85 protein-coding genes and 1 tRNA gene (1 of these 86 cut by a window edge) are annotated in these 100,709 nt (G+C 49.6%); 41 read left to right on the forward strand and 45 right to left on the reverse strand.

Going from position 1 to position 100,709, the window contains the following annotated elements:
• Positions 1–213, forward strand: partial view of a hypothetical protein gene (locus CHB92_RS10565; protein ID WP_089319173.1) — the final stretch only. It extends 1,332 nt beyond the left edge of the window; the window shows 213 of its 1,545 coding nt (coding positions 1,333–1,545); its start codon lies beyond the left edge, outside the window; it ends in the stop codon at positions 211–213.
• A gap of 107 nt (positions 214–320) precedes the next feature.
• On the opposite strand, the gene ung is transcribed toward CHB92_RS10565, so the two are convergent.
• A complete protein-coding gene (ung, locus tag CHB92_RS10570; RefSeq protein ID WP_089319174.1) occupies positions 321–983 on the reverse strand; it encodes a uracil-DNA glycosylase in 663 nt (220 codons plus the stop codon).
• Positions 984–1,078: 95 nt separating this feature from the next.
• On the opposite strand from ung, the gene apaG reads away from it, so the two are divergent.
• Both apaG and CHB92_RS10580 read left to right on the forward strand, forming a co-directional pair.
• Entirely contained in the window at positions 1,079–1,465 is a 387-nt protein-coding gene (gene apaG, locus CHB92_RS10575; protein ID WP_089319175.1) for a Co2+/Mg2+ efflux protein ApaG, read from the forward strand.
• Between the two features lie 65 nt (positions 1,466–1,530).
• Positions 1,531–2,316, forward strand: a complete 786-nt coding sequence (locus tag CHB92_RS10580) for an O-methyltransferase (protein ID WP_245842462.1) — start codon at positions 1,531–1,533, stop codon at positions 2,314–2,316.
• 80 nt (positions 2,317–2,396) lie between these two features.
• Here CHB92_RS10580 and kdsA read toward each other — a convergent pair whose 3' ends face one another.
• Complete coding sequence (gene kdsA, locus CHB92_RS10585; protein WP_089319177.1) at positions 2,397–3,206, reverse strand: 3-deoxy-8-phosphooctulonate synthase; 810 nt, start codon at positions 3,204–3,206, stop codon at positions 2,397–2,399.
• 108 nt (positions 3,207–3,314) lie between these two features.
• On the reverse strand, positions 3,315–3,917 hold the full coding sequence (locus CHB92_RS10590; protein WP_089319178.1) for a class I SAM-dependent methyltransferase: 603 nt from the start codon (positions 3,915–3,917) through the stop codon (positions 3,315–3,317).
• Positions 3,918–4,022: 105 nt separating this feature from the next.
• On the opposite strand from CHB92_RS10590, the gene CHB92_RS10595 reads away from it, so the two are divergent.
• Complete coding sequence (locus CHB92_RS10595; RefSeq protein ID WP_089319179.1) at positions 4,023–4,964, forward strand: hypothetical protein; 942 nt, start codon at positions 4,023–4,025, stop codon at positions 4,962–4,964.
• A 239-nt stretch (positions 4,965–5,203) separates the two neighbouring features.
• Here CHB92_RS10595 and cphA read toward each other — a convergent pair whose 3' ends face one another.
• From cphA to tsaD, 7 genes are all read right to left on the reverse strand, one after another.
• Entirely contained in the window at positions 5,204–7,831 is a 2,628-nt protein-coding gene (gene cphA, locus CHB92_RS10600) for a cyanophycin synthetase (protein WP_089319180.1), read from the reverse strand.
• 369 nt (positions 7,832–8,200) lie between these two features.
• A tRNA-Cys gene (locus CHB92_RS10605) sits at positions 8,201–8,271 on the reverse strand.
• 245 nt (positions 8,272–8,516) lie between these two features.
• Positions 8,517–10,409, reverse strand: coding sequence for a 30S ribosomal protein S1 (gene rpsA / locus CHB92_RS10610; protein ID WP_089319258.1), 1,893 nt, complete (start codon positions 10,407–10,409; stop codon positions 8,517–8,519).
• A gap of 465 nt (positions 10,410–10,874) precedes the next feature.
• Positions 10,875–11,378, reverse strand: coding sequence for an HNH endonuclease (locus CHB92_RS10615; RefSeq protein ID WP_089319181.1), 504 nt, complete (start codon positions 11,376–11,378; stop codon positions 10,875–10,877).
• A gap of 81 nt (positions 11,379–11,459) precedes the next feature.
• Complete coding sequence (locus CHB92_RS10620) at positions 11,460–12,236, reverse strand: C40 family peptidase (protein WP_245842463.1); 777 nt, start codon at positions 12,234–12,236, stop codon at positions 11,460–11,462.
• 54 nt (positions 12,237–12,290) lie between these two features.
• Complete coding sequence (gene smpB / locus CHB92_RS10625; RefSeq protein ID WP_089319183.1) at positions 12,291–12,758, reverse strand: SsrA-binding protein SmpB; 468 nt, start codon at positions 12,756–12,758, stop codon at positions 12,291–12,293.
• A 264-nt stretch (positions 12,759–13,022) separates the two neighbouring features.
• Positions 13,023–14,030: a tRNA (adenosine(37)-N6)-threonylcarbamoyltransferase complex transferase subunit TsaD gene (gene tsaD / locus CHB92_RS10630; protein WP_089319184.1), complete on the reverse strand. Its 1,008-nt coding sequence runs from the start codon at positions 14,028–14,030 to the stop codon at positions 13,023–13,025.
• Positions 14,031–14,095: 65 nt separating this feature from the next.
• Here tsaD and CHB92_RS10635 point away from each other — a divergent pair, with 65 nt between their 5' ends.
• From CHB92_RS10635 to CHB92_RS10685, 11 genes are all read left to right on the forward strand, one after another.
• Entirely contained in the window at positions 14,096–18,589 is a 4,494-nt protein-coding gene (locus CHB92_RS10635; protein ID WP_089319185.1) for a translocation/assembly module TamB domain-containing protein, read from the forward strand.
• Between the two features lie 101 nt (positions 18,590–18,690).
• Positions 18,691–19,587 (forward strand): cell division protein FtsX, encoded by an 897-nt coding sequence (locus tag CHB92_RS10640; RefSeq protein WP_089319186.1) that lies wholly within the window; start codon positions 18,691–18,693, stop codon positions 19,585–19,587.
• A 4-nt stretch (positions 19,588–19,591) separates the two neighbouring features.
• Positions 19,592–19,810, forward strand: coding sequence for a DUF3098 domain-containing protein (locus tag CHB92_RS10645; RefSeq protein ID WP_089319187.1), 219 nt, complete (start codon positions 19,592–19,594; stop codon positions 19,808–19,810).
• Positions 19,811–20,644, forward strand: a complete 834-nt coding sequence (locus CHB92_RS10650; RefSeq protein ID WP_089319188.1) for an undecaprenyl-diphosphate phosphatase — start codon at positions 19,811–19,813, stop codon at positions 20,642–20,644.
• Positions 20,645–20,646: 2 nt separating this feature from the next.
• Positions 20,647–21,345 carry a tRNA pseudouridine(55) synthase TruB gene (truB, locus tag CHB92_RS10655; protein ID WP_089319189.1) on the forward strand — a complete coding sequence of 233 codons (699 nt, stop codon included), beginning with the start codon at positions 20,647–20,649 and terminating at the stop codon, positions 21,343–21,345.
• A complete protein-coding gene (locus CHB92_RS10660) occupies positions 21,329–22,258 on the forward strand; it encodes a bifunctional riboflavin kinase/FAD synthetase (protein ID WP_089319190.1) in 930 nt (309 codons plus the stop codon). The genes truB and CHB92_RS10660 overlap by 17 nt, the downstream gene beginning before the upstream one ends.
• A gap of 227 nt (positions 22,259–22,485) precedes the next feature.
• Complete coding sequence (locus CHB92_RS10665; protein ID WP_089319191.1) at positions 22,486–24,360, forward strand: TIGR00341 family protein; 1,875 nt, start codon at positions 22,486–22,488, stop codon at positions 24,358–24,360.
• 123 nt (positions 24,361–24,483) lie between these two features.
• On the forward strand, positions 24,484–25,182 hold the full coding sequence (locus CHB92_RS10670) for a CoA transferase subunit A (RefSeq protein WP_089319192.1): 699 nt from the start codon (positions 24,484–24,486) through the stop codon (positions 25,180–25,182).
• Between the two features lie 26 nt (positions 25,183–25,208).
• Entirely contained in the window at positions 25,209–25,580 is a 372-nt protein-coding gene (locus CHB92_RS10675) for a four helix bundle protein (RefSeq protein ID WP_245842485.1), read from the forward strand.
• A 49-nt stretch (positions 25,581–25,629) separates the two neighbouring features.
• On the forward strand, positions 25,630–26,286 hold the full coding sequence (locus CHB92_RS10680; protein ID WP_089319193.1) for a CoA transferase subunit B: 657 nt from the start codon (positions 25,630–25,632) through the stop codon (positions 26,284–26,286).
• A gap of 165 nt (positions 26,287–26,451) precedes the next feature.
• Positions 26,452–28,002, forward strand: a complete 1,551-nt coding sequence (locus CHB92_RS10685; RefSeq protein WP_089319194.1) for a bifunctional GNAT family N-acetyltransferase/carbon-nitrogen hydrolase family protein — start codon at positions 26,452–26,454, stop codon at positions 28,000–28,002.
• Positions 28,003–28,100: 98 nt separating this feature from the next.
• Here CHB92_RS10685 and CHB92_RS10690 read toward each other — a convergent pair whose 3' ends face one another.
• The gene (locus CHB92_RS10690) at positions 28,101–29,015 is read right to left on the reverse strand and encodes a chain length determinant protein (RefSeq protein WP_089319195.1); all 915 of its coding nucleotides are present in this window, start codon (positions 29,013–29,015) and stop codon (positions 28,101–28,103) included.
• 90 nt (positions 29,016–29,105) lie between these two features.
• Positions 29,106–30,197 carry a glycosyltransferase gene (locus CHB92_RS10695; RefSeq protein ID WP_106219099.1) on the reverse strand — a complete coding sequence of 364 codons (1,092 nt, stop codon included), beginning with the start codon at positions 30,195–30,197 and terminating at the stop codon, positions 29,106–29,108.
• Between the two features lie 428 nt (positions 30,198–30,625).
• Here CHB92_RS10695 and CHB92_RS10700 point away from each other — a divergent pair, with 428 nt between their 5' ends.
• The 14 genes from CHB92_RS10700 to CHB92_RS10765 all read left to right on the forward strand — a co-directional run bounded on the left by CHB92_RS10700 (position 30,626) and on the right by CHB92_RS10765 (position 47,247).
• Positions 30,626–31,990, forward strand: a complete 1,365-nt coding sequence (locus CHB92_RS10700) for a lipopolysaccharide biosynthesis protein (RefSeq protein ID WP_089319197.1) — start codon at positions 30,626–30,628, stop codon at positions 31,988–31,990.
• Positions 31,991–32,096: 106 nt separating this feature from the next.
• Complete coding sequence (locus tag CHB92_RS10705) at positions 32,097–32,681, forward strand: acyltransferase (protein ID WP_089319198.1); 585 nt, start codon at positions 32,097–32,099, stop codon at positions 32,679–32,681.
• A gap of 3 nt (positions 32,682–32,684) precedes the next feature.
• Entirely contained in the window at positions 32,685–33,872 is a 1,188-nt protein-coding gene (locus CHB92_RS10710) for a hypothetical protein (RefSeq protein ID WP_089319199.1), read from the forward strand.
• 1 nt (position 33,873) lies between these two features.
• Positions 33,874–34,908 (forward strand): glycosyltransferase family 4 protein, encoded by a 1,035-nt coding sequence (locus CHB92_RS10715; protein ID WP_089319200.1) that lies wholly within the window; start codon positions 33,874–33,876, stop codon positions 34,906–34,908.
• Between the two features lie 49 nt (positions 34,909–34,957).
• Complete coding sequence (locus tag CHB92_RS10720; RefSeq protein ID WP_089319201.1) at positions 34,958–36,223, forward strand: O-antigen ligase family protein; 1,266 nt, start codon at positions 34,958–34,960, stop codon at positions 36,221–36,223.
• Positions 36,192–36,959: a glycosyltransferase family 2 protein gene (locus CHB92_RS10725; protein WP_089319202.1), complete on the forward strand. Its 768-nt coding sequence runs from the start codon at positions 36,192–36,194 to the stop codon at positions 36,957–36,959. The genes CHB92_RS10720 and CHB92_RS10725 overlap by 32 nt, the downstream gene beginning before the upstream one ends.
• Before the next feature lie 40 nt (positions 36,960–36,999).
• Entirely contained in the window at positions 37,000–38,094 is a 1,095-nt protein-coding gene (locus CHB92_RS10730) for a glycosyltransferase family 4 protein (protein WP_089319203.1), read from the forward strand.
• 22 nt (positions 38,095–38,116) lie between these two features.
• On the forward strand, positions 38,117–39,376 hold the full coding sequence (locus CHB92_RS10735; RefSeq protein ID WP_089319204.1) for an O-antigen ligase family protein: 1,260 nt from the start codon (positions 38,117–38,119) through the stop codon (positions 39,374–39,376).
• Entirely contained in the window at positions 39,360–40,748 is a 1,389-nt protein-coding gene (locus CHB92_RS10740; protein ID WP_089319205.1) for an undecaprenyl-phosphate glucose phosphotransferase, read from the forward strand. The genes CHB92_RS10735 and CHB92_RS10740 overlap by 17 nt, the downstream gene beginning before the upstream one ends.
• Before the next feature lie 92 nt (positions 40,749–40,840).
• A complete protein-coding gene (gene hisS / locus CHB92_RS10745) occupies positions 40,841–42,235 on the forward strand; it encodes a histidine--tRNA ligase (protein ID WP_089319206.1) in 1,395 nt (464 codons plus the stop codon).
• Positions 42,236–42,242: 7 nt separating this feature from the next.
• Complete coding sequence (gene hutH / locus CHB92_RS10750) at positions 42,243–43,736, forward strand: histidine ammonia-lyase (protein WP_089319207.1); 1,494 nt, start codon at positions 42,243–42,245, stop codon at positions 43,734–43,736.
• Between the two features lie 129 nt (positions 43,737–43,865).
• The gene (locus CHB92_RS10755) at positions 43,866–45,770 is read left to right on the forward strand and encodes a T9SS type B sorting domain-containing protein (protein ID WP_089319208.1); all 1,905 of its coding nucleotides are present in this window, start codon (positions 43,866–43,868) and stop codon (positions 45,768–45,770) included.
• A 129-nt stretch (positions 45,771–45,899) separates the two neighbouring features.
• Positions 45,900–46,235 (forward strand): YbaB/EbfC family nucleoid-associated protein, encoded by a 336-nt coding sequence (locus tag CHB92_RS10760; RefSeq protein WP_089319209.1) that lies wholly within the window; start codon positions 45,900–45,902, stop codon positions 46,233–46,235.
• Positions 46,225–47,247, forward strand: a complete 1,023-nt coding sequence (locus CHB92_RS10765; protein ID WP_089319210.1) for a glycosyltransferase family 2 protein — start codon at positions 46,225–46,227, stop codon at positions 47,245–47,247. Before CHB92_RS10760 ends, CHB92_RS10765 begins: the two co-directional genes overlap by 11 nt.
• Here CHB92_RS10765 and CHB92_RS10770 read toward each other — a convergent pair.
• On the reverse strand, positions 47,242–47,460 hold the full coding sequence (locus CHB92_RS10770; RefSeq protein WP_089319211.1) for a PspC domain-containing protein: 219 nt from the start codon (positions 47,458–47,460) through the stop codon (positions 47,242–47,244). The two genes, CHB92_RS10765 and CHB92_RS10770, sit on opposite strands and share 6 nt — an antisense overlap.
• Positions 47,461–47,595: 135 nt before the next feature.
• On the opposite strand from CHB92_RS10770, the gene CHB92_RS10775 reads away from it, so the two are divergent.
• Both CHB92_RS10775 and CHB92_RS10780 read left to right on the forward strand, forming a co-directional pair.
• Positions 47,596–49,371, forward strand: coding sequence for a tetratricopeptide repeat protein (locus tag CHB92_RS10775; protein ID WP_089319212.1), 1,776 nt, complete (start codon positions 47,596–47,598; stop codon positions 49,369–49,371).
• 84 nt (positions 49,372–49,455) lie between these two features.
• A complete protein-coding gene (locus tag CHB92_RS10780; protein ID WP_089319213.1) occupies positions 49,456–50,439 on the forward strand; it encodes a pyruvate dehydrogenase complex E1 component subunit beta in 984 nt (327 codons plus the stop codon).
• 89 nt (positions 50,440–50,528) lie between these two features.
• Here the strand turns inward: CHB92_RS10780 and CHB92_RS10785 are convergent, their stop codons facing one another.
• The 3 genes from CHB92_RS10785 to CHB92_RS10795 form a co-directional block, all read right to left on the reverse strand.
• Positions 50,529–51,437: a YihY/virulence factor BrkB family protein gene (locus CHB92_RS10785; RefSeq protein WP_089319214.1), complete on the reverse strand. Its 909-nt coding sequence runs from the start codon at positions 51,435–51,437 to the stop codon at positions 50,529–50,531.
• A gap of 109 nt (positions 51,438–51,546) precedes the next feature.
• Positions 51,547–52,221 (reverse strand): nitroreductase family protein, encoded by a 675-nt coding sequence (locus CHB92_RS10790; RefSeq protein WP_089319215.1) that lies wholly within the window; start codon positions 52,219–52,221, stop codon positions 51,547–51,549.
• Between the two features lie 32 nt (positions 52,222–52,253).
• The gene (locus tag CHB92_RS10795) at positions 52,254–52,976 is read right to left on the reverse strand and encodes a class I SAM-dependent methyltransferase (RefSeq protein ID WP_089319216.1); all 723 of its coding nucleotides are present in this window, start codon (positions 52,974–52,976) and stop codon (positions 52,254–52,256) included.
• A gap of 199 nt (positions 52,977–53,175) precedes the next feature.
• Here CHB92_RS10795 and CHB92_RS10800 point away from each other — a divergent pair, with 199 nt between their 5' ends.
• Together CHB92_RS10800 and CHB92_RS10805 are read left to right on the forward strand one after the other, a co-directional pair.
• Positions 53,176–53,742: a DinB family protein gene (locus CHB92_RS10800; RefSeq protein WP_245842479.1), complete on the forward strand. Its 567-nt coding sequence runs from the start codon at positions 53,176–53,178 to the stop codon at positions 53,740–53,742.
• A 242-nt stretch (positions 53,743–53,984) separates the two neighbouring features.
• The gene (locus tag CHB92_RS10805; protein ID WP_245842481.1) at positions 53,985–54,794 is read left to right on the forward strand and encodes a polysaccharide deacetylase family protein; all 810 of its coding nucleotides are present in this window, start codon (positions 53,985–53,987) and stop codon (positions 54,792–54,794) included.
• 152 nt (positions 54,795–54,946) lie between these two features.
• Here the strand turns inward: CHB92_RS10805 and CHB92_RS10810 are convergent, their stop codons facing one another.
• Entirely contained in the window at positions 54,947–56,146 is a 1,200-nt protein-coding gene (locus CHB92_RS10810) for a PepSY-associated TM helix domain-containing protein (protein WP_089319218.1), read from the reverse strand.
• Between the two features lie 100 nt (positions 56,147–56,246).
• Positions 56,247–58,685: a TonB-dependent receptor gene (locus CHB92_RS10815; RefSeq protein WP_089319219.1), complete on the reverse strand. Its 2,439-nt coding sequence runs from the start codon at positions 58,683–58,685 to the stop codon at positions 56,247–56,249.
• Positions 58,686–58,794: 109 nt separating this feature from the next.
• Here CHB92_RS10815 and CHB92_RS10820 point away from each other — a divergent pair, with 109 nt between their 5' ends.
• Together CHB92_RS10820 and CHB92_RS10825 are read left to right on the forward strand one after the other, a co-directional pair.
• Complete coding sequence (locus CHB92_RS10820) at positions 58,795–59,799, forward strand: helix-turn-helix domain-containing protein (protein WP_089319220.1); 1,005 nt, start codon at positions 58,795–58,797, stop codon at positions 59,797–59,799.
• 382 nt (positions 59,800–60,181) lie between these two features.
• Positions 60,182–62,005, forward strand: coding sequence for a glycoside hydrolase family 2 TIM barrel-domain containing protein (locus tag CHB92_RS10825; protein WP_089319221.1), 1,824 nt, complete (start codon positions 60,182–60,184; stop codon positions 62,003–62,005).
• Between the two features lie 101 nt (positions 62,006–62,106).
• On the opposite strand, the gene CHB92_RS10830 is transcribed toward CHB92_RS10825, so the two are convergent.
• From CHB92_RS10830 to CHB92_RS10890, 13 genes are all read right to left on the reverse strand, one after another.
• On the reverse strand, positions 62,107–63,186 hold the full coding sequence (locus tag CHB92_RS10830; protein WP_218824249.1) for a glycosyltransferase: 1,080 nt from the start codon (positions 63,184–63,186) through the stop codon (positions 62,107–62,109).
• A complete protein-coding gene (locus CHB92_RS10835; RefSeq protein ID WP_089319223.1) occupies positions 63,170–65,086 on the reverse strand; it encodes a glycosyltransferase family 2 protein in 1,917 nt (638 codons plus the stop codon). Before CHB92_RS10835 ends, CHB92_RS10830 begins: the two co-directional genes overlap by 17 nt.
• A 38-nt stretch (positions 65,087–65,124) precedes the next feature.
• Positions 65,125–66,258 carry a glycosyltransferase family 9 protein gene (locus tag CHB92_RS10840; protein WP_089319224.1) on the reverse strand — a complete coding sequence of 378 codons (1,134 nt, stop codon included), beginning with the start codon at positions 66,256–66,258 and terminating at the stop codon, positions 65,125–65,127.
• A 40-nt stretch (positions 66,259–66,298) separates the two neighbouring features.
• Positions 66,299–67,102, reverse strand: coding sequence for a glycosyltransferase family 2 protein (locus tag CHB92_RS10845; protein WP_089319225.1), 804 nt, complete (start codon positions 67,100–67,102; stop codon positions 66,299–66,301).
• A complete protein-coding gene (locus CHB92_RS10850) occupies positions 67,099–68,244 on the reverse strand; it encodes a glycosyltransferase family 9 protein (protein WP_089319226.1) in 1,146 nt (381 codons plus the stop codon). Before CHB92_RS10850 ends, CHB92_RS10845 begins: the two co-directional genes overlap by 4 nt.
• Entirely contained in the window at positions 68,237–69,745 is a 1,509-nt protein-coding gene (gene rfaE2, locus CHB92_RS10855; RefSeq protein ID WP_089319227.1) for a D-glycero-beta-D-manno-heptose 1-phosphate adenylyltransferase, read from the reverse strand. The genes CHB92_RS10850 and rfaE2 overlap by 8 nt, the downstream gene beginning before the upstream one ends.
• A gap of 7 nt (positions 69,746–69,752) precedes the next feature.
• Positions 69,753–70,325, reverse strand: coding sequence for a D-glycero-alpha-D-manno-heptose-1,7-bisphosphate 7-phosphatase (locus CHB92_RS10860; RefSeq protein WP_089319228.1), 573 nt, complete (start codon positions 70,323–70,325; stop codon positions 69,753–69,755).
• A gap of 3 nt (positions 70,326–70,328) precedes the next feature.
• Positions 70,329–71,054 carry an SDR family oxidoreductase gene (locus CHB92_RS10865; protein ID WP_089319229.1) on the reverse strand — a complete coding sequence of 242 codons (726 nt, stop codon included), beginning with the start codon at positions 71,052–71,054 and terminating at the stop codon, positions 70,329–70,331.
• A 3-nt stretch (positions 71,055–71,057) separates the two neighbouring features.
• Positions 71,058–72,416, reverse strand: a complete 1,359-nt coding sequence (locus tag CHB92_RS10870) for a glycosyltransferase family 4 protein (protein WP_089319230.1) — start codon at positions 72,414–72,416, stop codon at positions 71,058–71,060.
• A complete protein-coding gene (locus tag CHB92_RS10875; RefSeq protein WP_089319231.1) occupies positions 72,395–73,393 on the reverse strand; it encodes a glycosyltransferase in 999 nt (332 codons plus the stop codon). Before CHB92_RS10875 ends, CHB92_RS10870 begins: the two co-directional genes overlap by 22 nt.
• Before the next feature lie 28 nt (positions 73,394–73,421).
• Positions 73,422–74,498, reverse strand: coding sequence for a glycosyltransferase family 9 protein (locus CHB92_RS10880; RefSeq protein WP_089319232.1), 1,077 nt, complete (start codon positions 74,496–74,498; stop codon positions 73,422–73,424).
• Positions 74,499–74,834: 336 nt separating this feature from the next.
• Entirely contained in the window at positions 74,835–75,929 is a 1,095-nt protein-coding gene (locus CHB92_RS10885; RefSeq protein WP_089319233.1) for a glycosyltransferase family 9 protein, read from the reverse strand.
• A 113-nt stretch (positions 75,930–76,042) separates the two neighbouring features.
• Positions 76,043–76,507, reverse strand: a complete 465-nt coding sequence (locus CHB92_RS10890) for a YbhB/YbcL family Raf kinase inhibitor-like protein (protein ID WP_089319234.1) — start codon at positions 76,505–76,507, stop codon at positions 76,043–76,045.
• Positions 76,508–76,795: 288 nt separating this feature from the next.
• On the opposite strand from CHB92_RS10890, the gene CHB92_RS10895 reads away from it, so the two are divergent.
• The 3 genes from CHB92_RS10895 to CHB92_RS10900 are packed head-to-tail and all read left to right on the forward strand — an operon-like array spanning position 76,796 to position 77,746.
• Positions 76,796–77,095, forward strand: coding sequence for a hypothetical protein (locus CHB92_RS10895; protein WP_089319235.1), 300 nt, complete (start codon positions 76,796–76,798; stop codon positions 77,093–77,095).
• 5 nt (positions 77,096–77,100) lie between these two features.
• Complete coding sequence (locus tag CHB92_RS25800) at positions 77,101–77,247, forward strand: hypothetical protein (protein ID WP_179223013.1); 147 nt, start codon at positions 77,101–77,103, stop codon at positions 77,245–77,247.
• Positions 77,248–77,305: 58 nt separating this feature from the next.
• Positions 77,306–77,746, forward strand: coding sequence for a DUF421 domain-containing protein (locus CHB92_RS10900; protein WP_089319236.1), 441 nt, complete (start codon positions 77,306–77,308; stop codon positions 77,744–77,746).
• 92 nt (positions 77,747–77,838) lie between these two features.
• On the opposite strand, the gene glf is transcribed toward CHB92_RS10900, so the two are convergent.
• Both glf and CHB92_RS10910 read right to left on the reverse strand, forming a co-directional pair.
• Positions 77,839–79,056: a UDP-galactopyranose mutase gene (gene glf / locus CHB92_RS10905; RefSeq protein ID WP_089319237.1), complete on the reverse strand. Its 1,218-nt coding sequence runs from the start codon at positions 79,054–79,056 to the stop codon at positions 77,839–77,841.
• A 455-nt stretch (positions 79,057–79,511) separates the two neighbouring features.
• Positions 79,512–80,723 (reverse strand): sensor histidine kinase, encoded by a 1,212-nt coding sequence (locus tag CHB92_RS10910; RefSeq protein WP_089319238.1) that lies wholly within the window; start codon positions 80,721–80,723, stop codon positions 79,512–79,514.
• A gap of 359 nt (positions 80,724–81,082) precedes the next feature.
• Between CHB92_RS10910 and CHB92_RS10915 the strand changes: the two genes are divergently transcribed.
• On the forward strand, positions 81,083–81,292 hold the full coding sequence (locus CHB92_RS10915) for a Sec-independent protein translocase subunit TatA/TatB (RefSeq protein ID WP_089319261.1): 210 nt from the start codon (positions 81,083–81,085) through the stop codon (positions 81,290–81,292).
• Positions 81,293–81,386: 94 nt separating this feature from the next.
• Here CHB92_RS10915 and CHB92_RS10920 read toward each other — a convergent pair whose 3' ends face one another.
• The 11 genes from CHB92_RS10920 to CHB92_RS10975 all read right to left on the reverse strand — a co-directional run bounded on the left by CHB92_RS10920 (position 81,387) and on the right by CHB92_RS10975 (position 96,143).
• Entirely contained in the window at positions 81,387–82,403 is a 1,017-nt protein-coding gene (locus CHB92_RS10920; protein ID WP_089319239.1) for a cytochrome d ubiquinol oxidase subunit II, read from the reverse strand.
• Positions 82,404–82,411: 8 nt separating this feature from the next.
• Entirely contained in the window at positions 82,412–83,740 is a 1,329-nt protein-coding gene (locus CHB92_RS10925; RefSeq protein ID WP_089319240.1) for a cytochrome ubiquinol oxidase subunit I, read from the reverse strand.
• Between the two features lie 298 nt (positions 83,741–84,038).
• Positions 84,039–84,614 (reverse strand): hypothetical protein, encoded by a 576-nt coding sequence (locus CHB92_RS10930; protein WP_089319241.1) that lies wholly within the window; start codon positions 84,612–84,614, stop codon positions 84,039–84,041.
• 103 nt (positions 84,615–84,717) lie between these two features.
• A complete protein-coding gene (locus tag CHB92_RS10935) occupies positions 84,718–86,874 on the reverse strand; it encodes an ATP-binding protein (RefSeq protein WP_245842483.1) in 2,157 nt (718 codons plus the stop codon).
• Between the two features lie 161 nt (positions 86,875–87,035).
• A complete protein-coding gene (gene arsM, locus CHB92_RS10940) occupies positions 87,036–88,007 on the reverse strand; it encodes an arsenosugar biosynthesis arsenite methyltransferase ArsM (RefSeq protein ID WP_089319242.1) in 972 nt (323 codons plus the stop codon).
• 182 nt (positions 88,008–88,189) lie between these two features.
• Positions 88,190–89,671, reverse strand: a complete 1,482-nt coding sequence (locus CHB92_RS10945) for an amidohydrolase family protein (protein ID WP_089319243.1) — start codon at positions 89,669–89,671, stop codon at positions 88,190–88,192.
• 400 nt (positions 89,672–90,071) lie between these two features.
• Positions 90,072–91,334 carry a glutamyl-tRNA reductase gene (gene hemA / locus CHB92_RS10950; RefSeq protein ID WP_089319263.1) on the reverse strand — a complete coding sequence of 421 codons (1,263 nt, stop codon included), beginning with the start codon at positions 91,332–91,334 and terminating at the stop codon, positions 90,072–90,074.
• A gap of 489 nt (positions 91,335–91,823) precedes the next feature.
• Complete coding sequence (locus tag CHB92_RS10960; RefSeq protein WP_089319245.1) at positions 91,824–92,885, reverse strand: response regulator; 1,062 nt, start codon at positions 92,883–92,885, stop codon at positions 91,824–91,826.
• The gene (locus CHB92_RS10965; RefSeq protein WP_089319246.1) at positions 92,863–94,113 is read right to left on the reverse strand and encodes a hybrid sensor histidine kinase/response regulator; all 1,251 of its coding nucleotides are present in this window, start codon (positions 94,111–94,113) and stop codon (positions 92,863–92,865) included. The genes CHB92_RS10960 and CHB92_RS10965 overlap by 23 nt, the downstream gene beginning before the upstream one ends.
• Before the next feature lie 25 nt (positions 94,114–94,138).
• Positions 94,139–94,588, reverse strand: coding sequence for a response regulator (locus CHB92_RS10970; RefSeq protein ID WP_089319247.1), 450 nt, complete (start codon positions 94,586–94,588; stop codon positions 94,139–94,141).
• Between the two features lie 10 nt (positions 94,589–94,598).
• Positions 94,599–96,143, reverse strand: coding sequence for a PAS domain-containing sensor histidine kinase (locus tag CHB92_RS10975; RefSeq protein ID WP_089319248.1), 1,545 nt, complete (start codon positions 96,141–96,143; stop codon positions 94,599–94,601).
• Positions 96,144–96,572: 429 nt separating this feature from the next.
• On the opposite strand from CHB92_RS10975, the gene CHB92_RS10980 reads away from it, so the two are divergent.
• Together CHB92_RS10980 and CHB92_RS10985 are read left to right on the forward strand one after the other, a co-directional pair.
• A complete protein-coding gene (locus CHB92_RS10980; protein WP_089319249.1) occupies positions 96,573–98,924 on the forward strand; it encodes a TonB-dependent receptor in 2,352 nt (783 codons plus the stop codon).
• Positions 98,925–98,963: 39 nt separating this feature from the next.
• Positions 98,964–99,971: a DUF4249 domain-containing protein gene (locus CHB92_RS10985; protein WP_179223014.1), complete on the forward strand. Its 1,008-nt coding sequence runs from the start codon at positions 98,964–98,966 to the stop codon at positions 99,969–99,971.
• Positions 99,972–100,012: 41 nt separating this feature from the next.
• On the opposite strand, the gene CHB92_RS10990 is transcribed toward CHB92_RS10985, so the two are convergent.
• Positions 100,013–100,709, reverse strand: a 697-nt coding sequence (locus CHB92_RS10990) for a chloride channel protein (RefSeq protein ID WP_144266302.1), incomplete at its 5' end; no start/stop codon positions are given.

A 100,709-nucleotide genomic window follows, 5' to 3' on the forward strand; every position in this document is an offset into this window, starting at 1 on the left:
ATCTTTAAATTCCTGCGGGAGCTGTCTGACATAAACCCATTACAGCTACGGGGAGCATTCATTTCTTTAAAAGAAAAGCTAATGGCGATTGCTGATAACCCGGTTGACAGAAGACCTTTCCTGTATCTGGACATCATCTCCTGGCTGGAAAGCAAAATAGAAAACATCCCCGTGCAGGAAGTAATGAAGCGGAAGTTCCATCAGATGAAGTAGGCCTTGTGTAGCTTAGGCTATAGGTAGACAATTATGCCAGGATAAGATCTGTAAGAGAAAAGAAGCAGCAAGAGGAGAGCTACTGCGAATACTCAACCCTCTTGCTACTACCAGTCAATTGGCTTTTTGCCATGCTCTTCCAGATATTTGTTGGCTTTGCTGAAATGCCGGCTCCCAAAGAAACCTCTGTCTGCAGCAAAAGGAGAAGGATGTGCAGCCTTTAATACCAGATGCTTCTCCTGATCAATAAAAGCTCCTTTCTTTTGGGCATAGGCGCCCCATAGCATGAACACCACATGCTCCTTCAAATCGTTTACCTTTTGGGCCACGGCGTCCGTAAACTCCTCCCAGCCCTTCTTCTGGTGTGACCCTGCGTTGCCAGCCCTCACCGTTAGCGTCGCGTTCAACAACAGGACTCCCTGCTTGGCCCATCTTTCCAGGTTACCGGTCTCCGGGATGTCTTTGCCCAGATCACTTTTAATTTCTTTAAAGACGTTCAAGAGCGAGGGCGGCGTTCGCACCCCATCACTTACAGAAAAGGCCAGTCCATTCGCTTGGTTAGGGCCATGGTAAGGGTCCTGCCCCAGGATGACCACCTTCACTTCATCAAACGGGCACATGGCAAAAGCATTGAAAATCTGGTTTCCGGCAGGATAAACTTTTTGTGTAGTGTATTCGTCTTTAACAAAAGACACAAGGTTTTTGAAATATGGCTTTTCAAATTCATCTTGTAGCACATTTTGCCAGCTTTCTTCTATCTTTACATCCATGAGTTAACAGGCTTGTGGGTTAGCAAATAGCAGAGACAGATGCCTCCGGAGCGGTACTGCTCTTTGGTATCTAAGTATACAAAAAACTCTGGAACATGGATACAAAAACAACCGAAGGGGTAAAGATTACGGTTACGACTAACTACCTGCCCGATTATTCGAGCCCGGTGCAGCAGCACTTTGTTTTTGCCTATAAGATAAAAATAGAGAATAACAGCGAGTTTACCGTAAAATTGCTGCGCCGCCACTGGTATATACACGATGCGACCGGCGTGATGCGTGAAGTTGAGGGAGAAGGAGTTGTAGGGCAGCAACCCGTATTGGAACCAGGCGAATCACACGAGTATGTTTCGGGCTGTAATCTAAAAACCGGGATTGGCAAGATGCGCGGGAACTACCTGATGGAGCGCATGGTGGATGGCCGCAAGTTTCATGTTACTATTCCGGAGTTTACCTTGGTAGTACCTTACAAGCTCAACTAAACCGAGGACAAAAGGCCTTTTGCTGATGTCCTTTCTTAAGCGTCTTCCAACCTATACCCGTTTTAGTGTCTCACATACAACAGGCTGCTGACTACTTGCTCTATCGGCTTCGTGCTTTTAAGCTGCACGGCGTTCACTCACCCTTCGTTTTCGACCTGTATCACAACGTGCTCCGCCATGACGGAAATTACATGGCCTATGATCATGTCGAAACACTACGGCATGAACTGCTTCAGGATGAGCAGCAGTTGAAAATCACAGACCTTGGGGCTGGCTCTCAGAACAGCAACTCCCAAACAAGGAAAGTAAAGGACATTGCACGTACCTCCGCAAAGCCAACCAAATATGGGCAGTTACTTTTTCGCCTCGTAAACTACTTTCAGCCAGAGATTATCTTTGAGCTGGGCACCTCTCTTGGCATCACTACCTCTTACTTAGCGGAAGCCCGCAAAGAGGGCCGAGTCTTTACTTTTGAAGGGTGCCCTTCTGTTGCGAAGGTTGCACGGGAAAACATTAAGCACTTAGGCCTGAAAAACATAACCTTGGTGGAAGGCAACCTGGATGAGACGCTGGAGCAACAGCTTAACAAAATTGAAAGGCTGGATTTTGCCTTTTTCGACGGAAATCACCGTTACGCCCCTACCCTGCGCTACTTCGAAAGCTGCCTTGCCAAGCATCACGAACACAGTGTGTTTGTGGTGGATGACATTTACTGGTCGCCGGAAATGAAAAAGGCCTGGCGGGAAATAAAGCAGCACCCGGCCGTGAAGCAAACGGTTGATCTCTACTACGTAGGCCTGGTTTTTTTCCGAAGCGCGCAACCTAAGGAGCATTTTACACTACACTTCTGAAATAAAAGACTCTGGGACAAAAGACAAAGGACTATATGCACAACTATTGGTCCTTTGCCCTTTGTCTACAAGTCTATTGTCTACATAACCGCCTGTCGGATGCGGATAAGCTTTTTCAGAAGCACTTCCAGTTGGTCCAAAGGAAGCATGTTTGCACCGTCTGATTTGGCGATGCTTGGCTGTGGGTGCGTTTCAATGAACAGACCATCAGCACCAACGGCAATAGCAGCTTTGGCAATGGTCTCGATCAGTGCTGGCTTACCGCCTGTAACCCCGGAACTCTGGTTTGGTTGCTGCAGGGAATGGGTCACATCCATCACCACGGGGGCACCCGTACTTTGCATTTCCGGCAGGTTACGGAAATCGACCACCAGGTCAGAATACCCGAATGAGTTACCCCTGTCTGTAAGAATTACCTTCTCATTACCAGACTCCCGCACTTTGTCTACGGCAAAGCACATTGCCTGGCCAGACAGAAACTGCCCCTTCTTAATGTTAACCACTTTTCCCGTTTCAGCAGCAGCAATCAGGAGATCAGTCTGGCGGCAGAGGAAAGCGGGTATCTGCAACACGTCTACATACTCGGCGGCCATGGCAGCCTCTGCTGTTTCATGTATGTCTGTAACAGTGGGTACATCAAATTCGCGGCTTATCTTTTGCAAGATGCGCAGGGCCTTCTCGTCTCCGATGCCTGTAAAAGAGTCTAGCCTGGAGCGGTTTGCCTTGCGGTAAGATCCCTTAAATATCCATGGAATCTGTAAATCATCCGTTAGCTTCTTCAGACGCTGTGCAATTTGCATGGCGATTTCTTCCCCTTCAATAGCACAGGGGCCTGCCATCAGAAAAAAGTTGCCGCTATCGGTATGCTTCAGTTTTGGTATTTCAAACATGATCTTAAAAACTTCTGTTTATCGTTTTAGAGTGAAGCAAAGGTACATAATCATCTAAGAATACCGTCTGCTACCCTTCTATTTGTTATTGGTGCGCTATGCGCCGCATCATCCCTCCAACTCATCCTTCTTCTCCAAGAGGATAAACAATTCCCTTCCCTGTCGCGGTTTTATGGAGTTGTAAGCCGTATCAAAGTGCAAAAAATTGAAGTAAGGTGCAAAGTAGGCGCTATACTCCTGCCGGTTACCTCCGAAAGGAGGGCCGGCATGGGCAAAGGTTGTATCAAACAGTAAGCCTACTAACTTACCTCCGTGCTTTAGCAACTCCGCAGACTTAGAAGCGTATTTTGGCCGCAGGGCCGGGTCTAAAGCGCAGAAAAAGGTTTGCTCCACCAATAAATCGAACGTTCCCCGCAGTTCAAAGAAATCCTGCTGTAGCAAATGATCTTTTGGGAAACCAGGAACACGTTGTGCGAAGTGTTGCAAAGGGGCCGCTGCTACATCTGCGACGAACACCTGCTTAAAGCCCTGCCAAAAGAGGTACTCTGCCTCATAGGCATTCCCGCAACCCGGAATTAGTATGCGTAAGTTTTTTTTTTGCAGTTGATCAAAATATTCCTTCAAGGGAGTCGTTATGTCTCCGGTGTCCCACCCCGTCTCTCCGTTCTGGTAGCGTTGCTGCCAGTAAGCAGCGTTAAATTCTTGAACCATACTTATCGTATAATAAAGCAAAAGTTTTATATTTGATATAGCACTTCGTGTGTTAAAAAAAGCTACTACTTATCAAGTAAAGCAAAAACAAATAAGCAATAACCTATGCCAGCGAATTCTCCTGAAACCCGAAGCAACCGGAAACTGTTAATTGGCGGCCTGCTGGTTGTCCTGATCAGTATAAACGGCATTCTGATATACATGAACTATCAGAAGAAAGAGAAAACCGAGGAGCAAGCCGAGATCATCCGGGTAAAAAACAGTGAACTCGAAAACCAGATAAAAGTATACGAGGCCCTGAAGGCTGACTTTGAGCGACAAAGCCAAGAACTGCAGGCCATGGGCTTGGAAAACGACTCGCTTGAGACAAGAATAATGGCCATTGCGGCTGATCTGGAAGAGCTGCGTGGTTTCAGAAAGAGAAGCTACAGCCTGGCAGACCAGCGCCGTTTCCGTGACAGAGCCTCCGCCTTTGAGAAGCAATTGAAAGACAAGGACCTGGAAATTGCACAGCTGAAGCAAGACAATGAAGTGCTGTTTACTGAAAACACGGACCTGAAGACAACCCAAAATCGCCTGACAGACAGCCTGACTACCGTAAAAGCGACAAACGCCACCTTAACGGATAAAGTAAGACTAGCTTCGCGCCTGGAAGCACAAAGCCTGAATGTAAATGTAGTGAACCAGCGCGGAAAGGAAAAGGAAGACAAAGACAATGAGTTCCGTGCGAAGCGTGTAGACAAAATCCGGGTTGCCTTTAAGCTGGCGCCAAACGACGTTGCTGCAAAAGAACCAAAAACGGTATACATGCGCCTGATCGAGCCTGACGGAGCTGCCCTGTATAACCTGTCCACAGGGTCTGGATCTTTTGAGATAGACGGGGAAAACATGTATTACACGGCTAAACGAGATTTCGTATTCGACAACACACAACAGCAGTTAAGCTTTTTGTATGATAAAAATGCTGCTTACAAAGAGGGCAAGCACATCGTGGAACTTTATGCGGATGGCTTCCTGATCGGTAAAACCGACTTTGTACTGAAGTAAAATTCGTATTAAAGCAAAAGAGCCTCTACCTCACCGGTAGAGGCTCTTTTGCTTTAGGGCTCCCTGCTAAGCTCGTTTGCCTGTTACACGGGTTAGCGCGATAAGTTGTTCCTGCATCAGATTTCAGCCTTGTTCGGTTACTCTCCAGTAGTCCGGCCCTGGGCCTAAAAAAGGCCCCTGCTGCTGCAGGGGCTTTAGTCTATCGTTCACATGTATTAGCTCTAGTCAAGGTTGGAATCTTAATCAACAAGTACTTTTCTGTCCTGAATCACTTTAAAACTCTCCACCATCTTCACGGCCTCCTGTACATCTTCTGTAAAGATGGCGACAATTGCCCCTTGGGGGGCATGCTCCAGTGCATAGGCAATGGCCCGCATTTCCTGCGGGATGAGTTGCACAGGCTTTTCAGGTGCCGTGTCTTTTATCCCTTGCATGATAGGGCCTACAATTTCTTCAGCCGTTTTGCCTCGTAAATCCGAATCGAGCCGTACGATGATCTCATCGAATATCCCGGCGGACACTTTCCCGATCTCATAGAAGTCCTCCTGTCTTCTGTCACCGACTCCGGCCACTACGCCTATTTTCTTCGTCACCTCCAACTCCGACATAAAGCCGCCAATAGCCTTCAAGCTTCCTGCGTTATGGGCATAATCTACCAGCACTTCAAACTGCGGAAACTGAAAAACATTCATACGGCCTGGCGTTTTACTAGGCGACGGGATAAAGGTGCGAAGCGCTGTTTTGATGTCCTGTATCTCTATATGGGAGATATATCCAGCCAACACAGCCGCCAGCGTATTTTCTATGTTGAACCGGGCTTTCCCCCCAAAAGTGATCGGAACATCCGCCACCCTGTCTATGCGAATCTTATAACTATTTTTAAATATGGAAATATATCCGTTCTCAAACACGGCCGCCAGCCCTCCTTTTGCAATGTGCTTCAGAATGCGCGGATTTTCCTCGTCCATGCTAAAGAAAGCAACCTTACAGGAAAGCTCGTCGGCCATAGCGTATACCAAGTCATCATCCGCATTCAAAATGGCATACCCGTCCTTGCTCACGCTTTTCGGAATAACGGCTTTTACCTTTGCCAACTCCTCTAAGGTATGAATGTCCCGCAGCCCCAGGTGGTCTGCACTCACGTTGGTAACTATGCCTATGTCACACTGCTCAAAGCCCAGCCCGGAGCGCAATAGCCCCCCTCTGGCGCACTCCAGCACAGCAAAGTTTACAGTGGGGTCTTTTAGCACGAATTCGGTACTATAGGAGCCGGTTGTGTCTCCTTTTTCCAGCAACTTATCTTGTATGTAGATGCCGTCTGTCGTAGTGTAGCCAACCTTGTAGCCCTTGTGCTTGACTATATGGGCAATAAGGCGGGTAGTTGTTGTTTTGCCATTTGTACCGGAGATGGCAATAATCGGTATTCTGGCCGGCTTCCCGTGTGGGAATAGCATGTCTAACACGGGCTCTGCCACGTTGCGGGGCAAGCCATAGGTTGGCGAAATGTGCATTCTGAAACCTGGGGCCGCATTTACTTCCAGCACCGCCCCCCGCGTCTCATTCAATGGAATGGCAATGTCCGTCGTCATCACATCTATTCCGCAGATATCTATCCCCACCAGGCCGGCAATTCGCTCGGCCATGAGCACATTGTACGGATCCACCAGGTCTGTTACGTCTGTTGCCGTTCCTCCCGTACTGATGTTGGCCGTACTTTTTAAGTAAAGCACTTCCCCTGCAGGTAACACAGACTTTGTCGTAAGGTTTCTTGTCTTTAGGATGTTGCGGGTGTGCCTGTCGACTTTGATCTGTGTTAAGACCTTCTCATGCCCAATGCCCCGCCGGGGGTCCTTGTTTTCCTTGTCGATAAGCTGCCTGATCGTGGAAGTTCCGTCTCCGGTTACCATAGCCGGTGTTCGTTTTGCGGCCGCTACAAACTTTCCATTGATGACCAGTAAGCGAAAGTCAGAGCCTTCTATGAACTGCTCCACCATCACCCCCTGGGAGTACTTGCGCGCCTCCACAAAAGCCTTCTGCGCCTCTTTCAGGTTCCCTACCCCGATAGTGGCCCCTTTGCCATGGTTGCCATCCAAGGGCTTTATTACCAAAGGATGCCCCAGCCAATTATTCGCTTTCTTTAGCTCTTCCTGCGAGTACACCGTGGCACCTTTCGGCACTGGCACCCCTGCGTCGGCTAAGATGTCTTTCGTGGCTTTTTTATCGCCTGCTATCTCGACAGCAAAGCAAGCCGTTTTACAGGTCATCGTCGCCTGTATGCGCTTTTGGTTCACGCCATACCCCAGTTGTATGAGAGAATGGCCATTTAAGCGGATATAAGGAATGCCTCTGCTCTGTGCCTCTGAAATAATAGAGTAGGTACTAGGCCCAAAGTACTGGTCCTCGCGTATGTCATGGAGCCTCTTGATGTCGTCCTGCAGCCTGTACTTCTCGCCATGTCGCAAGGCCTTCGTAATACGCAGTGCAGCATAGGCCGCATGCTCTCCTGCCCGCTCTTCTTGGTACGAGAACACGACAATCATCTGCCCCTCCTCGTGCGCAGGGTAACAGCGCCCATAGCCACACTCCATGCCTGCCATGGTTTGCAGCTCCAGGGCGACGTGTTGAACCACATGGCCAAAAGTGGTGCCCTCTTCCACTGTTTTAAAGAAACCACCTTCTACCCCCTCGGCAGAGCGGTGGCTCTGCATGCCAGGGAACATCTTCTTCAGTCGGGAAAGAAAATGAGGAACTTCATGGGTGAGCTTTTGACTAAGATCCCCCATTTCTAGCTTGATGACGATGATCTTAGGATGCTTTATTGACCAATAGTTTGGCCCGCGCATGACGCGCAAATCAATGATATTCATGCGTTAGGTATGCTGCGTAGCAATTCGTTCGTTCTCTCGATTAGCATTTACTGCAGTAGTGCATTGCAAAACATCTCTTGTTTTTAACACTTGCAGGTCCGCAGTGCTGCACTGTGCCTGCTTCGTGTTCTATGCTTTACTGTTACAGATCTTCCACTGAGTGTATAAGATCCTCTCCTTTTGATTGCCGTTTAGTTGAGTACGGCAATACGGATTAAAAGATTAAGCGAAACCCGTAAATGTTGCTGAATTTAGATACTGTACTGAAGCACTCCTCAGCACCCCTAAAACGAATAAACTAGAAAGGCCAAGCAAAAGAACAGGGCGCGCTAAAAAAGAAAAACCCCGCTAAATTTTAGCGGGGTTTAGAGGTAACGAGCGGATTCGAACCGCTGTAGCAGCTTTTGCAGAGCTGAGCCTAGCCACTCGGCCACGTTACCGTGTTGTTCGATTGGGAGTGCAAATATAAACAGAGAATAATACTTGTCAAACTCTAGCCCGATGATTTTTTGCAGCAAAACGAAAGTTATTGCTAACAGGCTGGGAATGTAGATGCTAGCCCCTAAACTTTTTTCCTGTCAGTGTTTCCTAGAATTGCGCGCACCGCTTACTTGCAGAGGCAGACCTGCCTAAACAAAAAAGGTCCGGATTTCTCCGGACCTTTTCATATGATTACAAGCTTAAATTAAGCGTTGTTCTCTTCTTCAGCAGACTCGTCGTTGTTGTCAGCGTCTTTTGCTTTTTTAGCAGCAGCAGCTTCCAGCTTCTTCACGCCAGCTTCTTTCTCATTCTCGAGCATTTGCTCTTTCAGGGCAGAAAGGGCATCCAGGTCACCCAATGTTGAGCGGTCAGCCTCTTTCTGAACTTTAGGAGCTTTTGCCTCTTTCTTCTCGCCTCCACCAGTAGCAGTAGTCTTCTTCGTAGCTCTTGCAGCTCTTGCAGACTCTACTTCTGAATGTGTAGCCGTGTGAGAAAGAATGATCTTACGATCTTCTTTCGAGAACTCAGTTACTCTGAAGTCTAAGCTCTCGCCAGCCTCTACCTGAGAACCGTCTTCTTTCTGAAGACCTTTCGGGAAAGAGAAACCTTCGATGCCGTATGGTAACTCCAGGGTAGCGCCCCTGTCTGATTTCTCAAGCACTGTAGCTCTGTGTACAGAACCGATGTTGAACACAGACTCGAACGTATCCCAAGGGTTCTCCTCCAGTTGCTTATGACCTAAGGCAAGTCTTCTGTTTGGAACATCCAGTTCCAGAACAACTACGTCCAGGTTTTCACCAACTTTCACGAACTCAGATGGGTGCTTGATCTTCTTTGTCCAAGACAGGTCAGATACGTGTACCAGGCCGTCAACACCTTCTTCCAGCTCCAGGAACAGACCGAAGTTCGTCAGGTTACGAACTACGCCAGTGTGCTTGGTGCCTACTGCATATTTCGTTAACACGTCTTCTTTTGTCCATGGATCTTCTGTAAGCTGCTTAATGCCCAGAGACATCTTGCGCTCTTCGCGGTCCAGTGTCAATACAACAGCCTCAACCTCGTCGCCCTGCTTGATGAAGTCCTGTGGGTTACGCAGGTGCTGTGACCATGACATTTCAGAAACGTGGATCAGACCCTCAACGCCTGGCATCAGCTCCAGGAACGCGCCGTAGTCTGCTACGTTTACAATCTTGCCTTGAACTCTAGAGCCAACCTCAATCTCAGCAGGAAGTGCATCCCATGGGTGCGGCGTAAGCTGCTTCATGCCAAGTGAAATACGCTTCTTGTCTTCGTCGAAGTCAAGCACTACCACGTTCACCTTCTGATCAAGCTGCAATACTTCCTCTGGGTGGTTGATACGGCCCCATGAAATATCTGTAATGTGAAGCAGACCATCTACGCCACCAAGGTCGATGAACACACCGAAGTTTGTCATGTTCTTGATAACGCCCTCCAGAACCTGGCCTTTTTCCAGGTTGTTCAGGATAGCGGCACGCTGCTGCTCCAGGTCTTTCTCGATAAGTACCTTGTGCGATACGACCACGTTGTCGAAAGCGGCGTTGATTTTCACAACTTTCACTTCCATCTTCTTACCTACAAACACGTCGAAGTCACGGATCGGCTTCACGTCGATTTGAGAACCTGGCAAGAAGGCTTCCACACCGTGGATGTCCATGATCAGACCACCTTTTGTTCTTCTCTTCACAACGCCGTCAAGCACATTGTCGTTCTCAAGCGCGTCGTAGATCTTAGCCCAGGCGCTAACGATCTTCGCCTTCTTGCGAGACAAGATTAGCTGACCGTTCGGGTCTTCCTGGTCTTCGATAAATACTTCTACCTGGTCACCAGGCTTCAGGTCAGGAAGATCCCTGAATTCTGAAACAGGCACCAAGCCATCAGATTTGAAACCGATGTTCAGGATCACGTCACGATCAGTGATGCCAACCACAGTTCCGGTAACAACCTCCTGCTCCTGTACGGTAGTCAGGGTGTCGTCATACATTTTTTCCATTTCGGCTTTCTCAGCTTTGCTGTAACCTGCGCCGAAACCCTGAGACTCAAACTTGTCCCAGTCAAAATTTTCTGGAGAATTACTCATAAAAGTTATTAGCTCTTGCATAGCCACCGGCTTAGAGCTATCAGCCGGTTTGGTTTAATTTGACATTTCCCGGACAAACCGGACTCATTCACCCGAATGAACTGCAAAAGTAACAAAAAAACCTATAAAACAATTTATTAACTGGTTTTTACAGGCTATGCTTTTTGTAAAAGTGCCTGAGTTTCTGGTCGAGTCTTCTCAACCACAAGTAAAGAGAGCTGCAAACAGGGCTCTAAAAGGCGAATCCATTGCACTCCTAATGCTAGAAAGAAAATATGGGTAACCAAAAGAGAACGAAACAAAGAAGGGGCTCGTAAAGCAAGCGTACAGTTTCTCTTTCCCTACCTTAGTCAGCTATCACAATACTACGCCTGTAAGCATAACTTTACCCAACAGCTCACTTAGTGCTGATTTTAAATCATGTATATCTTAGTTCCTAAATTTATTAGCAGCAATTTAATACAACTAATTCTCCACCCCAAGGTAAACACGCCAATCTTGGTTAGAGTGGTTTAGATGAAGCTGGAGGAAAGTTTTGAGGGAAGGCCTGCTTGGTTTTCGGATAAGTTTTAAGCCAGCCTCTTCCGGGGTGCGGTCACCTTTGCGGGAATTGCAGCGGGAGCAGGCAGTAACCAGGTTCTGCCATTTAGTCTCCCCGCCCCTCGACCGGGGTAACAAATGATCTAAGGTCAGATTCTTCACAGCACCACAGTACTGGCAGCTATAGCTGTCGCGGCGCATCACGTTGTGCCGGCTCAGGGCAATGCCGTAGTAAGGCACCCGCACATAACGTTGTAGCCTGATTACAGAAGGGACCGGGTAAGTCATGCTGACCGTATGCAAAAAGGCGTTGCTTGCCTTGGACACCATTTCGGCTTTCTCCAGGAAAACGAGTAAGAATGCTTTCTGCACCGAGCAGACAGCGATGGCGCTGAAGTCTTGATTGAGGATGAGGACTTTATCTTTCATGACCGATTCAGGAACTTACGCTAAGCTTGTACGGAATTAACCGCTGCTGTATTACGTAAGTTCAAACAAATCGGCAGTCCGTTATACGAAAACACGCTTAATTATGCGCAACTGGTGCGAGTAGCGCTTACGGTCAGCGTTGTAAATCCCGTTATGGTCCAGGGTATCGACCCGCACCTCGCCATGTGCGTGAATAATCTGCTGCCCTTCCAGCATGATCCCCACATGGGTAATGCGGCCTTCCTCGTTCGAGAAAAAAGCGAGGTCCCCAGGGCGTGTCTGACCAACAAAATGTACCTCTTCCCCGTAGGCTACTTGCTGGTACGCATCCCGCGGCAATTGGTAACCGCACAGGCCGTATACCTGTTGTGTAAAGCCTGAACAGTCAATCCCGAACAAGGACTTGCCTCCCCATAAGTAAGGCGCTTTCAGAAAGATAAGTGCCAACTCTTTAAGTTTTGCAACATCTGCACGCTCTACTCCACGGGCGACTTTTCCACTATACGTGTAAGTCACCTCGTTAATGCGTATGCTTTCACCGTCCAGGAAAGGAAGGTAGCTACCTATGCCTACCGGGATGCGTGCTGCGTCTGTACCCACGAACTGTAACAGGTCCAATACCCGAGGATGCGACGCCTTGCACCAGTCCTGGTAATAGCCTGTACTAACCGGGGTGTGTTGCTTAAAATCTATCCAGCCACGATAGCCATCTGTTGCCAATTGCACGCAAACCCAGTTTCCTTCCCGGCTAACAAGCTCATAGCACTCCCCGAAAAGTATTTGTGTCACTATTTCTGCTTTGTCCGACCTTTCGGCACGCATCGGCACCAGGCTTAGCATGCAAATACCGTATTCCACGCTTTTATTTGGTTATGGTTGAGATGATGATTTTTGTTAAAGAACAGGAGCGCACTAATAGCCAGCCCGGTCCATTTCGCGCTTCACATCCTTTTCTTTGATGTCCTGCCGCTTGTCGTAGAGCTTCTTGCCTTTTGCCAGGGCGATCTCTACTTTGGCAAAGCCCCGGTCGCTGATGAAAATGCGTGTGGGAATAACTGTGATCCCTTGCTCCTGTGAGTCACTCTCCAGCCGCCGGAGTTCGCGTTTGTTCATCAAAAGCTTTCGCGGGCGCAAGGGCTCGTGGTTAAAGTGTGTCCCTTCGGTATAGGGCGCGATGTGCACATTATACAACCATAACTCTCCCCGCTGAAACACACAATACCCCTCCCCTATATTCACCTTTCCCTCACGGATAGACTTGATCTCCGTGCCCTTCAGCATCATACCGGCGGTATACTTATCAATAAACTGGTACTCGAAAGAAGCTTTACGGTTGACAATGTTCACGTGCTTCTGTATCCTGTCTTTGTCTTTCGCCATTCTACTTAGTAGCAGCCATTTCAGGCCTTTTTCTTTTTATCAATTTATTCCTTGTCGTTCGGGCGCCAACCTGTCCCTAACGCTTCCGGTGTTTATGTCTTATAATCACAATCTTACTAATCTGGTAGTAGACTAACAATTAAAGCAATTTCCAATTCAAACGGTGCTTTACTTGCGCCCTGTTGGCAACTCCCCTGTTTCGATCTCCTGAGATAAGTGCGCTAGCGTGTGTCACTCACGCAGCTAGTTAAAACGCTGAGGAGGTTAAAACTTCAGCCTAGGCTCAGGGCTAATGTATTGTGTCGCAAAATCGCCCTTAAGATATTGGAAATGAGCCGACATAGCAATCATGGCTGCATTATCGGTACAATACTGAAAAGCCGGGATATACACATTCCAATTATGCTTTTTCGCATAATCCTGCAGGGCTTGCCGCAGGCCGGAGTTTGCCGAAACACCACCGGCAATAGCCACTTCTTTTATCCCCAGATCCTTGGATGCTTTTACGAGTTTCTTGAGCAGGGTTTTGATGAGTGTCTTCTGCACGCTGGCACAGATGTCTGCCAGGTTCTCCTGTACAAAGTCGGGGTTCTCCTTTACCTTGTCGCGCAGGAAATACAGCACGGATGTCTTAATTCCGCTGAATGAGTAGTTATACTCCGGCATGTTGCCGACAGGGAATTCAAAGGCGTCCGGGTTACCCTTCGCCGCTGTTTTATCCAGCATAGGCCCTCCGGGATACGGTAGCCCCAACATCTTGGCTGTTTTATCAAAGGCCTCCCCTACGGCATCATCCGTAGTTTGGCCGATTATTTGCATATCCAGGTAGTTGTTCACCCGCACAATTTGCGTGTGACCACCGCTTACCGTCAAGCACAGGAACGGGAAAGAGGGCTTGGGATCGTCGATGAAATGGGCCAGAATGTGTGCCTGCATGTGGTTTACCTCAATCAGCGGAATACCCAGGCCCAGGGCAAAGGATTTAGCGAAAGAGCAGCCAACCAGCAGGGCACCTAAAAGTCCGGGGCCGCGGGTGAAGGCGACGGCATTTAGCTCACTTTTGTCTACATTTGCCGTAAGCAAAGCCTGCGTTACAACGGGGATAATGTTTTGCTGGTGAGCCCTGGAGGCTAATTCCGGCACTACGCCACCATACTGCTCATGTACGGCCTGTGTGGCGATAATATTGGACAGCACCCTGCCTCCCCTGATTACGGCGGCAGATGTTTCGTCGCAGGAAGATTCTATTGCTAAAATCGTAGGTTCAGTCATCTTTGGAAAAAGAACAGTCAACAAATCACTTCAAAGTTATAGGAAAAGCTATTCTAAAAATAGTCTTGGGGCTATTCCTGTTCCTTTTGCTGCTGTTTGCTGTTGTTTTTGTAGCCATTCGGTTTCCTGCCGTGCAGACAAAAGTGGCACAGAAGGCGGCGTCCTACCTGTCCGAGGCTACTGCCCACGAGGTAAGCGTAGGCCGCGTTGACCTAGACTTTTTCAGCAACCTGATTCTCGAAAAGGTACGCGTGCAGGACTATCGAGGCCGTGAACTCTTTTACGTGGGTAGGGCACTGGTAGATATCGAAACGTTTTCGCTTCTGGATCCCAACACCCTTACCATCGGCACCCTGGAACTGGAAGACCCAAAGGCAAACCTGGTCATGTACGAGGGCTCCGATACGCTTAACCTGAGAACCTTTTTCAGCGCCCTGGGTGACTTGTTTGCAAAAGACACGACGAGGCAAAAGGCCTCCGAGCCTTTTAACTTTCAGTTGAATGAGTTGATCCTGAAAAACGGGCAGTTTACCTACGATGATTTTAACAAGCCTCGTGACCCTTACGGCATAGACTATGCCCACCTGACGATCGAAAAGCTTTCAGGTCGGTTCAACCAAATACAACTGGACGACACGCTCAAAGTGAATGTTCAGGACTTGACCGCCATCGAGACCCGTTCCAGTACTGTCTTACACAACCTCGACACGCGGATGACCTACGCCCCTACTTACTGGGAGTGGGGTGCCCTGGATCTACAGATAGGCGAAAGCAACCTACAGCACTACGTCCGCTTCGACTATAACCGCTTCGGTAACTTCAGCCAGTTCATCGACAGTGTGACCATGACGGCTAACCTGCAGCGATCGCATGTGTATGCAAAAGATATTGCCACCTTTGCCTCTTCCCTGCGGGAGTACGATGAAGATCTGCTGGTTAACAACCTGGAGTTAAAGGGCAAGGTCAGCAACTTTACAGCCCGCGAGGTTGACCTGGCCTATGGCGAAGACACGCACATCGTGGGAAACATCAGCGCCGATGGCTTGCCGAACTTCAAGGAAACCTTTGCTACTTTCCGACTGCAGCCCTCTACCCTTAGTGCAAAGGACATCAAACAGTTTCTGCCGCAGGATGCCTACGAAGTGGCGGCACGTCTGGGTACCGTGCAACTGGAGGGAAGTTTTCTGGGCTTTTACAATGACTTTGTCGCGAACGGCGATTTTGCCACAGCACTTGGCAACTTAAAGTCGGACATCAACCTCAAAATAGATGACGATACCCGCTCCTCGTCTTACAGCGGCTTTGTAACCACGAGAGGTTTTAACCTCGGAAAGCTCCTTGCTGTAGAAGACAAGCTCAAAACCATCTCCATGAGTGGGCGACTGGAAGGTTCCGGCTTTAGCCTGGCTGATGCCCGTGTGAAAGTAGACGCCACTGTGAACCAGATCCAACTTCTGGACTACGATTACCAGAATATAAAGGCAAATGGTACGCTCCGGGATCAAACTTTTACAGGTACGGTAGCCATTAATGACCCGAACCTCGTTTTTGCGGCGGAGGGAGCGGTAGAATTAGGCAAAGGCCGGGAGGCGTTCAACATGGTGGCAAACCTTGAGCGGGCAAACCTGCAGGCACTTAAGCTTACAACCGGCCCCCTTGTACTCAGTGCAGAGGCGAACCTCAATTTCAAAGGCCTGAACCTGGACGCCTTTGAAGGGGTTGCCCGGCTTGACAGTGCCTTCATTAAATATAATGGCAATCAGCTACTGCTGGACTCAGTACTGGTGCAATCGGAGATTGGAGCCGGGGAACGACAATTGCGTATTAATTCAGACCTGCTGGCTTTGCAGGTAAACGGCAACTTCGATTATAGCACCCTGATTGATGACCTGGAGGACCTGGTACAGGAGTACAAATTGAACTTTGAGAGTGACGAGGAAGCTATCGAAGCGTATTATAGCCGCAAACCAAACAACACGGCAAACGAATACGCTGTGCAATATGAGCTGCAGCTTAAGCAGGCAAACCCACTGTTGGAGCTCTTCCTGCCGGAACTGTCAATCTCCGACCTTGCCGAAGTCGAGGGGTCCTTCCGCCACGGCACAGCCAGTATCTTCGAATTGTATGCCGATATCGACACGATCCTGTACGACAACTTAAAGCTATATGACAATAGCGTAGAGATCAACACCTCTAAATTACAGCAAAGCCCTGATGTGTTAGCCGCGGCCTTGTTTACCTCCCAACGGCAGACACTGCCCAATGCCGGCAATACGCAGGACTTTTATGTGGAGGGTATCTGGAGCGACCGTACCATCAACTTTGCCACCAGCGTGCGGCAACCGGAGGAGAACAACCGGGCCATGATCACCGGTGACTTGAACTTCCTTCAGAATGAGGTGCAAATCGTGTTTGATGAGTCGAATATAACACTGCAGGAAAGCCCCTGGGCCTTTGTACCGGGGAATACGCTTTATATAAGTGAAAGAGGCCAACGGTTGGAGTTCGAGAACTTTGCCCTTACGAATCAGAACCAGGTAATACGGGTAGAGGGCACTGTATCAGAGGACCCGGACAGCAAAATAGTGCTGAACGTGGAGAACTTTCAGTTAAACAACCTGAACCCGGTTCTGGCGATGCCCATAGAAGGGGAGTTAACCGCCAAAGTAATGGCACAGGACATCTATGACCGGTCCCTGGTCTCTGCAGCAATGGAGGTAGACTCTTTTTACCTGGACAAGGTATTTATAGGGGATGTGGTCGGCAGCACAGATTGGAGCAGAGCAAAGAAAGTGGCAGAAGTAGACCTTGGGATCGTGCGGGACGGAAAAAAGGTGTTGGCTGTAACAGGTAATTATAACCCTGAGGCACCAGAAGAACAGCTGGATTTGCTTGCTGTGCTGGATCAGGCCAATCTGAAACTGGCAGAGCCCCTGCTTAGCTCCATCATGTCGAACCTGGAAGGTGCTATGGAAGGGCGGATCCGTGTACTAGGTAGCCTGGACTACCCTATCCTAAAAGGTTCTGTGATGGTAAACAACGGTAAGTTTACCTTCGACTACCTGAACACAACGTATCGCTTCACCGACAGGGTGTACTTCGGACCAAACAGTATTAGTTTCCGAAATGCACAGCTACTGGACCAGTTCGGGAACAAAGCCACCGTGACGGGAGGTATTGCGCACGACGGCTTCCAGAATATGGTGATTGACCTGGAGGCACGTTATCGTAACTTCATGGTGTTAAACACCACAGAGGCACAGAACGAACTGTTTTACGGGACGGCCTTTGCCACTGGTACTGCCAGCGTGTTGGGGCCCGTAAATAACCTCCAGATAAATGTAGACGCCCGCAGCGAGAAAAATACCCGGCTCGTCTTACCCCTGGACTATGACACCGATGTGGTGCGGAAAGACTTCATCCGCTTTGTGAGCCATAAGACAGACAGCACAGGCGTAAATGCAAACATCCAGAATCAGTCCGTGGATCTTTCGGGCATTACCATGAACTTTGAACTGGACATCACAGACGACGCTTATTTCGAAATCATCATCGACCGGGTGACAGGTGACGTGATTCGTGGTTCGGGGAATGGAGACATCCGCATGACGATTGATACACGCGGGGACTTTAACATGTACGGCAGCTTTGAGATTACCGAGGGAGCCTATAACTTCAACCTACTAGAAGGACTTGTGTCAAAGGAGTTCCGCATCGTTCCGGGGGGAACCATCTCCTGGAACGGAGACCCGGTAGATGGTGTGATGAACATCACGGCACAGTACACCCAGATGGCTTCCCTGGCGGATTTCGTGCCGAACCGGTTTGACGAGACCTTACAAGGACGCCGCTACCCGATCATAGCCGTTATCGGCCTGACGGGTCCCCTGCTGTCCCCGGAGATCCAGCTGGGCCTGAGTCTGGAGCAAGTGCCCCAGCAAGTGCGGGCTTTGGCCGAAGGGGCGATTAATTCGGCCCAGAGCGACGAAAGTGAGTTGAACCGGCAGGTGTTCAGCCTTCTGGTACTGCAAAGGCTGTCAGCTCCCGGTACTTTTGCCCTGGATGGCGGTATTGGTTCAGGCGCTGTGGGCGGAAGCTTGGGCAGCTTACTTTCCGGTCAGCTCAATAACTTTTTCAACTCCCTTGATAGCAACCTGGAGATAGACGTTGGTTTGGGAGGCTTGAGCCAGGAAGACCTGGCCACCCTGCAACTGCGCCTGAGCTACACCTTCTTCCAAGGCAGACTGCGCGTGACAAACGAAACAGGCTTTGGCGGCATGAACAATGCCACCGGCAGCAATGCGTACATCGGGGATTGGTCTGTAGAGTATTATATCACCCAAAACGGGGAGTTGCGGGCCAGGCTAAGCTACAGCTCCACCCCCAACATTTACACAGGGCGGATCACCAACAGCCAAAGCGTCAGCTTGCTGCACACCAAGCGCTTCGACAACTTCAGGGAGCTCTTCGGAAGCAAGCGCCGCGAACAGCAGCGGCAGGAGCGGGAAATGGAACGCGAGCGGATCATCCTCGACTCCGACCCAAGACTTGAACTATAAAGGAAGCCTGCAGCAAACCGCTGCAGGCTTTTTTCTTTAAGCAGCCTCTGCCCCTGCAATTATCAAATATATTTCTAATTTTGCGTAGGAAGGCATTTGGTATGGCAGCGAAAATCAAACACGTTAAGAAGAAAAAGTTAGGCAATTACCCCCACGCCATGGTGGTATTCAGCATTTCACTCGCCCTGTTCGTGATCGGCTTGTTTGGGTTGCTGCTAATACACGCAGGCAAGCTGTCTGAAAAGGTAAAGGAGAGCATTGAGATGCAGGTGTACCTGGACCGCAACCTGACGGAAGTACAGTTGGCCCGGCTCCAAAAGACTTTTGCTGCGAAAGAATACATTGCCTACCAAAATGACACCGCCCAGGTGCGCTTCATTTCAAAAGAAGAAGGTGCCAAAGCTTTTCTGGACGAGACTGGCGAGGACTTTATGGCATTCCTGGGCGAGAACCCTTTACGAGATGCTTATACGCTCCGCATTAATGCAAACAACTCCAGCTCTCCCGAGCTGAAAAGTATCAAGCTGGACCTGGAAGAAGTGGAGGGCGTGTACGAAGTGCAGTACGTAGAGAGCCTGATCGAGTCCATCAACAGTAACATCCAAAAGATAAGCCTTGTGTTGCTGGCCTTTGCAGCCATCCTGCTGGTGGTGGTTACTATCCTGATCAACAACACCATCAAGCTGGCCCTTTACTCCCAGCGTTTCCTGATCCGCAGCATGCAGCTGGTGGGGGCTACCTCCTTCTTTATTCAGCGTCCCTTCCTGAGCCGTGCGATCTGGCAGGGTATCATGAGCGGCATCATAGCCTCTGGTCTGCTTTTTGCCTTGATGCATTATGCTTACCTGGAGGTGGCTGAGTTACAACTGTTGCGCGACGAGGAACAAACCTATTTACTCATGGGGGCGTTAGTCGTGATCGGCCTGATCATTGGCTTTATAAGCTCCCTGCGCGCCGTGCGCAAGTACCTGCGCTTATCACTAGACGAACTATACTAACATTATGGAGGAAAATAAAGAGAACCTTGCCTTTGGCAGGAAGAACTACATCCTGATGCTTGTCGGCATTGCCGTCATCGCGATTGGCTTTATCATCATGACCCTGGATACAGAGCCGTACGGGCTGGGCTTTTTGGGCATCACCCTTGGCCCTATTGTGGTGCTCGTCGGTTTTGCGATCGAGTTTTTTGCCATCATGGTTAAAGATAAAGAGCAGGAGTAAATGACTACATGGCAGGCTATTATTCTAGCCATTGTTGAAGGACTTACCGAGTTTTTACCAGTTTCCTCTACGGGGCACATGATCATTGCCTCCAGTCTGATGGGTATTAACGAGTTACCTATCACCAAAGTATTCGAAGTAAACATCCAGTTTGGAGCGATCCTATCGGTTGTGGTGCTGTACTGGCGCCGGTTTATACAGGGCCTGGACTTCTATAAGAAATTACTGCTGGCCTTCATTCCCGCCGTTGTTTTTGGCTTTGCCTTAGGCGATATCATTGACGCCATGCTGGAGAGCGTGGTTATCACGGCTGTTATGCTGGTACTTGGCGGCATTGTGCTCCTGTTCGTAGACAAGTGGTTCCGCAACGCAGACAAAGATTGGGTGAACTATAAGAACGCCCTCATTATAGGGCTTTTCCAGTGTATTGCCATGATTCCGGGCGTTTCCCGTTCTGCAGCTTCCATTATCGGTGGCATGACGCAGGGCGTGAACCGTAAGGCAGCTGCGGAGTTCTCTTTCTTCCTGGCTGTACCCACCATGCTGGCGGCCGCGGGCTACAAATTTGTGACAGACCTGCTGGGGCTGGAAATATCAGACCTGATCACCTTTGACCTCGTAAAGATTGAGAACAGCTTTGCCGCCATACAGTCGGAGGAGATTACCCTGTTGCTGATAGGTAATTTTGTTGCCTTTATCGTGGCGATGCTGGCTATCAAGTTCTTTATCAGCTTTTTGACAAAGTATGGCTTCAAGCTGTTCGGCTACTACAGAATCGCCCTGGGCGTCTTGATTCTGACTTTGCTGGCGCTTGGGGTCGATTTAACAGTATAACTATGCCATACGATTTTGCCGAAGGCGAAATACTATTACTAGACAAACCGCTAAACTGGACCTCCTTTGATGTGGTGAAAAAGGTGCGGAACACCCTCCGGGTAAAGAAGGTAGGCCATGCCGGCACCCTGGACCCCTTGGCTACAGGGCTCCTTATTCTTTGCACGGGGAAGTACACCAAGCGCATTGATGAGATTCAGGGGCAGGAAAAAGAATATACCGGCAGCATCCGCCTGGGTGAAGTAACCCCCTCCTATGATCGTGAGACAGAAGTTACTCAAACGCGTGACATCAGTCATCTGACAACAGAGGAGATAAAGGCAGCAGCACAGGAGTTTATAGGCACCATAGAACAAGTACCCCCCATTTATTCTGCCGTACAGGTAGACGGGAAGCGGGCCTATGACCTGGCACGGAAGGGCAAGTCGGCAGAGTTAAAGCCTCGCACCATCACGATCGGTGCCTTCGACATTACTTCTGTAGAAGGGCCGGAGGTACACTTCCGGGTAGTTTGCAGCAAAGGTACGTATATCCGAAGCCTGGCACATGATCTGGGCCAGAAGCTAGGCTGCGGGGCACATCTCTCTTCATTGGTGCGCACCCGTATCGGGGAGTATAAACTGGAAGACGCCCTTACTATAGAAGACATTCAGGAAATCAGAAGGAAAGCTTTAGAAGAGGCGAATGGAAGTAATTCGTGATATAGCCGCTTTTCCGCAGCTAAGCCATGCCGTTGTAACCAGCGGCACTTTTGATGGGGTGCATGTTGGTCATCAGAAAATACTAAAGCGCGTACAACAGCGCGCCCAACAGAGCAATGGACAGAGTGTGGTCATTACGTACTGGCCGCACCCCCGTCTGGTCTTGTTTCCGGAGGATAACAACCTGAAGTTACTTTCTACGATCGATGAACGGATTGAGCAGCTACGAAGCTTCGGCATCGATTATCTGCTGATCATCCCTTTCACAAAAGAGTTTTCCCGCACCAGCTCCCGCTCGTTTATCTCGGATGTACTGGTACGGGCAATTAATACCAAGGTGCTTGTGATAGGCTACGATCACCGCTTCGGAAAGAATCGCGAAGGCAGCTTTGAGCACCTGAAAGCAAGGTCGTCCCAATATGGTTTTGAGGTAGAAGAGATTCCGCGCCAGGATGTAGACGACATAGGGGTTAGTTCTACCAAGATCCGGAAGGCGCTGGAGAGTGGCGACATAGAGACCGCAAACCGCTACCTGGGCCGTCCCTACTCCCTTACTTCCGTGGTGGAGGAAGGCGACAAACTCGGCCGCACCATTGGCTTTCCAACTGCTAACCTGTCCATCCCCTCTCCTAACAAGCTTATACCGGCCCAAGGCGTATATGCAGTGTGGGCAAAGCTAGGGGAAAAACGCTATCCAGCCATGATGAATATTGGGCATCGGCCTACTGTAGAGGGGAAACAGCTGCGCTTGGAAGTGCATCTCCTCGATTTTAACAAGGACCTGTACGGGCAGCAACTAACCGTGGAGTTTGTGGAGCACCTCCGCAAAGAGAAAAAGTTTGACGGCCTGGACGCTCTAAAAGAGCAACTTGATAAAGACAAGGAGCAGGCCAAACAGGCCCTGCAGTCCTAAACAAGATAGGAAGCGACTACAGTGGTAGTCGCTTTTTTTATACCTCCTATCCTACAATTATCAATAAGGCATGACTACAACAGTTAACCCTGCCGTATAGTAAGGTTTGCCAGGGTAAGGCCGGCATACAATGATCTTTGTATGCGAACGACTTAGCTGTTGCGATAGATTTTGGGCTAAAGCCAGGAAGAGCAGTTGGGGCTTATCTTTACTACAGACAAACCTGCATGCGTACATTAACCCTTATTTATGATCCGTTGGAAGAGCAGACCGTTCGGGAAAAAATATTGCCTGCTTTTCAATCGTTTACTATAACTCCGATCGCTTTTGACCTGACAAAAGAAACCATCGTAGCAGACAGCAGGCTGATCACCTATCTGAGCGATGAAAGCCTGGCAGAGATCGTGATGCTGGCAACAAACAAAAACTGCTCTTTAAGTCTGCTCCCCCACCCCATGATGAAAGAGGCGAGGGTAGGCTATGGCATAGCCGCAAACCTATCTGAGGCTATAGAAGACATAGAAAGAGCAGCGAAAAGTGTTACGACCGATTTGCTGCTTTGCAACGGCAGGCCCGTGTTTAACAAGGTAGTAATTGGAGAAAGCCTAAGCCTGATTGCCGGCAGTGTTGCCAAAAACAGCTTTTTCTCTGCTTTTGAGAAAATAGGGCGCGCTTTAGCCCGATCCGGCTCTTACATTCCGCAGGCATTTACAATTACGACTGATCATAATCCTCCTTTAAAAACCGCCGCACTGGGCATTATAGGGGTGCTGCACGGAAAGAATAACCTGCTTTCCCGGCTCCTGATAAAAGACAGCTATATAAACGATGCCAGAATGCACAGCCTGATCCTGGCACCGAAAAGTGTCATGCAGCTCATCCGGTTTTACCTCAGGTCAGTCATCGACAACAAAAAAGGCAAGCTACCCTCTTTTGTAGGGCATATAAAGGCTAAATCCATCGTGATTGAAAGCCCAGCCCCCATAGACTATGCACAGGACAACAATCTGCTGAGTGCAAAGGCGATAGAACTGCGCGTTTTGGCGGGGGCTTTTAGGATTGTGCCAGGTAGGTATTTAAGCGCAGAAGTACAAGCGGGTGAGCCTGCAGAAGTCTACCGGGTAAATAACCTGCCCAAAGGGGAAGAATACCTGCATGAGATCGTGGCGAAGCCTCTGTCGTGGATCTACCATGCTTCTACAGAAGAGTTTAAAGACTTGTTTGTGACCTTACGGGAGAATGCCAAAGCAACGGGCCCCTATCTGACCTTGATGGTCCTCTCTACCTTACTGGCTACTTTAGGGCTCTTCTCTGATTCCTCTCCGGTTATCATTGGCGCTATGATCCTGGCACCCCTCATGGCGCCTATTATTTCTATGTCCATGGGCGTGTTACGGCAGGAAAAGAAACTGATATCCGGGAGCGCGAAAACAATTGCCCTCGGCCTGTTTCTGAGCTACCTGGCCGCTGTTCTTTTAACTTTATTGATGCCCTTGCAGGCCCTTAACCCAGAAATATCCTCCCGCATCCGGCCTAACCTACTCGATTTAGGGGTAGCAATCTTTTCTGGTGTAGCAGGCGCTTATGCCCATGCACGGAAAGAGGTCGCCAAGACACTGGCTGGCGTCGCCATTGCGGTTGCCCTGGTTCCGCCTCTGTCGGTTTCAGGTATTGGAATCGGATGGGCTGATTGGGAAGTCTTTTCCGGAGCCCTGTTGCTGTTTACCACGAACTTAGCCGGAATTATTCTGGCTGCAGCCTTCACCTTCATGCTCCTGGGCTTTAGTCCCTTTCGCCTGGCCAGGAAAGGCTTACTGATCTCATTGCTGGTTGTTATCCTCATCAGTCTGCCACTTGGTCTGGGCTTCCTGAAAATGGTGCGGGAAAACAATGTGATGCGCTCCTTAAACAACTATGCGGTAGAGGATATTACAGTAAGGGAGGTGACCGTAATAAAAGGAGGTGATCCGATGCTGTTAAACGTCAGGCTAGTCTCCGGAAATCCTATCAGTAATGCAGACCTGGCAAAGGTGAAAAGAGAGATTGCCTCCAAGATAGGCAGGGATGTGCAGCTGGAGGTTACCATCAGTATGAAAAGATAACAGGTCTCTTCTTTAAAAAAGATGAACCGAATTAAAACCTATTTCCCGGATTAACGAAGAGCCATATTATAATATGGCTCTATTTATATGTAAATTCATCCAGGAACTATGCTCTTTTAAACTATGATCAATAAAACAGTACAAAACGCACAAGAGGCACTTCAGGGTGTTCAAGATGGCATGACCCTGATGCTGGGAGGCTTCGGGCTTTGTGGCATTCCCGAAAACGCGATACAGGAGCTGCTACGCCTGGGCGTCAAGAACCTTACCTGCATTTCGAACAATGCCGGGGTCGACGATTTCGGGATCGGCTTACTCTTACAGAAGCGCCAGGTCAAAAAAATGATCTCCAGCTACGTGGGCGAGAACGCAGAGTTTGAGCGGCAACTACTTTCAGGAGAACTGGAGGTAGAACTCATACCGCAGGGCACACTGGCAGAGCGTATCCGGGCCGGCGGGGCAGGCATTCCGGCCTTCTTCACGCCTGCTGGCTACGGTACTGAAGTAGGCGAAGGCAAGGAGACGAGGGCGTTTAATGGCAAGATGTACCTGATGGAATCATGGTTAAAGGCAGACTTCTCTTTTGTAAAGGCATGGAAAGGCGACACGGCAGGTAATCTGATTTACAAAGGCACAGCGCGTAACTTCAATCCTATGATGGCCACAGCCGGGAAAATTACAGTGGCAGAGGTAGAGGAACTAGTGCCCGCCGGTGAGCTGGATCCTAACCTGATCCATACCCCCGGAATTTATGTGCAGCGCATTTTTAAGGGCGAGAACTACGAGAAGCGCATCGAGCAAAGGACGGTACGAAGCACCTGATTTGGAAATTTGAAGATGTGAAAATTATGGACTTCATGGATGGACAAAGAGAGAACCTGATTCTTACGCTAACTTTAGACTTTGCTGTAGATGTGATTCTTTATGCTGAAGCACTGGAAGCGAAACGAAAATTTGTTGTTTCAAACCAGCTGCTAAAGAGCGGAACGTCTATAGGAGCAAACGTGCGAGAAGCTCAGAATGCTGAAAGTAAAGCTGACTTTATCCATAAATTTAAAGTATCGGCCAAAGAAGTGGATGAAACCGAATATTGGCTGTTGCTTTGTCAGAGAGTTTCATCCTATCCTGATCCATCCCATCTACAAGAAAAGCTAGCGTCCATCAAAAGGATAATTTCTAAAATTATTATCAGCTCAAAGGGCAAACCTAAGGAGACATGAATCGAATCTTCAAATCTCCAAATCCTCAAATCTCCTAATTATAAAAGAAATGGCTTTAGATAAAAATCAAATAGCGCAACGAATTGCCAAAGAAGTAAAGAACGGCATGTACGTGAATCTGGGAATCGGCATCCCTACTTTGGTGGCCAATTATATACCGGAAGGCATAGAGGTAGTCCTGCAATCGGAGAACGGGCTGCTGGGCATGGGCCCCTTCCCTACAGAAGACAAGGTGGACGCGGACCTCATCAATGCTGGCAAGCAAACCATCACGACCCTACCGGGCTCTGCCATCTTCAACTCTGCTGAAAGTTTTGCCATGATACGGGGCGAGCACGTGGACCTGACCATACTGGGAGCCATGGAAGTGTCTGAAAACGGAGACATCGCCAATTGGAAAATCCCAGGTAAAATGGTAAAAGGCATGGGCGGGGCTATGGACTTGGTTGCCTCAGCGAAGAACATCATTGTGGCGATGCAGCATACGGCGCGCGACGGATCTTCCAAGCTATTAAAGGAATGTACCTTGCCCATAACAGGCGTGCACTGTGTGAAAAAGATTGTGACAGACCTGGCTGTGCTGGAAGTAGTGGACGGGGGCTTCAAACTCCTGGAACGAGCGCCAGGTGTGAGTACAGAGGCCATAAGGGCTGCCACAGCTGGTAACCTGATCGTTGACGGCGACGTGCCGGAAATTCTGCTATGATTGACACCTCTGGAATCTCGTGGAAAGCGCAGCCTCGCATGGTAGCGCTTTTTGTATTATTTTTGTAGCTACAAGTACAGGAATATCCTGTGCTTAGTTTATATCATATCTTACCTATACTCCCTGTGCGTATAGTCATATAAGTATAAAACCACGAAAAGCATAATGAGCGAAAGAGTCGAAACGAATTTTGAACATAGATTATTACTGCGCCAACTGGAGCTAAAGGATTACAAGGAGGTAAAAGAGATCATGGACATGGTGTACTCCAATGTCGATGGTGCCTGGACCCGCAAAGAATTCTCTAACCTGCTGAAGAAGTTTCCGGAGGGACAGATTTGCATCGAAGACAACGGAAAAGTAGTGGCTGCTGCCCTCAGCCTGATCATCAACTATGCCGATTACGGCGACAAGCATACCTATGACCAGATCATCGACAGAGGCACGTTCAAGTCACACGACCCTGAGGGGGAAACCCTGTATGGTATCGACGTGTTTGTGCACCCGGAATACCGTAACCTGCGCCTGGGCCGTCGCTTGTACGATGCCAGGAAAGAGATTTGCGAAAAACTAAACCTACGGGGCATTATTGCCGGTGGTCGCATTCCAGGGTACAAGCACTATGCCGATAAGCTCACGCCAGCCAAGTACATCGAGATGGTGCGCAACAAGGAGCTTTCTGACCCGGTTCTATCCTTCCAGCTGAGCAATGAATTCCACGTGCGTAGAATCCTCAAAGGCTATTTGCCAGATGATAAGGACTCCCGCGCCTATGCCACGCTGCTGGAGTGGATCAATGTGTACTTCGAGGAGAAGGAGAAGCTGATCGGCGGCAAGAAAACAGTGGTACGTATCGGCATTGTGCAGTGGCAGATGCGTGCCGTAAGGTCTCTGGAAGACATGATGCAGCAAATCGAATTCTTCGTGGATACGGTGAGCTCCTATAAGTCGGATATCGTGGTGTTCCCCGAGTTCTTCAATGCCCCGCTGATGGCCCTAACCAATGAGGATACGCCTTCGGAGGCCATCCGTAGTATGGCCGAGTACACCGAGGAGATACGGGAGCGCATGGTGCAATTGGCCCTCTCCTACAACATCAATATCATTGCTGGCAGCATGCCGGAGTACTACGACAACAAGCTGTACAATGTCAGCTACCTCTGCCGCCGCGATGGCACCTATGATGCGCAGTACAAGCTGCACGTCACGCCGGATGAGTCGCATTACTGGGGTATGCGCGGAGGCCACAAGCTGAAGATCTTCGATACAGACATCGGCCGCATCGGTATCCTGATCTGCTATGATGTGGAGTTCCCGGAGCTTGCCCGTATGCTTTCTGACATGGACATGAAGATTCTCTTTGTGCCATTCTGGACGGATACGAAGAACGCCTACCTGCGCGTGCGCCGTTGTGCCCAAGCCCGTGCCATCGAAAATGAGTGTTATGTGGCCATTACCGGTAGTGTAGGCAACCTGCCAAAGGTAGAGAACATGGACATCCAGTACTCCCAATCAGCCGTCTTCTCCCCTTCTGACTTCGCCTTCCCACACGATGCCGTGGTCGCCGAAGCCACTCCTAATACAGAGATGACCCTGATCGCCGACCTGGACCTGGATTTGTTAAAGGATCTAAATACCGCCGGTAGTGTCCGGAACCTGAAAGACCGTCGCCGCGACCTCTATAACCTGAGTTGGGTGAAGCGGAATGATGAGTAATTAGAAGGATTACAAACAATTACAAACAAAAGAGCAGTTGCCTTATAAAGGCAACTGCTCTTTTGTTTGTAATATTAGTTATAACTCGATTACTCGATTTAATAAGAGAGTCTTTTCCTTTTCTTATTTTCTATGTTAAGAGCTACCATAAGCCCTATAAGAAAAGCAACAAGCCCTCCTACTGCTAGATACTTTAGCAGGTTCGGACCAGTTGGCTTTAGGCGAGGGGCAAAGCCATTTACTACCTGTATATTATCGAGTTGATCTAGCTCTGCCTCTAACTCAGCTTTCTGCCGATACATGGCCACACTCTCCCGGTAGAGATTCGTCGGATCAACAGGTTGTCCATACACGAAGCCATTCACAGGTCCTCTAGGGGAAGAAACAGTAGTCTTGATGCTGTCAATCGATTCAATTTCACTTTCAAGTTTTGCAATCATCCCCTCCATCTCTCTTTGCTTAATACGCTTAAGCTTTGAGAAGTACCTGTTGTTTTCGAGATAATTAGCCAGAGCTGGTTCCATTGTATCGAACAAGCTATTATCATACAATGAAAGTTCAATCCTAAAGGGTGAACCTGTCAACACGCTATCTTCTTCAACTATTTCGGCATCAAGGTTGGAAAACTCCATCTTCTTTATTTGCCTGGCAGCATCTTCACTAACATCTAACATATCGGACACAGCCAAAAAGTTATCCTCTTCCACAGCTACCGTTAATTTGCTGAGTTGATCCTCAACAAAGTCATTCCGGATATCAGCAAGGACTAAAGTCATAGTAGATGCATAATAAGCTTTGGTCACTTTGTATGCTCCATATCCAAGCCCCAAGCCTAGAAGCACAAAAAAAGCTATCAGCTTAAACCTTCTTAAAGCAACCTTGAAACAATACTCTATTAACCCAACTAAAGACTTTATACTACGGCCTATACTGTCAAATATCTCTCTAATGTCAACTTCGTCACTATAGCGCCGTTGGCTTGTTACTTTATGTTCTTCTTGATCAACTTTCATTTTAATTTGTAAGAAAGTGTACTGGTTTTAAATTACTAAGCTCTTAAGCCAATATTACTTGATAACTAAGTTATACTTGGTAATACTTCACTACGACACAGCATTATGGTCCTGATATATAGAGAGGTATTTCTTAAAAGTATCTTCAATATTGAAGTTTTCATAACACATTTCAAGGGAGTTCATTCCCATCTGGTCTAAAATTTTACGGTTGCTCTTTAGCCAACCAATTCTATAAACAGCTTCCTCAGCAGTATCAAATGTAAAGCCATTGTAATCAGGAGCTACAAGATCTATGTTGCCCACGCAATTAGACAACACCAAACACTTTCCTAAGCTCATAGCCTCTAATACAGAAAAGGGAAGACCTTCCCACGATGAAGTAGAAAGATAAACATCAGCACTATTAACTTCTGCTACCACCTCTTCTCTTCCTTTCCACCCCGTGACAGTGATGTTGTTGGAGATAAGCTTGTCTCTGTACTCTCCGTCGCCTATCCAAACAAAACGAATAGATGAATCTTGGGCAAATGCTGAGGCGATATCATTAAAAAGCACCGGGTTCTTTTGCTCTGTTATTCTTCCACAAGTAACTATTGTGAATTTAGGAACAGGGCTTGCCTTTCTTTCTGTTGCTCTAAGTGAGCCGGCAGGCAACACTATTCCGTTATTAATGTAAGTCGCCTTTACGCCCACCTTTCTAAACTTTTCTGCTTCTGATTTCGAACAGCAGACTACGGTACCAGAGAGCAATGCGGCGCTCTTCTCTAAGGCCGCGTAAAACAATACTCTTACAAAAGAGGTGTCTTTCCGAAGAAAAGCAGCTCCATGTGGAGTGAAGACAACATTTCGAATCCCAAGTGCATTACAAGCCAACCTACCTAAAAACCCGGCCTTGGAAGAATGCAGGTGAACTACGTCCGGCTTAAGCTGTTTTAGCTTTCGCCTTAAATCAGCCAAGGCCTTTAAGTCCTTCACAATACTTATACTACGGTGAGCGGATTTCCATTTCAAAAAAGAGACATGTTGTGGAAATTTTGCTTTAACGTCCTCAGCACTTATTTCATCTTTTCTCTCACCATGAATAACGACATGCTCATGTTGGTTCATATACATTGTTGCAAGATTGACAAAATGAACTGTCCCTCCAGCAAAACACTCAACAACATGTACTATTTTCATACTGCCCTCATACTGATAAATGAAACAGGGAAACAATTTCTGTTTCTACGGCAAAGGTAATAACATAAGGTTATCTTTTGATAGTCTCTTGTAGCGCAAAAACATTATTACCTAAATGCTACATAAAGGCCAGTTATGTAGTCTATAGTTCCACTTGAGAAACTATCAGGAGCAAGACTTCAAGCACAGCAAGCCCTTGCAGTGACATTAGAACGGTTTATCTTTAACACGAGAGTTTAGAACGCCTCTACACTTTTATACTAGCTGAAGTATATGGGAGTCTTTAAAAACAAAGGTACTTCCTCCCTGTCCTTAATTAGCTACTGTATAGTCTTCTGCACACTTTACTAAATTAGTAACATCAACTTATAATATTGTATTAACTTTGGTATTCAAATGCAACTCAGCAGCATTAACTGATTACAAGCTTGAAAACTATTTCATTACTGAAGTCCAGACTTACTAGTAAACAGGACGAACTTACCTTACGGGCGCACAAAAACGTACTCTTTTCTCTAATTTTCAAAGGAGTGGGCATTTTGGTTGGTCTTGTTCTAGTCCCCTTAACGCTTGACTATTTGACCCCAGTAAAATATGGAGTCTGGCTTACGCTAAGCTCCTTGTTACATTGGATCACCTTTTTTGATATGGGATTAAGTAATGGTCTTCGTAACAAGTTTGCTGAAGCTCTTGCAAAAAAGGACATGAAGCTGGCACAGGTTTATACCAGTACTACTTATGCTGCTGTATCAGCTGTAGGGGTTGTAATTATCCTTATAGGCTTTATCCTCTATTCTCTGTTCGACTTGGGTCAGGCTTTGAACTTTACTGATATTGCTGCACAAGAAACTGAGGATTTAATTCTAGTTGTTTTGATTTTCTTCACGATTAGACTGATTGCAGGGCTCATCTTTGCACTACTAGCGGCGGATCAAAAGGTAAGCATGATCGGCTTAGTTGATCTTCTAACAAATGTTGTTTCACTAGTTTGTATATTCTTATTAAAGCAGTTTACTTATGACTCACTTTTTCTGGTAGGGTTCTTATTTAGCTTTGTAATCGCCTTTGTGCCGTTAGTTGCCAGTTTCTGGTTCTTCTCAAGCACCTATAGTAAATTTGTTCCCAACCTGAAGTACGTAAACTTTAAACACGCAAAAGATCTACTCAAGTTAGGGGGCAACTTTTTCTTCCTGCAGGGAGCAGTTATCATACTGTTTTTTAGCAACAACATAATTATTTCAGCTATACTGGGCCCAGAGCAAGTAACTATTTTTAACATACCCTATAAATATATAGGCATTATCACGATGCTTTCTGTTATTATTCTTAATCCATTTTGGACAGCTGCTACTGAGGCTTTTCAAAAGGACAATTTTAACTGGCTAAGAAAGACAAGCAGGAACTTAGTTATAATTTGGTTTTTACTAAGCCTTATCACCTTAACTATGGTCATTGTCTCTCCTATTGTCTATCATTTTTGGATTGGTAACGAAGTGCACATACCTTTTACAATAACTACTCTTGTAGGTGTTTATGTCGCTTTACTTGCCTGGATAAATACCTTTGGATATTTATTGAATGGAATTGGTAAAATTAAAATTCAGCTTTACGCCTATCTTTTTGCAGCCATCGGTTTGTTCCCTCTCGCATATCTACTGGCTCAAAAGCTTAATTTTGGGCTCGAAGGTATTCTTGTTGCCAATATCCTATGTATTCTACCTGCCGGCATTCTAGTGCCACTACAGTTTTGGCTTATTTTAAATAAGAGAGCTACCGGACTCTTTACAAAATGAGTTTACAAATAGAGCCGAATTTTAATGTTTAGCCTTCTGTTTCAACAAAAGCACAAAAGCCTCTATCTGAATAACATAAACGTGAACCAATTAAAAAATCAAGCACATGCTTACTAAGGTTCTGAAAAGACTAAGCAGTGAGGTCTCTATGAGAATATTTGAGCCTTTCCTTCTTACTTTAGCAAACGTCTGTACAATAAGCTATCCCTTACCGCTATCAGGTTTGAAATGCAGCATTTTGAGACTAACAGGTATAAAAATAGGTTCTCCTACCTTTATTGATAAAGGCTTTCAATGCTTTTTTCCTAAAAAAATAACGATTAGCAAGAACTGTTCCTTTGGGCATTACAACAGGATATGGGCTTTTAACCCTGTCTACATTGGAGCAAACGTGCAAACAGCGATTGGGGTCACTATTGTCTCCGGAGGCCATCGAACAGATAATTTTGCGCCCCTGGAGGATAACCAGGAGACCACATTAGAGGGAGATAACTGGATCGGCGCTAACGTAACCATTCTTGGGGGTACTAGAATCGGACGCGGAGCTATTATAGCAGCTGGAGCGGTTGTGACTGGAGATATTCCTCCTTATACCATAGCCGGTGGCATCCCTGCCCGAGTACTTAAAAGAAGGGAGCCTGCTGAAAGGACAGTCTCCCCTTTCGGAACTTACCCATCTTATATTCATTAAGAAATGTACTTTGTAACTGAAGACCCTCCGCTTAAGAAAAAAGGGTTCGGACTATCCGTACTGATGTACAATATCCTATACTCTCTAAAAGAGAAAAAAAATGTTGTTTTTACCTTTAAAGGTGCTAATAACAACATCAGCCTTCAAGATATAACAGAGGACTCTTCTTGGGATGTCATCCTGTTAGACCATGCCCTCTCCATGATCAGAGATATCCCTGTGTTGGGTAAGTTTAAGTCCTTTGAAATGCTGTTTAGCTTTTTCTTGTCTTTACGGACTTTGAGAAGAACCATGCGTACTGATGCATCTGAACCGGTGCTGGTCTCTGTTGGAGCATCGGCAAGGCCTGTTCTATATGCCTTCATGTTAGGTTTTTTAATAAAGAATCCAATATGGCTATACATCGTGGATGATTTTGAGAGGATAAATGAGATAAATAACAACAGATTTGAAAAAATACTTGCAAAATTGTTTTTTAAAAGGGTAATAAGATCTGTAAGTAAAGTATTTGTTATAAGTGAAGGCCTAAAAGATAAATATCTTCGTTCTTTTGGTATAAACTCTTTTGAGCTTCTGCCATGCTTTGGAAGAGTTGGTTCTCAACAAACAGAGACAAGCCTGACTACTACAAATGAAAGTAAGTGTGTTTTCGTATTCTCAGGGGGCCTGAGTATTTTATATAACGATACACTGAGACTCTTTGCTGAACAGTTAAAAGAGCTGAAAAAGAAAGAAAATAAGGAGTATAAACTAATCATACAAACATACTCCTCACGAGAGCAATATGAAGCTGTTGATTTTCCTGCTGATATAGTAGAATATAGAACTTCTACAGAGCGCAGTTCAAACCTACCCTCTTTTCAAGAAGCGAACTGCTTTATTGTTCCCTACTCTTTTGATCAAGACCATAAAGACTTAGTAAGCACGTCCTTTCCTCAGAAGGTAGCTGAGTTGATTCAGCTAAACAAGCCAATGCTATTTATTGGCCCAAGCTACAGTTCTGTTATTAAGTTTTTTGAGTCACACGCTGTCCCATATGTGGTTAACCAGGACAACCTTCAGTGTTTACCCCGGATCATATCAGATATTGCAACAACAGGAATAGATAAATTCGTCCAAGAATTATACGCTTCCATTTATTGTAATAGCTTTTCCTCTTTTAATGTTAAAAGAGTTTTAAATATTAGCTAGCATGAAAGTCAAATTTCTTCCCTATCAACCGCATTGTTTCGCTTTTGGGGGCTTTGAGATACAAACATTGAGCACATTACTTGCTGTGCAGAAAGCAGGCGTTAATGCCTCAACGTTAGATGTTTGGGACAAAAGTAGTGACTTCGATATTCTAAACTGCTGGGGACTAGAGGTCGGAAACTACGAAAACGTATTCTGGGCTAAAAGAGCAGGTAAGCAAGTAGTTATTTCCGCCCTTTTCCCTTACTATGAGACGTTGAAAGAGAAAGTTAAGTACCATGTTTCAGCAGCAATTTATAAGGTAAAGCTGATGCATGAAATGGCGGCCATGGCTGATCATATAGTAGTCGTAAATGACATACAGGCAGAAATTTGTCAGAAGTACTTTCGAGTTGCCCCAACAAAGATATCGGTCATACCTAATGTAGTAAAGAAAAGCTTTTTTTCAGAAAATGACCGTGCTACACTGGCGCAGTCATTTTCTGAAAAGTATGTGATTTCTGATTTTATTTTAACTACTGGAAATATATGCAGACGAAAAAATCAGATAAGTCTTGCTCAGGCCTGTATCAACACAAAAACAAAACTTGTGATCATAGGCAAGATACTGGATGGTGAGTCAGACTATGGTCAACAGTTAGAGAACTTGATTCGCCCGCACCAAAACATAGTTTGGCTTCATGGCCTAGAGCCTGGCTCGATGGACTTAGTTGGTGCTTATAGTGCTTGTAGCGCCTTTGCGCTTCCAAGCTTTGAAGAGCAACAGCCAATATCTCTGCTAGAAGCTGCAGCACAGCAAAAGCCTCTTCTTATAGCAAAGAGAGCATATGCTTATCAAAAATACTACAAGAACGCCCTTTTAGTGGAACCAAAGTCTATCAGAAGTATTGAAACAGGCATCAACACAGTAAAAAAGGCTCCCTTAAAATACGTTACCCCTTGCTCTATTATTGAAGAATGCACTGAAGAAAGTGTAGGGAAAGCTTATTTAGAACTTTACCATACTCTTACGGAAAGAGTAAACACGAAGAGTTAACTTACCCTTGGGCAAGCAATCCTATTTCCTGATATCATCAAGCAGCACCATGTTTAAAAAGCTAATCGGAGTATTTATCATACTAACTCCCTTTACTTCTTATTTTGCCCTGTCATCTTGGTTGAGACTGCCTGTACTCCTAGCACTTGTCTTAACTGTTTTCTTTTTAGTTAAAATAATAGTTACAAAGAAGCTAAATATAAAGGCTCTTATGGTTTATAAGGCCGATCTTATACTTATCTCACTATTGGTTCTTATTTGGATCTCCTGGCTCTTTGGTTTTAGAGCCCCCCGGAGTTTAAACCATGCTGTTGCTTACTCCTTCACTGTTTTCTTCTACTACTTTTTATTCAGAGTAATTATCCGGAACGAAAGGATAAGCTCTAAGTTTATCCTCAACAAGTTCACGATATCGGCTATACTGTGTTGTAGTATCATTATCTTGGACTGGGTCCTGATTAACTTATTCAACATTGGCATAAGAGATTATTTTGTCAATGTTGAGAATAACTCTGCGAATATGCTATACTTCCAGAGAGCGTTTTTCTATTCAGTGGGAGGAGTGGCAGAAGAACCCGGTAGTATGGCCTTACTTCTAAACATTGTTGTGCCTTTAGGACTGCTAAATTATAGCTTGGATAACAAGCAAAATAAAGTAATATGGCTGTCGATAGCATACATACTCGCCTTATTTTGTTTGTTCTCAACAGCAGGAATAATAAATGCCATAGTTGCAGCAGGGCTAATGATGTTTTACAATCTCTTGCGCAGTAAGTACATTAGGGTTAAACTCTCTTATATCTACATCACGATTTTAGGCTTCACAGGTGTTTTGGTTTTGATCATTAAAAAACCTCACCTTTTCGCCAATGTAGCAAACGAAGTAAACCAAAAGTTATTCTTAAGTACCAGAGATGCTTCTGCTAGTATAAGGACTGAAACCTGGCATAGTTCGCTTAGAGACTGGCAACTGCACCCGGTTTTAGGAAACGGTCCAGGATTCGGGGTCGATAGTTATGGAACAGGCTATCACAGTGTCTATCTAACTCTTTTGGCCGATGTTGGTGTGTTTGCTCTGGCTTTGTTTATACTGTTCCTGTTCATACACTTACTACAACTACTTCAGTTACCTAAGTCTGTTAGTTTTTTTACAGGTGTTGCTTTGATCGCAACTATATTACATTTTGCCGTAGTTGGAGACTTTTACCATGCTCCATTTTGGATACTGCTGATCTTGATCAGGATGCTAAACATTGAAAATAAGAGCTTACCCGCAACTTCAAATGAAAATATCAATCATTACTCCTACTTATAATTCCGAAGCTTACATTAAAGCAACCTTAGACTCTATACACGAACAAACCTATAAGAATTTTGAGCACGTATTAGTTGATGGGTTGTCCAATGACAGAACGCTTGATATTGTGGCCTCCTATGAAAACATTACTGTGATTTCAGAAAAAGACAATGGTCAATCAGATGCTATAAATAAAGGGCTTAAATTAGTAAAAGGTGACATCCTGGCTTGGCAGAATGGAGATGACCTTTACTTCCCGGACACCTTCCAGACTGTTGTGGACTATTTCACCTCACACCCGGACATAGATGTCGTGTATGGGCATTACCAAATGATTGATAACCAAGGCCAATGGATATGCGATGTACGCCCTGTCGAATGGAACAGTTGGCTGTTTTCTCATGGTAGGTTTTGCCCTGTACAGCCAACTGTTTTCTGGCGTCGCCGAGTTACAGAAAAAGTAGGGCTACTGGATGAAAGCTTGTTCTTCTGCATGGATGTAGACTTTTATGCTAAGGCTGTTTTAAATGGCTTCAGGTTTAGTCGAATACCGAAAATGCTGGGACAGTTTAGGGTACATGAGGAAAGCAAAACCCAAAACAAAAACAATCGCACAAAGCATTACAAGGAGTACAAAAAGGTGATGTCCCAGCACTTTAGCTACAAACCTTTGGATTACGTAGCGTTTGACTTCTTTCAAAAAAGGGCACAACTCGCTGCTGTGGTAAAACAGAACTTCTTAAAAAGCTTTTAGCAAGTTTTTCACTCCGTTTTAACTAACACGATCAGCCAGGTTGAAGATTTGCCATATAATAACGGGACTTGGTTTTGGAGGAGCCGAACGCCTGCTTGTTAACTTTTCTAACATTCATAGTGAATGCGGGCACCAGGTTTATGTACTTTACTTAAAGGATATTACCTCCTTAAAGGATGCCCTACACCCTTCTGTCGAAACAATCCATGTTCCGCTTAATAACAAAACCTCTTCACGCATAAGAAAACTTTTAGGGGAGATCAAACCAGACGTAGTGCACACGCACCTTGGTCATGCAGATCTACTAGGACTGTGGGCAGCAAGAGGATTAGACCTTAAGCTGTTCTGCACCATGCACAACATTTGGTTTAAATGGAACTGGAAGGACAAGATAATCTTCAAAGCTTATAAATTTCTTTTTAGAACTGTTGCTAGAAAATGTAAGGTAATTGCAATCTCTAATGTCGTCAAGAAGCATGTTGTTGAGACTTTAAAGGTTCCTTCTAATAGAGTGCATCTTCTTTATAATGGAATACCCTCTGCTTTACCAAACTGTCAGAATAACTCGCTTGACCTCAGAAGAGCGCTTAAAATAAGTACAAAGAACTTTAATGTCTTATTTGTCGGCAGGCTAGAACCTCAAAAGTCAGTGGACACCCTCCTGAAAGCTGTCAGCCTTCTCAAGGACAAGATTCCTTCTATTAAGCTACTGCTTGTGGGGGAAGGGAGTTTAAGAGCAGAATTAGAGAGATTAGCGTTAGAATTAGGCCTCAAAGATATAGTTGAATTCCGTGGTGTGACGTTAAAACCCGAGGAGTACTTTGCAGTATGCGACCTGTTTGTTCTGCCTTCTATATTTGAAGGTATGGGAATTGTCCTGCTGGAAGCATTCCGGGCAAGCCTTCCTGTAATTGCCAGTAATACGGAAGGACCGGGAGAATTAATAACCCATGGACAAACCGGATTACTATTTGAACCTTTACAACATAAGGAATTAGCGAACTTAATGTACAAGTTCTACCTTAGTCCCTCTCTCTTGAAGGAAATAGGAGAAAATGGCAATAAATTTTATAAAGAGAACTTTAAAATAGAAGACTACGCTGCCAAGCTTGAAGAATTGTATGTGCGCTCCTAAGATGATAATATGTTAATTTGCCATGCTTCCTAAGTTAGCACTTGATCGCCTTTACTACTATGTAATAGTAGTAACCGCATTCTCTTTACCTTTCCACAGAAACATAGGTTCAGTCTTAGCGATCGTCCTGTGCCTCTTATGGCTTCTATCCGGGGGATTTAAAGAAAAGTGGAATCTTCTTACCCTCTACAAACTACCACTTCTTTTCGCTAGTCTGTTCTTTGTGTACATTGTTGGCCTGACCTACACAAGTAATTTCTCCTATGCCTTTTCAAGGGTAGAAAGAAGTATTCCCTTGCTTGTGTTCCCCGTTGTTATTTTCAGTAGCAAAGCCTTTAACAGAGCAGAGCTAAACACAGTGTTAAAAGCTTTTATATCCGGAGTACTTTTGGCTTCAGTTATTGCTATAGCTCATGGTCTTTATCGAAGGTTTATAGCTGCAGACATGACCCAGGTAGAGTTGAATAACTTTTATATTGACCTGCCTCATATTTTTATGCACCATATCCAGTATGGGATATTTCTTGCTATAGGCCTTTTCTTTTTGGCTTATTTAGCCGGTCAAGAAAAAAAGAAAAGCTTTGGTAAAAAAGCGGAATACCTTCTGTTAGGTCTTTTCTTTTTAAACCTGTTACTGCTTGCAGGAGGCTTTATGGCTTTTATTGCAGTAACTGTTATATCAATTCTTGCGCTGCTGTTCCTCCCTCAGAAAAGGGTTAAAGTTATTCTTACTGTTTCTTTAGCTGCTCTTGCAATGCTTTTCATCCTCTTAATTCAGTCTGAAAAGAATCCACTTGTACAGCGATACACCCAAAGGCTTTCCCTTTCATTTTCTGAGATTGAGAACAACAAGTACAATTATTCTTCAACAAGGGTGGGGCCTTTAGTTACTGCGCTTAGTGTATTGGAAGAGAACTGGTTGTTTGGCGTAGGAACCGGGGATACTGCAGATGCAATGAAAGAAGAATACATTAATAGTGGCCTTGATCAGTTAACAGAGTTCAACACACACAACCAATACCTCGATTTTTGGATATCTTTTGGAATTTTTGGTATAATAATCCTCCTCGCTAACCTGGTTTATCCAATCTACGTGAGTTTAAAGCACAAATCTTATATATATTTGTGCTTCCTAGTACTGGTTTCTTTTTGCTTTTTAACTGAAAATTTATTAGCAACAAATAAGACGATTTACTTATATGCTTTCTTAAATTCCATACTAGCACTACATGCAGTTAATCAAATAAACCCAAAATTACAGCAAGATGCCCGGCCTTTATAACAAATATATTAAGCTGATAAACTCAGTCGGGGACACTATAACAATGACAGTGGCAGCCGTTGCTGCGCATGGGCTAGTCTACGGTAATCCCCTGAGTATCCTTACAACAGAAAAGATCTATACAGGTATCGTTTCACTTGGTATCTGGTTCCTTTGCAGCTCTCTGTCCGGAACTTATAAGTTCTATCGGGTACGAAAGGTCACGAATGTTATAGTAAGTGCCTTGAAAGTACTTATACTGTATGTGCTGCTTACACAAGCCTTACTTAATATATTCGACACAGGTAGCCGGTTCTCCCAACCCTTTTTAGTGACCTATTACCTTCTTTTGCTTGTATTAATTGTAGCCTGGCGGGTTTCAGTTGTTAAGATCATGCGTTTATTGAGAAGGCGTGGCTATAACAACCGGAGGGTCATTATAGTGGGCTTTAGTGAAGCAGGTAAACTGCTCAAAGAGTTCTTCGAGAATCACCCGGAGTACGGGTACCACTTCAAAGGCTTTTTTGATGATCATGCACCGCTGGGGCAGGAAGGAGTGGTTGGCAGGATTTCCGATGTGGAGGAGTTCACCAGAGAACTTACCATTGATGAAATATACTGCTGTCCCTCCAGGTTGGACAACATGCAACTTCAACGTCTTGTTGATTTTGTGGATGACAATTTAGTCCGGATGAAGCTGATCACAGACTTTGGAGGCTTCCAGTCCAGCAAACTAAAGCTTGACTTCTACAACATGTTGCCGGTCCTTATCATGCGGCCTCTACCGCTGGATGATGCCATTAACAAGGTGTTTAAACGTGCCTTTGATATTTTCTTCTCGCTTACGGTCATTGTTTTCCTGCTGTCGTGGCTCCTGCCTATCCTAGCTGTTATTATAAAACTAACCTCTAGCGGCCCCGTTTTCTTTAAACAGACGCGCTCTGGTATCGACAACAAAGACTTTCAGTGCTATAAGTTGCGCAGTATGTACGTAAACAAGGAGGCCAATTTACTCCTAGCACGCCGTGGCGACTCCCGGATTACCCCTGTTGGTGCCTTCCTGCGGAAGACGAGCCTGGACGAGCTTCCGCAGTTCTTTAACGTGCTCCTGGGCCATATGTCTATTGTGGGGCCACGCCCCCACATGCTCAAGTTAGGTGAAGAGTACGCCCAGGTAGCAGAAAAATACATGGTACGGCATTTTATAAAGCCAGGCGTTACAGGGCTGTCGCAGGTGCGGGGCTACCGTGGCGACACGACAGCTTTGTACCAGATCCGGGGACGGACCAAGCTGGATATTTTCTACCTGGAGAACTGGTCTTTCCTGCTTGACCTGAAAATCATATACTATACCGTTTACAATGCGGTCAAGGGCGATGAAGCGGCCTTCTAGTGCTTGATTGCTGGCTTAGTTCCTCGATTTACAAAGCCCCGCTCCCGCTTTTTCGCTAGTTTTAGTAACTTCGCGGGCAAACCTGCAAGAGCATGAGCAAAGAGAAACCTAGTATACCGAAAGGAACCCGCGACTTTGGCCCGGCTACCGTGGTCAAACGTAACTATATTTTTGGCGTTATCAAGCGCACCTTCGAGAAGTTCGGCTATTTGCCCCTCGAAACACCGGCCATGGAGCAACTGTCGGTGCTAACCGGCAAGTACGGTGACGAAGGCGATCAGCTGATCTTCAAGATCCTTAATTCCGGGGATTTCCTGGCAAAGACAAAGCCGGAAGACATTGAGGAGGGCTATAAGCACCTGACCCGTAAGATATCCGAGAAAGCGCTCCGTTATGACCTCACCGTGCCTTTTGCCCGCTACGTGGTCATGAACCGCAACGAGATTTCTTTTCCTTTCAAACGCTACCAGATACAGCCCGTTTGGCGTGCCGACCGTCCCCAAAAAGGACGCTATCGGGAGTTTTACCAGTGTGATGCCGACGTAGTGGGTACCAACTCCCTTCTTTGTGAGGCAGAGATCGTGCAGATGATCAACGAAGTCCTTACAACCCTGGGACTTAGCGACTTTACCATCAAGATCAACCACCGTGGCGTGCTAGCCGGCATTGCCGAAGCGATTGGTGAGAAAGGGCGCGAGGGTGACATCTGCGTGGCCATCGACAAACTCGACAAGATCGGGCAGGAAGGCGTACGAAAGGAGCTGCTGGAGCGGGGCATTTCCGAAGGGGCAGTCCAGAAACTCGAACCCCTCTATACCCTGGAAGGCAATAACGAGCAGATTCTGGACCAACTGCAGGCACTGTTGGGAGATACAGACGAGGGACAGCGAGGCTTGAAAGACCTCCGCGAAGTATGGCAGTACCTTAAAAGCCTCGACAGCCAGGCACTTTCCGCGCAAAACCTTTCCGAGCAGTCCCGGTTGCTGCTAGATGTTACCTTAGCACGAGGCCTCTCCTACTATACAGGCTGTATTTTCGAAGTGAAAGTGAACAACGTGAGCATGGGCAGCATCAGTGGCGGCGGTCGCTATGATAACCTTACCGGTATGTTTGGCCTGCCGGGTGTGTCTGGCGTAGGCTTCTCTTTTGGCGTAGACCGCATCTATGATGTACTGGAAGAGCTTGGACTATTCCCAAGCAGCAGTCAGGTAGGCACCAAGGCCCTGATCGTGCAGTTCGACAAAGCGTCTGAAAGGTACGGCCTACCGGTGCTGCAGAAGTTGCGTGACGCAGGCATTGCCTCCGAGCTGTATCCAGAGGCAGCCAAACTCAAGAAACAGATGGGCTACGCCGACCAGAAAAACATCCCTTACGTGATCTTAATAGGATCTGAAGAGATGGCTACCGGTAAACTGAAACTACGCAACATGGAGCAGGGCGAGCAGCAGGATCTGACAGTTGAAGAAATTATCTCAACCCTGAAATAGCAGCTAAATGGCGCACGTGCACTACATCTCCAGCCAGCAACTGACGCTAGAGACAATTGAAGAGATTCTGGGGCAGAACGCTACGTTAGCGCTGTCTGAGGAGGCTGCTCAGCGTGTTACAGATTGCCACGCGTACCTGCAGCAGCGCCTAGCAAATTCCAACCACAGCCTGTACGGCATTAACACGGGCTTCGGGGCCCTGTACAATAAAAAGATTTCTCCCCAGGACTTAGAGCAGCTACAGCGCAACCTGGTTATGTCCCATGCCTGTGGTACGGGAGAGGAGGTTCCGCAAGAAGTGGTAAAGCTCATGCTCCTGCTCAAGATACAGTCACTGGCCTATGGCCACAGTGGTGTGCAGCTAGAAACAGTGAAGCGCCTGGTCGATTTTTATAACCGGGAGATTTATCCGGTAGTGTACCAACAAGGATCGCTCGGCGCGAGCGGCGATCTGGCGCCCCTGGCACATCTGAGCCTTCCTCTCCTGGGTTTAGGCGAAGTGCGCTACCAGGGATATAAGCTGGCGAGCGAACACGTGTTGGAGATGTTCGGTTGGGAGCCGATCTCCCTCAAAGCCAAAGAAGGACTTGCGCTGCTGAACGGAACCCAGTTTATGAGTGCCTACGGTGTGCATTCCCTGTTACAGGCAAAGCGCCTGAGCCGCCAGGCAGATGTAGTGGGCGCGCTCTCGCTCGATGCTTTTGACGGACGCATCGAGCCTTTCAATGCGCTCATTCACCACATACGGCCGCACCGGGGACAACTGCAAACGGCAGAGGCAGTACGGCAGGTGCTGGAGGGCAGCGAGCTTATCTCACAGGAGAAAGAGCACGTGCAGGACCCTTACTCCTTCCGCTGCATGCCGCAGGTGCACGGGGCCTCTAAAGACGCCCTTGCTTATGCGGAGCAGGTGTTTTTAACTGAGATTAACTCCGTGACGGACAACCCGAACATCTTCCCTGAGGAAGATGAGATCATTTCGGGGGGGAATTTCCATGGCCAGCCCCTGGCATTGGCACTGGATTTCCTGGCCATTGCCTTGTCTGAGCTTGCCAGTATTTCAGAAAGGCGCACCTATCAGCTTATATCAGGATCACGGGGCTTGCCGGAGTTTCTGGTGGCCGAGCCAGGCTTAAACTCGGGCTTTATGATCAGCCAGTATGCGGCGGCCTCGGTCGTAAGTCAGAACAAGCAGCTTTGTAGCCCTGCCTCCATCGACTCTATCCCCTCCTCTAACAATCAGGAGGACCACGTAAGCATGGGGGCCAATGCGGCGACCAAACTGTACCAGATCGTACTGAACCTGGAGCGGGTATTGGCGATTGAACTGATGAATGCAGCCCAAGCCCTCGACTTCAGGCGGCCTTGGAAGAGCTCCCCTGTCTTAGAAGAAATGGTAAAGGCCTACCGCGAGAAGGTCTCCTTTGTATCCACGGACCGGGTGCTGCACCACGATATCATGCAAAGCATCTCTTTTCTGAGAAACTATGCTACATCGTAACTTTTAACAGTAAAACAGCAGAATAAAGCCCTGTAGCTAACCCTACAGGGCTTTATTCTGCCAGCTTACAATATTTGCTCATGTGCTCAATAATTTAAGTAAATTCGCATACAAGATTAAGGCTTAGTTTTGAAGTATCTATTCATCATATTATTCCTGTTCCTGAACCTCCCTGTCTGGGGGCAGAATCGTTGCTTTAAGGCTTATCAGCAAGGGCAAGAGGTACAAGTACTGTGCGTGGGACAGGAGGTTTCGTTTCAGGATTGCGGGAATCAAGTACCAGATGATAAAGAATATTACGTGTTCGATTATAAATCCGGTTCTTCCATTCCTTCAAACCCATCCGATAAACAAACCCACACTTATACTAAGCCCGGCACCTACCGGGTGTTGCAAATAGCCAATTACGGTGGTACAGTTGGTACAGATACGGTATCGGTGGTTTTCAAAGTCAGAGATACCCCCACCCCTGCTTTTACCGCCGCAAGCTGTGCAAACGGGGCTGTGGCGGTAACCATCACAGACTCGAACTACGACAGCTATGTGATTGACTTTGGTGACGGAGTGATAGTAACTGCACAATCGAATAAGACGGTGCAGCGCAAGTACAACACCCAAGGAGAGTATCAAATTGTGGTCAAGGGCACTTACACCGGTGCCAGTGCCTGTACAGGTAGAAGCATGCAGACAGTGGTACCGCTTCCGCCGGCCCCAGTACCTGTTATCCAACAATTGACAGTAGTAGAGCAAGGCTTACAAGGAGAGATACAACTTAACCTGGCCGAGCTGCAGCCAGGCTACTCCTATGTAGTGGAACAGTACACCTTCGATATCAGGAAGCCTTTTCAGGAACTCGATACGATCAGAAACATCAACAGCAGCACAATGACGTACTCCTTGGATGGGGTAAACACGAGTAAGGGTACATGGTTTCTTATACGTCCTATGGATCCATGCGGGGCCCTCTCCCGCAACTCAAACATTATCAGTTCTATCGCACTGGAAGTAAAAGATAGGAACGAGCAAGTAGGCCTCACCTGGACAAGCCTTCCTGGCTCAGAGCGCTATGAGATTTACCGGAACGGCACCCTGATCGAGACACTTGCTAGTTCGGCAGAAAGCTTTACTGACGCGGATGTTATCTGTGGAAAGACGTACACCTACTACGTTCAAGGGATAGCAGCAAACGGGGCTGTGTCCGTATCAGCTCCAATAGAAGCCAGGGTTACTTCCACAGCTGTTCCTGCTGCTCCCTACTTGCTAAGTACTTTCGACCGTGACAACAATGTAGTGCTCAAACTGGAACTGCCCGATGGGGAAGAAGCTCAGCAAGTGAAGATAGAGCGAAGCGTAATGGGCTCTCCTTACAGGATGCTGGCAACTGTTCCTGATCTGGAATATATTGACGAGAAAGTAAAGCCTCAGCCTACTTGTTACCGCGCAAGCTTCACAAACACGTGCGGCAATACCTCCTCTGCTAGCAACGCCTCCTGCCCTGTTATACTAAAGGCAGAAATGCAGGAGGGCCGTGTATTGCTTGTCTGGACGGGCTATACTGGTTTCCCTAGCGGAATAGGCTCATACGTACTTGAACTGTTAGACGGTGAAGGCAACGTTGTTGCCAGTTATCCTGTTTCAGGTAACACCTATACAGATACCGCTTTAAGCGATGAGATGGCTTTATTGCGTTACCGCATCAGAGCCACGTCGGCAGACGGCACCCAGGTATCCTACTCCAACATAGCTCCCATAGAACAAGAGCTGCAATTGTTCATTCCAAGCGCCTTTACCCCTAACGGAGATGGCCTCAACGATATTTTAGAAGTGAAAGGACGCCTGTATCTCAGCTATGTCATACGCATATACAACAATTTGGGCAATGTAGTGTATGAGGGCACAGAAGCAACGGCTGCCTGGGATGGCACCTTCAAGGGCCAGAAGCTTCCGGCTGGAGCCTACGCTTATGAAGTCATCGCAGAAACAAGCTTTGGAGCAACTAAACGTCGGACCGGCACGATCACACTACTACGCTGATCATCTAAGCCAGGCACGGAAAGTACCTTTGCCTGATGAGGGTTAAAGGCATAAGTATAAATGCTTATATTTGCACAGGCCACAAGCGAAGTGGCAAGAGCCTCGTAAACACAAATAAAAGGAGAAACTATGTTTGATATGATGGGCATGATGGGCAAGATGAAAGAAGTCCAGGCCAAACTGAAAGAAGCACAAGACAAACTGAAAGATATTACCGTTACTGCCGAATCAGGTGCGGGCTTGGTAAAAGCCACTGTAAACGGACAGAAGAAACTGATCAAAGTAGAAATAGATAGCTCTATCCTGAACGTAGACGACCAGGACATGGTGAATGACCTCGTCGTGGCCGCCGTTAACAATGCCATGCTCACAGCAGGCGAGCGGGCACAGGAAGAAATGAAAAAGCACACAGAAGGCTTGCTGCCTAACATCCCAGGCCTAGACCTCGGAAGCTTTGGCTTATAGCCTCCCCCACACGGCCGTTGTTATTCTGAATTGGAATGGACGGCGCCATTTACAAGCATATCTGCCATCGGTTGTCGCTAACAGTCGCGGTTGTGAAATTATTGTGGCCGACAATGCTTCTACCGATGACTCTGTCGCTTACTTGCAGGCGCATTTCCCACAGGTGCGCCTTATCCTGCTTGCTCAGAACTACGGTTTTTGTGAGGGCTATAACAAAGCCCTGCGCCAGGTACAGGCCAAGTACTACATCCTGCTTAACTCAGATGTAGCCGTACCTCCTGGCTGGACACAGCCTTTGTTACACCTAATGGAATCTGATGAACGGATTGCTGTTTGTCAGCCCAAGATCAACGCGCAACAACATCCCGCCTTTTTTGAGTATGCCGGTGCAGGTGGTGGCCTTCTGGATGCTTTAGGCTATCCTTTTTGTCGTGGGCGCCTGTTTGAAACCCTGGAGGAAGACCACGGGCAGTATAACGACGTGCAGGAGATCTTTTGGGCAACAGGGGCCTGTATGCTCGTGCGTGCTGCCGTTTTCCATGAGTTGGGCGGACTGGAGCCTGCCTTTTTTGCGCATATGGAGGAAATAGACTTCTGCTGGCGTGCCAAGAACGCCGGTTACAGAGTGATGTACAACGGCCAGAGCCATGTGCTGCACGTGGGCGGTGGCACCCTCCACAAATCCAACCCTAAAAAAACCTTTCTGAATTTTCGCAACGGCCTGGCTTTGCTCTACAAGAACATCCCCTCTCAAGGGCTTCTCTCCAGTATAGGCTTGCGTGTACTGCTGGACTGGATCGCCGCCCTGCGCATGCTGGTGGCCGGGCAAAAACAGGACGCACGGGCCGTGTTGAAAGCGCATGCCGACCTGCTCCGTAACAGAACATACTGGCGCAAAAGAAGAAAGGAACAACAGCCAAAGGGCAATTTCCCTAAGATGGCGGGCGTTTACAAAGGCAGTATTGTTTGGGAATACTTTATCCGGCAAAAACGCATGGTAAAGGACTTATAGATCCCAAACAGTGCTGCGCTCGCGACGCAGGTGCTTGCGAACATTCATCCAGAAAGCAAGCATCAGGTACAGGATCACGGGTGAACCCATGGTCAGGAACGAAACATAGATAAAAGACAGGCGAATGCTACTGGTAGCAATGCCGAGTTTTTCGCCCAGCATGGTGCACACACCGAAGGCCTGCGATTCGATAAAGTACTGTAGCCGTCTCATTTCAGAAATATTTGATCTACTAAATTAGTATTTGTTCACGTAAGCCACAAACCCTAAAGGCCTGAACCTGTACAACCTTAAACGCGCGGAAATAGTTTATAGTCTAATTTTTACGTTTAAAGCAGCCAACAGGATATGCAACCATACCATCACATAAAATCCATTCTCCTTCTCTTTCTTACCCTCTCCTCCTCGGGTTGTGCCCTTCAGCGGATGGTGCGGCTGGCGGAAAAAAAGCAGGAGGTAACCGTGCAGCCAAGCCCTTTGGCTGTAAGCGGCCAGGCGGTGAACTTTGAAATGAAAGTGCAGGTGCCAGAGAAGCTAATTCGGAAAAACGAGCACTACAAACTGGATGTATACTATGAAAATATGGCCCAGCAGCGCGAAAATATAGGTTCCTTCAAGTTCGAAGAGGGCGAATTCGTCTATGAAAACGGGAAGCCTACCATCGTCAGGCAGTTTTCCTTCCCCTACACGCCGGATAAAAGCATGGGCCGTTTGCTGATACAGGGCGCCGCGATCGACAAAGAGGATGGCGACGTGCTGTACACGAAGGAGGTCCCGGTAGCAAAAGGGCTCATCACGACTCCCCTCCTTCTGGTACGGAACAATGCCGTTGATTACTTACCAGATGTCTATAGCGAAGGGAGCGGCAAACCCGATTCCCTCGTTTTCCACTTCGCAGCGGACCAGGCAAAACTGCCCAACAACCAGGGACCTGCTTTAGAAGTGCTGGAGCAGTACGCGCTGGACAACGTGGGGAGCCAACAAATTGTGATCACCGGTAGCCAATCGCCGGAAGAGAGTGGCAGCGGCCTGGCAAACAAGCGGGCCAAGGTGCTGGAAGATTACTACCGCCAAAAGCTGAAGACGTTAGACTACAGCGGCAAAAAAGTAAACATCCAGACACGTGTGCCGGAAGACAACTTTGAACTCTTGAAAAAACAACTGAAGGCATCCGCCTTACCAGAACAGGACAGACAGGAGGTAACAGCGATACTCGACAGTACAGTGCTCAGCAAGCAGGAAATGGTAAAGGCGCTGCAGCAGACCAGGGCCTACGACTACCTGCAGCAGTACGTGTACCCTCGCCTGCGTGCCGCAGCGGTAGAGGTTAACTACAACCGCCGCCGAAAGCCGGACTACGAACTCTTTGTGCTGGCCCAGGGCATAGCCGCTGGCGAAGCAGACGCGGATGAACTGACAGAAGAAGAACTGCTACATGCCGCTAGCCTTACCCCATTGCTAGACGAAAAACGCAGACTATATGAGGCAGCCGTTAAAACCACTGACAAGTGGCCGGCTTACTATAACTTAGGAGTCGTTTACAGCGAAATGGCCCGCAAAGAGTACCGCCCTGCAGCGAGCCAAGCCTTACTGGCCAAAGCTATCGAAAACCTGGCAATAGCCGGTAGCCGCCACCCTACAGCCCACATTTATTATAGCCTAGCCAGTGCTTACCACCAGCAGGGTCAGTTTCTGGAGGCCCTGCAGCATTATGATAACGCTATCAAGCTAGGGGCCGAGGAGGAGCTGCTCCAGCGCCTATTCGCAGACAAGGCAGCCCTGGAGATAGCGGTTGGCCAATACGATGACGCCATGGAGAGCCTGCGCTATGCCGGCGACAGTTACCAGGCCTACATGAACCTGGGTCTGACTTACCTCCTGCAGGAGAACTACGACGAAGCGGAGCGGTATTATACCCGCGCACTGGCGCTAAAGCCCAACGATGCGCTTGCCTACTACAACCTTGCCCTGCTGGGGGCCCGCACACAGAACGAGCAGTTGCTGGAGCAAAACCTCCGGAAGGCGGTGCAGGCAGACAAGGCTTTCATGCAGAAGGCCATCAACGACCTGGAGTTCGAAGCCTACCGCGACAAAGCTGCTTACCAGGATGCCCTGATGCGCTAACACCGGTCAGAAATAGATGAAAACATTGTAAATTGACAGAGTTCTTTTAATTTTACCTTCTGAACCGAGAATTAAACATCTTATATGCGAAGTATACAGTTTAGAGAAGCCCTGCGCGAGGCGATGTCTGAGGAAATGCGCCGCGACGAGCGCGTGTTTCTGATGGGTGAAGAAGTAGCCGAGTATAACGGGGCCTACAAAGTAAGCCAAGGCATGCTGGACGAGTTTGGTCCTGAGCGCGTGATCGATACTCCGATTGCTGAGCTTGGCTTTGCCGGTATCGGTGTGGGTGCTGCCATGAATGGCCTCCGCCCGATCATTGAGTTCATGACGTTCAACTTCTCCCTGGTTGCCATCGACCAGGTGATCAACTCTGCTGCCAAGGTTATGTCCATGTCGGGTGGCCAGTACAGCGCCCCTATGGTATTCCGCGGACCAACGGGTAGCGCCGGTATGTTGTCTTCCCAGCACTCTCAGAACTTCGAGAACTGGTATGCGAACACACCTGGCCTGAAAGTTATTGTTCCTTCTAACCCATATGACGCCAAAGGCCTGCTGAAGTCCGCCATTCGCGATAACGACCCCGTGATCTTCATGGAGTCAGAGCAGATGTACGGCGACAAAGGAGAGGTTCCTGAGGAAGAATACACCATTCCGATTGGCGTAGCCGACATCAAGCGCGAAGGGACAGACGTCACCATCGTGTCTTTTGGAAAGATGATGAAAGTAGCCTTGGCTGCTGCTGAAGAACTGGCCAAAGACGGTATCAATGCCGAAGTAATTGACCTGCGCACCGTGCGTCCGATTGATTACAAAACGCTGGTTGAGTCAGTAAAGAAAACGAACCGCATGGTGGTGGTAGAAGAGGCTTGGCCGCTTGCTTCTATCTCTGCAGAGCTGGCGTACCACATCCAGAGCAACGCTTTTGATTATATGGATGCGCCGGTGAAACGCGTTACCTGCCGCGACGTGCCGCTTCCTTATGCCCCGACACTCATCGAGGCTTCTCTGCCGAACATAGAGCGTACAATAGAGGCGGTAAAGCAAGTGACTTATCAAAAAGCATAGTTTAGGCGAAGCTTTTTAAGCATAGAAAAGTGGGTGAAACTTAGACAGTCTCACCCACTTTTTCGTTTTGATACACGGCATTCAAACGCTTAGCTTTCTTTCTCTATCTCCTTTACCTCTACTTTTACAGCGTGTTTCTCCGGCCTGATGCCCTTGTCATGCTCCCGAGAGTACACCTGCGTAAACTCCGCCCCAAGCAGAAAGATGATAGAAGCGTAGTAAACCCACACCAGTATCAGCACAAGAGAGCCGGCGGCCCCATAGGTATCCGCCAAGGGATCGTGCTGCAGGTACAAGTTCAGGAGGTATTTGCCTATTGTAAAGAGAATAGCCGTCACGGACGCCCCTATCCAGGCATTGCGCCACCTGATCTTTGCATCGGGCAGCACCTTAAAAATAGCCGCAAAAATAACGATGCTGATCAGGATGGAGATCAGGATGTTCGCCGCCGTCATGAGGTAAACAGTGAGGCCGGAAAGCTCATCCCGCAGGTAATCATGTACAACGCCCAACAGAATGTCTACCGTAAGCGTCACGAGGAGTAAGAACCCAAAACTCACCACCATCGCCAGGGAAAGGACCCTGTCCAATATAAGGTTAAGCCAGGCCCGTTCCGGCTTCGCTTTCACATCCCACATCGCGTTCAGGGAGTCCTGCAAGGCCACAAACACGGTGGTAGCAGTAAAGATCATGGTGGCAATGCCTATTATGGTGCCTACCGTGCTGGAGGAGGACTGGCTGGCATTCTCGATAATGCTCTGAATTTGCCGGGCGCTACTCTCCCCTACAATACCCCCTATCTGGTTAACCAGCTGCCCTTCCACGGCCTCCTGCCCGAAAGCCGCGCCCGCTATGCGGATAACGATAATGAGAATAGCGGGCAGCGAGAAGATGGTATAAAACCCAATGATGGCAGCATAATCCAGGGGACGGTCATTCCCAAACTCCTTAAAGATTCGCTTCGTGAGGCTCCAGGTATATTTCAGGTTACTGTTCATACGCTTTGTACTAGATTCTCGGGCAGACCACTGCCATTTCAGCAGGGCCTTACCTTGTTTCTTCTAATACGGCGTAGTGCGCTACATGATATGAAAACCGGGATAGCGCTTAGTCATACCAGGCGGTCACTTCCTCCAAAGGCTTTCGCTGCAAGTCCGGCACCTGCACGGCATCGGCAGGATATCCCACGGGTAACAGCAGAAAAGGGCGCTCATTGGCCGGACGGTTGAGGAGCTTTGTCAGGAAGTTCATGGGGCTGGGGGTATGTGTCAGGGTAACCAGGCCCGCATGATGGATCGCCGAGATCAAAAAGCCAGCGGCAATCCCCACTGATTCAGAAACATAGTAGTTATTGCGCTTGCTGCCGTCAGGTTTAAAGTCATACGCCTTCTTAAACACAACGATCAGCCAGGGAGCCACCTCCAGAAAAGGCTTTTCCCAGTCAGTGCCCAAGGGCGCTAAGTCCTCGAGCCATTCCGGGGTCATGCGCCCATGATAGCTGTCGTACTCCTCTTTCTCGGCCGCCTCGCGTATCTGCTTTTTTAAGGCAGGGTTAGAGACCACACAAAAAGTCCAGGGTTGTTTGTGCGCCCCCGAAGGGGCCGTAGAGGCCGTTTTCAGCAACTGCTCGATTACCTCCCGCGGTACGGGTTTGTCGGAGAAATCGCGCACCGTACGGCGTGTGTTCATGAACGCATAAAACGCTTTCGCGCGCTGTATCGTCTCTTCTTCCGGATAAGTATCTAAATAATAAGGTACAAAAGGATAAATAGGGGCAGACATAATTAGTTAAATTAAATGCTCCTCGAAGATAGCTATTCTGTTTTAAGTAGCGTCAGTTTCGCCAGGTAATTGCCCGCATCTCCTTCCTGTAGCACCTCAAAGGCATATCCATGCTTCACGGCGTAATCCTCCAGAATCGCAGCATCGATAAACAGCCAGTTAAACCATCCGCTTTCCTGGTCCTTGTACTTCATGTTGTACCTTACCTCGCCATAGTAGCCGGCGTTTAAATCCAGGAGTACCGATCCGTCTTCTTCCTCATACATGTAAAGGATATCAGAAGACTCCAGCAATATCTCTCCCCCGGGCTTTAACAGGCTTTTCGCGTGCCTCAGAAAGCGTTCCAGCCCCTGCAGGTTTCCGGCTATCCCGATGCCGTTCATGAGCATCAGCAGCGTATCGTATTGTTGGTTTCTCAGCTCAAAAACATCCTGCCGCAGTACCCGCTTTACTCCCTGCCGTTGCATTGCCTCTATAGCCCCGGCAGAAACGTCTAGCGCTGTTACCTCCTTCCCCATGCCTTGCAAAGCCAGGCTATGGCAGCCAGCCCCTGCGCCCACGTCTAGTGTAGTTCCCTGACACGCCTCCAGGGCAATGCGCTCCAGTTCCGGCATGTCTTTGAACTTGCGAAACAGGTAATATACCTGCATCTCATCATCCTCTGTCAAATCGCTCTCTACCACTATCCGTGGGTCTTCGGCACCCTGCAGGTAGTCCAGCACCGCTATGCCTATTGGGTCATTCTTTTCCATCATCTTCTGTTAACACATGCAAAGTAAAGAACATTCTGTCATTCATAGCACTACGTTTTAGAACAAATCTAATTATATGATAAGTTTTATATTTGCGAATAAGGCTATAAATCAATGCCTTAGTCAAACTTAAAAGATAAATCAGCTTGCATTAATCAAAATAATAACTAGCTTTAACTGTAACATAAGTAAGCTTTGCCTAATGAACACAGCCGTATATAGCCACATTCAACTTATGAACCCCAAACTGGAAGAGAAGTACCTGCGCCTGGAAAAGTGCCGCAACATGCTCTTAGACGAACTGGAGGGCCTCGACGATGCACTGCTGAATTCCCCTCCTGCCGAAGGAAAGTGGTCTATTAACCAAACAATGGCCCACCTGGTGCTGGTGGAGCGACGCATGCTGGATTACGTGCAGTACAAGCTAAAGCAGCAGGAAGCTTTCCCGGAAGCCTCTTTCTCGCAAGGGCTCAAGTCCCTCTTACTTAAGTTAGCGCTACAATCAGGCAAGAAGTTTAAGGCCCCTGACGTAGTCGCCACAGTGCCGGACAACATTGCGCTTGCCACCCTCCGGCAAGAGTGGGACGAGGTACGCTTTAGGCTAGAGGACTTGCTGACGGAGCTTCCTGTACACCTCCTGAACAAATGCCTGTTCAAACACCCCGTTGCGGGCCCTCTCACGATGTTCCAAACTCTGACTTTCGTGCAGGACCACTTTAACCACCATCTCCGGCAAATTCAGCAGCAGAAGCAGCGCTTACTTGTTTAAGGTTTCGCACCGCTGTACAGTAAACGCAGCCTCAACTTAACAGCGTACCTATTGCGAAAAAAAGAAACCTGACGGCAACTGGAACAAGAAAAGAAGGTGTAATTTAGGGAATATTTCCCCTATTTATGCATTTCTCGTTTACCCGTTGCTTTACATCCCTTTGTGTTGCCTCATCCCTTGGCCTTTTTGCCTGTAACGGCTCTGTGCAGCAAGATAGTTTTTCTTCCCCGGTCTCACCACCCATGACCGCACAGGATTCCGCCGATGTTCCGGTAGCAGATACTGCCAGCAGTGCCAGTAATACCCCGACCATACACCTACGGGCTGCTGCCGTAGAAGTGCTACAGCGCCAGGAGGTCCCAATTCTTTGTTACCACCAAATCCGCGATTGGAAGTCCTCAGACTCGGAGCAGGCCAGGACCTACATTGTGCCGGAAAGCCGTTTCCGGGAACAGATCAAAATGCTGGCAGACAGTGGTTACCACACCATCCTGCCGGCTGACCTGATGGCTTACCTGACCACAGGGGCTCCACTCCCGCCAAAGCCGATCATGCTTACTTTTGACGACACGAACCTGGACCAGTATACCGCTGCTGCCCCTGAACTGGAAAAGTACGGCTTTAAAGGCGTGTTCTTTGTGATGACCGTATCGCTGGGCAGGCCGCGTTATATGAGCCGCGAGCAGGTAAAAGACTTAGCGGACCGGGGTCATGTGATTGGCAGCCATACCTGGGACCACCACAATGTAAAGAAGTACCAGGGTGACGACTGGGCAATACAGGTCGAGAAGCCAAAGCAGGTACTGGAGGAGATAACAGGAAAACCAGTGGAATACTTTGCCTATCCGTTTGGTCTCTGGAACAAGGCAGCAATCCCGGAGTTAAAGAGCCGGGGAATGACGGCAGCATTCCAACTGGCGGCAAGCCAGGATGCGGAGGAGCCGCTTTTCACGATCAGACGCATCATTGCAAGCGGTTATTGGGGACCGGACAGGCTTTATAGTAATATGACCGGGAGTTTCAACAAAAAACCCTTACCTGAGCTTCTGTAACAGTAGTTCTTCCCTAACCAGTCAGCGCCCCTAAAAGAGAACCGCCCGTTGGGCTGCAGGATTATCACAGCTCAACGGGCGATTCTTATTATGCCTGGATTAGGTTAACAGGAATAGTCACTCGGGGCCAAACCCTAGTCCCTTCAGGCCTCTTAGGCAGGCATGGCGATATCCTTCGATCTTTTCTTCCTCGGCTTTTTACGTAGCTTGTTGATCCAGATCATAGTACCTGTTATCGGCAAGCTAGTGGCAACCAGGCAAGCGATAAAATACAGGATCTTTGAGAATGTGCCGTACACCTCACCCAGGTGCAGGGGCTTGATCAGGCTTACTACCTGCTCGTTTAATGGTTTCTCAGAGAACAGCTCCAGTTTTATCAACTCCCCGCTATACTGGTCCAGCTGTACTTTGTCTGCAGCAGCAAGTGCAAAAAAGCCGGTTTTACTTTTAGATATTACCACCGAGCTAAGGGAGTCTGAAGGTAAACTTACCCGGAGGTCTCCTTCGTAAGGCACGAGGGCATTTGCCCGCTGGATAAAGTCTGCCACTGTCAAGTTCAGGTGCTCCCCGGCAGGATCAGAAGGGGCAGGCTTCTCTCCTCTTCCCTTAAACACTTCCGCCCCCATCACGCTGCTCAACCCATCCCGGTACCAACCAAAGGACCAGCACAGGCCGGTGAGGGCCATAATCAGCAACAAAATAGAGGAATAGAAACCTAAGGTATTGTGCAGGTCATGGTTTACACGCTTCCAGTTGGCATCAGTCTTCACCTTAAAACCTTGCTTCCAGTTCTTTAGCTTTACCGGGAACCACAGCACGAGCCCGGACAGCACCAGGAACACGAAAATAATGGTCGATACGCCCACGATTATCTTACCAACATCCCCTTCTATGAGCAACCAGCGGTGCAGCTGCATCACGGTACGGAAAAACTCGGTCGCAGGTCCGTCTGTTGTGCCCAGCACCTCTCCTGTATAGGGATTTACAAAATAGGTCGTAGGGCGGCCTCCATCGTGCCCGCCGCCACGACCGGCCTGGGCAGCACCTTCTCTACCTTCTGGTTTAGCAGCCACCCCTACCCGGTACGTACTTCCTTTGTCCTCCTGAATCTCCAGAGATACGACCTTCCCCTTTAACTCCTGCTGTAGCTGCGGTATGAGGGCATCTACCGGAAGAAGGGTTGCCTGTGCAGGGGCGTCTACCTCGTACTTGGCAGGCTCTAGCCACTCTTCGATCTCGGTATGAAAGGTGTAGATCGTGCCACTCAGGCAGACGATAAACAACACGAGTCCACTGGCAATGCCGAGCCAAAGGTGGATGTCGTTGATAAACTTGCGGAAGGTATAGTGCATGGCTATGGTGTGGTTTTTACTTTCCTTGGGAACACATCAGCTGCTGGCAGAGAAACACAGCAGCGGATGCACAAACTTAGACTAAATCTAAATAAAAAGACTAAAATTTATAAGTCACGATGCCAGAGAAATTTCTTGGCTGTATTCTGTCGATGTAGTTAGAGCGGTACGCATCATAGCCTACTTCGTCCAGGATATTGTTGAGAAGCAGTCTAAGGCCCCAGTGTTTCTGGAATTCATAACCCAGTTGCGCATTCAGGATCGTGTAAGCTTTGTTGTACCAGGGAGCGGTGTCTGGCGCGATGGCGTGGTACTGTACCCCATCCTGCGTCCAGTCGTTATAAGGGCGCTCGCCTAAATAGTAGGCGCCTAACCCAAGGCTCAGTCCGCGTGCAATGCCTTCACTTACCGTGTAGTTTGCCCATGCATTAAAAGTATGCTTCGGGGTATTGTTTGGCGCTGATCCCGGCACAAAGGTCGTGTGCTCTTTGTACTGTGCATCGATGTATGCGTAGCCCGTTACAATTTCCAGGTTCGGCAGTACACGGCCAGTCAACTCCACCTCCACGCCTTTTCGCTCGTCGTTACCTCCTTTGGTGTAATAACCTGCTGATACCACGGCTCCTGTTTCATCCACCCGGAAGACCTCCAGGTTCATGTCCCTGTTATTGATCTGGAACAGCGTCAGGTTAAAGCGCAGGCGGTTATTAAACCACTCTGTCTTCAGGCCCGCCTCAACCTGGTCGATGCGCTCGGCACCCAGCGGATCGCCGTTTACATCCACCACGGCAGCGGACCGGGGATTAGAGCTGTTGGTATAAGAACCGAAAACATTAATGTTTTCATTTACCGTGAACATGACTCCGGCCAGTGGGTTCCAGAAATGCGTCGTTTCACTGGTCTCTTCATCGTTCTTCGTTTTGTTGGTGCTGTAACGCAGGCCACCGTATACCCTTGCCCAGTTCGTCAGCTGTATCACATCCTGGAAAGAGGCCCCAAAGCGGTAATCGTAGGACTGTGTTTCTCTTGTCAGCTCAAAGGCTGGCAAGCCTTCCGGAAGCGTGTTTGATACAGTAGCCGGATCAAGAACGTTGATCCGGTCGATGGCAATGGAGTTATAGGTTGGCACGTACAGGTCGATGGCGCGGTAGTCTACCCCGGCCTGGAAAGTATGTAGCACGCTTCCTGTCTTTACTTTTTGCCCAACAAAGTCGAACTGCAACACGGTGCTCTTGTCCTCTCTTGACGAGTTATGGGCAATAGAGCGATTATACCAGTTCACCTGGTCCACGTTAATGCCGTTCTCAACATCGCGCTTTACGGCAGAAAGGTTGCTCTTGATCGCGTCCGCATTGTAGTTTGAATGGAAAGCAGCCGCACGGATGTACAGGTTGTTGGTCAGGTTATGCTTAAAGCGGGCTGCGTAGGTACTGTGTCTGATATCGGTCAGGTCAGAGTCAAAACCCAGGAAGCGGTTAGATGGCAGGTCATAAATTTCATTCTTTTTGTTTCCTATAGAGAGGTTTACTGTGCCAACGTCTATGCTCTGCTCCTCATCAAAGTAATCCATTTCGAGCGTAAGGGTACTCCTGGCGTTAGGTCGCCATTCGATCGATGGGTTGATGTAGAACGACTCGTTGCTCATGTGGTCCCGGAACTTGCCCCCGTTCTCATAGGCTCCGTTCATTCGCACAGCCAGCGTCTTCGACTCATTTACCACGCGCTGCACATCAAAAGTAGGGCGGATCAGTCCCCAGCTTCCGGCACGCAGTGACAGGGACCCGGCATTCTCAAACTTAGGCGTCTTGGTCACGATATTCACGATACCGCCTGGTCCGCCAAGGTCGGTGGCTGCCCCCATGGTCACGGAGCTCGCCCCTTTCAGCACCTGAACGCTTTCCACGCCCTGCATATCCGTGGAGAAACCGCCACCCCGGAAGTCTGTCATCACCCGCACCCCGTTCTTTAAGGTAGGGATACCACGGAAGCCCCTGGACGAGATGCTCTCGCGCACACCGCCAAAGGTGGAGTAGGTATACACCCCGGGCACGTTGCGCACCCCCTCTATCACGGTCAGGGCTCCCTGCTGCTCTATCAGTTTCTCCGAAATAACAGAAATGCTCTGTATCTGCTCACTTGGCTTCAGCGGAAGGCGCGTAAGGGCATCCAGTTTCTCGGGTTGCTTGTTGCGCTCCCCAAATACCTCTATTTCGGCCATGGTATTGGCCTTGTTAGAAAGCCGGAACAGGATCTCTTCCGTTTCGCCTCTCTCTAACTGCACCTCAACGGTCTTCCCTTCAAACCCCATCGAGAAAGCACGCACCTGGTACTTTCCTTCCGGCAAACGGTACATATCAAAATAACCGTTCTCGTTTGTGATCGTGCCGTACGGTGTTCCTACGATCACCACGCTGGCGGCATTAAGGGCTTCTCCGTTGTCTTGTATTACCTGGCCTTGAACGCTCGCGCCCCGATGCTGTGCCCACGCTAACTGCGTCAGTAGCAAACAGAGGCTCAAAAGTGTAATGCTTTTCTTCATTTATATTTATTTAGACTTATTTTAAATAACTAACTTTGGCAAAAGTATAGTTGAGCAGCGGGGTCCTGGTATCGAAAAGAGGATAAAGAATATCGCTAAACGGATTATTATGAAGATAACTTCCAAAGTTGACGCCGTCAACGAGTGGATTTGCCATGAAGAACTTTCTACTACCTATGATAACTGCTGTGCGCCCTCCGAGAAGGAAGTAGTGCTGAAAGGTCCCGCCATCGCCTCGCTTCAGAGCTTCCAGATTAGCGCAAAGGGCTTGTTCATTATCAACACCGAAATGGTGTTTAACCGGCCTGTGTGTGACAGGTTTGAGGTAACAGACGAAAGCATCATCATGGGCTTTTACCTGGAGGGGGACGCTTCGGCAGAAGTTACGGGCCTGTTACCGGAAAGTGTTAGCCCGCCCAACATACACTACATCTGCTACACACCTTCTTTTAAAGCCGAGTTCCGGATGCCACCCCACAAGCTGCACCACTATTTTCTGATCATCCTGTCGAGGGAGTTCTACTTCCGGCTGCTGCACCAACAAAGCGGCCTGCACCAGGAATTTGCCAACCGGGTGGTTCAGGGCCAGCACTCCTACCTCAATCAAGAGCCGATGGAGATAACACCGGAAATAAAATGGGTGCTGAACGATATCCGGAACAGTCAGCGAAAGGGGCCTCTGAAAAGGCTCTATCTCGAAGCAAAAGTTTTAGAGCTGCTGATGCTGCAACTAGAGCAATGGCAGCAACTACAGGAGCAACGCACAGGGATGAATTTACTTAAGCGGGATGATGCGATTCGCATTACAGAAGCAAAAGCCATTTTAGATAAAAACTTCCATAACCCGCCTACCATCCAGGAACTGGCCCGCCAGGTATGCCTGAACGAGTACAAGCTGAAGCAAGGCTTTAAAGCATCCTTTCACCACACCGTGCACGGTTATGTGGTGTGGCTCCGGATGGAACAAGCAAAACAGCTGCTTAAGCAACAACAGTACTCCATATCAGAGATCGCCTACCGCATCGGCTACAAGAGCTCTGCTCACTTTACAGCGGCTTTCAAAAAGCACTTCGGATTTCTGCCCAGCCAGATTAAAGGGCAGTTCGGTGAATAAGTGGAGCTAGTTAAGCCGCTTTTAAAAAGCTTTAACTATAACAAAGCCATACTTTTGAAAGAGGTCTTACGGTAAATATCGTACTTTCATGTCTACTGTTCCTTTTAACGATAGGAACGTCCCGCGCTCTGGAACACCAGCTCTCCTACCCCTGTATTTTTTCCTTGCTTAGCGCTTCGTCATTTAGGCTCTCAGGTAGCCTGCTACAAGGACAGCGCATCAAGAATTAAAGGCTTTTTGCCAACATACTCCTAACAATTCGTATGAAAGTATTTAAAGCCTGGTAAAGACAGGAGCCTGCAGTAAAAGGTCGACTTGGAGCTTTACCTGATGCCTGTGTCATTTTGCATACGTTACAGTAAACAGCGCCGATTTGTCGCCTATGGATTCTACTAACACTAACTTCAACTTAACCGAAGGGATGGGCATCCCCCACACCGCACAGCAGGAGAACCCCTTGCCACGGGCTGTTTTACGCCCCAATACCCATTACCTTTTAGATGGAGAGTGGTCTTTTGCGGTCGATCCGGATGACCGCGGCCTACGGGAGCAGTGGTACTTAGGCCACAAGTACCAGCACACAGCCCACTGGCCAGGATCTGTGGAGGCACACATGGCCAAAGCCAAAGGCGAGCAACAAGCCCCGGCCTGGCGCGACAAGGTAATAGCCTGGTACGAACGAGAGTTCCCCCGGCCCGAAAAAAGCTCCAAGTCCTCGCCCTCTATGTTTCAGATCACCTTTGGTGCCTGCGGGTACGAGACCCGCGTGTGGCTAAACGGACGTCTGCTCAGTACGATTGAGGGCGAGGAGGTTCACTACGGGGAATACACTTCTTTCTCTTACGAGTTAAATGAAGAGCACCTGCTGCCTGTAAACCACCTGACGGTGCGCATTGCCGATACCATGAGTGCGGAGATACCACGGGGCAAGCAGGAGTCGCACGTGTACAAGCGGGGCGGGATCTGGTACCAAACCTATACGGGTGCTGTGAGGAGCGTGTGGCTCGAAACGGTGGAGCGGAACCGGCTCCGGACAAGAGTAGGCGTGAACAGTATTATCGAGGACTCCTTGGTGCGCTTTAATGTGACAACCCGCATCCATGACCCCGGGCAGTACACGCTCCGGCTAAAAGTATATGAACGGGATGGCGAGCAGGCAGAACCACTCGCCGTTTCCGACTTTTCCCTGCGCCTGCAGGCAGGGCAAAAGCAGCAATATGTGGTGATGAAAGTACCTGACGGGGTACAATGGTCACCAGAAAACCCACATCTTTACAGGCTGGTAGCACAACTAATTGATGCAACAGGCTACACAGCAGAAATAGAGGCCCACTTCGGGCTGCGCAAGTTCGAGGCAAGAGGACGGCATCTTTTTCTGAACAACAAGGAGATTTACATTGATGGTATTCTGTACCAGCCCGGAACTGCTACCTACGAGGAAATGCGGCAGCACATGTATGCCATGAAAGAGCTGGGCTGTAACCTGGTGCGGGTGCACATTGCCGGGGTCGACCCGCGCATCTACAACCTGGCAGATGAAATAGGGATGCTACTCTGGGTAGAAGTGCCCAGTACGCACAGTTCCACGACCCAAAGCCGGGAAAACCATAAGGCAGAGCTTATGCGCATGCTCGCCCTGATAGAAACCAATCCTTCTGTGGTCATCTGGAGCCTGTACAACGAGGATTGGGGCGCCCAGGACATTGCCACGAATCCCGATACCCGGCAGTACATCATGGACATGTTTCATTACATGAAAATAAGGCACCCGCAGTTTTTGGTAGTCGATAACGACGGCTGGCAGCATATCTCCTACGAAGGGAAACTGAAGTCCGACATCCTCACGGCACACCTGTACACACCAGAGTTAGAGAGATGGAAAGAATTGCTGGACCAACTGACAGCCGGGCAAATGGAGGGAGTGGCGGCCTTCCCACTGGTGGTGGGCGATCCTTACTTCTACCGGGGACAAAGCCCTTTAATTGTGAGTGAATGGGGTGGCTTTGGCTTTTCGGACTATGGCGGACCGCAAAACCTGGAAGACCGGGCGGAACGCATCCAGCAGTTTAAGGAGGAGTTACGCAAGCGACCTATCGCCGGAGACGTTTATACCCAGGCTACCAACATTGAGGATGAGCGCAACGGCCTGATAGACACGCACACAGGGGAACTCTCCGTGCCGGCAGGTTTACTTAGCTCGCGATAGGTGGCCATGGGTAGTGGCACACTACACTTATAAAATAAGCGGGATGCGAAGTTCTTGAACTACAGCATCCCGCTTATCCTTTTTGTATCTATTATCGTCACTTAATCCATTGGCACACTCCGTTTTGAAGGAGAGCTTTGCGAGTTGCCTTTGCCCTGGTCTTTAAAAGCCAGGCGCTCCATTTCCTCTACGGTCTTATTCCAGGAGTTTGCTTTTATCTTCTCGGCCTGCAGTTTCTTACGGCTTTGCTTTTGCTCTTCTGTTTCCTGTAAATAAGCACGTATTGCCTCTGCAAAAGAAGTAGCATTATCCTCGATGGCAACAGTTCCTTTGTACTCCCGTACCACGTCGCGTACTGGCGTAGAAACAATCGGCTTCAGTGCCGCCATGTACTCTAATGTTTTAGTAGGGCTGATATAGCGGGTCGACTCATTCAGGGCAAAAGGCATCATGGCCACATCCATTCCTTTCAGGTAGCCGGGCAACAGGGCATAGTCCTTCTTTCCCAGGTAATGAATGTTATCCGCTTTGGCAGCCTCCTTCTTATCGATCTTGGCAAAAGGACCGATCATAATGAGCGATACGTCCGGAAGCAATTGGGCAGTTTTTGCCAGCAGGTCCATGTCAATCCGCTCATCTATCACCCCATAATATCCTACTACCGGCCGCTTTACTTCCTGCAAGTCTTCTGGTACCTCTGTCGCTGCGTCCATGGCCTTTTCAAAGTGTTCACTATCTACCGAGCTAGGGAAGCAGTGCACATTGTTATGCAAGTCCCGCTTGGCTTCATACAACGATCTCCCCCCGGTAAACACCACTTCTGCTCTGCCTAACAACTGTCGCTCGTAAGCAGGCAGATTAGGCGAGGCATTTTTAAAGGCCGAATGCTCGTCCATGCAATCATAAATGACCTTGCCTGGATTAAAGGACTTGAGCAAATGGACATAGTAAGGCGAGTAAAACCAAAAAGCGGAAGCCTCTATCGCATCTACATGCTTCTTGAGCAAAGGCACGTATTGGCTGCACATGGTAGGCCAGTTATGCCAGGGAATGTAGGGTGTAAACACGGTCAGGTGATCATTTATCTTTACCTGCTTCACATGCCCCTGCGGATGTGCCTCGTCCGGGTCTTTGGGTTCTTCTACAAAAAGAATTGAATAACGCTCAGACAGCCTTGTCATGATGTGCTGTGGCCGTTGTGTCACCGACTTCCACCGCAGCTGGGAAAATACTATTATATCGTACTGCATTCTTTTTCGCTTTGATTATACTCCTAAAAAACTGAACCAACTCCTCTACGTGCGTATCAAACGCGAAAAGCATCCGCTGCTTCCACACGTTGTCCCGCAACGCTTTCATTCTGTCCCTGTCGTAAAGCTGCTTTCCCAGCTCGCTCATGTCCGAGAAAAACAAGCCCAGACCATATTTCTTTACCAGGGACTGCGTAGCTACCATGTGCCCCGTATTGTCGCGCTGCAACATAGGCAAGCCAGCTACCGCCAAAGTGGCCATGCGTGCCGGTATATTCAGGTCATCCCAGTTAGAGCGCATCAGCTCACCGTTGTTCTCGCTCTGGAAAAAGTGCAACCAACCGGCGTCGTACTGCGAGAACTCCTCTACCCAGCGGTCCTGGCTGCAGTTCGAATGAATGTGCAGATAGCCCGGTGCCATCGACATCGTACGCTCGATCCACTTCTTCCACTGCCCATGCGTAAAGTCACCGTAAAAATGCAGGTGTACCCCGTTCTCGGCCAGTTCTACCACTGTTTCCGGGTGCAAGCCTATAGGTCGCCCCGGCACGACGGTATGGACCTCGCCATCTTTTTCTGATAGCAGCGGCGAACGCTGCTCCGAGAACCACTCTTTCTTCGGCAGGTCCCCGTCCAGGATTAGCGTATGTTCTGAGTTGTGGGGCAGGTACTGCTCAAACCAATCCCGCATTTCATCACTGGTATAGATCTGGCCGTCCGACTTCGTATACAGGTCTATGAGCTCATTCCAGGTACCTTTCTCCAGGTTGATAAAAGGGCCCTCCTTGTAGTGCCACACAAAAGGGATACCTAGGTTGTGCATCAGCACTTCGTGTGCAAACGGCACAGCCTGCCAGTTTAGCAAGGCATAGAGCACGTCTGGTTGTATTTCCCTGACCCGCTCTACCCAGTTCTCGTATGGAATGTCCTCCACGTGCCCGAAAGGCAGCGGCCCTACCGTATTGTACCAATAGGGTTCGCGCATCCAAAGGCCATACAGCTTGTGTCCCTGCTCCTCCAGCGCCAACACCCGCTCCGAGTTATAGGCCAGTTCCCCGACGAGCAAAATCTTTAAGCCATCCTCCGCCATGGGCGTGTCCGGCCTGTCCCGAAAGGGTTTAAAGTAGGCCTCCTCGTCAATGAAGTTACCAACCGTAGTATGGAAACGAAGCGGCTTTCTTACGTTGTAGTACAGCTTGTAGGGGTTAATCCCCCCTTCCGGTTCCTGTAGAATTTTATATCGTTGTGCCGGGTGGTCTACCCACTCGCAGGTGACTATAGCGCTTGAAACAAACGCTTTCTGCTGGCCTAGTTTACCCCAGTACATCCGCTCCAGGTCGTCTGTCACCAATTCGTCCCGCTCCAGCCATATGTCTGCTGTCTTACGGTGTAACACCTGCACCAGTTGTAGCGGAAAGCCCTCTATTTTACCGTTTGCCGTACGATTGTAATGGTGCCTTACCCCCGAAAAGGCCAGCACTGCCGCAGGGTTTTCCTGCAGCAGGTTAAACAAGGATTGTAAATGTTCCTTGTAATACACGTCGTCAGAAGGCAGGTAAGCGATAAAGTTATAAGAGGCCTCGCGCAGGCCTTCGTTCAGGCTGGCTCCCAGGCCCACGTTCTGCACGTGTTTCCAGTACCGGATCCGCTCATCTGCCAGGTAAGGGCTAATCACCCGCTCCGTATCGTCGGGGCTACCGTCATTGATCAGAAGTAGCTCCCACTTCTGAAAAGTTTGCGCCTGCAGGCTGGCGAGGGCACGTGTAATGAACGCCTCCTGCTTGTAAGTAGGCATGATGATGCTTATCCCTTTGTCTGCTTGTGTTGGCATTAAGTTTTGTTTTTAATTGAGTGTATAAATAGAGCGTGCTACAGGATGTTGTGCTTGTTACTCTCCACCAGCACGTCCTGCCCCTTGGATAAGAGACTAAAGGTCTTCTCCAGCACATCCTCCACCGTTACATCATCCACAAAGGAGACCCGGTGGTCGCAGCCATTGTGCTCGTGGTGTAAATCATTTTCAAAACAACTGGTGCCACAATTCGGACAGCAGGTGTTCCAGCCAATGCAGGTGCGGTTCTTGGTGACGGTAAGAGGAGCCGCTGTGAGCATATTAAAGAACCAGTAAATGCCAACGGTAGGCGTACCCACGGCCCGGGCCACGTGCATAGGCCCGGTATCGTTCGATACCATGACCTCTGCCATCTCCATCAGAGCAGGTAGTTCACCCACCGACAGCTTTCCACAAAGGTTCAGCACCTCAGACTTCATCACCTGAGCTACCCGCGCACAAACCTCCTGTTCCTGTTCGGTGGCACCGGTCATGACAACCTTTAGCCCCTGGGCCGCCAGTTCATCTCCTACAGCCGCGAACTTCTCGGGTGGCCACTGCCGCTGTATACCAGAAGACCCGGGATGGATCACCGCATACGAGATATCTTTTAGCTCCGGATACTTTTGCAGCAGGGCTTCTTTCTCCCCTTCCTTCACCTCCAGGTGCGGCTCCAAATCATCTGTTCGGGCCCCAATCCTGTCTGCTACCTCCAGGTAACGCAGTATTTCATTCTGGCATAGATAATAGGGCACATTCCGGTCCAGAGGCGGGGCGTTCTGCGTTTTCAGTCCGGCGGTTAGCCTGGCCCCCAGCTTTAAAGTAAAAGGATTGGAGTTACGCCCTCCCCCGTGCATTTGCATAGCAATATCGAATTCCTCCTGTTGCATGGCCTGGAAGAAGTCCTCCACCTCCTGTTCGTTTTCCGGCCGGTCCGCCTCGTTGGGTATACCATGTGCTTTTGGTACGACCACCACTCGACTGACCGGGCTTTCCCTGTCCTTCAGCAGGTCGTAGTGCAGCTGTGTTCCCAGGTACACAATTTCGGCCTGAGGGTAGGCGTTGCGGATTGCCTGCAGGGCGGGGAGCACAAAAAAGAAGTCGCCCAGGCCGTTCGCGCGCAAAACCGCTATTTTCTTTACATTAGGTACTATGCTTTTATCTCTATCCATTCCTGGTTCCTGTTTCGAATGAGGCGGTTAGGCCTCTTTTTTATATCTGGAGGTACTCGGGTGCATTAATCTTTCTGTCAGGCACCGTCGTCTTCAGTTCCTGATGATAGGCACCGCTGGGCAGCAAGCCACAGCCTCCATACCTTTTCATCACGCGTAACTGTGCCAGCACATCTTCTCCGCAATGCTTCGTGGGGAGGGCCTGCCAAAAGTCAAAGCCGCCGATGTCGCGCAGCTTTAATGTGTCATACAGCACACAGCCGCCTCCCCAAGCAATTTTGTAAGTGCGGGGATCATCCGCCGTGATGCCATACTTTTGCTGCACATGCAGCAGGTTGGCGGCATTGTGCAGCTTATAGCGGTTCCACGCCTCACTTTGCGGCACGACCTCCTCGGGCTGCACTTTTCCTTCCCAGAATGCGATCGCCTGCTGGTGCGGTCGCACATCATCCCGATAGCTAAGACCGATCACCGCGTTGGCTACAAAGCCGCAGCCTTCCGTTTCCAGCGTCTGTACCATGTTCCGGATCACGTAGTCCTCCAAAATCAGGTCGTCATCCAGGAAAAGACTATACGGACTCTCTACCTGGTCCAGCAAAAACTGACGCTGCTGCGCCATGCCCTTGTGCGGCATATTACGCAGTACCTTCACTTCGTGCCCCCTGGACTCCAGCACACGGATAGCAGTTAACAGGGATTCATTTTGCTCCAGCACGTCCTGGTCGGACTGATCGGAGATGATCACATCGAAGTCTTTTTCTGTCTGGAAGCACAGGCTGGTTATCAGCACAGCCAGGGCTCCAGAACGGTTACAGGTAGGTATTAGAACGGCTATTTTTTTCATAGTCTGATAAGTGTTTGTTCCTCTCCCACTGCTACTTCGCCTAACTCTTCCGTCTCCGGCGGGCGCAGTAGCGTGTTTACGGCATCCAATACCTGCTCAGGTCCTGGCCTGCCGGCTGCTTGCTTAAAGGCGCGTTCGTTGGCAAAAGAGATGATGGTATTACGGCTCTGTACTTCCGCCGGCACGTCAAAAGGCAGCACCTTATGGCGTACCTTCCAGGGGGTATGCTGTGGATTGGTTAGGGCGTAAAGCACCACGACGGGGGTATTCGTGGCGGCGGCGATATGCACAGGCCCGGTATTGTTGGAGATCAGCACTGGTGATTGGCTGATCAGATTGATCAACTCCTCCAGGCTCAGTTCACCGCACAGGTTAAAAGCTTTATTCCCGGCCTGCTGCCGTATGCGCTCTGCCAACTCCCTCTCAGCATGCACTCCTGTTAGCATCACCTGGTATCCTTGCTCCTGGGTCAGCCTTTGCGCTACCTCCGCAAAATACTGTGGGGGGTACTGGCGCTTAACCTCGCTTACACCCGGGTGCAGTATAAGCCAGGGCCTGCCTGTGTCCACCCCTTTGGCTTGTAGCTTCTGCTGGACCTGGAAAGCTGCTGCTTCTTCGGTACGCAGTATCAGGTGCTGGTTATGGGTGAAAAAGCCGAGACTATCTACTAACTGAAGTTGCCGGTCCACCTCGTGCTGTATGCGGTAGAGGGGCTCCGCATCGGGTAACCAATCTGTGATGAGGTGATAGGGGTTTTCGCGGCAATAGCCTGCTACCCGGAGGATACCGGCCATATAACACAGCATCGCAGCAGGCAAAGGGTTTTGGCTGTATACGGTAAAGATGACAGCGCCATCGAAGGCATGCTGCTTTAGCTTCTCCACGATGTTCATGACAGCCTCACCAGACTGTTTGCTTTTGTTCTTGGCCCAGGGCGGGTCAAAAGTGAGCACCTCATCTATTTCCGAGATATAAGGCGCAATAGCGGCGCCGGCACGTGAGGCCAGCAGGGTGATCTTACAGTCCTGGTTTGTTTCCCTGATGGCCCTGATGGCAGGGCTCGTCATCAACACGTCGCCCAGGTTATCCAGCCGGACGCACAGCACGTTCTTGCACTCTTTCCACGCTCCTCGTTCAGGCATATCGTTCTCTTTCCTTTGATTCTTCCACTGACACGCCAGCTGTCCTGGCTTCCTGTATTTTCTTTATAAGTAATGAAGTAGATTGCTCCGTAACCAGGGGTAGGAAACGTACTTCTCCTCCCAACTCTCTTACAAGAGCGGCCTCCGGTAAATGCTCTGACAGGTAATTCCCTCCTTTCACAAAAACATGGGGCTTGATGCGGCGCACCAGTTCGGTGGCTTCGTCCTCCTCAAAGGCAACCAGCATGTCGATGCTTTGCAGGCCCGACAGCACAGCAACCCGATCGTAAAGGGCATTGATAGGGCGACCCTCTCCTTTGAACCGGCGGATACTGGCATCGCTGTTAAGTCCCACTATAAGTACATCGCCCAGAGCCTTTGCCTGGTTCAGGAGCTTTACATGGCCGCTGTGCAGAATATCGAAACAACCGTTGGTGAACACCAGGCGCCTTCCTTCCTGGCGCAGCGTCTCGAGGCGGCTTTCCAGCTCCGCGGTGTTGCGGAGAAACTTGGGCTGCTCTTTAAAGTGGGATTTCAGCTCTTGCTGGGTGCAGGCTACCGTGCCCTCTTTCTGCAGTACCACGAGGGCCGCTGCCGTAGCGACCTTGGCTGCCGTTTTAATTTTGGCGCCAGAGGCTATAGCCAGTGTTAACGCACTAATAAAGGTGTCTCCTGCCCCGATGGTGCGTTTGCGCTCCTGCGGGGATGACATGATGCGGCGCGGCTCCCGGCCTTTCTCAAAAATGATACAGCCCTCTTCGTCCAGGGTAACTGTGACATAGGTAGCCCCTGTTACTTTTAATAGTTTTTGACCGTTTTCTGTTATCTGCTGTACCCGGTCCTGGTGCAACAGGCCCGGTAACTGCAAAAGCTGCGTCGCCTCTTCGTAGTTAGGTTTCACGGCGGTAGGCCTGTATTTCCGGAACTTGCTAAGGTCTTTCGAGTCTATAATCAGGGGCTTCGGCTCTTTGTTGCGTAATTTGTCCAGTGTCTCCAGCACCTCCTCTGATACCACGCCATAACCGTAGTCGGATAAAACGATAGCATCCGCTTCTGCATAGAGCTTCTTTAACCGCATGCCAAGTGTTCGCCTGGAGCGGGCGCTTATGGTACCTTTTGTGCCCTCGTCCATCCGTAACAGGATGTTCGAGTCGACGGTTATTCTTTTCTTAGAAATGGTTTTGCAGGTTTTGTCCTGTATGATGCAATCCGTCAGCACCTTGTTTTGGCGCAGGATTTCCAACAGCTTTTTACCACTGTCGTCTTTGCCTACTACAGAAAGAAAAGTTGTTTCGGCACCCAGCGCAGCAAGGTTCAGAGCGGTATTAGCTGCCCCACCGCAATCGTCTTCCTGATCCTGCACGTCCACGATAGGTACCGGCGCCTCACGGCAAAGGCGGTGCGAGGCGCCGATCACATACGTGTCCAGCAGGGCATCGCCTATGACCAGTACTCTCCTGTCTTTAAACTGCTCGATCAGCTGTTGCGCGTTCTCTTTCATTCCTCTCTCATTTAGCAGTCTGTTTTGCTTCCTGCAGAATACAGGACACCACCTCCTTGAATGCTTTGACCACGTGTGTGGGCTCCCGGTCCGGGTTCATCACCCACTCGGTCTCGTTTCCATTATCGATCAGGATAGTCCGGCACCCCGCCTTATTCCCCGCCTCCACGTCGTGCAGTATGTCCCCTATCATCCAGGAGGCTGCAAGGTCTATCCCCAGGTCCTTTGCCGCTTGTAGCAACATACCCGGCTGGGGCTTGCGACAGGCACAAGCCTGGGTGTAAACCGGCACAATGCCTTCAGGATGATGCGGGCAGTAGTAAAAGGCATCCAGTCCGGCCTTGTATGGCTGAAGAGCGCGCTGGAGGGTCTCTTTTACTCCCTCCAGCGCCTGTTCTTCAAAGTACCCGCGCGCCACCCCCGCCTGGTTGCTGATCATCACCAGTAGATAACCCTCCGCCTTGAGCCGGGCAAGGGCCTCCGGCACGCCCTCGCACAGCCTGATCCGCTGTGGGTCTACGTTATAGGGCACGTCGTGCACCAGGGTTCCATCCTTATCCAGAAAAACGGCTTTCCGCATGGCTTACGGCCAGGAAGTTTCGCGCATCGGAATCACCATTACCTCTGGAATCACGGAGTCCTGTGGCTGGCAGAGCACGTATTTGACGGTGTCCGCTACGTTTTCCGGCTTCTGCAGTACATTCGGATCCGTATCGGGGAAGCGCTCCAGGATGAAAGGGGTCTGCATGCCACCGGCGATCACAGCCGTTACCTTGATGTTCTCCTGGCGCCCCTCTACGTGCAGGGCATGGGTAAAGCCCAGCAGGCCCCATTTGCTGGCGTGGTACGCCGAGGCATTGGCCCAGGTGCGCTTGGCTGCCGTAGACACGATATTCACGATATGGCCATGGCCATTTTCTTTCAGGATCGGAAAAACCGCTTTCGACACGTTAAAAGGCCCTGTCAGGTTTACCTCCATCACGCGGTTCCACTCCTCGTGGCTCAGCTCTTCCACAGACTTGGTATAGTCTATCCCGGCGTTGTTGATCACATAGTCGAGCTTTCCGTGCTCGCTGATCACTTTCTGGATGACCTCATCTATCTCCTGCACATTCCCCACATCCATCTTATAAGAGGCGGCTTTTCCTCCTGCCTTGCCTATCTCCTCCATTACCTTCCTGGTGCCCTCTTCTTTTATATCCACCGGGATGACGGTCGCACCGTCTGCTGCAAGGGTTTTACAAATGGCGGCTCCCAGTCCCTGGCCTCCACCTGTTACTAAAATGACTTTGTCTTTAACTGAATTCATGGCTTATGTTAGGGTTTGTTGTGCTAGTGTTGGTACAGTTGTGTCGCCTCCTTTCGGGCCGTACAGCTGCTCTATCAAGGGTAACTGTATTTTGTTCAGCAGGCTGCTCTTTCCTTTCTGTGCCGACAGTATTTGTGTTTCGTAGAGGCCGGCAATCTCACGCGCCACGATCTCCCAGGTAAACAAGGTGTTTACCCGCTTGATGCCGTTTCGGCTGAACGCGTTGGCGATCTGCGGGTTCTCGTACACCATCAGCAGCTTGTCGGCCAGGGCATCCGGGTCGTTTGGCGGCACCAAAAAGCCGGTCTTGCCGTCCTGTACACTGAACTTGATGCCCCCTACATTGGAGCCGATAACCGGGGTGCCACAGGCCATGGCCTCCAGCGGCGTAATGCCGAACGGCTCGTACCAGGGCGTACTCACAAACACATCTGCCGCGCTGTAGAAGTACTTCAGGTGGCTCCTGCCTCGGCGGCCAATAAAGGTCACTTTGTCGGCAACGTGCTCTGCCTCGGCGATTTCCTGCAGGCGCTTTATTTCCGGGGTCTTCTCCGGATCCGGGTCTTCGGATTCCCCTCCTACGATCACCAGCCGCACCGGCACATTCTTCTGCTGGAGCATGCTGGCCATCCCCCGGATCACGTTATCGATGCCTTTGCGGGGCACCACGCGGCCCAGTTGCAGGATCACGAACTCAGACTGATCCAGGCCCAGGTGCGCTCTTGCTTTCTGCTTGCTGATAGGCTGGAACTCTTCTTTGTCGAAGCCACAGGGCACAATGTGCATGCGGCTGTCCTGTGCCTTGTAATGTAGCTTCAGGTCTTCCCTGTCCTGCGGACACTCGGCTATGATCATGTCCGCCGTGCGGGCTACCGCCTCCTCTACTGTAAAGCGAGAGCTTGGGAAGCGGTCGGCTGCTCCCTGGTAAATCCGGCGAACCTTGCCCAAGGCATGGAAGGTGATCATATACGGGATATGCAGCCTCTTTTTCAAAGTAGCCGCGACGTATCCTGACATCCAGAAGTGGGCGTGGATGACCTGGTAGTTGATTTCCTGCTCTTTGATAAAGCGGATCATCTGTGCAGCGAACTCGTCCATGTACTGGAAGAGCTCCTCTTTAGGCACAAAGGCTTTGGGACCGGCGGCCATGTGCACTAGCCGAACGCCTTTGGCATAAGGTACTACCTGCGCCTGGTCCTCATCATCCCACCGGGTAAACACATCCACCTCGTATCCCAGCCGTGTCAACTGACGGGCCAGCTGGTCTACATAGATATTCTGTCCGCCACTATCAGTCCCCCCAAGCAACGCCAAAGGCGAGGCATGTTCGCTGATAAAGGCTATTTTTTTTCTGCTTGCCATAGGTACCTTCTGTTTGTAGGGTTCGTTGTCTGTCGCACGGCCTGATGAAAGGTCTGGCTCCACTCATAGGTAAAGTGACTAATGTTGAAATGACGCTGGGCAGCCTGCTGCGCACCTTTGCTGAGTTCACGGGCCACGACGGGCTTTTGCAACAGCATCTTCATGCGTTCGATCAGTACTGCCACATTTGTGTCAACAAAGCCGGATTCCCTGTTTTTGATGGCAACAGACATCTCCGTTGTCGCCAGGCCTACGATCGGCAGGCCTACCATCATGGCCTCGCAAACGGCAAGGCCAAGGCTCGTGTAGCGTATAGGGTTAAAGAAAAAGCGATATTGTCCGATAAAGGCGGGCAGGTCCGGCCCCGGTATCTCGCCCAAGCCTCCCAACGCTTTAGAGCCCATGCCCACCAGGTCGAGGGGCACTTCCTGCCGTACCGCCTCAAACACGTCCAGCCCCAGGCGGCGTCCCCGTTTTGACAGGCCGTTGATTACCACGATCCCTTTCTCCAGTTCGCCGGTGTATTTGGCGTTCTGGGGCACTACTACTCCGTGCTGTATCACTTTTGTAGGCGTGCGGTTGTTATCCCACATCAGGTTATTGAAGTGAGTGACGTGTACCAGCAGCATGTCCGGGTCGTCTACCACGTGGCGGGTATCGGTGGGTACTTCCCGCGGAGGGTCGTGCTCCAGAAAGATCTTTGGCAGGGCGCGTTGCTCCGGGGAAAGGATCTCGTACTGGTCCTCCAGGTAATTTTTTCGGGACTGAAACAAGATGCAGTCCACCTCCAGGTGCTTCACTTCCTCAACGGGCACATCATGCGCGTTACTGCCCCAGGCAAAGTGGCCGCTCCGGCCCCCGTAGCCTTCCGGCTTCCCCTCCTTTACGGGGAGGTAAAACTCACAAGGGGTTTGTGTGAGGTAGTACAGATAGCTTCCGTGTATATGCCATGTAAGAACTCGTAGCGGTTTTTCCATAGTTTATAGTTTGCCTTCTATTTAGTGTCTATATTCCCTGGCTAAGCTCTTCTGGCTTTAAGGTGTGGGCAACTGCCTGCTCTTCCTGCAGGGTGTGTTCCACAACCGAAATCACGTAGCCGGTATCCTCTATTTGCTGCCGAAGTATTACTTTGTGCAGCTCCCTGTTTTGCGGGGCCCACCGGGCAGGATCGGAAGTCAGGAAGAGTACGACACTCGGCGCTCCTACTGCGGCCGCCACATGCGACACCCCCGTATCGTTCGAGAAAAGCAACCGGGTATGCTTTAGCAGGGCCCCCAGCGTTCCCAGTCCCGTCCGCCCAGCCAGGTTAACAGCAGGGTGTTGCATCGCTGCGGCCATTTCCTCTGCCAGCTCATGTTCTTCTTTGCTGCCGGTCAGCACTACCTTGTATCCTTTAGCCGCCATCATATCCGCTACCCGTGCGAAGCTCGCAGTAGACCAGCGCCGTTTTACATCGCGGGCACCAGGGTGCACGCATACATACCGCTGTGGCTCCAGTTCATAGCGACTGCACAGCTCGCTGAAGGCTTGCTCCTCCTCTTCCAGAATGGGAAACTCCAGGTGATCTCCCTGCAGGGGGACTCCCAGGAACTTCATCAGCGACAGGTGCCGCTCTACCTCTGACTTGTCATCCGGGTAAGGCATAAAGAGCGCTTCATCCGGTTTAAACTGTCCTTCCTGGTAGTAGCCCCCCATGCGCCTGGCGCTCAGCATGCTAGCCGCAGGATTGGTGATCACGCCGCTGCCGTGCATCTGCAAGAGCAGATCAAAATTCTCCTTTGTACTTTTCTGGAGATAGTCTATGTAAAGCCCCCTATCGAAGGGCTGCTCCGGGAGACCGGGATACCCGGGGAAGCACAAAAAACCGGAAAAATAGTGCGCAAAGCGCTTTACAAAGCTTTCGGCCCAGGGCAAACCAACCAAGGTAATCTGTGCTTGTGGATAAGCTGCTTTGAAGGCACGTACGGCAGGTATGCAGCAAAGCAGATCTCCTAATTGCAGTGCCCGGAAAATGGCTACTTTTTTTAGACCTGTATCCTTCAGCATAAGTCCTGTCTTTTCCTTCATAAGCCTCTTATTCATGGGTCTTTTTTATAGAAGAGCTTGCTTACCTCTCCCAGATTAGAGCAGTTTCGCACGACGAGTCATGTCAGCTTTTATTTGGCCAGAAACCGGGAAGAATGGCTGAAAGCAAGTCGCTCATCATCTGGGCATTAGGCTAAACATCTTAAAAACAAAATATGTACATTTAACTACTGCTTCATATTGCATAACCTAACGGCGCTTCTATGTGGAGGTTCTTAAAACACAATTTTTTACGTGTAAATACCTATTCATTTTTGAAGCTCGTTTTTTATGTAAACCCCTTGAACAGCAGCAGCTTCTACAGGTAATTACAGCTGCCAGTACGTGAACACACTAAAAGTTCAGTAGTTTTTTCGCCTCTTCCAGCACCGCAGCCACGGACACATCCCGCACAAAGGAGAAGGCATGGTCGCAGCCTGTTGTTTTCGGCTCAAAGGGGTGCGGTTGGTTGGGCACCGTACCGCAGGCAGGGCAATGCATTTCCCAGGAGATGACAGGCCGGTGCGTAGCACGGGTAACCGGTCCCCAGTTGATCAGGTTAGGGGCCCAGTAGATGCCCACTGTTTTAGCCCCTACAGCCCGCGCCACATGCAAAGGGCCTGTGTCGCTTGAGACAACCAGGTCAGCAAGCGATAAAAGCCCTGCCAAGCCACCTAACGACAACGCTCCGCAGGCGTTTACCGCCTGTTGCTGCATTTGCTCCATCAGTGCGGAAACAGCGGGCTCGTCTGCCGCACTACCTGTAAATACCACCTGGTGTCCCTTTTGAACGAGTTCATCCGCCAGCTCTGCAAAGCAAGGCTCCGGCCACATGCGCCGCACATCCATTGCACAGGGGTGCAGTACCACAAAACGCTCCAGCTCTTGCTGTTTCAGATAAGCCCTTGCCTCCGCCAGGTCCTTTTCCAGCACTTGCATCTCCGGCTCCAGCGCCACTGGCCCGGCCCCTGCCAGCGCTGCTACCTCCAGGTAGCGTACTACTTCGCTCTGGTAATAATAATAGGAGACTGACCGGTCCAACGCCGCTGCCTCCGGACTGGAGATGCCTACCGTGTACCGGGCCCCTAACTTCTTCAGGAAAGGATTCGCCGCCACTCCTTTTCCCTGAAAGCTGACCGCCAGGTCAAACTGCTCTTCCCGCATCTGCTTAAAGAAACGCTCGAGGGCCTTGTCATCGGGGGCAGTCTGCTCCTCATCCCGGATACCTTTGTACACCGGCACTTCCAGTGTCCGGTCAACGGGTGTCCGCTTGTCTTTCAGGAAGGAAGTGAGCCAGGGCTTTGTTAACAGGATGATTTCGGCGGCAGGGTAAGCTGCCCGGAGGGCCTGTAAAGCGGGCAGCGTTACGATAAAATCGCCGAGGGCACCAGCCCGGAGAACGGCGATCTTCTTAACATGAGGGAAGGGCAAGTGAGCTGTGGAGGGCATATACTGGGTTATTCTCAAAATGGAGGGATCGGAAGAACACGGAGAAGGAGCACTAGCTATAGTGCTCCTTCTCCATGCGTACATCCTGTTTGCCGGTTGCGTGAGTATCCTGCTTACTCAGCTTCTTCTGTGGCAACTTCCCGCTTTTTGTACTTACCAACTAACAGTGCTTCTGCCAGCACGTGGCCATCCATTTCCCTGAGCACTACCTTGCGGTCCGATTCGTTCGGAATATCCAGCATTTTGTCCAGTGCATAGAGTTTGAAGTGGTAGTCATGCTCATTCTCTGGCGGGCAAGGGCCTTCGTAGCCAAAGGTATTGCCGTTGCAGAGGCCGGGCGTGGATTCCTCCGGGTAAGAATCCTCCTCGAAGCCTGCTACATGCGGTGCAATGTTAAACACGAGCCAGTGTACCCATGGCTTGGCCGGCGCATCCGGGTCCTCCACCATCAATACCAGGCTTTTGGCTTCCTGGGGCACATCCTCAAACGTCAGGGGCGGGCTCACGTTAGGCCCTTCGCAGGTATACTTTACCGGGACACGCTCCCCATCCTGAAATACCGGACTCTTTATTTTCATCTCTTTTAATATTTGAGTATTACAATAATTTAAAGTATCAGTACCTTATAGCAGCTGCTATTGTTGCATACTTCCGGGGGAAATATGTAGAATAGTCATTTACACGTAGAAGACGTACCGGGGAAACTTACGTGTTTCATTCCACCCCTGCGCTGGCACCCCAGGCCACAACGCCCTGCCCATAATCTTCCCGCTTCAGTATAAGGCCTTTGCCTGCACGTCAATCATCTATGGAAGCTATCGTTTTAACAGGAGGCACCCAGCAAGTAAAAGACAGACAATTTTACAATGGGACACTTCAAGTATAAGGATGACCTAGATGTAGAGGAAGATTTAAGGCTCCTGCGGTGGGAGTGGTTTCTGGAAAGAGTTAGCTGGGGCCTGATGTTCCTGATATGGGTGGCCACTGTACTGGGCTTTACCGGCAGAGGAGGAATGGGGGTAAGTCAGACAACAGCAGGAGGCCCGGAGACAAGCTTCGAAGTCCGATACGACGAGTACCTCCGGGAGGAAGCCACCACCGCCATGCTGGTTATCTTTCATGAGCCAGGCGCAGAGATAGCATACACTTCAACAGGTAGTTTATAGAGAAGGTGCGGTTCGAGCAGATTATCCCACAGCCCGAAAGCACAGCGATAGACCGGGACGGGCTCACCTTTACCTTTAACACAGGCTTTGACAAGGCACAGGTTCAGTTCTTTCTGCGCCCCACAGAGTTCGGTTCCTGTATACCCGCCTGACACACAAGAAAGAGGTCCTCTATCTGGAGCAGTATATCTACCCCTAAATCAAAATACTATGGAATCAGTATTTCGCGGCCTTGCTGTTTACTTTATTCTGCTCGTTAATTTTAGAGTTTCCGGTAAAAGGACGCTATACCAGGTAACCGTGTTTGATTTTATACTGATGCTTATTGTGGCAGAGACCACACAGCAAGCCATGGTAGGAATCGATAATTCTCTCATGAACTGCTTTATTCTGGTACTGACACTCGTTTTCACAGATATCACTTTGTCTTACGTGAAGCAGCGCTTCTCGAAACTGGATAACATACTGGAGGGAACCCCAGTGGTACTGGTAGATAACGGGAAGGTACTGGACCAGCGCATGAAAAACGCCCGCGTAGAGCTGGAGGACATCCTGGAGGCTGCAAGAAAAATGCAGGGCCTGAGCACACTAGATCAGGTAAAGTATGCCATTCGGGAGAAGAACGGCACGATCACCATCATTGCCAAATAGGGAAAGGTTGGAAAAGCTATAAAGGGAATGCTCTCTGGCTTGTTTTAAAGCCAGAGAGCATTCCCTTTATAATTGCAAAAGCCTGTGCTCTCTTACATTGCTTTTTCTTTTCCGTTCTTACTGGGCTTACCGTTGCTTCCTGCTTCTAAAGCCCTGTTCCCCAGGGCCACTCCTTTTTGCCCTAACTCCACTTTCGCACCGTCTACCTGTTCAGGTTCCCCTTTTGCCTTTATCTTCTTGAACTGGCTCAGCGCCTGTGCCACCACCTGGTCCATGTTATAATACCGGTAAGTTGCCAGCCGACCGACAAACGTTACCCCCGGTGTTGCCTCTGCCAGCTTTTTATATTTGTTGTAGATCTCAGCGTTCTCAGGCTTTGGTACGGGATAGTAAGGGTCCCCTTCGGCCATCGGATACTCATACACAATGCTGGTTTTGTTGTGTTGCTGCCCCGTAAGGTACTTAAACTCTGTTACCCGGGTGTAGGCATGCTCGTTAGGGTAGTTCACGACAGCGGATGGCAGGTGCACAGGCTTCTCCAGGGTCTCATGCTTAAACTGCAGCGATCTGTAGGGTAGCTTCCCGTACTTAAAGTCGAAATACTCGTCCACCGGCCCCGTGTAAATCATCTCCCGGAAGGGGATCACGTCTAGTATCTCGTGGTAGTCGGTATTGAGCATGATCTTGATGTTGGGGTGTGCCAGCATTTTCTCAAACATGGCGGTGTAGCCATGCAAGGGCATCGCCTGATATGTATCCGTAAAATAACGGTCATCCCGGTTGGTGCGCACCGGTACGCGGGAGGTAACCGACTTATCCAGTTCGGATGGATCCAGACCCCACTGCTTGCGGGTATAGTTCCGGAAAAACTTCTCGTACAGCTCCCGCCCCACCTTGCTCACCACCACGTCCTCAGACGTGCGGATGGTGTCCACCTCTTCTGCTACTGACTTAAAGAAATCATTTACGTCAAAAGAGGTGAGGTTGAGCCCATAAAGCTTGTTAATGGTGTCCAAATTAATGGGCATGGGCACCAGTTGTCCGTCTACGCTCGCCAACACCCGGTGCTCATATGGCCGCCACTCCGTGAACTGGGACAGGTAATCGAAGACATCCCTGGAGTTTGTATGAAAAATATGCGGTCCGTACTTATGCACCAGGATGCCCTCCTCGTTGTAATGGTCGTACGCATTGCCGGCGATGTGCGGGCGTTTGTCTAACACAAGCACTTTTTTATCTAACTGAGAAGCAAGTCTTTCAGCAATCACACTACCGGCAAAGCCTGCCCCTACGATCAGATAGTCAAACATATTTTCTCCTTTCCTTTAACAGAAGCACACGATAGCCCTTCCGGATAGATTCACGAAATCAATTAATCATACCACTATGGTTAAGTGCCTTGTGCAGCATGGCGTGGAGTATTCCCCTAGCTCCGTGCGCTACGCAGGTAAAAAAATACTGCTATATAGGAGACAACCTGAAGCGGTTAGCCTTCATACGTGCCACAGCACAGGCCAGTCTGATGATTTATACGGAATGGCTATAAGTATAAATTACCAAACCCGGTGCCTGACCTGCTAAGCGGATAAGATTTTCTTACGAGAAGAGTTCTTCTCCTGGCCAAGGAGAGAAAGGAGAAATTTAACGGAACCGCTGCAGCGCGCTGCAGGAAACCAAAGCCAGGCAGGTCCGTGGGGCCAGCTCTAGTAAGGCAGGAGGTGAAAAAATTGGTGCCAGAAGCACATCAAGCCGGCCCGTCTTTTTACTAAATGGTAAAGGCTACCACAAACTTAACGCCGGTGCCATGCCCTGTCAGGTCTGCCAGCAGCACCCCGTTATGCTGTTCAATGATTGCTTTGGCGCGCGGAAGCTCTAAACCGGATGTGCTCTCACCTCCGGTAGGCTTGCAGGAAAGCTTGGCGTACTTTAGGAGGGCTTTTCGCAAGTCCTGCTCCGTGAGCACAGAGTCCTCGGCACTTACCTCCACATAAAACTTATCGCCGGTTTCATAAACGTCCAGGGCCACAGAACTGGCAGCGGGTGTATATTTAATGGTAGTAGTGAGCAGTAAAGAAAGGGCTTTGTGCAGCAACTCCCTGTCTACCATTAGCTCACGCCGGCTTGCTACAGAGAAAAAAAGCTCCAGCCCCTTCTTGTTGGCGATGGGCTCACAGGCTTCCGCTACTTCCTGTGCTATCGTGGCAACGGCGATCATGCTTGGGTGCGGTACAACGGCGGCCTCGTCCTGGAAAGAGTCTGACAGCATTGCACGGGTATTATGGAGCATCTCCTGCGCAATCTGGTGGGCCTTCCGGATCAGGTACGGGCGCTCTTCCGTTGCTTGGGCCTCCTCTAACATCAGATTCTGTTCTTTCAGGGGCTCCATTACGTTAAGCTCTAGGCTGCTCTGTAGCTCATCGTGCTTCCGGACGGCCTTCCGTGAGTCTACGCGGAGTTCTATCTGCTCTACTAACAGCTGCGCCAGGTCCTGCAGAATACCCTTCTCTTCTTCTGTGATACCACGTGGCTTCGAGTCTACGACACAAACAGTACCGATGTGGTACCCATCATGGGTGCGAAGCGGCGCCCCCGCATAAAAACGAATCCCCCCCTCGGCGCTTACATAGGGGCTCGACAGGAGGCTGGGAATTTCGTGGGTATCCGTGAAAACCGTTACATCTGTATCATTAATGATGGTAAGCGAGCACAGGCTGTGATCCCGGTCTATACAGGAAGCATCCAACTCGCTTAGGTTGGCTTTAAACCAGACCCGGTCCTGGTCAACCAGGGACACAAAGGCGCTAGGTACCTTAAAAAGCCGGGAGGCCAGCTTGGTGATCTTATCGAAAAACTCTTCCGGTGGCGTATCTAACAACTCATAACGGTAGAGGGCCTTTAAGCGCTCCTGGTCATTTTCAGGGATAATGTTAGCAGGCTTCGTATAAGTAGCAGGTTGTGAACTGTGGTTTTGGATCATGAATAACGAGGCTGGCTTTCTTTTGTATGTTCTTGTACGGGCGTGTTATTAGGCAGATGTGTAATATAGGGAATTTGTGCCGGAGGATAAAATGCAGGCCGTGTTGCAGACTCAGGTGTCCCCTAATACTACTTAACACAGGAAGTGCCCTAGGCAGGAGACGTAGGGCATCCCCGTCATTTAAATGAAAGATATCGGTACACCCTCTGTTTTCCGTACAATAAGGTGAAGGACCTAGGCACAGCCCTTATATAAAGAGCCACTCCAGCAAAACCTGGCGTTTGCCACTGGGTTAACTTACCGCCCACGATTAGAACATAAAGGGCGGCTCATTATTATACAGCTTATAAATGACGACGATGGACATAAACACAGTATTTGCATTTTTAGGACTGGGAGGAGGAGAGATCTTTCTGGTTATTGTTGCTATCCTGCTACTCTTCGGGGCTAAGAGCATTCCGGAACTGGCAAGAGGCCTGGGGCGCGGCATCCGGGAGTTTAAAGACGCGACGAAAGAAATCGAGCGCGATATAGAAAACTCAGAAAGGGATAAAGGGGACAAGGTGTAGACTGCCTTTCGTTTTTCCCCTTCCTCTACCGCCGTGCGGTTCTTTCCAACCCCAAAGCTACCCTAATGCTCAACTTGCAGCAGTCACCGTCCCTTTAATGCAAATAACCCGGAGCTTTCTTCTGAAATCCATAAAACAGGTAAAACAAGAACGGCAGGATCAGCACACTACCCAACAAAAGGGCCCAGCCAAGCGCAGCCATGGTACTGGGCGGAGCCTGGTTTTCCAACAAAGAAAGGTTAGAAGCACCCCGCAGGATGATAAAGTCAGGGAAATGGGCATAGCCCACCGCTAACAGGATCATAGTCACCTGAAAACCGGCCAGTACCCGTATCTTCTTCGTTTTGCCTTGCGACAGCCAGAACCACAGCAATATAAGTGACAAGGTAGCCGCTATAACCGCAGTCAGGCTAACGGCATTTCCAAAAACCCATCGCACCAGGGGTACTCCCTCCACGGCGGCGGCAATAAAGACCAGCGCCCCACAGGTAACGGCGGCCATGTTCATGCCTCTTGCCTTGTTTGTGAAGCGGCGCCTGTCTTGCTGTTCTTCGGCCTCCCCGATTAAGTATACCGACGCCAGAAAACCACAGAGGGCCACGGTAAACAAGCCTACGGCAACCGAGAACAGGTGCAACCAGCTAAACACATAAGCCTCCAGAAAACTGTCTGCCTGCGGATCTATTTTCCCGGCTATAACACTGCCAGCAATAATTCCTAAAAACAAAGGGGTAACCACGCTGGAGTAAGCAAAAATGCGGTTGTACACCACCTGCATCTCATCTACCACTGCGTCGTAATGCCGAAACACGAAGGCCGTACCACGGGCGATAATCCCCAGCAGCATGATCACCAGTGGAATGTGCAGGTATACCGACATCACACTGTATATCGCTGGAAACCCTACAAAAAGAATTACAACGGCAATGATCAGCCACATGTGATTTGCCTCCCACACCGGGCCGATCGTGTGGTGCATGGTTTCGCGGGTGCGGCTCCTGTTTTTATGAGAAGTAAAGAGTTCCACAATGCCCGCCCCAAAATCGGCACCGCCTAAAAGCAGGTACAGCAGAATGGACAAACAAAGAAAAGTGATGACTACGTATTCCATACCTTGGCTTAGCGTGCTAGGGGTTTTTCGTTTGTATCATACAGGACCGGCACCATTTTGATCTGGCGGTACAGGAGAAAAATGACCACCAGGCTCAGCGATACATAAATGGCGGTAAACAAATAAAAGGAGTACGCAATGCCGGGCATGGGCGTCACCGCATCGGCTGTTAGCATGACCCCATAGATGATCCAGGGCTGCCGGCCCACTTCCGTTACCACCCAACCGGCTTCCACGGCCAGAAAACCCAGCGGGCTTGCCAGCACAAAGAGCCAGAGGAACCAGCGCTTTGTTAACCAGGGCTGCTTGCGCCATAAAGTGCCAAAGTACAGCAGCGATACCAGCACCAGGAACATACCGATGCCCACCATGATCTGGAAGGCAAAATGCGTTACGGTGACAGGCGGCAGGTAGGCCGGGGGTATCTTATCTAATCCTTCTACCAAACCCGTAAAGTTCCCGTGCACCAAAAAGCTGAGCATACCCGGAATCTCCAGGGCGTAGTCCACTTTTTTATTTTCCTCGTCCGGTATGCCGCCTATGATGAGAGGTGCGGCCTCCTGTGTGTGGAAGTGAGCCTCCATGGCTGCTAATTTTGCTGGCTGCCTTTCTGCCACGTCTTTGGCAGAAAGGTCTCCGCTCAGGGGTTGCAGCAGGGCAGCCACAGCCCCGAAGATGGCAGCAATTTTAAAGGCCCTGGCATGGAAGGCAACGTTCTGCCTTTTCAGGATCATATAGGCATGCACACCTGCCACGGCAAAGCCGGTGGCTGCAAAGGCAGCAATGGTCATATGCAGCGCCTGCGTAAACCAGGCATCGTTGAACATGGCCGCGATAGGGTCTATGTTCACATAGGCTCCGTCCACTATATCGAAACCGGCAGGGCTGTTCATCCAGGCATTGGCAGACACCACCAGAATACCGGATGCCAGGCCGCTTACCCCAACCACTACCCCGGTAAACCAGTGGAACCATCGGTTAAAGCGATCCCAGCCGTACAGAAAGAAGCCGAGTGCGATTGCTTCTATAAAGAAAGCCGTTCCTTCGAGCGAGAAAGGCATGCCAAAAATAGGGCCGGCATGGGCCATAAACTCCGGCCAGAGCAGGCCTAGCTCGAAGGAAAGTACTGTACCGGATACAGCGCCCGTAGCAAAGAAAATAGCCACTCCCCTGCTCCATGCCTTGGTGAGGTTCTTGTAAACGGGATCATTTGTCCTGAGCCAGCGGTAGTGCGCCACTGCCATAAAAAAAGGCATGACCATGCCGATACAGGCATAGATGATGTGAAAACCCAGGGAAAGTGCCATTTGGGAGCGGGCTGCAAATAAATCGTCCATAGCAGGTGTTTTGGGGTACGGATAAAGATACGCACTAACAGGATAAATCGCGCGCCAGAAGGTTCTTTATCAAAGTGGCTTACTCTTTCCTCTATCGCCTCGCCTAAAAAATACTATCAGGATAACGTATCATACCTGTTATCCCTGTTAGAACAGGGGAAACAAAAAACACAGGTACTTCAGTAAGCAGCAGCACTATCAAGATAAAAGCTGGAAGAAACGCATACTTATTTGACTAAACCTTATACTAAAAGAGCACCTTTGTAAGGTGCTCTTTTAGTATAAGGTTTAGGTCTGTTTAACGTCCAAAATAAGTGTTGTAAGCTCCGTATTCCCTGTCGTCCAGCACACCATCCCGGTTGTCGTCCCACACATTAAACACGCCATCACTAAACTCCCGGTCATTGATCAGCTTGTCACCGTCCACGTCCCACTCGTTGTAGTAGTTGCTGTTGGCAAAGCTAGCGTTAAACTCATTCTCATCCAGGGTCCCATCGGCGCTGGTGTCCCAGTCAGCCCAGTTCTCGTCCAGCAGACCATAGTCTTTACTAGCGGTGTTCCACTCCATCTCATCCAGTAAATTGTCATCGTTCACGTCCCAGATATCGAAAAAGCCACCGTTGTACTCGTACTCATCCAGGTTACCGTCGTCGTTCTCATCCCAGACGCCGTAGTCGCCGGTCGCGGCAAAAGTGGTGTTAAACTCATTCGCGTCCCAGGTGTCTGCTCCCACCTCTGTTACGTCTGTGTCCACTACCTCTTCGCCCACGGTTGTTTCTGCTGTTTCGGTGGCACAGGCTACCATCCCCGCCGCGAGCATAAGGCAAAACCCGTTTCGCAGCCACTTTACAACACTGTGTTCATTCCTTTTCATAGTCAGTTCTCTTTTAGTTTCACATCTTGGTTACTAATGACTACGTGAACACCTGAAGGGAGATTAATTTCTGTCCTGAGATTCCCTCCCTCGTGCGTACAGGCTATGCTGTGGCTGCCTGTTGGCTTTGCGTATGCTTCTGCTTGAAAAAGATCCGGAAGGTGCTTCCTTTCCCTACCTGACTTTCCACTTCTATCCTGCCACCTGCATTCTCCACGATCCTTTTCACGATGTACAAACCCACCCCCGAGCCTTCCACATGGTCGTGCAGGCGCTTAAACATCGAGAACATCTTTCTTTCTTCTGACAGGTCTATGCCCAAACCGTTATCAGCAACTGCTAAGACTAAGTAACCAGGCCTTTTTTCCGTTGTAATATGTATCTCGGGCAGGCGGTTGGGAGCGCGGTACTTGAGGGCATTGCTCAGCAGGTTATACACCACACTCCGCGCATTCTTTGACGAGAAATGGATTGTGGAATGCGGGGAAAACTGGCGGTGGATACGGGCTCCCGTTTCCCGAATAACTTTTTCGAAGTCCAGTTCTACTTCGGCCACCACGTCCACCAGATTCACAGCGGTAATATCTTCTCCGGATTCCCGCTGTATTTTAGCCACCTCCGATAAGTCGGCCACTGCTTTTTTAAAGCGTTCAATAGAAGCCCGTATGTGGTGGATCAGTTGTTGGACAACATCCATCTCCATCGTTTCAGCGGGCAAATAATCCACCAGCACCTCTAGCAGCCCTTCTATGTTAGAGATGGGGGCTTTTAAGTCATGCGAGGCCGAGTAAACAAAATTATCCAGGTCGGCATTTGTGGCTAAGAGTTCCTTGTTTATGGCTTCTATCTCGTGGCGGGCCTCCACCTGCTCGTTTATTTCTATGGCGACGGCAATTACTCCTGTTATAAAGCCTTGCGCATCCCGCATGGGGTGGTACACGAAGTTGACGTAAACGTCCTCCATCTTGCCGTTTCGCTCCAGCATCAGGTGGTGTTCATTGGCAACAAAGGGCACGCCGGTGTTCAGCACCCCTTCGAGCAACTCCTTTATGCCCTGGTCCAGGGCCTCCGGTATAGCCTCTAAGACGGGTTTTCCCAAGACGTCGGCTGGCTTTCTGCCCCAGATTTCGCATATGCCCGGGTTTGCCAGGTCAACGATGAACTGCGGCCCTCTGAGGATAGTGATCCCGACAGGGGCCTGCTGAAAAATATCATTCAGGTACTCCCGTTGGCGCGCCATTTCCTCCCGTGTCCGTACACTGGTGATGGTCGTGGCCATTTGCCCCGCTAGTAAATGGTGCAGGTTCTGGTAATTCTGGTCATATTCCAACCTGGGGCTAAGCCCTGCAATAAAAAAACCAATAAGCCGGTTTTGTCCTGTCCTGAAAATTGGCAAAACAGCAGCCCGGTGTATCGGCTGCAAGCCCAGGCCGGGTTCTGCGGAGGCTTTTTCACCAGCGACAGGCAAATCGATGATAACCTGCTTTTTTGTCTTCTGCACCTGTAAAAAAGGGCAGTCGGGACCTGCTTTCTCCAGTATAACCTGTTCCGGAAAAACGTTTTCGGATAAGCCGCCGCCTTTCCCTAAAAGCCTTGCCGCTGTGCCTGTTCCGTTTAACAGGTACACCATGCTGAAGGGAACATCATTTTTGTTGTCGTGCAGAATATCGCAAACAGACTGGCAAACCTGCTCCAGGGTCAGCGTTTGTGTGGAGGCTTCAGACACTTCCTTCAAGGTCTTGAGCCTGCGCTGCCCCAAAATGGTATCTGTTACTTCTGTGCAGGCACAAAATACTCCTGCCACCTCTCCTGCATCATTAAAAACCGGGCTATAGGAAAAGGTCCAATAGGTTTCCTCCAGAAAGCCTTTGCGGTCCAGCAAAATAAACATGTTCTCAGCATAGAACTGTTCTTCATGCGTCATGATGCCTTCGGCTACCTGGCCTATCTGCTCCCATATCTCAGACCACATCACCCGGGCACTGGTACCCAGCGCTTCGGGGTGCTTCTTGCCCAGGGCGGGCAGGTAGGCATCGTTGTGGAACATGTAAAAGTCTTTCGACCACCAGATGAACATGGGGAAGCCGGAATTCAGTAGCAGCCGAACGCTGGTTTTCAGGCTTTCCGGCCACTGCGCTGGCTCCCCCAGGGGGTGAGCAGCCCAGTTATAGGCCCGCATAAGCGCTCCCATTTCGCCCCCTCCTTTCAGGAAACCCGGCGTGTCTTTTTGGTAGATGGTGTCACTGTTTGCTTGCCCCATTTGCTAAGGAATGCTATGTATTTCGTTTTGTGATAAGTAATGACAGAAACAGGCAACCCGCCTTCTGATATACCACCATGTTATAATACCTTAAAAAGGATTATCTCTTCTGTCCTTTCCCTGCTGCCTTTTTATAAGCTTATACCATTCAGTAGAAGCAGTTAACAGCAACCGCCCCCATCGTAAAAGTAAGTCGACTCTGTCACATAGATGTCGTTACGCCCTAAAGCCTGCAGTGCTCCGGCTGTTTTATCGCATACGGCAAGCGGTTGATTATGTAGCAGGGTGTGCCCTTTGCCATCGTCAAAGAAGTTCTCTGTGCCGTAGTAAATGGCATGCTTTCCGGTAAAAACACAGGGGCCATCTTCGGGCATAGGGTCTTTGATGGCGCAGATCTCGACGCTTTCGATAAATACCAGTTCCTCTGTATCGTACTGCCCCGGGGCCAGCACGCGGTAAGGACGCTTGGCCCGTACCTCCACGGTTCCGAAGCCAACGCTGGTCATAAAATCAATGTACTGCTGCAGGGGCATGGCACCGCTCAGGCACAGGGCCCGAAGCCGGTCGTCCTGCTGCAGGCTTTCCGGCATAAAGCTATCACTAACAGGGTCTGACAGTACCAATCGTCCGTGTGGTTTTAACACTCTGTACATTTCGGAGAGGGCTATTTTCAGTTCCTCCGCCTTAAAAATATTGAACAGGCAATTCTGAGCGGCCACGTCGATGCTTGCATCCGCTACAGGCAGGCTCAGGGCATCCCCTTCTTTCAGGGTCACAAAGTCGCTGCTAAACCACTGGTTCTGCCTCTCCGCCTCCTGCAGGTTCTCGGCACAAACAGCCAGCATGCGTGCTACCGGGTCCACGCCAATAACAGCTCCCGGTCTGCGGCAGAAGTAGGAGAACTGCAACAGCTCCATACCACCCCCTACGCCCACGTACAGTACCGTAGGGTTATTGCTCAGGTCGCGCGGGTTTACCGTAGACCCACAACCGTAGTTCATTTCCAGCATTTTGGAAGGCACCTTTAACTCCGGGAGTTGCCATACAGGGGTAGTGGTACAGCAGAGGCCCTGCTGCGGGTTTGCGGCAGCTTCGTCGTATACTTGCCTGGCGGCTTCTAGGTAATTAGGCATAAGATCAGGATGTCGGGGTTAGACGTGCGGCCCCTCGCTCGTAAAAGAAAGGCGCGACAAGAAACACTGCCCGAAAGCAGGAAGGGCGTTTGCACCATATTAGCCAAAGTTAAACAAACTCCCGTACGGATTTATACTTAGCACTGGTTTTCCTTTTAAACGAATTAGTACGCTGTAGTGGCTTATGCAAAATGACGCGCCAGGAAATCATGCGCATTCCGGAATAAAAAGTTCTGTACCACCTCGTCTGCATCACGCATGTCAATGCCTGCCTCCGGGGCATACTTCTCAAAGGCCCCCTTGAGTTTTTCGGGTAAATCTTTGAAATGGCTGGCGTTCGGGCAGAACTTCACGGCATGAATAAAGCCGTCGTAATCGGTGCCGACGCAAATGTGCTTCCAAGGGTTTACCCCATCCAACTGCTGCCCGACCTTCACAATATGGAAGATGTTATTGACCATGTGCCGCATGTGCAGCTCTTCCAACTCGTGCGTATTTAAACTGAAGGGAACTCTTATGCCGCTGTTACTCTCCTGTGCCTCTTCTTCGTCATTGTCATCCTCCGCCGCTTCATAGCCTGCAGTATGGAACAACTCCCGCTCTGCCGTAGAGACAAACTCCTTCTGGAAAGTCTTCTGACCCACGTGCAGCTTCACCTCTGCCCCCAGGATGCGCTCATCAAAGGAGATGCCCAGCAAACCGCAGGATAACAGCACCTGCATAATGTCTTCGTCATACAAATTGATGGAAGTGGGGTTGAACAGGGTATCGGGCAGGTAGCCTTCGGGTTTATCGTACACAACCTTCACACAGCCCTCGCCTTCATGCTCCTTCAGCTTCCGGATCGGCATGTTCTGATAGGAGAAGCCTGTTACCCCAATATGGGAGGCAATCAACGGGATACCTTCCCAGCCCTGCTCCTTTCGTAGGTCGTACAGCATCTTTCTCGCCTTCAGGCTCATGTGCTTTATATCCACCAGCACCTGGTAAGGTAAACCGGTATAGCATTTTAGAATCAGCTCTTTCCCGGACTCCTCCAATCCGTTGCCTCTGGGGATGAACTCACTTTTCCCGAAGAGCTTGATGCCGAAGGCATGGTTGCAGAAGACGTTCTGACTTAAGTGGGTGATGGTGAGGTACAGCAGGCGGGGCATGTCCGGATGACGCACAAACCCCTCTAAGTTGGCTAAAATACGGCTGGTATCCTCGTGCTCGTTTTTTCCATAGTAAAACGCGTGCCCCCCTTCCACGTTAAAGATCAGGTGGAGCGTTTCTGTGTCGTCCGCATTGTAATCCTGAAAGCTCCTGAGCACCTTAATTCTTTTGACTCCGCCCGTAGCAGGGTCAGGGTTTTGCTGCACACGCAAGAGGTTCTGATACTCCTGTTGTAACAGTTCGTAATAGGGCGTCTCGCCAGAGGCGATGCGTTTCAGTTGCCCCACCTGCAGGTATTTGCCTAACAGCGGAGAAGCCTCGTATAACAGGTTCCTTTGGGCAATAGCCATTTCCAGGGGATGCAAGGTGGCACAAACCAAATTACTCCCTCCTTCCGCCAGTTGGCAGAGGCTGCTTTTGGAGTCTACCTCGTTCCCCAGTACATCATCCACTTTTACAGCAACTTTATCCCAGCAACTGATCCTACCCTCGCCAGGCAGTTGGAACATAGGTTTTAAAGAGGTATGACAGTGTAAGTCAAAAACGTGCATATATAAATGAAGCTTAAAGGCAGGCGCAGTAAAAGAAGCCGGAACATAATTTCTTAGCGCGACACTCAGACATGTTGACAAACGACAGCACGAAGCCCACCTTTTCGCCATGCCTGCCCCACTGCTTACGGCCTAACAGAAGGTGCTGATGCAGTAGCCCGCAGTTTCCCAGGAAAAATACAAGGAGGCACTTATAGCTTTATAAAATGCAGTCTTCTCCGCTAGTGTAGGGTGATAAAGAGGTATAGGTCATAACAACATAGATGCGAACGAAAAGCAAGAGCCCCGCAAGTGCTATACTTGCGGGGCTCCAGGTAAAAGCTTTTTGTTTGATGCTTTTCTTTTATGAGGGAACATGCTAGGCTTCCTGCTTCTCCAGGCTAAACAGGGCGCTCAGGCCTTGCAGTAAGGCTTCTGATTCGCCTCGCTGGCAGGCCGCCTTTAGCTCCAGGGCCGGCATCTTCACGATCTTGTTCAGAATGTTCTTGGTGAGGACCTCCACCAATTGCTGCTCTTCTGCCCCCAGGTTCTTCAGGTAGCGGGCTACTTCCTGCTGCCGGATCTGCTCCAGGCGCTGTTTGAACTGCTGCAGGGCCGGCGACATCGCCATTTCGCGTGTCCAGGCGCTAAACTCCACGAGGGCCTCTGCCACAAGACCTTTTACTTCGGGGATGGCCGCAATGCGCTTTTCCAGGGCAGAGGTAGCCCTGTTCCGGATACTGTCGATGTTGTACACGCAAACACCGGCAAGGGATTCCAGGGCAGCATCTACGCTGCGTGGCATCGAGAGGTCGATGAAGAACTTGGGGCTGCGTACGCCCTGCTTTTCAACGGTTTCTCTGGCAATGAAAAAACAGTCGCCAGGCACAGAGGAGATCACGACATCAGCTGCCTGTATCTCTTGCCACACGTTCTCCCAATACACGGCCCTTGCCCCTGTTTTCTGCGCCAGCTCCAGAGCTTTGTGGTGCGTACGGTTTGCAATGATGATGTTGTTTACCGCTGACTTCTGGAAGTTATCGCACACGTTCGCTCCAATCTCTCCTACCCCGATCATCAAGACGCGCGGATTCTCCATGTTAGCGGTTAACTCCTCCACCAGCTCCACCGTGGCATAAGACACCGAGGCTGCCCCGTCGCGGAAAGCGGTCTGGTTTACCACCTGCTTGTTCGTGGCAAAAATGGTATGCATTAAGCGGTGCAAAAAAGGGCCGGCCATGCCGGCATCCGCTGCCCACTGGTAGGCTTTCTTGACCTGGTTCAGGATCTGCATGTCCCCCACCACCTGCGACTCCAGGCCCAGCCCTACATAAAACAAATGCTGTACAGCCTCCTGATGGCTGGTAATGTGCCGAAAGTAAGGCGTGATCTCTTTCGTGGCAATAAAGCCTTTCTCGAGGGCGATCAGCTTGATGATTTCGCGGGAATAATCGTTGTCAGCGGCGTAGTAAACTTCTGTACGGTTACAGGTAGAAAGCACCAGCACATCCTGCGCTCCGGTAAACTCCTTTATCTTGTCCAACAGGTTCCTGCAGCCGATCTCGTTTAAGGAAACGGCCTCACGAACAGCAATAGGTGCGTTTTTATAGGATAGTGTAAGTACTTTAAACTGATTTTGCATCTTCTTCATATCAGGTCTGGTACAAATTTCCGCAAAAGCCTCAGGTATAAATATGATAATTGTCACTTGCTGCTGCGACTTATATCACCATCTGCTCCTGAAGCTGCTAATTTTGTGTGATCTACAGGAACCTTATCAGCATTTGGAGAAGCTTTAACAGCTCGGTGTAATGCACAAAATACCAGAAGAAAACAAAAGGAGGGCTTGCCTATGGGAGTCCCCAGGACAGGGAAGTAGAAAGGGACAGGGCGATCTTAACGCAGGAAAGACGGCCTTAGCTACCAAGGTGTCCTCCCGAATACGCCGGAGGCATGAACTGAAAAAGGCCTGCAGGCTTGCGAGATTTAAAACAGCATCCCCAACACACTCTCTCCTAGAAGTTGAAATGAAAGATCCCGTGGCTTTTCACAAGATTAATCATATGAAGGGACACGTATAGCTGGGTTAAAAAATAAGGCAGGCTCCGATGTACAGCGCCTGCCTTATTTTTTAGTTTCGCATACGGGCCAGTTTGTCCGGGTTCAGGATCATGATTCTGCTACCCTGGCTGTCGATGAGCTTTTCATCTTTGAAGTCTGCCAGGGTGCGGATAACCGTCTCTTTAGAGGCACCTACGATGCTGGCCAGGTCCTCCCGCGAAATAGTGATCTGGGTCGTTTCGTTGCCTTCGTCCTGGTACTGCTTCTTTACCAACATCAGGGCCTCGGCTACGCGCTTGCGCACGGAGTTATAGGCGAGTTTTAAAAGGCGTTCTTCCCGGTCGGCCAGGTTATCGGACAGGATCTTGATAAACTTGTTGGCCACATCCCGGTTATGGTTCAGGAGCGAAAAGAAGTCCTCTTTTGAGATAACATACACCTCCGACTCCTCCAGGGCCATGGCCGATTCGCGGTAGCTTGTTTCCTCCAGCAGGTCCAGGTAGCCAATAAAGTCACCGTCCTTGTACAGGTTGGTAATGTACTCCCGGCCATCCTCATTGGACTTGTAAGTTTTCACTTTTCCCTTGTTCAGGAAGTACAGGGCATTCGGGTGATTGCCTTCCAGAAACAGGTTCTGCTTCTTTTTGAAAACCGTGACCTTCTGGTTATTAGAGATCAGCTTGTTCAGGTCCTCATAGCCTTTCGCCTCCTCTATAAAGTTATCCAGCCCTTCCGCGTTCTTCTTGAAGTCGGCCTTCAGGATTTCGTTCTTTTTCAGGCGCATCTCCACCACGTCCAGCAGTTCCAGATCGTCGAACGGCTTGATCAGGTAGTCGTCGGCCCCCAGGTTCATGCCTTTCCGGAAGTCCTCTTTCTCTGACTTTGCCGTGAGGAACACAAAAGGAATACCCGACGTGAGCGGATTCTTGCTCAGCATGTGCAGTACCCCATAGCCATCCAACTGCGGCATCATGATATCGCAGATGATCAGGTCGGGCTGTTCTTTTTTGGCCAGTTCAACCCCTACCTTCCCGTTCTCGGCCTCCACTACCTCATAATTGGCAAGTGTTAGAATCTCCGCTGTGTTTTCACGAATTTCCTGGCTGTCTTCAATAAGTAATATTTTCTTCATGGCTATTTGTTTTGGGAAGTGTAATGGTGAATGTTGTGCCCTTGTCCAGCTCGCTCTCATAGTCCAGGCTACCGTTCATGATCTCAACGTATTTCTTTACGATGTTCAGTCCCAGTCCTGTTCCCTGTATGTTCGTGACATTGTGGGCGCGGAAAAACGGGGTAAACAAGTGCGCTTTGTCTGCCTCGGGTATGCCGATGCCCTCATCCTGCACGGTTATCTGCACGCAGTTGTCCGGTGTTATCCCGGTCATAAAGTAAATGCTTTTGCCCTCGCCGGAGTATTTACTGCCATTCGACAGCAGGTTGATCATCACGTTCTTCAGCAACTGCTTGTCCATGTGCACCTCCTTCTCCCCGGTGTGCTGATAGCGGATCTGCTGGCCGGGCTTCAGGTAACCCTGCATTTCGTCCTTCACCTCTTTGGCAAAGTACTCCAGGTTAAAAGTAGTAGGCACATTGTAGATCTTGCCTTCCTCCATCCGGCTGATGGACAGGAAGTCGTTCAGGATATTGGTCAGATTACTTACCGCCGACTTTATCCGGTCCACGTGCTTGAGCCGTTTGTCATCGTCGTCCGCGTTTTTGTACTTGGCAATGAGGGAGGCCGAAGACAGAACCGTGCTCAAAGGCGTCCGGAACTCGTGTGAGGCAATGGTCACAAAGCGGGACTTCAGTTCGTGCAGCTCTTTTTCCTTTTTGAGGGCCTTCTTAATTTCCTGCTGGGCCTCGTACAGGCTCCTGTTTGTCTGCTCCAGTTTGCGGATGGCATCGGCCAGTTCCTGCGTGCGCTCCTCTACCCGCTGCTCCAGCTCCATGTTCAGCCGCTGGATCTGCGCCAGGCTCTTGGCATGCTCAATGCTATAACGGATCGAGCGTTCCAGGTCAAAGGGATTGAAGGTGCCTTTAACCAGATAGTCCAGGGCGCCCGCGCGCATCGCTTTTTCATCTGTTTCGCGGTCTGTCTGCCCTGTAAGCAAAATGAAGGGCGCGGTGATGCCCTCTCCCACAGCCCGCGTGATCAGTTCCAAGCCATCATGTGCACCCAGGAAGAAATCCACCAGGTACACATCGTGCTTCCGCTGGTGAATCTGCTCCAGCGCTTCGGTAAAAGAAGAAGTCCAGTCGAGGAGATAATTTCGGCCGGGTATGTCATCCATAATATCCCGGGTGATGATGTAATCATCCTCATCATCGTCGATCAACAGTACTCTTATCTTATCGGGCATGAAGGAAATCGCTTGGTTAACGGTGTTAGGGTTTAGGTAGTTCTACTATCTCGAACCAGTACTTGCTCAGGGTTTTCATCACATCCACCAGGGCACCAAAGGTCACCGGCTTCGCAATAAAGGAGCTGACACCCAGGTCGTAGGTCTTCAGGATGTCCTCTTCGGCTTTGGACGTGGTCAGCACAACTACCGGAATAACCCGCAGGTGCTCATCAGATTTAATTTCTTTTAGCGCCTCACGCCCGTCTTTCTTAGGCATGTTCAGGTCCAGCAAAATAAGGCCGGGGGTAGGGTACTTCTCTTTGTCTGCATAGCTGTTGCGGTTGTGCAGGTAATCGAGCAACTCCTCCCCGTTCTCTACAAACTGCACCTGATTTGTCAGGCGGCTTTCGTCTAAGGCGTCCTTTACCAGCATGCGGTCTTCCGCATCATCGTCGGCAACAAGTATCACTATGGGTCTTTTATTTGATTGCATGCGTTTATTTTTATTCCTGAATGTGTTTCATAGCAAGTAACACGATAAAGCGGGTGCCTACCCCGGGCTGACTTCTGGCCGTAATGTCGCCGCCGTGCCGCACCGCAATTTTCCGGCAGATAGCCAGTCCGACCCCGGAGCCTTCATACTTCTGTCCTTCCAACCGCTGAAAAATGTTGAAGATCCGGTCCAGGTACTTTTCATCAAAGCCAATGCCGTTGTCCTCTACCGTGATCTCCACCAGCTCATCGCCTGGGGTGGCGGTCATGTGGGCCTGGCGTTGCAACTTATTTGCAAAGATACGAATGATTGGCTTCACATCATCCTTGCGGAACTTGATGGCGTTGCTGATCAGGTTCTGGAAGAGCTGCCGCATCTGGGTTGGTTCCGCCTCTATAGTGGGTAATGGCGAGCGTTCTATCACTGCCCCGGTTTGCTCGATCGTCACCTCCAGGTCCGACAGCACTTCGGTTAGTATGTGATCCAGGTCTACAGGCACAAATGGCTTGGACTTGGTCGTTACCCGCGAAAAGGAGAGCAGGTCGTTGATCAGGTTTTGCATCCGAACGGCAGCATTGAGCATGCGGTCTACGTAATCTTTGCCCTGCTCGCTCAGGTTGTCGTACTCCTTGGTCTTCACCCGGTCCCCAAAGGCCTGTATCTTGCGCAGGGGCTCCTGCAAATCGTGCGAAGAGACATAGGCAAAGTCCTGCAGCTCCCGGTTGCTGCGCTCCAGCTCAGCGGCATAGCGGCGCAGCCTTTCTTCGCTTATCTTCTGCTGCGTGATGTCATGGATAAAGCCGGTATACACGGTTCGCTCCGCCAGGTGCACCTCGCTGATACTCAGGTACAGCGGAAAGATAGTGCCGTCCTTCTTCAACCCGGAAACTTCCCTGCCAATGCCGATGATGCGCCTCTCCCCGGTTTCGTGGTAGTGGTGCATGTAGTTGTCGTGCAGGCTGCGGTCTGGCTCCGGCATCAGGATGTTTATCTTTTTGCCCAGCAGCTCCTCTTCGGTATAGCCAAACAACCTGGCGGCGGAGGCGTTTACCATCTCCATTATCCCGCGCTTGTCGATGGTGATGATGCCATCCACGGCTGTCTGGATAATCGAGTTGATCTTGCTCTCACTTTCGCGCAAGGCAGCTTCTGCCTTTTTAAGCTCCGTGATGTCATGCACAATGCCTGTAAACAGCTGCTTATCCTGCAAGTTCACCTCACTAATGCTTAAGCGAAAGGGGAACACAGTTCCGTCTTTCTTTTTGCCCAGCACTTCGCGTCCCTTGCCAATGATCTGCCCTACCCCGGTACGGTGGTAGTTCTCGATGTACTTGTCATGCAGGCTACGGTCAGGCTCGGGCATCAGGATGCTCACATTCTGGCCAATACACTCTTCGGGTTCATAGCCAAAAATACGTGCTGCCGCCGGGTTCATGGTTTCTATAACCCCATGCCGGTCGATGGTGATGATGCCATCAATCGCCGTATCAATAATAGCTTTTAAGCGGGTCTGGCTGTCCGTGCTGTTGTTCTGGTTATGGTGTGTTTCTTCCAAAGAAAGGTGTTTTTGATTTTAGGAAACAATGCTTTGCCCAGCGATCGCCAAACGATGTACAGGCCAGACTAAGGCAAGGCAAGGTGCAAAACAAAGAAAATAGCTAATAGCTTAAGATACTATTTTTTGCGGTATAATTATAGGAAAAGCCGCCTTGATCAGGCAAGGCCGCCTCAAAAATGATCAGCTTCCAAAACCAGTTCCCTCCCAGAATATAAGCCGAAGACACCAAGGGCTAGAAACGGTACCCTTTGCCTTCCTCTAAGCGACTTTCTCCTGAAACATCTCACCGCTCTCTGTTTTTGCTCCCGCCTGTGTACTGGCTGAGCCTTGCATGCCACTTACCTGCTTTATAGTAGTCTTAAATAAAGATAAAGTTTAAACTTATCTTTTAAATAACGTAAAACAACGCATGGCAATACCTGTCGAATGCTACTACAGAAACTCTTCCTGTTCCTACTGTTCCTGTTTGTGTTAGCGCCCAAGGGGCAAGCGCAACAGCAGCAATACACGCTGTCGGGCACGGTACGCAGTGCGTGGGGAGAGCGCCTGGAAGAGGCTTACATGGTCATAAACCCGGGGAACAAAATAGTGGCCACAGGTGAGAAAGGACGTTTCTCCATCACCCTAGAAGAGGGCACCTATCAGATCATCTGCCAGTACGTGGGCATGGAGCCCTTTAGTTATGAGGTGGTGCTGAACGAGGATTTGGATGTAAACCTGGAGCTGGTGCAACGTAATTTCCAACTAAAGCAGGTAGAGATCACAACGCAGCCGACGATGGACGTGAACTCAACCCACTTGGGCAGCACTTATGTGGATCAGAAGCTGTTGGCCCGCATGCCGGCCCTGTTAGGGGAGGCTGACGTGATCCGCTCTGTCTCCTCGCTGCCTGGTGTCGTGAACGCCGGCGAGGGGACCTCAGGCTTTTATGTGCGCGGGGGCAGTGCCGACCAGAACCTCATCTTGCTGGATGACGCCCCTGTTTTTAATGCCAATCACCTGTTTGGCTTCTTTTCTATTTACAACCCGGACGTGCTGGAAAGCTATGAGCTGCACCGCAGCGGGATATCAGCCAAATACGGCAGCCGTATCTCCTCTATCCTGGACGTGAAAATGCAGGATGGCAACTTTGAAAAAATGCGCTACCAGGTAGGCCTGTCTCCCATCACGGCTAAACTCAGTGCCGACGGCCCTATAACTCCCAAACTAAGCATGCTGGTGGCCCTGCGTGGGGCATATCCTGATTATGTACTGAAACTCTTCCCTAGTGATAACATCAGGAACAGTTCAGGCTATTTTTATGATGGCAACCTGAAGTTCAAATACCAGTTAAACGAGAAAAACAACTTCAGCTTCTCGGGCTACTACAGTGCGGATGGCTTTAAATTCCCCTACGACACCACCTATCACTGGACGAACACCCTGGGTACCCTTAAGTGGAACCATCTGTTTAACAACGACTTTGCGGGCACGCTTACGCTGGTGAAGAGCCTCTATCAAAATACAGTGGAGGGTATAGCGACAGGAGAAGAGTTTAAGCTGAAATCAGGCATAGACTACGCGCAGGTAAAAGCAGACCTGGGCTACTATGGCCTCGATCAGCACGAGTTGGAGTTTGGCACCTCTGCCGCACTATACGATATACAGCCGGGTGACCTGATCCCTTATGGTACCTCTAGCTTAAACAGGCGCACCCAGGATCGCGATAAAGGCTATGAATACACGGCATACTTGAACGATTCGTTTGTCTTAAACGAGAAGCTCTCCCTATCAATAGGGCTACGCTACTCCTTCTTCCGGAAAGTGGGCCCTGCTGAGGTGTACCTCTATGCCGAAGGGGTACCCCGCAGCGAAACATCCGTTTATGACACCCTTCGCTATAGCTCCGGAGAAGCAGTACAGCATTACCAGGGACTGGAACCCAGATTCTCTGTCAAGTACTCGCTGAACGCTAAGAGCTCGCTGAAGCTTGGCCTTAGCCGCACCCGCCAGTACATACAGCTTATTTCCAACACGGCCGCCATTACCCCCGTGGACGTGTGGAAGCTCTCTAACAAGTACATGGAGCCGCAGGTGGCCGACCAGGTGACGGTAGGGTATTTCTACATGCACCCGGAGCGCCGCTACGAGTTTACCTGGGAAGTGTATTACAGGAAGCTGTACAACCAGCTGGACTACAAAGACGGGGCTGTTATCCTGCTCAACCCGACCCTGGAAGCAGACCTGCTCTACGGCGAAGGCGAGGCCTACGGATCAGAGTGGCTGCTGAAAAAGAGCAAGGGCCGGCTAACCGGTTGGCTTAGCCTGAGCTACTCCCGCTCTTTCCGTACCATTGCCGGCAACACGCCCGAAGAAACCATTAACAACGGGGCTCCCTATCCCTCGAACTACGATAAGCCGGTTAACATCAGCATCTTCACAAACTATCACCTGACCCCTAAGTGGACCTTCTCCTCTAACTTTAATTATAGCACTGGTCGCCCTATCACGGGTTCGGACTCCTGGTTCAATTACCACGGCAATATCTTCGCCAACTATTACGGCCGTAACCAGGAGCGCCTGCCAGACTACCATCGGCTGGATATCTCCTTTAACTACACGTTCCGAAAGTCGGAGCGCGTGGAGAAGAACCTGAGTATTTCGGTTTATAACCTCTACTTCCGGAAGAACGCCTACTCTACGCTGTTCCAGCACTATTTTGGGGCGCCCCCCATGGCATACCGGCTCGCTGTGATCGGAGTGGCCATTCCCTCGGTTAGTTACAACATTAAATTTTAAGTGCTTATGTGGAGGAGACTTTGGACTTTGCTATTGCTCATGCTCTTACTGCCTGGCTGTGTCGACCCGATAGAGTTCGAGCAGGAGGACCAGCAGGAGCACCTGGTGGTGGAGGCAACCTTTTCGAACCTCGACTCCAGCTACGTGCGCCTCAGCTACTCCCAGCCCTACCGCTATCCCTTTAATAAGTTCGAAGAAAATGCCACAGTCTACATCACGAGTGAGGCCGGGGAGTATATTCCTTTTTATCATACCCAGAGTGGCCTCTACAAACCAGAGGCGGAGGCAAGGGCACAAATAGGGCACACCTACCAACTCCACCTGCAAATCGGCCCCAACAGCTATGCCTCCAAACAAGTGAAGGTGCTGGAACCGGTGCCGATCGACTCGGTGTATACGGAGTTTGCAGAAGTGGAAGTAGGTATCTGGGGAGCCCGCGAAAAAGCTCTTATGCCTGGCTACAAGTTCTTTGTAGACTATACAGATCCTGGAGGTCTGATAAACTTCTACCGCTGGTCCGTGACCAGCGTGATCGAGGTGTACACACAACCCTGGGATTATATAGACTACTCCTGTATTGGCTGCCCCCGTCCCGCCCCGAAAGACTGCTGTGCCCACTGCTGGATTTATGAGCGCGCACAACTATACAAGGTCCAGAATGACCGGCTTTCCGATGGCCGTAAAACCATACACCAGGAGCTACATTTTGTTCCCTTCGAGCGCGACCTGCAGGCAAAGAACAAGATCACCATCTACCAGCACGCCATTTCTGAAGAGGCCTATAACTTCTTTAAGGTGGTAGAACAACAGCAACAACGAACGGGTACCGTGTTTGACCCGCCACCTTCTCAGTTAAAAGGAAACATCTACAACGTAGAAAACGAGGACGAACAGGTCATCGGCTTCTTCGATGCCTCCGCGGTTAGCAAGAAAGAGATCATCATAAACCGGAAGAATATAAAAGAGATGAACGTGGGCGAATACGTGTACCCCGATGATTGCCGCGAAATCCGGAATGCCACTACCCGAAAGCCCGAAGGCTGGTAAAAACGCCATCAGGTCTAAGCCTGTCGCAACGATCCCCGCTCTTACTCCTCTACGGCAAGCTGCGCGTTGATCAGGGGCGTTTTAGGGGCCAGGAAAAAGCCCGTGAGGCTGGCGAACAGGATCGGGATAAAATGATGAAAGCCTGTTAAGGTAGAAAGCAGGATAATCGTGCTGATGGGTGTTCTGGTCACGCAGGCATTAATGGCCGCCATGCAACTGACCATGATCAGCGCCAGGTGCTGGCCCGGAAAGGCCGTGTGCAGCAGCATGCCCAGCGTGGCACCCACAAAGAAGAGCGGGATGATAAACCCTCCCCGCCAGCCTGAGGTAACGGTAAAGGCGATGGCCAGGATCTTGGCTACGAACAGCAGTGCCAGAAAGCCCAGCGTGTACTCCTCAGCCAGGAGCAAATTCAGCTCATCATGACTAAAGTAGCGGGTAAGCGGCACATAAAAGGCAATGGTGCCAATGAGCAGTCCGCCGATGGTCATTTTAACATAAATCGGCACCCGCAGCTTCTTGAATAAACTACGGCACTGACGCACAGTAAAGATGAACAGCCAGCCAGCCGCCGTACCAGCCAGGGCATACAGCATGGCATAAAAGAAATCATTCAACTCGGGGGCGGCATATACCGGGAAAATCCAGGTAGGCCCAATCCCGATGTGCGTGATCAGGATAAAGATAACATAGCTGGAACAACTCGCGACAAAGGCCGGTATCAAGGCCTGGTAATAC

This window comes from Pontibacter ummariensis (assembly GCF_900188175.1).
In the GTDB taxonomy this organism is placed as follows: domain Bacteria; phylum Bacteroidota; class Bacteroidia; order Cytophagales; family Hymenobacteraceae; genus Pontibacter; species Pontibacter ummariensis.

Excerpts from the sequence above, each read along its gene's own strand:
- CHB92_RS10685 (WP_089319194.1), top strand. The coding sequence starts at position 26,452 with ATGAGCGAAAGAGTCGAAACGAATTTTGAACATAGATTATTACTGCGC.
- CHB92_RS10810 (WP_089319218.1), bottom strand. The coding sequence starts at position 56,146 with ATGCACTATACCTTCCGCAAGTTTATCAACGACATCCACCTTTGGCTC.
- CHB92_RS10875 (WP_089319231.1), bottom strand. The coding sequence starts at position 73,393 with ATGGAAAAACCGCTACGAGTTCTTACATGGCATATACACGGAAGCTAT.
- CHB92_RS10595 (WP_089319179.1), top strand. The coding sequence starts at position 4,023 with ATGCCAGCGAATTCTCCTGAAACCCGAAGCAACCGGAAACTGTTAATT.
- CHB92_RS10760 (WP_089319209.1), top strand. The coding sequence starts at position 45,900 with ATGTTTGATATGATGGGCATGATGGGCAAGATGAAAGAAGTCCAGGCC.
- CHB92_RS10925 (WP_089319240.1), bottom strand. The coding sequence starts at position 83,740 with ATGGACGATTTATTTGCAGCCCGCTCCCAAATGGCACTTTCCCTGGGT.
- CHB92_RS10675 (WP_245842485.1), top strand. The coding sequence starts at position 25,209 with ATGGACTTCATGGATGGACAAAGAGAGAACCTGATTCTTACGCTAACT.
- CHB92_RS10740 (WP_089319205.1), top strand. The coding sequence starts at position 39,360 with ATGCCCGGCCTTTATAACAAATATATTAAGCTGATAAACTCAGTCGGG.
- hemA (WP_089319263.1), bottom strand. The coding sequence starts at position 91,334 with ATGCAAAATCAGTTTAAAGTACTTACACTATCCTATAAAAACGCACCT.
- CHB92_RS10645 (WP_089319187.1), top strand. The coding sequence starts at position 19,592 with ATGGAGGAAAATAAAGAGAACCTTGCCTTTGGCAGGAAGAACTACATC.
- CHB92_RS10890 (WP_089319234.1), bottom strand. The coding sequence starts at position 76,507 with ATGAAAATAAAGAGTCCGGTATTTCAGGATGGGGAGCGTGTCCCGGTA.
- CHB92_RS10650 (WP_089319188.1), top strand. The coding sequence starts at position 19,811 with ATGACTACATGGCAGGCTATTATTCTAGCCATTGTTGAAGGACTTACC.
- CHB92_RS10980 (WP_089319249.1), top strand. The coding sequence starts at position 96,573 with ATGCTACTACAGAAACTCTTCCTGTTCCTACTGTTCCTGTTTGTGTTA.
- hisS (WP_089319206.1), top strand. The coding sequence starts at position 40,841 with ATGAGCAAAGAGAAACCTAGTATACCGAAAGGAACCCGCGACTTTGGC.
- CHB92_RS10815 (WP_089319219.1), bottom strand. The coding sequence starts at position 58,685 with ATGAAGAAAAGCATTACACTTTTGAGCCTCTGTTTGCTACTGACGCAG.
- CHB92_RS10800 (WP_245842479.1), top strand. The coding sequence starts at position 53,176 with ATGAACACAGCCGTATATAGCCACATTCAACTTATGAACCCCAAACTG.
- apaG (WP_089319175.1), top strand. The coding sequence starts at position 1,079 with ATGGATACAAAAACAACCGAAGGGGTAAAGATTACGGTTACGACTAAC.
- glf (WP_089319237.1), bottom strand. The coding sequence starts at position 79,056 with ATGTTTGACTATCTGATCGTAGGGGCAGGCTTTGCCGGTAGTGTGATT.
- CHB92_RS10825 (WP_089319221.1), top strand. The coding sequence starts at position 60,182 with ATGGATTCTACTAACACTAACTTCAACTTAACCGAAGGGATGGGCATC.
- CHB92_RS10880 (WP_089319232.1), bottom strand. The coding sequence starts at position 74,498 with ATGAATAAGAGGCTTATGAAGGAAAAGACAGGACTTATGCTGAAGGAT.
- CHB92_RS10720 (WP_089319201.1), top strand. The coding sequence starts at position 34,958 with ATGTTTAAAAAGCTAATCGGAGTATTTATCATACTAACTCCCTTTACT.
- CHB92_RS10930 (WP_089319241.1), bottom strand. The coding sequence starts at position 84,614 with ATGAAAAGGAATGAACACAGTGTTGTAAAGTGGCTGCGAAACGGGTTT.
- arsM (WP_089319242.1), bottom strand. The coding sequence starts at position 88,007 with ATGCCTAATTACCTAGAAGCCGCCAGGCAAGTATACGACGAAGCTGCC.
- CHB92_RS10835 (WP_089319223.1), bottom strand. The coding sequence starts at position 65,086 with ATGCCAACACAAGCAGACAAAGGGATAAGCATCATCATGCCTACTTAC.
- CHB92_RS10795 (WP_089319216.1), bottom strand. The coding sequence starts at position 52,976 with ATGATGGAAAAGAATGACCCAATAGGCATAGCGGTGCTGGACTACCTG.
- CHB92_RS10945 (WP_089319243.1), bottom strand. The coding sequence starts at position 89,671 with ATGTTCCAACTGCCTGGCGAGGGTAGGATCAGTTGCTGGGATAAAGTT.
- CHB92_RS10705 (WP_089319198.1), top strand. The coding sequence starts at position 32,097 with ATGCTTACTAAGGTTCTGAAAAGACTAAGCAGTGAGGTCTCTATGAGA.
- CHB92_RS10985 (WP_179223014.1), top strand. The coding sequence starts at position 98,964 with ATGCTCTTACTGCCTGGCTGTGTCGACCCGATAGAGTTCGAGCAGGAG.
- CHB92_RS10885 (WP_089319233.1), bottom strand. The coding sequence starts at position 75,929 with ATGCCCTCCACAGCTCACTTGCCCTTCCCTCATGTTAAGAAGATCGCC.
- CHB92_RS10970 (WP_089319247.1), bottom strand. The coding sequence starts at position 94,588 with ATGCAATCAAATAAAAGACCCATAGTGATACTTGTTGCCGACGATGAT.
- CHB92_RS10710 (WP_089319199.1), top strand. The coding sequence starts at position 32,685 with ATGTACTTTGTAACTGAAGACCCTCCGCTTAAGAAAAAAGGGTTCGGA.
- CHB92_RS10640 (WP_089319186.1), top strand. The coding sequence starts at position 18,691 with ATGGCAGCGAAAATCAAACACGTTAAGAAGAAAAAGTTAGGCAATTAC.
- CHB92_RS10910 (WP_089319238.1), bottom strand. The coding sequence starts at position 80,723 with ATGATCCAAAACCACAGTTCACAACCTGCTACTTATACGAAGCCTGCT.
- CHB92_RS10900 (WP_089319236.1), top strand. The coding sequence starts at position 77,306 with ATGGAATCAGTATTTCGCGGCCTTGCTGTTTACTTTATTCTGCTCGTT.
- CHB92_RS10895 (WP_089319235.1), top strand. The coding sequence starts at position 76,796 with ATGGGACACTTCAAGTATAAGGATGACCTAGATGTAGAGGAAGATTTA.
- CHB92_RS10865 (WP_089319229.1), bottom strand. The coding sequence starts at position 71,054 with ATGAATTCAGTTAAAGACAAAGTCATTTTAGTAACAGGTGGAGGCCAG.
- CHB92_RS10965 (WP_089319246.1), bottom strand. The coding sequence starts at position 94,113 with ATGCCCGATAAGATAAGAGTACTGTTGATCGACGATGATGAGGATGAT.
- CHB92_RS10850 (WP_089319226.1), bottom strand. The coding sequence starts at position 68,244 with ATGCCTGAACGAGGAGCGTGGAAAGAGTGCAAGAACGTGCTGTGCGTC.
- CHB92_RS10960 (WP_089319245.1), bottom strand. The coding sequence starts at position 92,885 with ATGAAGAAAATATTACTTATTGAAGACAGCCAGGAAATTCGTGAAAAC.
- rpsA (WP_089319258.1), bottom strand. The coding sequence starts at position 10,409 with ATGAGTAATTCTCCAGAAAATTTTGACTGGGACAAGTTTGAGTCTCAG.
- CHB92_RS10845 (WP_089319225.1), bottom strand. The coding sequence starts at position 67,102 with ATGAAAAAAATAGCCGTTCTAATACCTACCTGTAACCGTTCTGGAGCC.
- CHB92_RS10915 (WP_089319261.1), top strand. The coding sequence starts at position 81,083 with ATGGACATAAACACAGTATTTGCATTTTTAGGACTGGGAGGAGGAGAG.
- CHB92_RS10680 (WP_089319193.1), top strand. The coding sequence starts at position 25,630 with ATGGCTTTAGATAAAAATCAAATAGCGCAACGAATTGCCAAAGAAGTA.
- smpB (WP_089319183.1), bottom strand. The coding sequence starts at position 12,758 with ATGGCGAAAGACAAAGACAGGATACAGAAGCACGTGAACATTGTCAAC.
- CHB92_RS10870 (WP_089319230.1), bottom strand. The coding sequence starts at position 72,416 with ATGGCAAGCAGAAAAAAAATAGCCTTTATCAGCGAACATGCCTCGCCT.
- CHB92_RS10935 (WP_245842483.1), bottom strand. The coding sequence starts at position 86,874 with ATGGGGCAAGCAAACAGTGACACCATCTACCAAAAAGACACGCCGGGT.
- CHB92_RS10660 (WP_089319190.1), top strand. The coding sequence starts at position 21,329 with ATGGAAGTAATTCGTGATATAGCCGCTTTTCCGCAGCTAAGCCATGCC.
- CHB92_RS10690 (WP_089319195.1), bottom strand. The coding sequence starts at position 29,015 with ATGAAAGTTGATCAAGAAGAACATAAAGTAACAAGCCAACGGCGCTAT.
- CHB92_RS10780 (WP_089319213.1), top strand. The coding sequence starts at position 49,456 with ATGCGAAGTATACAGTTTAGAGAAGCCCTGCGCGAGGCGATGTCTGAG.
- CHB92_RS10775 (WP_089319212.1), top strand. The coding sequence starts at position 47,596 with ATGCAACCATACCATCACATAAAATCCATTCTCCTTCTCTTTCTTACC.
- truB (WP_089319189.1), top strand. The coding sequence starts at position 20,647 with ATGCCATACGATTTTGCCGAAGGCGAAATACTATTACTAGACAAACCG.
- CHB92_RS10820 (WP_089319220.1), top strand. The coding sequence starts at position 58,795 with ATGAAGATAACTTCCAAAGTTGACGCCGTCAACGAGTGGATTTGCCAT.
- CHB92_RS10590 (WP_089319178.1), bottom strand. The coding sequence starts at position 3,917 with ATGGTTCAAGAATTTAACGCTGCTTACTGGCAGCAACGCTACCAGAAC.
- tsaD (WP_089319184.1), bottom strand. The coding sequence starts at position 14,030 with ATGACTGAACCTACGATTTTAGCAATAGAATCTTCCTGCGACGAAACA.
- hutH (WP_089319207.1), top strand. The coding sequence starts at position 42,243 with ATGGCGCACGTGCACTACATCTCCAGCCAGCAACTGACGCTAGAGACA.
- CHB92_RS10770 (WP_089319211.1), bottom strand. The coding sequence starts at position 47,460 with ATGAGACGGCTACAGTACTTTATCGAATCGCAGGCCTTCGGTGTGTGC.
- CHB92_RS10920 (WP_089319239.1), bottom strand. The coding sequence starts at position 82,403 with ATGGAATACGTAGTCATCACTTTTCTTTGTTTGTCCATTCTGCTGTAC.
- CHB92_RS10840 (WP_089319224.1), bottom strand. The coding sequence starts at position 66,258 with ATGGATAGAGATAAAAGCATAGTACCTAATGTAAAGAAAATAGCGGTT.
- CHB92_RS10805 (WP_245842481.1), top strand. The coding sequence starts at position 53,985 with ATGACCGCACAGGATTCCGCCGATGTTCCGGTAGCAGATACTGCCAGC.
- cphA (WP_089319180.1), bottom strand. The coding sequence starts at position 7,831 with ATGAATATCATTGATTTGCGCGTCATGCGCGGGCCAAACTATTGGTCA.
- ung (WP_089319174.1), bottom strand. The coding sequence starts at position 983 with ATGGATGTAAAGATAGAAGAAAGCTGGCAAAATGTGCTACAAGATGAA.
- rfaE2 (WP_089319227.1), bottom strand. The coding sequence starts at position 69,745 with ATGAAAGAGAACGCGCAACAGCTGATCGAGCAGTTTAAAGACAGGAGA.
- CHB92_RS10725 (WP_089319202.1), top strand. The coding sequence starts at position 36,192 with ATGAAAATATCAATCATTACTCCTACTTATAATTCCGAAGCTTACATT.
- CHB92_RS10860 (WP_089319228.1), bottom strand. The coding sequence starts at position 70,325 with ATGCGGAAAGCCGTTTTTCTGGATAAGGATGGAACCCTGGTGCACGAC.
- CHB92_RS10670 (WP_089319192.1), top strand. The coding sequence starts at position 24,484 with ATGATCAATAAAACAGTACAAAACGCACAAGAGGCACTTCAGGGTGTT.
- CHB92_RS10785 (WP_089319214.1), bottom strand. The coding sequence starts at position 51,437 with ATGAACAGTAACCTGAAATATACCTGGAGCCTCACGAAGCGAATCTTT.
- kdsA (WP_089319177.1), bottom strand. The coding sequence starts at position 3,206 with ATGTTTGAAATACCAAAACTGAAGCATACCGATAGCGGCAACTTTTTT.
- CHB92_RS10665 (WP_089319191.1), top strand. The coding sequence starts at position 22,486 with ATGCGTACATTAACCCTTATTTATGATCCGTTGGAAGAGCAGACCGTT.
- CHB92_RS10735 (WP_089319204.1), top strand. The coding sequence starts at position 38,117 with ATGCTTCCTAAGTTAGCACTTGATCGCCTTTACTACTATGTAATAGTA.
- CHB92_RS10615 (WP_089319181.1), bottom strand. The coding sequence starts at position 11,378 with ATGAAAGATAAAGTCCTCATCCTCAATCAAGACTTCAGCGCCATCGCT.
- CHB92_RS10830 (WP_218824249.1), bottom strand. The coding sequence starts at position 63,186 with ATGACAAGGCTGTCTGAGCGTTATTCAATTCTTTTTGTAGAAGAACCC.
- CHB92_RS10715 (WP_089319200.1), top strand. The coding sequence starts at position 33,874 with ATGAAAGTCAAATTTCTTCCCTATCAACCGCATTGTTTCGCTTTTGGG.
- CHB92_RS10695 (WP_106219099.1), bottom strand. The coding sequence starts at position 30,197 with ATGAAAATAGTACATGTTGTTGAGTGTTTTGCTGGAGGGACAGTTCAT.
- CHB92_RS10790 (WP_089319215.1), bottom strand. The coding sequence starts at position 52,221 with ATGTCTGCCCCTATTTATCCTTTTGTACCTTATTATTTAGATACTTAT.